We start from the raw sequence: 111,413 nt of genomic DNA on the forward strand, positions 1-111,413 counted from the left end.
TCCCGGCACGTCGGCGCGAGCCTAAGGGGGGCTAGCCTTCAACGCGATAAGGGGGCTGCGCTTCAATGCGATTTGACAGCCCTGATGCCGCTCTGGACCTCGGCGCTGGTCTGGGCGGCCTGCCGGGTGGTGATCGGCATCGGCTGCGTCGGGCTGTTCGTGACGACCGAGAGCTGGCTCAACGCCAAGGCGATGCCGGACCAGCGCGGCCGCATCTTCTCGACCTATATGGTCGGGACCTTCGTCGCGCTGGCGATCGGCCAGCTCGCCGTGGCCGGGCTCACGATCCAGGCGGCGGGGGCGTTCCAGGTCGTCATCGCGCTTTTCGCGCTGGCGCTGGTGATGGTCAGCACGACGCGGGCGGAAGCGCCCGGCCTCAAGCCCGAAGCGAAGCTGCGCTACGGCGAATTGTCGCGACAGGCCCCGATCTCGGTCGTCGGCTGCGTGGTCAGCGGCATCGTGACCAGCGCCTTCTACGCGCTCGTGCCGGCCTGGATGCTTAGCAACGGCGCGCCGCAGCAGACGATCGCGCTGTTCATGCTGGTCGCGGTGCTGGGCGGGCTCGCCTTCCAGGTGCCGGTCGGGCGCCTGTCCGATCGTAATGACCGCCGCCTCGTGCTGGCGGGGCTGGCGGTCGGCTATGCGGCGGCCGTGATCCTGCTGGTGGCGATGCCGCGCTCGCTCCTCGCGGTGCTGCCGGTGGCGGCGCTGCTCGGTGGCTTCATGTCGACGCTCTACCCGGTCTGCGTCGCCCATGCGCTCGACCGGATGCCGGCCGACCGGGTGGTCGCGGTCAGCGGGCGCCTGATTCTGGTCAGTGGCTTCGGCTCGGCGCTCGGGCCTCTGGTTGGGGCCGGCATCATGGCGCGCTTCGACATCGACGGGCTGCTCTATTTCATGGCGGCGATCGCTCTGGCGCTTGCGGCCTTCGCCGGCCTGCGCATGCGGATGCGCGAGGCGCCTGACAAGGTCGAGCGGCCCTTCGAGGTCATCGATCCGCTCAATCCGGCGATCACGCAGACGCCCGAGGCAACGGAGGCCGACGGCTCGCCTCGCCCTGCCATGGCCTGACCAAAAAGCAGAACCGCCGCCCGTTGCCGGGCGGCGGTCCCAAATGCGTGATGCGGTATGGTGGCCCGATCAGGCCATGTTCTGACCGCCGTTGGCCGAGAGGGTCGAGCCGGTGATGAAGCCGGCATCGTCGCTGGCCAGGAACACCACGGCGCGCGCGATCTCCTCGGGCTCGCCGAGGCGGCCGACCGGGATGTGAGGCAGGATCGACTTCTCGATCACGGCCGGGTCGATCGCCCTAACCATCTCGGTCGCGATATAGCCGGGGCAGATCGCGTTGACGGTGATGCCGGCGCGCGCGCCTTCCTGGGCCAGCGCCTTGACGAAGCCGATATCGCCCGCCTTGGCGGCGGAATAGTTCACCTGGCCCATCTGGCCCTTCTGGCCGTTGATCGAGGAAATGCAGATCACGCGGCCGAACTTGCGGGCGCGCATGCCCTCCCAGACCGGGCGGGTCATGTTGAAGAGGGAGTTGAGGTTGGTGTTGATCACCGCGTCCCACTGCTCCTTGGTCATCTTGTGGAACATGCCGTCGCGGGTGATGCCGGCATTGTTGACCAGGATGTCGACCGGGCCGAGATCGGCCTCGACCTTGGCGATGCCGGCGACGCAGGAATCATAGTCAGAGACGTCCCATTTATAGGTCTTGATGCCGGTTTCGGCGGTGAATTTGGCCGCAGCCTCGTCATTGCCGGCATAGCTCGCGGCGACGCTGTAGCCGGCCGCCTTCAGACCCTTCGAGATCGCCTCGCCGATACCGCGCGAGCCCCCCGTAACCAATGCCACCTTCGCCATAGGCCAGTCTCCCTTTCAGATGATCCCTGCGGCGTTTCGCCGTTATTGTTCAGATAGTTCGAGGGTGGGCGCGTAGTCCGCGTCCACGTCCTTGACGATGGCCTGGCCACAAATGACACGGCCCTGGACCGTGTCGAAGGTCAGGGTGGGCTGGCCGTAGAGCGACCAGCCGAGGCTCAGCGCTTCCGAGACCCGATGACAGAAGGAGGCGTCATCGGGCCCGGTGAGATAGCGGTAGAGCGTGGTACGCTTCGCCATGGGCGGGGCGCTTGTCTCAGCGCTCCACGGCCATGGCGACGCCCATGCCGCCGCCGATGCAGAGCGTGGCGAGGCCCTTCTTGGCATCGCGCTTGGCCATCTCGTGCAGCAGCGTCACCAGCACGCGGGCGCCGGACGCGCCGATCGGATGGCCGATCGCGATTGCGCCGCCATTGACGTTGACGATGTCCGGGTTCCAGCCGAGGTCCTTGTTGACCGCGAGCGCCTGCGCCGCGAAGGCCTCGTTGGCCTCGACGAGATCGAGATCGCCGACCTTCCAGCCGGCCTTTTCGAGCGCCTTGCGGGTCGAGGGTATCGGGCCGGTGCCCATGATCTGCGGATCGACGCCGGCCGTCGCCCAGGAGGCGATGCGGGCGAGCGGGGTCAGGCCGCGGCGGGCCGCTTCCTTGGCGGTCATGATGACGAGCGCGGCGGCGCCGTCATTGAGGCCGGACGCGTTGCCGGCCGTCACCGTGCCGTCCTTGGAGAAGGCGGGGCGCAGCTTGGCCATCGCTTCCAGCGTCGCGCCATGGCGCGGATATTCGTCGCTGTCGACGACGATGTCGCCCTTGCGGGTCGAGATGGTCACCGGGGCGATCTCGTCCTTGAACCGGCCGGCCTTCTGCGCGGCCTCGGCCTTGTTCTGCGAGGCGACGGCGAAGCGGTCCTGCTCCTCGCGGCTGATCTGATACTTGGTCGCGACGTTCTCGGCGGTCGTGCCCATGTGGTAGCCGTGGAAGGCATCCCAGAGGCCGTCCTTGATCATGGTGTCGACGAACTTGACGTCGCCCATCTTGGTGCCGGCACGCATGTAGGAGGCGTGCGGGGCGAGCGACATCGATTCCATGCCGCCGGCGACGATGATGCTGGCATCGCCATTGGCGATCTGCTGCAGGCCGATGGCCACAGTGCGCAGGCCCGAGCCGCAGAGCTGGTTGAGGCCCCAGGCGGTCTTCTCCTGCGGGATGCCGGCAGCCATGGCGGCCTGACGGGCGGGGTTCTGGCCCTGACCGGCGGCGAGCACCTGGCCGAGCACGACTTCATCGACCTCGGCCGCCTCGACCTTGGCCCGCTTCAGCGCTTCCTTGATCGCGACGGCGCCGAGATCATGGGCGGGAGTATTGGCAAAAGCGCCGCTGAAGGCCCCGACCGCGGTGCGGGCCGCACCGACGATCACGATATCCGAATCTGCCATGAGAGGGTTCCTCGCTTTGTTGTTACGGTTGCGCCGCTCCCGCCGGCTCAACCGTTCCCCGCCACCTTCGAAGCCTGTTGCGGCGCCGTCAAGACGGGCGAGAGGCGAAATCGACCGGGGCATCGCCAATCGGGTGACGTAAGGGCGGGCGTATGCCTGCGGTTGCAGAGACTTCGGCGCTTTTTTGCAGCGCCCGCTCAAAGAGCTTGCGGTGCAGCACCGACAGGCTATCGTCTGACCATGGGAGACCGTTTCGCAGAGCACGCCGGAACCACCGGCGGCCGCGGATCAACGTCAAGCAGGACCGATGGCTAGCGACAAAGAACCGACCGTCATCAAGAAATACGCCAACCGGCGTCTCTATCATACGGGCACAAGCTCCTATGTCACCCTGGAGGATCTCGCCGGGCTCGTGCGCTCGGGCGAGGATTTCGTCGTCTATGACGCGAAGTCGGGGGAGGACATCACCCGCTCGGTGCTGGCGCAGATCATCTTCGACGAAGAGGCCAAGGACGGGCAGAACCTGCTGCCGATCGCCTTCCTGCGTCAGCTCATCCGCTTCTACGGCGACAGCATGCAGGCGCTGGTGCCGCGCTACCTGGAGTTCTCGATGGAGAACCTCACGCAGGAGCAGAGCAAGTTCCGCGAGCAGATGACCAAGGCCTTCGGGGGCTCGGCCTTCGGCGGCAACGCGCTCGACGCCATCCAGGCGCAGACGCGCGCGAACATGCAGATCTTCCAGGACGCGTTCCGGCTGTTCAACCCGTTCACCGCGGCGGCGCAGGCCAAGCAGGAAGCGGCTGCCGGCGCGAAGCCCGCGGCTGAAGCAGCCAGCGGCGACATCGGCGATCTCAAGCGCGAACTCAACGAAATGCGCGAGAGGCTGGACAAGCTGTCGCGCTCGCGCTGAGGTTGGCCTGAGCAATTTGAGCCGCGCTCTCGGAGGACGAGGGCGCGGCTTCTTTGTCAGCGAGTGGTCGGTGCCGCGAATGTCTGAGCTGTAGCGAAGGCGGAAATTGCAGCCATTAGGTTCTGTTTGCCCGATGCCTATTAGCTTACGCTATGTTGATAGGCGTGCGAAACAATGCGGAAAGCGTAGATTTCAAGCCGATTCGACTTGTTTTGGCATGATTGGCTTGGCCGGTTGGTCCAAGTGTACAGAGGCAAAATTGTTGAAGGGAACCGGCCGGCCAAACAAATATCCCTGCATGTAATCCACGCCGAGCTTTTCGAGATAGTCGCGTTGCGCCGCCGTTTCCACGCCCTCCGCGATGAGGGTGAGCTTCAACCTTCCTGCCAGATCGGCAACGATGTCCAGGATGTGACTGGATAGCGACTCCGCCCCAGCCTTCGCTACGAAGCTTTGGTCGATCTTCAGGGCATTGACGGTGAACCTTTGCAGGTAATCTAGGCTGGAGTTTCCGGTGCCGAAATCGTCCAGGGCGACTTGAACGCCGATCCGGTCGAGCTGTATGAACAATTCATCGGTCAAAGGAGTAGCCGGAATAGCCTCACGCTCTGTGAGTTCGACGAACATAACCACGGAATCCGGTGGAAATGGCTCAAGGAAATCCCGGCATCGTTCGAGCAGTTCCATGCTCTTGCAGTGGGCTGCGCAAATATTGAAACCGATGTGAAATCGAGCCGGAAGCCTCGACAACTGGCTGCTCAGATCGCGCTTAACCTGCTCCATCAGACGATAGGTCATCGGTACGATCAGACCAGTGCGTTCGGCCAGCGGGATGAATTGGTTCGGTGGGATGAGCCCCTCGCTTGGGTGCATCCATCGAACAAGCACTTCAGCCCCGGCTGGCTTGCCGGATTCGGCAAGCACAATGGGTTGATAAAATGGGACGAATTCGTCGGCCTCGACCGCGCGCTGCAGTTCGGCTGCCAGGGAACTGTGCCGCGACGCGAAGCGATGGACCGCGTAGCCGGACAACACCCCCAGTAACGCAAGCAGCAGCCAGGACGGCCAATATTCCGTCGCCAGATTCTGCCAGATGCGGCCCTTGTCGTAAGCGACCCCGACGGCGAACGGATAGTCGGTCGACTCCATGAAACTGGCGACTGCTTCTCCGGTACCGTCTAACGCCGCGGTTACCACGCCCTTGGGCCCGACCCAGTTTCCCTTGATGCCGACCTGGACCGTGAATTCGCTAACGCCCAGGCTCAGCACATCGAAAAGGTGCTGTCCGTCGATGCCGACGAGAACGGAGCCGGATTGTGTTGCCTGCCGGTAGACGACCAAGGCTCGGCTCGGAGTCACCTGATTGCCGGGCATCAAACGCAAGCGCCCATCGGCGTAGGCTTCTGCCTCCTCCGCATAGTCGACAGAACCTTCGAGGGACGAGCAGTAGATCCTGCCGTTCTCTGCGAGGTTCAGCGAACGCACGAAGGGATGGGCCGTCACGCCCAATCTCAGGCCGAGACCGGCGGACGCACATGAACTGCCGACGAGGCTCGTCACTTCACCTGCGGCGTTATTCGCATGGGTGAAGATGGCAGCGATGCGCGTGGCGACGAATTCATGAATGCCCGCTGCCTCGGCCTCGATGGCCTGGCGAACCTGCCATGACAAGACTGGCAGCCCAAGCAACGGAGGCAACAAGCCTGCAAGCGCCACGAATGCCGCATGGCGAAATTTGCCCCTCAGGCGCCTCGCGGACGGCCACTCGTGCCCGCTTCTATATACCGTTCCCTTGGCCATTTTTATTCAGGCCTTCCTGCCGTTGCGACGGAGCCTGCTTCAGAAGCTGACGGTATATGTTCAAGGCGTCGTAAAATTTCTGGTGCGAGAACGGCGACGAGTTTCTCGTTTCACGGGTAGCTGGTGCGACCGATAGAAACCAATCAGCTTCGCGTCCTCAGTGTCGCCATGTTGCAGCACCAGAACGATGTTCATTCGCTGACGATGGCCTTGGCCGGCAACTTCCGCAATCGGTCAGGAGCGGATGTCGATCTCAGGGATCGGCGTGTTCCCTGATCAGCGTCTCCAAAGCGGGGAGGTCCTCCTCGACATCCTCGTTGCCTCGAAACAGCGGGTACTCGACATATCCATCTTAAAGCAGATCGATCCCAATCGGCTGACCGACGAGAGTCGTAGCGATCATGATGCTGTCGTAGCGATGACGATCGAGCCGGAAGTGGATTTCCATTTCCTCTAGGAGGCGATCATTCGATAGAGTTCATGGCTCATGTTGTTGATGCCTAGCGTTGACGTGCCGCCCTAGCCAGAAAACAGTTACGTCAGTAGTGGGCTGGAAGCGGTTCCGGACCAGGTGTTGGAATGACCGCCGCGCGTCTGCCTCAACCGGCCGCGAGCTTCCGATAGCTCGCCTGCTGCACCGAGGCACGCAGCTCGGCCCGGCCGACGAGATGGCCCTGCAGATAGGTGACGCCCCAGTCGCGCAGCATGCTCGCCTGCATCTCGTCATCGACCCATTCGGCCACGGTCTCGACGCCGAGATGGCCGGCAAGCTCGACCAGCGTGCGGACATAGAAGCGGTCGTCGGTGGAGCGGCGCAGGTTCTGGGTGAAGGCGCCGTCGATCTTGAGGATGTCGATCGGGAAGGCGCGCAGGTGCCGGAGCGAGGTGTGGCCGGCGCCGAAATCGTCGATCGCGACGCGCGCGCCCTGGTCCTTGATGCGCCCGAGCAATTCGGCGATGCGGGCGGGGCTTTCGATTGTCGCGGTTTCCGTGATCTCGACGATCAGGCGCGAGGCCATGCCGCGCGCGGCGGCCGTGCAGGCGATGAAGGCGTCGAACCATTCGGGGTCGTTCAGCGAGCGCGGCGAGACATTGACCGAGAGGTTGAGCGTGGGATCGGCGCCAAGCATCTCGATGGCGAGTTCGAGCACGCGCTGGTCGAACAGCCGCACGAGGCCGCGCCGCTCCAGCATCGGGATAAGCTCGGCCGAGGCGAAGTAGAGCCCGGTATCGCCCTGGCCGACGCGCAGCAGCGCCTCGTGGAAGGCGGTCTCGCGCGTGCCCGTCCGAACGATCGGCTGCAGGGCGAGCCGCACGCGGCGATCGTTCAGGGCCGCGATGGCCTGCACGTCGAAGCCGGTCTGCTCGGTGCCGGGGCTGCGCCGGGGCTGGGGCCTGGCTGTTACGGCGGTGTCGATCGACCCGGCGCGCGCGCTCGCCAGAGCGCCTTCGGCGGCGGCCAGCAGCGTGCCGCCATGGCTGCCGAGCTCTGGCGCGCTCGCGGCGCCCACACGCAGCCGCACCAGCGCGATGCCGTGGCTGGTCTCGATCGCGGATTGCGCGACGACCTTGATGAAGCGGCGGGCCGCCTGCTCGACCTGCTCCGGCGGGCAGCCGACGAGGAGGATGGCGAAGCTGTTGCCGGCATAGCGGACGAGATGGTCGCGCCGGCGCGTCACCGAGCGCAGGCGCTCATGGACGGTGCTGATGATCTCGTCGGTGGCCTCGTGGCCGAAATCGTCGTTGAGGCGGGCGAGCTCGTCGATGGTGGCGACGAGGACGACGACCGGCCGCTCCGCCGGCAGGTGCTCCTGCAGGGCCTGGCCGATTCGCTCGACCAGCGCCGGACGGTCGCAGAGCTCGTTGCCGAACTGCTCGAGCTCGTCGGGCCGGGCGGCGCGTTCGAGCCTGAGCACACCGCGGGCGCTGGCGGGATAGCCGTCGCTGCCGGCGAACCAGCGCCCGGTGTCCTCGGCCCACATCTTGCGGCCGGCGAGATCGATCGCATAGCGAGTGCGGTAGATGACGCCTTCGCCCCGGTCATGCTCGCTGGAACAGAAGATCGCGTCGTAGCGGCTCGGGCCGCTGCCGGGCTCGACGAGGCCGGCGAAGGCGAGGCCGCGCTGCATGGCCTGCTCGGGAATCGCGCCGAAGACTTCGGCCGCATTCGGCCCCCAGTTCAGCGTGTCGCTCTGGATGTCCCAGCCATAAACCACTTCGCCGATCGAGGAGAGGATGCTGCGGGGATCAACCGGGCTGCCGTTCTGGAAGCTGAAGATCGACGGGGAGGGCATCGGTCGGCCTCGATAGGACGGCCGCGGAGCCCCGTTCTGGTGCCTCGTCGCCCTGTCCATGAGATGGGAAGTGCTTCGAAACGATGCGGTATTTCAGATTAACGCGGCGTTAAGGCTGGCCGCCGCCTTGCAACAAGAACTTCGTCACGATTGACCTGTGCCGGAGTGAAACATGGTCGAGGCCGCAAGCTGGAGCGAACGGAATGCCGCCGATGCCAACGCATCCGCGCTGGTACTCCTGCAAGCGGCGGCGGCGCGGGCCGAGATCGGGCCCTTCGCACGACGCGGGCGGGCGAGCCCGCAAGCGGCGGCGGGTTTCTACCGGGCGACGGCGCGGCTTTTGCCCGAGAGCGACCGCGGGCTTCCGGGTGCTTATGGTCGTGGCTGGGGATGGAAGGCGCGGACGCGGCCGCCGAGGACGGCATAGGTCGTCAGCACGGTTTCCTGATCGCCGGCATCGGAATAGGTGCTCTCCCGCCCCTGGCAGGACGCCAGCGCGAAGCGATTGATCTGGACGACCTTGTCCGGCCGCGTCGAGCCGGGCAGCGGCACGTTCTGCTCGACGACCTCCAGCAGCGCTCCGGGGACGATGACACGCAGCACGATCGCGGTGTGATGGGGCAGCCGCAGCACCAGCGGCGGGCGCGCCCGGCCGGACGGGCCGCTGAGGAAATCGATGACGCGGACCGTCTTCTGGACACTGTAGTTGTGAAGCTGAAGGATATCGCCGGCTGTGACAGACGTCGGATTCGGCTCCTCGTCGCCCCAGACATAGTCGGCGCTTGCCGAGAAATGCGGGGTGAGCTGGCGGGAGCTTCTGGCGCCGTTCGCCAGCAAGGCGTCCTCGGCCAGGGTCCAGCATTCGCCATTGCCGTGCTGGGAACCGACCCGCCGCTGCCTCAGCCAGGCAACGATACGGCCGTTGAGCGCTGGGTGACAGGTCATGGCGGCCCCCCTCTGGTACGACTATGACGTTAGGTCATTGTCGCGTCGAGGCCGATGCGGGTTCAGATGGCGGCGCACATAAAAAAGGCCGGCGCAGGCGCCGGCCTTTTTGACAAGTCGGTGACGACGCCTCAGGCGTCGGTCTTGACCTTCAGGACCTGACGGCCGCGATACATGCCGCTCTTCAGGTCGACATGGTGCGGACGGCGCAGCTCACCCGAGTTCTTGTCCTCGATATAGGTGGGCTGCTTCAGGGCGTCGGCCGAGCGGCGCATGCCACGCTTCGACGGCGACGTCTTTCTCTTCGGAACGGCCATTGTACTCTCCATCGTGCCACCGCCCGGACGCTGGCCCAAGGCCAAGCATCCGCCACGGCGACGGATCAATCTCGTGAGGCGTTGGCCATACACGGTCGGGGCGAGGATTGCTAGTGCCGAATCCGGATTTCTTCGCCGGCATGGCGCGGAACGCCCGATATCCTGCCGATCAGCCGGGCAGGGCGCAATCCCCGAGCGATCCAAGTTGCCCGAGCTGGCGCAGGCTGCGGCCGGCGGCGGATTGCAGCCCCCGATTCGGCTTGGCCGGGTTGCGCAGCAGCGGATTGGGCAGGGCGCCGGCAAGCCTGGCGGCTTCAGCCGGCGTCAGGCGCGACGCGGGCTTGCGGAAATAGCGCTGCGCGGCGGCCTCGGCCCCGAACAGGCCCTCGCCCCATTCGGCAACATTGAGATAGACCTCTATCACGCGCGGCTTGCCCCAGGCCAGGTCGATCGCCATGGCCAGCGGGATTTCCAATCCCTTGCGGATGTAGGAGCGGCCCGGCCAGAGAAAGACGTTCTTGGCGGTCTGCATGGTCAGCGTCGAGGCGCCGCGACTCGGTCCGTCCTCGTTCTCCAGCACCTTGTTGAGCTCGACCCAGTCGACGCCGCGATGGCTGCAGAAGCGCTGGTCCTCCGAGGCGATGACGGCCTTGATGAGATGCGGCGAGATCTGGTCGAGCGGCACCCAATCGCGCTCGACGGGCTTGAGTACCAGCCAGCGACCGAGCATCAGGGTCGAGGGTACGGGCACGAAGCGATAGAGCAGGATCGTCGCCGCGAGGGCGAGGAGCAGCCAGAGGGCGATCCGGAAGCACAGGCCGAGAACCCTACCCAGCACCTTGCTTCACCTCCGCTGCCGTTTGAAGAGCCCGCCATGGCGGGCCGAGCCCGAGGCGGCGCAGCTTGACGATGCGATCATCGTCCGGCAAGGCCCCCCTTCCGGCAGCGAACGCGAGACCTGCGCATGAGTTCCGTCCCCTCTCCGGCAAGCCTTGGCGATCTCGACGCCCGGCTGGCGCAGAATGCAGCCGCCATCGAGACGCTGCTGGAGGCGCTGCTGTCCGATGTCGCGGCTCCCGGTGAGATCGCGCGCCCGCCGCGCCTCGTTGCCGCGATGCGGCATGGTGCGCTGGCCGGCGGCAAGAGATTGCGGCCTTTTCTGACGGTCGAGACGGCCAGACTTCTCGGGGTTCCAGCCGAGCAGGCCCGGCGTGCCGGTGCCGCGGTCGAGCTGCTGCACTGCTATTCGCTGGTGCATGACGACCTGCCGGCGATGGATGATGACGACCTGCGGCGCGGCCGGCCGACGGTGCACAAGGCCTTCGACGAGGCGACGGCGATCCTGGCGGGCGACGCCCTGCTGACGCTCGCCTTCGAGGTGCTGGCCGACGAGGAGACGCATGAATCCGGTGCGGTCCGGGCGGCGCTGGTCAGCTGCCTCGCGCGGGCCTCCGGACTTGGGGGCATGGTCGGTGGCCAAATGTTCGACCTTGCCGCCGAAGGGCGCTTCGAGGCGGTACGTGGCGCGCTTCCGGAAGCGGAGATCCGCCGGCTCCAGGCGATGAAGACCGGGGCGCTGCTGGCGGCGAGCGTCGAGATCGGTGCAAGGCTCGGTGGCGCGGACGCGGCGGCACTGGCCGCGTTCGGACGCTATGGCCGGGCACTGGGCGCGACCTTCCAGATCGCCGACGACATTCTCGACGTCGAATCGGATGCGGAGCAGATGGGCAAGGCGACGGCCAAGGACGCGGACAAGGGGAAGGGCACGCTGGTCGGCGCCCTCGGCCTCGACGGCGCCAAGCGCGAGCGCGACCGGCTGAGCGCCGAGGCCGTGGCGGCGCTCGTGGGCTTCGGCGCCGAGGCGGATGTGCTGCGGGCTGCGGCGCGCTTCGCGGCGGAGCGGAAGAGCTAGAGGCAGGTCGCCATCACGCTCGGGCTCGCCCCGAGCATGATGGCGGCATTGCCGTTGTCTTACCGCCAGCGGCCGAAGGCGTCGGCGAGCGTCTGGCTGCCGGAGACGCCTTTCTCGAAAGTTATGATGCCGCGCCGGCCGGAGGCGAAGCGCACGGGCACGTCGATCCAGCTGCGGTTGAGGATGAGCTCGACATTGCGCTCGACCTCGACCGGAACATTCGACAACGCCGCGACGAAGAGGTTGTCGCCCAGCGCCGAATTGATCGCCGAGAGCGGCGCGCCGCGCTCGCCTTCGACGCTCTTGAACTGGGGAACGCCGACTTCCTTGACAGTCTGGGAAGCCGGGTCGCCGGTGCTGGTGAAGCGCAGGCCGATGATATGCGAGGCCGGGAAGGCCGAATCGGTGTTGCGGCGGATGGTGAAGTCGAGGCTCAGGCCGGTATCGGGAATCTCGACGGTCGCGCGCACGATGGTCTCGATCGGGCGGCCCTGGCCGGCGCTCTCGCTGTCGAGGCGCCAGAACACGCGGCCATTCGAGGTCTGCGGCTGCTGCGGGGTCTCGGGCACCTCGACGAACAGCACGGCGCGCTGGGCGACCGCGATCTCGCCGCCGGGCTGCGGCACGGGCGTGCCGGGAGTGTTGTTCTGCTGATTGCCGGCAGGCCGGTTCTGTTGCGGGGTGCCGGGCTCGCCGGCGCGCTCGGCGATCTTGCCGGCATTGTCGGGCTGGGCCGGTTGTGTCCGCTGCGCCGTATCGCTGCTCGGGCGCGGAGTGTCCTGAGGCCGCAGCTTGTGGACATAGATCGCGGTGGCCGCGATGGCCGCGACGGCGACCGCCACGACGCCACCGACGACGGCGGAGCGGATATGGCCGGGCTTCACGCGCCGCTCGCGCGGCGGCTGCACCCGCGGACGCGCCACTTGCGGCTCGGCCGGCTCAGGCAGCGGCTCGCCCTCGTCCTGCCCCGCGGCGGGCGGGAGCGGTGCGAATTCCGGCGCCTTCTTCGGTACCGGCGGCCGGATCGGCAATGTCGGGTTCTCGACGGTGCGGATCACCGGGCCGTCCGATGCCGGCGGCGGCGCGGGAGCCTCGTCGTAATCCGCCTCGATCCGGGCGACCGCCTCGTCGAGCGCCAGGCGCTCGCGCATGATCTCGGCCTCGCTCAGCGGCGGGTCGAGCCCGCGCAGCTGCGCGACGAGCGCAGCCCGCGCCCGGTCGTAGATGGCGCGCCGGGCCTCGGGGGAGGTTTCGGGCAGCCCGGCGACCGCACGCGCCAGGATCGGATAGAAGTCGGCCATTGGCCTCACTTGTCGCTGATGATGCCCGCCGTCAACCCTCGAAAGGGTTATGGACGAGGATCGTATCGTCGCGCTCCGGGCTGGTGGAGAGCACGGCGACGGTGGCGCCGATCAGCTCCTCGATGCGGCGGACATACTTGATCGCCTGCGCCGGGAGGTCGGCCCAGGAGCGGGCATTGGCGGTGGAGCCTTCCCAGCCTTCGATCGTCTCGTAGATCGGCTCGACGCGGGCCTGGTCGTTCTGGCCGGCCGGCAGGTGCTCGAGGACCTGGCCGTCGAGCTTGTAGCCGACGCAGACCTTGATCTCCTTGAAGCCGTCGAGGATGTCGAGCTTGGTCAGCGCGATGCCGTCGATGCCGGAGGTCTTCACCGTCTGGCGCACGAGGCAGGCGTCGAACCAGCCGCAGCGGCGCTTGCGCCCGGTGACGACGCCGAATTCCTTGCCCTTCTGGCCGATCAATTCGCCGATCTCGTCGAAGAGCTCGGTCGGGAAGGGGCCTTCGCCGACGCGGGTGGTGTAAGCCTTGGCGATACCGAGCACATAGCCGACTGCCGAGGGGCCCATGCCGGAGCCGGTCGCGGCCTGTCCGGCGACGATGTTCGAGGAGGTGACGAAGGGATAGGTGCCGTGATCGACATCGAGCAGGGCGCCCTGCGCCCCCTCGAACAGGATGCGCTTGCCGGCGCGACGCTCGGCATCGAGCAGCGCCCAGACCGATGTGGCATAAGGCAGCACCTCGGCAGCGATCGCCTTGAGCTGGCCGAGCAGCTCCCTGCCGTCGACCTCGCCGATGCCGAGGCCGCGACGCAGCGCGTTGTGATGGGCGAGCAGGCGCTCGATTTTAGCCTCGAGCAGGGCCTCGTCCTTGAGATCGATGACGCGGATGGCACGGCGACCGACCTTGTCCTCATAGGCCGGGCCGATGCCGCGCTTGGTCGTGCCGATCTTCATGCCGGCATTCGAGGTCTCGCGGAAATGGTCGAGCTCGCGGTGCAGCGGCAGGATCAGCGTCGCGTTGTCGGCGATGCGCAGGTTGTCGGGGGTGATCGCCACCCCTTGCGCGCGCAGCTTGTTGATCTCCTCGACGAGGTGCCAGGGATCGACGACGACGCCGTTGCCGATGACCGAGAGCTTGCCGGGGCGGACGATGCCGGAGGGCAGCAGGGAGAGCTTGTAGACCACGCCGTCGATGACCAGGGTATGGCCGGCATTATGGCCGCCCTGGAACCTGACGACGACATCGGCCTGGCTGGAGAGCCAGTCGACGATCTTGCCCTTGCCCTCGTCGCCCCACTGGGCGCCGACCACCACAACATTCGCCATGAGCGAGGTGTCCCTGCTGTTACCGCGTTGCCTTGTGCAAGCGGCCCGCGCAAATGCAAAACCCCGGCGCAAGGCCGGGGTTTCGGGGCAGGTCCTTGCAAGCCCTCATGGGCCAATAGGGGGCGCAGGTCAAGTTTTCCGACTACCCGGACACCAATTTGGCGGGATAAACTGCCGGAGCATGGCCGCCCTGCAGCATCTGCGCAGTGATGCTGCCACAATCGGGCGTAAGGGCTATGGGTCAGCGCGCGGCACTGGAGGGGCCATGCCGCATGCGGCCCACAGGAGAGGGGATTTCACCGACCATGACGAAGCTCGACGCCTGGCTCGACCAGCATCATGCTGCCTTCACCGCGATCCGTCGCGACATCCACGAGCACCCCGAACTCGGCCTCGAGGAAGTCCGTACGGCCAAACTCGTCGCCGACAAGCTTCGTGAGTGGGGTGTCGAGGTCACCGAGAATGTCGGCAAGACCGGTGTCGTCGGCGTGATCCGCGGCAACAGGCCCGGCCGTGCCGTGGGCCTGCGCGCCGACATGGATTGCCTCGCGCTCGATGAGACGACGAACCTGCCCTATTCCTCGAAGAACCCGGGACGGATGCATGCCTGCGGCCATGACGGGCACACCACCATGCTGCTCGCGGCCGGGCGTTATCTTGCCGAGAACCGCGATTTCGAGGGCACCGTCAACCTGATCTTCCAGCCGGCCGAGGAAGGCCGCGGCGGCGCCAACGCGATGCTCGCCGACAAGCTGTTCGAGCGCTTCCCCTGCGACGCGATCTACGGCCTGCACAACACGCCCGGCATGGCGCCCGGCACCTTCGGCACCACGGTCGGCCCGTTCCTGGCGGCGGCGGATTTCTGGAAGGTCACCTTCCAGGGCGTCGGCGGCCATGGCGGCTCGCAGCCGCATCGCTCGACCGACATCACCTATGCCCAGGCCCATTTCGTGCTCGGGCTTCAGGGCATCATCGGCCGCAACGTCGCCCCGCTGGACACGGCGGTGATCAGCGTCGGCTTCATCCATGGCGGCGACGTCAACGCCTCGAACGTCATCCCGTCCGAACTGGTCATCGGCGGCACGGCGCGGACCTATTCCATGGAAGTGCGCGACACCGTCGAGCGCCGCATCGCCGAGCTTGCGGCCGCGACGGCAACGGCCTGGGGCTGCAAGGCGGAGGCCTATTACCATCGCGGCACCAGCCCGCTGGTGAACGAGGCCGAGCAGGTCAAGGTCGCGGTCGCGGCGGCAACGGCGGCTGTCGGCGCCGACAAGGTCAACGGCCAGCTGCGGCCCGGCACGGGCGGCGAGGATTTCGCCGAGATGATGCTGGTGCGCCCGGGCGCCTTCATGCGCATCGGCAATGGCGTCAACCCCGACGGCTCCTTCGTCGGGCTGCATACGCCGCTTTACGACTTCAACGACGCGATCATCCCGGATGGCGTGCGCTACTGGGTCGGCGTCGTCGACCAGGAGCTCGGGCAGGCCAAGGCCGCCTGACCACGCGCATCGCGGCCGGCCCTCCGGGGCCGGTCGCAATCATGCAGGGCAGCCCGTCATTTCCGGCGGTTGTGTAGCCGGCGCAAGAGCGCTAGGCGGCGGGCTTCGCAGCGGAGGCACGCCATGAAGACCCTGTCCATCTCGACCCTGACGATCTGTGGCATCGAGGAGCTGCCCGGCAACAGCGCCCGCGAAGTGACGCATGTGCTATCGGTGCTCGATCCCGACCGGGCTGAGATCGAGGCCTTCGGGACCTATGGCGAGCATCATCGCGTCACGCTGCGCTTTCACGACATCATCGACCCCAAGCCCGGCCAGATCATGCCGACGCCGGAGCATGTCGGCGAAATCCTCGGCTTCGGCGAGGGTCTGCGCGAGACCGCGACGGGCCGCGTGAAGGGCCACCTGCTGGTGCATTGCCATATGGGCATCTCGCGCTCGACGGCCGCCATGATGACGCTGATGGCGCAGGCCGATGCGGCCGAGGACGAGGACGTGCTGTTCGCCCGTCTGCGCGAGATTCGGCCGCAGGCCTGGCCGAATTCGGTGATGATCGGCTTCGCCGACGCGCAGCTCGGACGCGGCGGCCGGCTGACACAGGCGCTGCGGCGGCACTATGCCCACCAGATCGAGGCGCAGCCGCAATTCCGGACCTGGATGAACGATCTCGGCCGCAAGCGCGAGATCGAGATGGGCCTGACGCTCTGAGGCGGAGGCTGCCGGCTCACTTCCCCGGCAGCGGCTGCTCCTCGAAGGAGAGTTCGCGGTCGCCCGGCCATTTGATGCGGTAGGCGAGCCTGATCTCCTTCTCGGCGCCGGGCGCGAGATCGAAGGTCCATGAGGCGACACCGCGGCGGTCGCCGACCTGCTTCTCGGTCGGCGGCGTGGTCTGGGCGGCGATGGTCTCGACCGTGATCCCGCTGCTCTCGGAGAAGGGGATGCGCTCCAGCACGGTGATCTTGACCGGCTTCGCGTGCAGGCTCTTCACCACCGTGCGGAACTCGCGCTGGTCGGTGCGGGTCTGGCCGAGCCAGCTCGGCTCGTTCTCGCGGCGCTTCACCGGCGCGAATGAGACCTTGATCCGGTCATCGGCGCCGAAGCCAAGCTCGACCTTGTCGCCGGGCGCGACGAGGCTGAACTGGCCCATGCCGACATAGGTGCCGTCGCGATGTAGCGCGACGCGGCCCGCCAGCAGCGGCGCCTCCTCCTCGTGGACGAAGCCGGCCTCCAGATAGGCCTTCTGCTCCAGCTCCGGCGCGGTGCGGGCGGAAAGCGTCGCCTCCACCTTGCGCTGGGTCAGCGTCACCGTCTTGGAGCTGCCGTCCTGCGGGATCGTGGCGCGGCCGGGCACCTGGAAATTCGCCTGATAGGCGCCGGCCTCGATCGCGGCGACCTGAACCTCGGCGGGCTTCGGCGCGGCTGCCGCGAGATCGTCGCGCGAAGCTCCCCCGCTGAAGCGGAGGTTGGGCGGGGCGGCCGCAGCAGGGGCCGCTTTCTCTGCTTCCGCCTTGCGTGCGAGGGCCACGGCCCGCGCGCGGCTTTCGAAAGTCGGCAGCGGCTCGAAAAAGGCGACCTGCATCGGGACGAGGTCGGGCGCGCGGGTGCCGCCGGCCGAGCGCGTGGTCGAGAGCGTGAGCGCGACATCGTCCCAGATTTCGCCGGTGCGCTGGCGGATCTCGGCGCGGCGCGTCAGGGCGATTTCCGGCTTCTCGCCGGTCGTGGTCAGGCGAGCCTCGTAGGTCGGCGTCCAGTTCGCGCCGGTGACGCGATAGGTCACGGTGAACTCGGCCGCGACCGGCTGCGGCGCCTCGACAGAGATGGCGACGTCGCGCTTCGGTGCGCCGGGGCGGCTGGCCTGCGGGCGGGCGCGCTCCAGCGCCGCGATCTCGGCCTCGACATCGGAGAGGCGGTTGCGGGTGCCGCGCAACTCGTCCTGGACCTTGACCAGTGCGGTGCCGATCGCCTCGAACACCGCCGGCCAGTCGGCGACCGGCAGGGCCTTGCCGTCCGGGCCGAGCTTGTCGGGACCGACCTGCGCGAAGCGCTCGATCGTGGCGCGCTTCGCTTCGATCGCGCCGATCTGGCCGGAGAGCTTCTCCTTCTCGTCGCGCAGCGTCTTGAGCTTCTCCTCCAGCACCGTGTCGAGCACCGGCTTGGCGTCGCCCGGCGTGACGCGGACATCGACGGCCCCGACCGAGAACGAACCGTCCCCCTTGCCCTCGACACGGATCGAAGCGGGGTCGATCGTCGCCGGCAGGCCGCGCAGCACGATCTGCGAGACGCCCTGCAGCAGGTCGGCCTTGCCGAGCCGCGTCACCACCGCGCCGTCCGGAAAGACCGTGACGCGGTCGATCCGGCTTGCCAGTTCGGTCTCGGCGGCGCTGGCAAGGCCGGGGGCCAGAATCAGGGCGGCGGCAATATGGCTTCGCATCGAAATCATCCCCTCCAGATCGCAATCACGTCGCCGTGATTGGCACTGCCGAATTCGGCGTGCCCAAGGCGGAATTGGGCCGGAATGCGGATAGGCGGGGCGGGTGCCGGCCGCGTCCTGCGTTTGCAGGAGCGACCCCGCCGTTCAATGGCCGGGGTGCAGCGCGTCGTTCAGATAGATGCAGGCCAGCACGGTGAAGACATAGGCCTGGAGCACCGCGACCATGAACTCGAAGGCGGTGAGCGCGACCGTCATCAGCAGTGGCAGCGGCGCGAGCAGGGAATAGCTCATACCCGCCGCAAGCAGCGCCGCGACGAAGCTGCCGAAGACCTTGAGCGCGATATGCCCGCCGAGCAGGTTGGCGAAGAGGCGCAGGCTCAGCGAGATCGGACGCGACAGGAAGGAGACGATCTCGATCAGCGTGATGAAGGGCAGGAGCCATTTCGGCACGTCGGACGGCACGAAAAGCCTGAGGAAGCCGAAGCCATGACGCAGCACCCCGAAGCCGATGACCGTTGCCATCACCAGCATGGCGAGTGCGAAGGTCACGACGATATGGCTGGTGACGGTGAAGGCGCCGGGCACCATGCCGAACAGGTTGAGCACCAGCACGAACAGGAAGAGCGAGAAGATCAGCGGCAGGAAGCGCAGGCCCTCGCGCCCGGTCGCGTCGGTCAAGGTCTTCGCCACGAATTCATAGAGCATCTCGGCCAAGGCCTGCGTGCGGCCGGGGACGATCGCGCGCGAGCGCGTCGCGAGGATCAGCCCGCCGCCGATCGCGGCGGTGGCGAGCACCATCATCAGGGCAGCGTTGGTGAAGCCGAGATCGAGCCCGACGACACGGAACGGAATGAGAGTCTTGACGATGAACTGGTCGCTGGGATTGGCCACGACGAAGGCCTCCGCTCACGGGGTTGCGCGACGGCGCGGAGCGTTCCGCGTCGTGGGGCCGTCCCCTGTGAAGTGCGAAGGCCGCGGGTCGTCCCGAGGCCCGGCCTGCCTAGAAGCAGCAGGCCGCTTTGGCAAGTCCGGCTATCAGCTCGCCGAGAGCTTCATCATGACGAGGCCGGAGACGATCAGCGTCGCGGCGGCGATGCGCATCGGCGTCAACGATTCGCCGAGCGCGGTGACGCCGACGAGGAAGGCGCCGACCGCGCCGATACCCGTCCAGATCGTGTAGGCCGTGCCAAGCGGCAGCGAGCGCATCGCCAGCGAGAGCAGGGCGAAGCTGCCGATCATCGTGACGATGGTGATCGCCGTCGGCATCGGCCGCGTGAAACCGTCCGACTGCTTCATGGTGAAGGCCCAGACGATCTCGAGAATGCCGGCGGAAAACAGATAGAGCCACGCCATAGCGGGTCCCCCCATGGTCGCCGGGTCGTCCCGGCACATGTCCCAGGTTGGGGGAGGTCGTGGCCTCGCGGGTGCTGATCTAGCGATCGCCTGGCATAATGGCAATGCTGTGGGGATCAGGCGCGTCCGCGCGTGCTGGCATGCGGCTTGACGCGATGTTCCATGAAGTTGCGCAGTTCGGTGACGCGGCGCTCGGTGTCGAGCACCTCGCGGTCGAGGCCATGCGCCCAGGCAAGGTCCTGCCGGTCGGGCTCGGCATCGAGCGTCAGCATGTCGTCGAGCCAGGCTTTCGCGGAAGCCTCGTCCTTGCGGAAGCCCTCCTTGATCATGAGGGGCACGCGGCGGTCGAGGATCGCGACGATCTGCTTCAGCGAGAATTCGGGATGGTACTGCACGCCCCAGAAGGTGCCGCCATTATGCTTGATCTCGGCCGCCTGGACCTGGCTATAGGCGTTGGAGGCGAGGATCGTCGTGCCATGCGCCGGCAGGGCGATGGTGTCGAGATGGATCGCCGGGGCGTCGAAGGCGGCCGGGCGGCTGGCGAGCAAGGCGTGGTTGCGGCCGGCCTCGGTCGGCGTGATCCGGCGGGCGAAGCCGGTCTCGCGGCCCTTCGGATTGGCGGTGACGGTGCCGCCGGCCGCGACCGAACCGACCTGGATGCCCCAGCAGGAGCCGAAGCAGGGCGTGCCGCTGGCATAGATCGCGCGCATCAGGTCGATCTGGCGCGTCACCGGCGGGGCGGTGTCGTAGATGTGCAGGGCCGAGCCGGTCAGGAAGATGCCGTCATAGGATTCAAGCCCCTCGCCGTCGGGCAGGTTCGCGCCCTCGTCGGCCGGCAGGCAGATGTCGGAGACGATGCCCGGCTCGAAGGCCGCGATCTCGGCGGCATAGGCCTCGCCATAGGCCATGCCGTAGGACTGGCGCAGCCCTTCGCGGGTGTCGCGCATATTGCCGTCGACGAAGAGCAGGCGGAGCGGGCGGGCGCTGGTTTTGATCATCGGGACGTTCCGCAGGGATGCGCAGGGCGACGGGCAGGTGTGCGCCCGATCTCATATGAGCCGGGTACACGCAAGGGTATTGCATGAGCCCTTTCTCGCAACAGGGCGGAAACGTGCACCCTACCCAGACCTGGCTGCAACGCGCCTGGGGCAATGCCTACCTGCTGATGGTGTTGACCACCCTGATGTGGGGCTGCAACGCCGTGGCGAGCCGGCTCGCTGTCGGCAACATCTCGCCGATGATGCTGACCTCGCTGCGCTGGGTGGCGGTCTGCGCGATCATGCCCCTGCTGCTGCGCGACCAGTTGCGAGAGCATTGGCCGGTGCTGCGGGCGCATTGGCGGCTCATCGCCGTGCTCGGCACGCTCGGCTTCACCACATTCAATACGCTGATGTATCTCGCGGCCTATTCGACCAGCGCGATCAATATCGGCATCTTGCAGGGTGCGATCCCTGTCTTCGTGCTGATGGGCGCTTTCCTGGTGTTCCGCACGAGGATCACCCCGATGCAGGCGATCGGTGTCGCGGTTACGCTGCTCGGCGTCGCCGTCACCGCGAGCCGGGGTGACATCCATATCCTCATGGCATTCCGCTTCGTGCCGGGCGACCTGCTGATGATCGTGGCCTGCGTGCTCTATGCCGGCTTCACCGTCGGCGTGCGCAAGCGGCCGGCCGTGCCGGGCCTCGTCTTCTTCACGGCGATGGCCTGCTTCGCCTGCCTGGCCTCGCTGCCGCTTCTCGCGACCGAGATCGCGCTCGGCCGCTCCTATATGCCGACGCCGCAGGGCTGGTTGATCCTCGCCTTCACGGTGATCTTCCCGTCGATCGTCTCGCAGCTCTCCTTCATGCGCGCGATCGAGCTGATCGGTCCCGGCCGGGCCGGCGTCTTCGTCAATCTCGTGCCGGTCTTCGCGCCGATCCTGGCCGTGCTGATCATCGGCGAGCCCTTCGGGCTCTATCACGCGCTGGCGCTGGCGCTGGTGCTTGGCGGCATCTTCATCGCCGAGCGGCTGGGGCGGTAGTCAGATCGGTCGTTCTTTGACCTCGGCCGCGAGATTCATGCCGAGCCGCATCAGCACATCCTTGAGCTTGCGCTTGAGCTCCTCGTCGGTGATCTGCCTGGCGATGCTGTAGGCCTGCAGGACGTGGTCGGCGACGCGCGATGTCGGCGTCGTCGCCTCTGCGCTGCGCTGCTTCGTGATGTCGAAGGCCACCCCGACATAGTGCCCGGCGCTGCCCTTTTCCGTGCGATGGCACCGGGCGAAGGCAGAGATCAGCCGCTCTCCAGCGGCAGCGACGATGCGGTACTCGCAATGGAAATCGATAGCTGCGGTGACGCAGCGCTCGATCTCTCGCGCCACGTCTTCCCGATCGTCGGGATGGATACCGTCGACATAGGCGTCGCATCGTGTGCCGCGCATCGCCTCCAGCGGATCGACCTTGAAAAGCGTTGCCATGCGCGCATCGGCATAGAGCCGGTCGTTCAGCACGTCCCAATACCACATGCCGACGAGGGCATTGTCGTTGAGGCTGTCGTCCGTGAACAACGGCAGCGGCGAGAGGCCCCCTCTGAAAGCCGAGCTGCCCATGTCTGGTCCCCCACGAAGCCAGACTGGGAGACGGCCATCTCAGGCGCAAGAGGAGATAAAGTATAAGCCCGTAGCGCTTTTCAGCGCAGCGCCGAGACGGCCAGCCGCGCCACATCCGCTAAAGCCGCCGAGCGCTCGTCGGCATCGGCGCGGGAGCCGGCGAGATAGGTCACGATGACGAAGCGGCGGCCATCCGGCAGGGTCGCGACGCCGATATCGTTGGTGGCGTGGTTGATGCCGTCCGTGGTCAGGCCAAGTCCGGTGCGATGGGCGAAGCGCGTGCCCGCCGGCAGGCCGGCCTTGAGCCGGTCGGTGCCGACCTTGGACTCCGCGACGATCTTCTCGATGAAGGCGGTGTGGGCGGGGTCGCGCAGCCAGTTGCCCCTCGCGAAGGCCTCAAGGAACTGCGCGCTCGCTTCCGGGGTCGAGGCGTCGCGCTTGTCCTTCAGAGCATTCGACAGGGCGGCGATGCGCAGGCGCGGGCGCATCGCCTTGAGCTCGGCGCGGAAGGCCTTCTCGTCCACCGTGTCATCCCAGCTGAAGCCCTTGAGCCCGTAGATCTCCGGCTGGAACAGGCGCTCGTAGCGGTCGACCGACATGCCCTGGACGCCGCCGTCGCGCAGCATCTTCGTGATCACCTGCGGGCCGCCGATCTCGCGCATCAGCAGGTCGGCGGCGGTGTTGTCGCTCTCGCCGGCCGCAAGCCGGATCAATTCGCGCAGCGGATAATCGTTGCGCTCGCCCTTGAAATTCTTGGCGAGCGGGCTGTGGAACAGCGAGAAATCCTTGCGGGTGACGGTGATCGGCTGGTCGAGCTTGAACTTCCCCGCCTCGACCTGCTGCAGCACCGCGACCGCCAGCGGCAGCTTGAAGACGCTCTGCATCGGGAAGGTCTCGGAGCCGCGATGCGACCAGAGCTTGCGGTCGCGCAGGTCCATAAGCGCGACGCCGAGCCGGCCCTTCGAGGCTTGCTCGATGCCCTCGATCGCCTTGTCGAGCTTGTCGCGGTCCCAGTCGGCGAGGGCTGGAGCGGCCGTCAGGCAGGCGAGGGCAACGGCGGCGAGGCGGGCAAGGGCAGGCATGGGCGGTCCTCTGCGATGGAGCGATCACAGGGCCGTGATATTGCGGCAAGGTTGCGGCGGCACTCAGGCCGGCTCGCCATTCTCCGCATCGCAGAGCGACAGCTCGACCGGGCAGCCCTCGATGCCGAAGCATTCCGGCAGGAGCCGGGTCAATCGCTCGCGCAGCGCATCCAGCGTCTCGGCCTCGGTGACGATTCCGAGCTCGCCCACGTCCATCGCGTACCAGAGGCCCGCCGCCTCATCGCGGCGGACCTCGAAGTGGATCGGCTCCGCCGCCCCGGCAGGCGCGGCGACGAGAGCCTTCAGCGGGTTGAGCACGATCAGAACTTCAGACGCCGGGCGCGCTTGACCATCGGGATCTCGTGGATCTTGGCGAGCAACTCGTCCGAGATCGGCTCGTCGACCGAGACGTAGCAGATCGCGTCGCCGCCCGGCTTGTCGCGGCCGAGCGCGAAGGTCGCGACATTGACGCCGGCCTGGCCGAGCAGCGAGCCGAACTGGCCGATGAAGCCCGGCTTGTCGGCGTTGCGGACATAGAGCATGTGCGGCGCGAACTCGGCGTCGACAGCGATGTCGCGGATCTCGACGATGCGCGGCTTGCCGTCCTGGAACACCGTGCCGGAGGCGTGGCGCGGCATGTCCTCGGCCTCGACCACGATGCGGATGACGCTTTCGAGATTGCCGGCGACCTCGCGGGTCAGTTCCTCGACGACGATGCCCTTCTCCTTCGCCACCATGGCCGAGTTGACCATGTTGATCTCGGGCAGGAACGGACGCAGCACGCCGGTGATCGCGGCGGCCGAGATCGCCTTGAGGTTGAGGCTCGCGACCGCGCCCTCGTACTCGATGCGGATGCCCTTGACCGGCGCTTCCGTGAGCTGGCCGAGGAAGGAGCCGAGCTTCTCGGCGAGATCGACGAAGGGCTTCACCCGCGGCGCTTCTTCCGCCGTGATCGAGGGGAAGTTGACCGCGTTGGTGATCGCGCCCTTGAGCAGGTAGTCGCTCATCTGCTCGGCGACCTGCAGGGCGACATTCTCCTGCGCCTCGTTGGTGGAGGCGCCGAGATGCGGCGTGCAGACCACGTTATCGAGGCCGAAGAGCGGGTTCGTCTCGGCCGGCTCCTGCGAGAACACGTCGAAGGCGGCGCCGGCGACATGGCCGGACTTGATCAGATCGGCCAGTGCCTGCTCGTCGACGAGTCCGCCGCGGGCGCAGTTGATGATGCGCACGCCCTTCTTGGTCCTGGCGAGGTTCTCGGCCGAGAGGATGTTCTTGGTCTTCTCGGTCATCGGGACGTGCAGCGTGATGAAGTCGGCGCGCTTCAGCAGGTCTTCGAGCTCGACCTTCTCGACGCCGAGCGCCACCGCGCGTTCCGGCGAGAGATAGGGGTCATAGGCGATGACGCGCATCTTCAGGCCGATGGCGCGCTCGGCGACGATCGAGCCGATATTGCCGGCGCCGATCAGGCCGAGCGTCTTGGCCGTGATCTCGACGCCCATGAAGCGGTTCTTCTCCCACTTCCCGGCCTGGGTCGAGGTATCGGCCGAGGGGATCTGGCGGGCGAGCGCGAACATCATGGCGATGGCGTGCTCGGCGGTGGTGATCGAGTTGCCGAAGGGCGTGTTCATCACGATCACGCCGCGCGCGGTCGCGGCGGGGATCTCGACATTGTCGACGCCGATGCCGGCGCGGCCGATGACCTTCAGGTTCGTCGCCTGCTCCAGCAGCTTGGCGGTCGCCTTGGTGGCCGAGCGGATGGCGAGGCCGTCATAGTCGCCGATGATCGCGGCCAGCTTGTCCTTGTCCTTGCCGAGGTTCGGATCGAAGGTCACGTCGATGCCGCGATCCCTAAAGATCTGGACGGCGGCGGGGGAGAGGGCGTCGGAAATCAGGACTTTTGGTGCGGGCATGGGAGGCTCCGGCTGGCGCCGCGCTGCACAGGGAGCGATCTGGCGCTGAGAAGGGGGAGGGCGCCCCGCCTGTCATTCCGGGGCGGCGAAGCCGAACCCGGAACCCACGACGGGGTGCAACGCTGCGGTTCTGGAAGAGGCGGTGGAAAGGGCTCGCCCGGTCGTGGGTTCCGGGTTCGCGGGCTTTCGCCCGCGCCCCGGAATGACAGGGCTTAGCGCCTCAGGCCGCCTTCTTGCCCAGTCCCGCCTTGGCCTCGGCGAAGGCATAGGCGATCCAGGGCAGCAGCGCCTTCACGTCGCGCGACTGGACGGTCGCGCCGCACCAGATGCGCAGGCCGGGAGGGGCGTCGCGGTAATGGCCGAGATCGTAGCCGGCGCCGGCCTTCTCGATGATCGAGACGACCTGCTTGGCGAAGGCCGCCTGCGCGTCCGCCGGCAGGGCCGTCACGGCCGGGTCGGTGAACTTCAGGCACACTGATGTGTTGGAGCGCGTCTTCGGCTTCACGGCCAGGAAGTCGATCCAGTCGTTCTCGCGCACGAACTTGGCGATGACGCGGGCATTGCCGTCGGCGCGCTTCACCAGGCCGTCGAGCCCGCCGACCTTCCGGGCCCATTCCAGCGCGTCGATATAGTCCTCGACCGCGAGCATGGACGGCGTGTTGATGGTCTCGCCGGTGAAGATGCCCTCGATCAGCTTGCCGCCCGAGGTCATGCGGAAGATCTTCGGTAGCGGCCAGGCCGGCTTGTAGCTTTCGAGCCGGGCGACGGCGCGGGGCGAGAGCACGATCATGCCATGCGCGGCCTCGCCGCCGAGCACCTTCTGCCAGGAGAAGGTGACGACATCGAGCTTCGGCCAGTCGAGGCGCTGGGCGAAGGCGGCGGAGGTGGCGTCGCAGATGGTCAGCCCCTCGCGATCATCGGCGATCCAGCTCGCGTCGACGACGCGCACGCCAGAGGTGGTGCCGTTCCAGGTGAAGACGACGTCGCGGTTCCTGGTGTCGACCTTCTTGAGGTTCGGCAATTCGCCATAGGGGGCGTCGAAGGTGCGGACATCCGCGAGCTTGAGCTGCTTGACGACATCGGTGACCCAGCCGGCGCCAAAACTCTCCCAGCTCACCATGTCGACGCCGCGGGCGCCGAGCAGGGACCAGAGCGCCATCTCGACGGCGCCGGTATCGGAGGCCGGCACGATGCCGATGCGGTAATCGGCGGGAACCTGCAGCACCTCGCGCGTCAGGTCGATCGCAGCTTTCAGCTTGTCCTTGCCGATCTTGGCGCGGTGCGAGCGGCCGAGCGGGGCGTCGGAGAGGTTCTTGAGGGCCCAGCCGGGGCGCTTGGCGCAGGGGCCGGACGAGAAGTTAGGCACGCGCGGGCGCGTGTTCGGAACGGTATTCACCATCGATGTCTCCATCCTTACAGATGGGCGCGCCCCGTTGGGGGGGCGTGTCCCGTCGATGGGGGTAGAGCCGCTGGGGGGCGGGAGTCAAGCGGGAGTGCCAATGCCTAGGCGTCGGTGGTATTGGGCAAGCTTCGGCTTGAATCTGACATTTCAGGAATCAGAATGGAATATCATCGTCCAAATTGCTTGGTTTTGTTCGCTCCATTGAATCCAGTTTCGTTATCAGATTATCTAGGATGATACTTTGCTTGCCGGGAGGCATAGATTTGATTACTTCTATAAAATCGTGAAGTGTTTTAGTCTTAAATTGATTATTCTTCCAGTATCTGAATGATGATTTCGTGAATTGTGAGACAATTTTATTTGGATTTGGTATATATATTTCAAGCATAGACTGCCGATATATAGAAATAAGCCCTTGTAGAATAGCGTTATGATCTCTTTCAAATGTTTCAGAGGGGTCTAGGGTTGATACTACGGCGCATAATTCACTAGAAAATCGTCGATATACGAGTTTTTCGCTCTCCGAAAAGGACAGGTCCTCGAATTGGCCGGTGGTTATGTCGTTTTTGATGTCAGAAAATTTGCTGTAACGTTTACTGCGATCCTGTTCTGTCATCGTTTTAATCATTTTCTTGTATTTAAAATCAGAAAGATTTTCTTCAATAATTATCTTTTCAAAAAGTTTCCCAACAAAGTATATCTCTGTTTGGAAATCATATATTGAATCTGAGAATTCTGGTGGAACGTCACACCACCAATTTAGGGATATGCTTTTTTCGGCATTATTGCTCAAATTGTCGATGTTTTTTCCAAAACCAAAGTCAATTATCTTGGGGTTTCCGCCTCGTTCGATAATAATATTTTGCGGCCGAATGTCTCTATGGAGTATGTTTTTGATTTCAAGATGACAGAATCCGTCAATTATTTTTTCAAATAGCCCTCCGAGAAGATCTGGTCTTGTTCGAGAAAATTCTATAATATTCTCTCCATCTATAAATTCCATGAGAATATATGCTGTGAAGCTTTCCTTATAATCATAATAGCTATAGACTCTTACTATATTTGGGTGATTGAGCCTGAATAAAATTCGTGCTTCTTCGTTAAATCTTTCGAGTAATTCGGTAAATTCCTGAGGTGATTCATCTTTCAGGAAAATGGGGCTGTATTTCTTTGCCACAAAGTGGCAGTCCATGTTTTCATCGTGAATGAGGACCGTTTCTCCGCATGCTCCAGCACCCAAGCGCCTCAAGGCCTTGTACTTTGCCGGACGATTGAACTCGATCGTTTTAGGTAGACGCTTGCTTTCCACGGTTGCGCTCTCGGTCGAACTCGATTCGGAGTAAATCCGAGTTTATCTTAAACGTGGGTTCGGCAGGAAGAGATCTAACCGGCGTGGGTTCATATCTGGACTTAGTGCGGCTGGGGCGCGAAAGGGCCTTGTTTAATTGCTGAAGCGCGGCAGGAATGCTGCGGCTCGAGGCGGGCCCAAAGCCCTTCACTTTCCCGTCCGAGGGCGGGGTATAGTGGGCATTGCAGCCGTCGCGAAAAACTTATCCCCGCCCTCACACCCCGTGCCTATCCTCACTCCACCTCGTCCCCGAGGGGCAGCCATCCGGAGGTATGCCGTTGGCGGGGCGGGGGCGGCGCCTGCGGGTGGGGTTACGACCCACTCCCGGGAGGCTTCGGGGCACCGCCCTGGGGACATTACGATCCCTGTGCGAGGAGCTCGCTGGAAGGCATGGCGGCACCGCATCTGCGGGGCCAGGACGCGACAAGGCCGGCAGCGGACCGAAAACGGCTTGGCCCGTTTCGGGATCATCCGCTGCACGAGACAAAGGAGATCGCGCAAGCGTCTCTGCCGAACTGGCGTCCGGGTCCGCAGGTCAGCGAAACGCCCTGCCGTATAAGCGCGGCCCGGAGACTAAAGAACGCCGGCAAGCGGAGCGCCACGGGGCGTGCGGATGGTGGCTCAATCCATCCGCGCCGCATCCTGGCTCAATGGAAGCGGCCCTAACCCTAAGCGCCTCGCGGCGCTCCGCTGCCCCTCAATCGAAGCCGCTGCGTGGAAGCGCGGGCGGGGTTTTGGCGTGCGCGGGAAGCGCGACGCAGAACCCCTCTCCCGGATGGGAGAGGGGCAGGGGTGAGGGACTGCCGCTGATCGCCTGAGTGCAGCGTGTGCCGCTGAGCCTTCTGCGGATAGGGCACACCCTCATCCGGCGCTCCGCGCCACCTTCTCCCATCCGGGAGAAGGAAAGAGGCGTTGCGGATCGCGTGCCCTCAATCCCCCGTCATCGTCATTTCGGCGTCGATCGCCTTCATCTTCGGATTGTTGGCGCAGAAGGCCCTGATCTTTGCCGTGACGGCGGCCGGGTACTCGCTCTTGCGATGGGCGCCGGATTTCAGCCAGTCGGCGCAGCTCAGCTCCCGGTCGGTGATGCGGGCGGCGGCGGGCGCGGCGAGGAGGAGGCCGGCGAGCGCGGCGAGCAAGGCGAGGCGGGGCATGGTCTGGTCCTGAACGGGCGGCCGCATCACGGCTCAAGCCTCGGGCGCCGCCCCTGCTAGTGCATCGGACCGGAAAGGGGAATCCGTTTTCCGGAAGATTTCGATGCCACAGCAAAAGCCGGCATTTCGTGATAGGCAGCGCCATAATCCGCTGCAGCTTTTACGGCGAACAGAGTTCGCCTCCAAAGCTACAGCTTTCTATTGTGACGCAATTCCGGACGCAAAACCGCTTCGCAGTTTTGCTGGAATGGCTTGGAGGTGACGACATCATGGCCCGCAAGACCCCCGAACAGCTCGCCCAGGAATTCGAGGGCCGCAAGGCCAAGGGGCTGGCCAAGGGCGGGGCGGCGTTCTGGCCGAACATCATCGCCAATGCCGTGCTGAAGCTCACCCAGCAGCGGGCCGAGATCACGCCGGAGACGCTGATCGAAATGATCGAGCGCGAGGCGCCGACGCTGGAGGTCAACGTCAGGTCCGGCGCGGCAGAGGCCGTCGCGCGCCTCAAGCAGGCCATCGCCAAAGGTTCGTGAAGGAGCGCTTCAGCCCGGCTCGCGGGCGATGACGCCCTTGCGCAGCAGGAAGCAGCCATAGGGCCGGGGATCGCCGACCTGCACGACGGCAAAGGCCCGCCGCGCCTGATCGTAGAAGGCGAAGCGCTCGATGCCGGCGAGCGGCGCAGCGCGGCCGATCGCCCTATCGATCTCGGCCTGCACGGCGCGCTGCACCTCAGGGATCGCGGCGGCATCGCCGACGACTTCCATGCGCCTGACAGGCTCGGGCTCGAAATCGTCGATCGGCAGCACTGAGAGGATGGCGCGGGCGGCGCGCTGCATCGTCAGGCCGGGCAGGCGGATCAGGCGCCCGCTCGTGGTGGCGCTGGCGATGGTCTGCGCCGGGTGGTTGGCATCGACCAGCGCGAGGTCGTCGCCATGGCCCATCGCGGCGAGCACCCAGAGCAGGTCGGCGGAGAGGACGGGGTCGAGGTTTTTCAGCATGACGGGCGGCGGCCCCTCTTCGTCAGGTAGATGCGGGCGGCGTTGCCGCCGAAGATTGCGGCGCGCTCGGAGGCGTTGAGCGTTGCTGTCAGGCGCTCGGCGGCGGCGAGCCACTGGTCGTAACTGGAGGCTAGCGTCGCGACCGGCCAGTCGCTGCCCCAGAGCAGGCGCTCCGGTCCGAAACAGGCGAGGAGCTGGGCTATCGCCGGCGCCAGTGTCGCCTCGCGCCAGCCGGGCCCGGCTTCGGTGACGAGGCCGGAGAGCTTGCAAGTGGTGTTCGGCCGCGCGGCCAGCGCCGCGATGCCGCCGCGCCAGGCGGAGAGGTCGGCGCCGGTCAGGTCGGGCTTGGCGCCGTGGTCGATGACGACGGGCAGTTCCGTCTCGCGCTCCAGCAGCTTGAGGAGGGCGGGGATCTGCGGCGGCTTCACCAGCGCGTCGAAGACGAGGCCATGTTGCTTGAGCGCTTCGAAGGCGGGGGCGAGGACGGGTTTCGCGAGCCAGCCGGGATCGGGGATGTCCTGCGCCATGGGGCGCAAGCCCACGAGCAGCGGATCGGCGGCAAGCGCTGCGATGCGGGCAGGGGCGTCCGGCGCTTCGAAATCCGCCCAGCCGACGACGCCGGCGACGAAGGGCGTGGCAGCGGCGATGGCGAGCAGGTGATGCGTCTCGGCCTCGGTCGCGGCGGCCTGGACGAGGATGGTCGAGGCGATGTCGTGCTGCGCGAGATGCGGGGCGAGATCGGTGGGCTGGAAATCGCGGTAGATCGGCTTCAGCACCGGCGTCAGCCAGCCATAGTCGCCGCGGGAGAGCCGCCAGAAATGCTGGTGGGAATCGATGCGGGGCGGGCTCGTCACGGGCGGCTCTCGCAGGGGATCCGGCGGCGGGGAGGGATGGTGCGGCGATACTATGTGCACGCCAACATGTTAGCTTGCAACCGGGCCGAAAGGAGATTAGCGTCCAGCCCGATCACGGATGCGGGAGGCGGTCGTCGCCTCATGTTCCGCGCGCCATCAAAGGCCTGAAACGGGCCGTGTTCAAGTCCTGGGGAGGACGCCGATGACCGATAGCATTCTCAAGCCGACGCGCCGTGTCCTGCTGGCCGGCGGGGCCGCCGCGATCGCGTCGCCCTTCGTGCTGCGCAAGGCGCAGGCGCAAGGCGCGTTCGACTGGAAGAAATTCTCCGGCCAGTCGATCGACGTGCTGCTGGTGAAGAACCCGCGCTCCGACCTGATGCAGGCGGCGGAGAAGGAGTTCACCGAGCTCACCGGCATCAAGGTCTCGGCCGAGCAGGTGCCGGAGCAGCAGCAGCGCCAGAAGGCGGTGATCGAGTTCGCCTCGGGCAAGCCGAGCTTCGATGTCAGCGGCATCTCGCTGCATGTGCAGAAGCGGATGGCGGCCAAGGGCAAATGGTTCGAGAACCTCGAGCCCTTCATCAAGAACCCGTCGCTGACGTCGCCGGATTTCGACTTCGCCGATTTCGGCGCGGGCCCGGTCGCCTATGCGCGGCAGGCCGACGGGTCGCTCGATACGATTCCGTTCTTCGTCGATTACTGGATGGTCTACTACAACAAGGAGCTCTTCGACGCGAAGGGCGTGGCCTATCCGAAGACGATGGACGAGATGTTCACCGTCGCGCAGAAGCTGCACGATCCCGCGAAGGGCGTCGCCGGCTTTGTCTCGCGCGGGTTGAAGAACGCGAACGTCCCGGTCTGGACCTCGCTGATGCTCGGGCAGGGCATGGAGACGACCTCGACGGACGGCAAGCTGCAGACCGATACGCCGGAGGCGATCTGGGCGGCCGATCTCTATCGCAAGCTCAACAAGGAGACAGGGCCGGTCGGCCAGGTCGGCTTCAACTGGAACGAATGCCAGACCACCTTCATGCAGGGGCGGGCCGCGATGTGGCTCGACGGCATCGGCTTCGCCACGCCGCTGGAGGACCCGACCAAGTCGCGCATCGTCGGCAAGGTCGGCTATGGCGTGACGCCGCCGGGGCCAAAGGCGCATCATGCCGGCATGTTCGCCGACGGCATGGGCATCTCGCGCGGCTCCTCCAAGAAGGAAGCGGCCTGGCTCTATCTGCAGTTCATGACCAACAAGAAGAACCAGATCGCCATGCTCAAGGCGGGCGCGGGTGCGCCCGGCCGCTCCTCGGCCTATCTCGATACCGAGACGATCGCGCAGTCGAAGTTCGGCAAGCAGTATTTCGACTGCCTGCTGGCCTCGGCCAAGGTCGCGCGGGCCGGGTTGCCGCAGATCGTGCCGGTGACCGAGTTCCGCGACGTGTTCGGGGTGGCGCTGACCAATGCGATCGGCGGGGCCGATGTCGCCGCCGAGCTGAAGAAGGCGACCGAGACCTTCGCGCCGGTGCTCGCCAAGAGCGAGCAGGGCTGAAGACAACTCAAAGCAGGAAGCGTCATGGTCGAGCTTGTCCCGACCATCCATGTCTTTCGGATCGCCGAGGTGCTCAAGACGTGGATGCTCGCCACGAGGGCGAGCATGACGATTGGTTCCCAGTGAAGCAGACCGCATGACCAGCACGTCCCTGCCAGCCGATCTCGCCAGCACGGCGCCTGCAGGCGCCGCCTCGGCTTCGGCGGATTTCACGCCGCGCTACTGGCTGTTCTCGCTCCCGGCGGTGCTGGTCATCGGGGCGGTGATCGTCTTCCCCTGGCTGTTCACGCTCTACATGTCCGGACAGGATTGGAAGATTGGCGGCGGGGTGGAGTTCGTCGGCCTCGGCAATTTCGTCGAGCTGATGAAGGACCAGCGCTTCATCGAGTCGATGGGGCATACGGCCTATTTCACCATTCTTGCAGTGGTGCTCCCCATTGTGTTCGGCACGGCGGCGGCGCTGGTGTTCCATCGCGAGTTTCCGTTCCGGGGCCTGCTGCGCACGATCTTCGTCATGCCGATGATGGCGACGCCGGTCGCGGTGGCGCTGGTCTGGACGATGATGTTCCACCCGCAGCTCGGCGTGCTGAACTACCTGCTGTCGCTGTTCGGCATCGGGCCCTCGGGCTGGGTCTACGAGCCATCGACCGTGATCCCGACATTGGTTCTGGTCGAGGTCTGGCACTGGACGCCGCTGGTCATGCTGATCGTGCTCGGCGGTCTCGCCGGCTTGCCGCGAGAACCCTACGAGTCCGCGCTGATCGACGGCGCCAATGACTGGCACATGTTCCGGCACATCACGCTGCCGCTGGTCTGGCCCTTCATCATGGTGGCGATCGTGATCCGCACCATCGATGCGCTGAAGGCCTTCGACACGATCTTCGTGATCACGCAGGGCGGGCCGGGCACGGCGTCGGAGACGCTGAACATCTTCCTCTATCTGCAGGCCTTCCAGTTCTACAAGATCGGCTATGCCTCGGCCGTCGTGGTGATCTTCTTCGTGATCATCATCATGCTCTCGCTGCTGCTGCTCTATGCCCGGCAGAAGTCGAAGTGGAACGCGTGATGAACCGCACGCTCAAGAAACTCGGCTTCTGGGCCTCGGTCTTCGTGATGGTCTCGCCGGCCGTGCTGGTCTTCCTCTGGATGATCTCGCTGTCGCTCAAGAACGAGCTCGACAACACCGCCTTCCCGCCGGTCTTCATCCCGAACCCGCCGACGCTGAAGAACTATGTCGACGTCTTCGCGCAGAACAATTTCGGGCTCTATCTCTGGAACTCGATCCTGGTCACGGGCGGGGCGGTGCTGCTCGGGCTGATCGTCGGCGTGCCCGCCGGCTACGGCATCGCGCGCGGCAAGGCGCATAAATTCGCGGTGCTGATCCTGGTCGCGCGGATGACGCCGGCCCTGTCCTACCTGATCCCGCTCTTCCTGCTGTTCCAGATCACGGGACTGGTGGGCTCGATTACGGCGCTGGTCATCACCCATCTCGTCATCACCATCCCGATCATCGTCTGGATCATGATCGGGTATTTCGAGAACGTGCCGATGGAGCTGGAGGATGCCTCGCGCATCGACGGCGCCACGACCTGGCAGGCCTTCCGCCATGTCGCGCTGCCGCTGGCCAAGCCCGGCATCGTCGTCGGCGGCATTCTCGCCTTCATCTTCTCCTGGAACAATTTCATCTTCTCGGTGGTGCTCGGCGGCAAGGCGAGCCGGACGCTGCCCTCGGCCGTCTACAACTCTCTGACCTTCGAGCAGATCTCCTGGGGGCCGCTGGCAGCGGCGGCGCTTCTGGTGACGCTGCCCGTGCTCCTCGTCACCGTCATCGCCCAGCGCCAGATCGTCGCCGGCCTCTCCGCCGGAGGCCTCAAGGACGGCTAGCACAAGCCTTCCGGAACCGCTTGCGGGTGGTTCTGTCTTCATACTAACATGTCAGTCAACGTTCAGCCCTGAAAGCTCACCCCATGGCCTCCGACAAGACCCGCTTCGGCCTTTCCTGCGCGATCACCACCCCGATGCGGGAGGGCGGGGGGATCGACTTGCCGCGCCTCGTCCATCACGCTCGACATGTGCTGGCCGAGGGCTGCGATTCCGTCACGCTGTTCGGCACGACGGGCGAGGGCGCGGCGCTCGGCCTGCCTGCGCGGACCGCGATGATGGGTGCGCTGATCGGGGCGGGGATCGATCCGGCCAAGCAGATCTATGCCGGCATCGCGGCGGCCTCGATGCATGAGGCGGTGGAGCAGGCACAGCTCGCGCTCGATGCCGGGGCGAAGGGCTTGCTGGTCGCGCCGCCCTTCTACTTCAAGGGCGTCAGCGACGAGGGACTCTATGTCTGGTTCTCGCAGTTCTTCGAGAAGCTCGGCGCCTCGGCTCGCAATGTCGTGCTCTATCACATCCCTTCGGTGACCGCGGTCGATATCAGCGTCGGTCTCGTGCAGCGGCTCAAGACCGCATTCCCCGGCCTCGTCATCGGCGTGAAGGATTCCTCCGGCAGCTACGCCAATACCGAGGCGCTGCTGAAAGCGCATGGCGAACTCGCCATCCTCGTCGGCGACGAGCGCCAGCTCGCCAAGGCGGTGCGCAACGGTGCCGAGGGCACGATCTGCGGACTTGCCAATCTCGTGCCTGGGCTGCTGCGCCCGATGGTCTACGAGGGTAAGGACAGCCCGGTGGTGAACGCGCTGGTCGACGAGATCTGCTCGCATCCGGTGCTGGCGGCAGTGAAGGCGCTGGTCGGCCATGTTCATGGCGATGATGGCTATGGCGCGATGCGCCCGCCGCTAGAGGCGCTGGACGCTGCCACCCGCAAGCGGCTCTTCGCCGCCTTCGATTCGATCAGGCAGGCCAAGGCTGCCTGACGGGATGCCGCAAGGAGGGATCGTGACCGAGTCGGAGCAGGAACCGCGCGAGGGCGAAACGCTGAAGCTGAGGGAGCGCGCCTATGCCTCCTTCACCGAGCGATTGCTGGCGCGCGAGATCAAGCCCGGCCAGTTCGTGACCCAGCGCGAGCTCGTCGCGATGACCGGCTTTCCGCTCGGCGCCATCCGCGAGCTGGTGCCGCGACTGGAAGCGGAGGGGCTGATCAAGACCGTGCCGCAGCGCGGCATGCAGGTCGCCCATGTCGACCTCAACCTGATCCGCAACGCCTTCCAGTTCCGGCTTTTCCTCGAGAAGGAAGCGACGGCGCTCTATGCCCAGAACGCCACCGACGACGAGATCGCCGAGCAGCGCGCCCGCCACGAGGCGATCATTGCGCGGGCCGAGGCCGGCGGCGACGAGCGCCTGATCGAGGATGCCGAGGATGTCGATCGATTGATGCACGAGGCGATCATCGACCATCTCGACAACGACATCGTCAGCCAGGCCTTCCGCGTGACCTGGCTGAAGATCCGGCTGATCCGCCAATACGAGACGCGCATCCAGAACCACATCCTCGTGCCGGTGATGCAGGACCATCTCAAGATCATCGCCGCGATCGAGAGCCGCGACCCGGAGCGCGCCGCGGACGAGATGAGCATCCATATCGGAAACGCCCGCACCCGGGCGATGCAGTACTGACGACCGAGGACGACGACGCAGGACGCAACACATCATGACGACGAGCCGGAAAACCGGCCGCACGGGAGGGAAACGACGATGACGAAACTGACGAAACGCAGCTTTCTCCAGGGTTCCGCCGCGGCCGGCGCGGCCGTGTTCATGCCGGCAATCGCGAGGGCGCAGGCGACCGTGCTGCGCTGGGGCGAGATGCTGCCGGCGACGCATCCGCAGGTGCAGATGGTCGAGCGCATCGCCAAGCAGGTGAAGGAGAAGACCTCCGGCCGCGTCGATATCCAGTCCTTCCCGGCCGGTCAGCTCGGCTCGGGCAAGGACATGATGGAATCGGTTGCGTCGGGTGCGCTGACCATGACGACGGACGGCGCTGCGGCGCTCGGCTCCTTCCTGCCGCAGCTCTCGGTGGTGGAAGCGCCCTATCTCTGGCGCGATGCCGCCCATATGGCGAAGGTCGCCAAGGCGCCGGTGTTCACCCAGATGAATGCCGAGCTCGAAAAGAAGCGCGGCATGCGCATGGCCGCCGTCACCTACTACGGCAAGCGCCATCTCACGACCGGCTCCAAGGCGGTAAAGAGCGCGGCCGATGTCGCGGGGCTCAAGCTGCGCGTGCCGCCGGTCGATACCTTCCGCGCCATGGTCGAGGCCTGGGGCGCCAAGGCGACGCCGGTCAATTTCAACGAGCTCTATCTCGCGCTCAGCCAGGGGGCGGTCGACGGGCAGGAGAACCCGCTGCCGACGATCCACAGCGCCAAGCTGCAGGAGGTGCAGAAGCATCTCATCCTGACCGGCCACATCATCACGCCGCGGCTCGTCATCGTGAACAGCGATTTCTGGAAGGGTCTGAAAGACGCCGACCGTAGCGTGGTGGAGGCAGCGATCGCGGATGGCGTTGCCTGGCAGGATGCGGAGCTGGCGAGCCAGGAAGGCAGCCTCGTCGCCACGCTGAAGGCGGCCGGCATGACCGTGACCGAGCCTGACCTCGAAAGCTTCTCCAAGCCCGTGCTGGCGAGCCTGCCCAAGCAGTTCGAGAGCAAATGGGGCAAGGGCACCTGGGACGCGCTCGCGGCGCTTTAGAGCGCTGTCAGCTGCGGAACCACTTCGTCATGGTCGGGCTCGTCCCGACCATCCACGTCTTCGTTCCCGATGGGTTGCGTTCAAGACGTGGATGCTCGCCACAAGGGCGAGCATGACAGCACGCGCCCAACACATATGGCTTCCGTTTCACCCGAGCTTTTCGACAGGACTGGTCATCCGATGAAACCCTTCGCCGCATTGGCGGACAGGCTGGTCTACTGGGCCGCGGTCGTCCTGCTGCTGACGCTGCTCGCCGTCGTGGTGCTCGGCGTGTTCTTCCGCCAGATCAACCAGCCGCTCGCCTGGTCTGACGAGCTGGCGCAGTACCTGCTGGTCTGGACCGGATTCGTCGGCTGGATCATCGCGGCGCGGCGGCGCTCGCATATCCGCATCATGGTCTTTGCCGAGAAGCTGCCGCGCCCCTTGCAGGCGGCATTGGAAATCGCGACGCAAGTTGCGGTGATCGTCTTTTCCGGCGTCCTGCTGCGCTACTCCTGGGCGCTGATCGAGCGGACCTGGGATGTGGAGTCGATCGCGCTGCCGATCACCTCAGCCGCGCTCTACATCGTCATGCCCTTCGCGGCGCTGGCGCTGATGCTGCAGGCGCTGGCCGAGATCGGCGACGTGTTCGCCGGACGCAAGGTCGCTGTCGTAGAGCCCGGAGCGCAGGCGCTATGACCACGCTGATGCTGCAGATCCTGCCGGTCTGGTTCCTGGCCTTGATGATCGGCGTGCCGCTCTTCGTCTCGATGGGGCTGGCGGCCGTCGCCTTCGCCGTCCTCGGCGGCTTCCCGCTCGGCATCGTGCCGCAGAAGATCGCGCAATCCGCCAATTCCTTTCCGCTGCTGGCGGCGCCGCTGTTCATCCTGATGGGCAACATCATGAACTCGGCGGGGATTACCGACCGGATATTCGGCTTCGCCACCGCCTGCGTCGGCTTCATGCGCGGCGGGCTCTGCCATGCCAATATCCTCGCCAGCGTGATCTTCGCGGGCATGTCGGGCTCGGCCGTGGCCGATGCCGGCGGCGTCGGCACGCTCGAGATCAAGGCGATGCAGGACGAGGGCTACGACGCCGAGACGGCCGCCGCGATCACGGCCGCCTCCGCGACGATCGGGCCGATTATCCCGCCCTCGCTGCCGATGGTGATTTATGGCGTCACCGCCGACGTCTCGATTGGCGGGTTGTTCATCGCCGGCATCATTCCGGGCCTGTTGATGGCCGGAGCGCTGATGTCGATGGTCGTCTACATCGCCCGGAAACGTGACCTGCCGCGGCATCCTTTCCCCGGTTTCCGCCAGCTCTGGGTCGCCTACAAGGATGCCCATTGGGCGCTGATGACGCCGGTCATCCTGTTCGGCGGCATGATGGGCGGCATCTTCACGCCGACCGAGGCGGCGGCTGTCGCGACCGCCTATGCGCTGGTGCTCGGCCTGTTCGTCTATCGCAGCTTCACGCTGAAGAGCCTGCCGGACCTCGTGGTCCAGACGGTCGAGACCACCGGCGTCGTGCTGGCACTGGTGATGGCGGCGGCGGCACTCGGCTGGTGCCTCTCGATCTCGCGCATTCCGCAAGTGGTCGGGCCGGCTCTCGTCGAGTTCGCCGGCAGCCCCATCGTCTATCTGCTGATCGTCAACCTGCTGCTGCTCTTCGTCGGCTGCTTCATGGAGGCGTTGGCGGCGATGCTGATCCTGATCCCGATCCTGACGCCGGCGGCGGCGCAGTTCGGCATCGATCCGATCCAGTTCGGGCTGATCTTCGTGCTCAACCTGATGATCGGCACGATCACGCCGCCTGTCGGCGTGGTGCTGTTCGTAACGTCGAAGGTTGCGAACATCTCCTTCGAGGCGATGTCGCGGGCGATCCTGCCCTGGCTCGCGCCGCTGGTCGCCGTGCTGATCGCGATCACGCTCTGGCCGCCGCTGACGACCTGGCTGCCGCAGCTCATCATGGGGCGCTGAGGCGCAGTTCCTGGCAGGGCGTGTCAGCAATGCGCCCGCGCCGGGTTCGCTGGAGAGGAGCGATCGCCTAGACTGGCGCCGATGCTCGCGATCGGCGACCTGCTCCGGCAATTCTTCCAGCTCTGGCGCTTCGGCTGGCCGATGCTGCTCTGCATCGCGGCCTGCGGAGCGCTCGTCAACGACCTGCTGCTGCCGCTGGCGGTGAAGGCCGGCTTCACTAACGCGCTCGCCGGCTTTGCCGTGCTCTCGGCCATCGTGCTGGCGAAGCTCGTCACGGTGGTCGCGATGTGCCTGTCGCTGCGCCCGGCCATGCCGGGGGTGACTGCGCTGTTTCCGGCGAAATCCATTGCCGGGGCAGCGGAGGGAACCCCGAAGGATCCGGATTGGCTCAGCGTGGTCGCGATCGCGATCATCCCCTTTTTCGCCTATTACGCGGCTTGGGGCTTCCTAGGCGACACGGTGCGCGACTATTCGCTGCTGGCGCTGGAGATGGCCGATTTCGGCCAGAAGCTCTCGCTGTTCGATGTCCCGGCGACGCTCTGGCTTGGCATCGCCGTCGCGTTCGCCTTCGGGATGCGGCGGCTGGCCAAGCTGATGCAGACGCGCAGCTCGCGGCCGGCCTGGCAGTTCGTCATCGTGCTCTGCGATGCCAACTGGATCTTCGTCGGCCTCTACGCGCTCACCGGCTGGAAGAACGCCGCCTGGGCCTGGGTCGGGGCTGGCGGGCCCTTGCCCTATCTCATCAGGCTGCGCGACCTGTTCCTCGGGCTGATCGGCCAGGCGCAGGCCGCGACGCCCGTCGCCGTCGATCTCGCCGCGCCTTCCTTGCAGAGCAGCGCGCAGGGACTCTTCCTCTATGCCCTCCTGCCACTGGTCTGGCTCCTGATGGCGGCGGTGATCTACGGCTTCGACATGAAGGATGCGGCGGCGTTGGCCAGCCATCGGCGCACCGCGGCAGCCCTGTCGCGCTATGAGCGCTTGCCGAAATTCCTGCGCGAGTTCATCGAGCATTTCGTCGCCGGCTACCGCTCGCGCTACCTGCCGATCGCCAATAGCGTCCGGCTCGCCTTCGGGGCCGGGCTCGCCGTGCTGATCGGCTTCGTGCTGGTCTATCGTCTCATCGGCTGGGCGGCGGCCTGGGGCTGGATCGGGCTTGCGCATCTGATCGGCCCGCAGGAGCTGCCGGCCTGGCAGGCGCTGGCCAGCATCATCGCCTTCTTCCTCGGCGGCCCCAGCGATATCCGCGGTGGCATCCTTGTCGATGCCTTGCGCATCTGCCTTGTCGCCGCTGTCGTCGAGCAGGCTTCGGCGAAACGGGTCGAGGCGCTCAGTTCGTCCGGGCGAAGCGAAGATAGCGCGGTCGCGACGCCGGCAGGCTGAGCGTGACATCGGCCGTCGCGAAAGCTGCGGCGGGCAGGATGAAGCTCTCGGTGATCGCGACAATCGCGCCGGCGGGCGGCTTGCCGAGGAAGGCGGGGCCGCAGCTTTTGCCCTCGTCCTTGTCGCGGCTGAGAACGCGTCTCGCCTCGTTCGGCGCCAGGAAGGCAGGCTGCCAGCGCCGGCCGTCGGGGGCGAGCAAGGCGATGCGGCAAGGCGGCTGCGCGACGGCCTGCGCGTCGAGCACCTTCGCCTCGATGCGCAGCAGCGCGACGGCGGAGCCGTCCGGCCGCTCGGCGATGCGCTGGAGGCTGACGACGCGCCATTCGGCACCGGCGAGCGTGGCGGGGCGATCGAAGGACGTGCGCTCTGCGAAGAGCTCGCTCGCGCCGGCCCAGGTCGAGACAGGCTCGCGCGCCTGCACGAACAGGGCCAGCGGCAGGATGACGGGCAGCGCCCAGAGGCAACGCCTGCGCCAGTTCGGCGGCAGTTTTACGATGGACGGGGCTGCGGTCGCGTCGCTCATTTCAGCGTATCGAGGTCGAGGGTCTCGGCCTGCTCGATGCGGTCATCGGGCAGGGCGATGCGCAATTGCGTGTCGAGGCGGGGCCAGCGTGCTTCCGAGACCAGCAGGGTACCGCCGCGTGCCGCGTCCCGGCCGACCTCGAAGATTAGCAGGCCGCGTTGCGGCAGGCCGGGTTCGAGTCGCTTGCCACGCAGGAAACCGGGAGCTTGTTCAGCGCGCTGGCTCGCCTCGAAGCGCAGGCCGGATGCCGCCAGCCAGGTTGCGCCGTTGAGCGCCATGGTCGCGGGGGTGCCCTCGGCCTCGACGAGAGCCACGGCCCAGAGCCCGCCGGTGTTGCGGTCGTAGCTGCGTCCGAAGGACTGCCAGCGCAGGCGCTCCGCCAGGACGACCTTCTCGACGCGCAATGTGAAGCTGCGCGTGACGATGCTGGTGCCGGCGATGCCATGCTGCCTGATCGGGCCGGTGATCTCGCTATAGCCCGGCGTGGTCTGCTGGAGGGCGAAGAGGAGCAGCGCCGCTATGGCAAGCGCGATGACGCGGGCGAGGATGCGGATCACGAGCCGGAGCCTTGTGAGCGCAATGGCAGCGTGATCGCGGCGACGGGCTTCGGGTTGAACCAGCCGGGCGCGGCGAGGAGATTGTCGCGCGGCTTGAAGGTTTCGCCGGTAACGGCGATGCGGATGGCCTCAGGGATCGCCGCAGCTTCCGGCAAATCCCAAACCATGCGGATGCGCTCCGGCAAGCCCGGTTGCAAAGCGCCGAGAATGGCGCCATCGCGCACCAGATAGGCGGTGGGCGAGGGCGAAAGCCCCGCGATCGGCGGATCGAAGCTGAGGATGCGGGCAAAGGCGTTGCTGCTCTCGGAACTGCGGTTCATCAGGTCGAGATCGATGCTGATCGCCTTGGTGCCGGGGCGCCCGCGATAGCCGTCCGGGCGCGGCGCCGCGCTCGATCCGGCTTCGCGAATGACGACCTGCCAGCGCCCAGCCTCGATGGGCTGCCCGGCCTGCGCGGTGGGGAGGCTCGCCGGCGGCATGGCCTCGCGCAGGGTCTGGGCGGTGGTCAACCCAAGCGCCAGCAAGCTGCCGATGCCGATCGTCAGCTTCGATGCGAGGGATCGCCGCAGGGCTGCGAAAGCCATGGTCGCCATGGGTCGGAAGATCACCCGATTCTGTGACCGGAATCCGGCAGCAGCCTTCTGGAGCTGAGGTTCAGCGTCCCTCGGGCTCGCCGCCATTGTCGAGATAGCGGCTCACGGGGATGACGATCTCCTCGTCCAGCGTGCCGATCGCCGCCTCGTCCTTGTCCTTGTAGGGGACCATGCGCAGGACGTGGCGGATGGCGTTGAGCCGGGCGCGAAGCTTGTCGTTGCTGCGCACGACATGCCAGGGTGCCGCCTCTGTCGAGGTGCGCGAGAGCATCTCGTCGAAGGCGCGGGAATAGTCGTCGAAGCGCGGAATCGACTCGAAATCGATCGGCGAGAGCTTCCAACGCTTGAGCGGATCGTGCCAGCGCGCATGCAGGCGCGTCATCTGCATCTCGCGCCCGATGGTCAGGAAGAGCTTGATCAGGCGCACGCCATCGCGGGCGAGCATGCCCTCGAAGGCCGGCGCCTCATCGAGGAAATGCTCTGTCTCCTCCGGCTTGCAGAAGCCCATGACGCGCTCGACGCCGGCGCGGTTGTACCAGGAGCGGTCGAAGAACACGATTTCGCCGGCCGTCGGCATCTGTGCGGCATAGCGCTGGAAATACCATTGGCCCTTCTCGGTATCGGAGGGTTTCGACAGGGCGACGATACGGGCCTGACGCGGATTGAGATGCTGGGTGAAGCGGGCGATGGTGCCGCCCTTGCCGGCGCCGTCCCGCCCCTCGAAGACGATGACGATGCGCTCGCCATGCTTGCTCGCCCAGCGCATCAGCTTCTGCAATTCGATCTGGAGCGGTTCCATCTCGCGGTCGTAGCGCTTGCGCTTCATCCGCTTGCCATAGGGGTAGTCGCCGCTGTGATAGGCGGCGTCGATGATGGCTTCCGGCAGGCTGTCGGCCTCGATGTCGAAGTCCTTCGCCTTGCGGGATTTGGCGCGGGGCTTGGCCGGCTTGGCGCGATCCTCCGACGGCGCGACGATCGCTTCTTTCACGTCCGAACCTGAGAACTTCTTGGCCATCGGCAGGCTCCTTTGTCGCCAGCAGCCTAGCCGGCTAGGTCGCGGAAGGGAATTGACGCCCGCCGCGCTTCCGCTCAGGAAGAGGCCCCGACGGCATCCGCCGTCTGTCTCCGGGCTTCCCATGGTCGACCTTTCCGCCTCCAATGCCGCGCTGGTCCGGGACGTGATCGAGGCGTCCGGCGCGCCGGCCGTGCTGCTCGACGGGCAGGGCGTGGCGCAGGCGTTGAGCCCGGCCATGCAGGCGCTGATCCCCGGAGTCGCGGTCGGCAAGCTTCTCGCGCTGGTGCTGCGCGACCCCGATCTCAACGATGCAATCGAGCAGGTCGCGCTGGAAGGCGGCCGCAAGACTGTCGAGCTCGTCGAGCGCGTACCGGTCGAGCGGACCTTCCGCATCCATATCGCCGCGCTGCATGACAACGGCCTGCGCCATGCGACGCTGCTGACCTTCCAGGACCTGAGCGAGCAGCGCGTGATCGAGCGCATGCGCGTCGATTTCGTCGCCAATGCCAGCCATGAGTTGCGCACGCCTTTGGCCTCGCTGCTCGGCTTCGTCGAGACCCTGCAGGGGCCGGCGCGCAACGACGAGCGGGCGCGCGAGCGCTTCCTCGGTATCATGCGCGAGCAGGGCCTGCGCATGGCGCGGCTGGTCGACGACCTGCTCTCGCTGTCGCGGATCGAGCAGCGCGCCCATGTCGCGCCGGATACGCCGGTCGATCTCGCCGGCATCGCCCGCGAGATCGTGGACTCGCTGACGCTGATGGCGAGGGAGCGCGATGTCACATTGGCGCTGAAGACGCCGCGCGAGGCGCTGCAGGTGCCGGGCGACCGCGACGAATTGCTGCGCCTGATGGAAAACCTCGTCGAGAACGCGATCAAGTACGGCAAGCCCGGCGGCGAGGTCGCGATCACCGTCGAGACCGGCGAGAGCGAGGCCAGCTTCAGCGTGCGCGACGACGGGCCGGGCATCGCGCCGGAGCATCTGCCGCGCCTGACCGAACGCTTCTACCGGGTCGATACCGCCGCGAGCCGCGAGGCCGGCGGCACGGGCCTGGGTCTCGCCATCGTGAAGCATATCGTGCTGCGCCATCGCGGGCGCCTGACGATCGAGAGCAGGCCGGGCGAAGGCGCGACCTTCAAGGCGATCCTGCCGCGCTTCGAGGCGGGGCACGCCGCAGGCTAGTCCGTGCATGCGGGGCATCTATGACGGCTTTCATGACGGATTGTCATTTGCCTGTCATACAGAGGGTGTTCTGACAGGGCCGCTAGATAGAGCGACCAGATGAGGACATCTCACATGCGCAAGATTCTCGTTCTCGCGGCCGTTGCCGTCGGGATCGCCGGTTCCGCCCAGGCTGCCGACATCACCGGCGCCGGCGCGACCTTCCCCTTCCCGATCTACGCAAAGTGGGCCGAGGCCTACAAGAAGGAGACGGGTGTCGGCCTGAACTATCAGTCGATTGGCTCGGGTGGCGGCATCCGCCAGATCAAGGCCAAGACCGTCGCCTTCGGCGCGACCGACGCCCCGCTCAAGGGCGAGGACCTGACCAAGGACGGCCTGATCCAGTTCCCGTCCGTGATGGGCGGCATCGTTCCGGTCGTGAACATCGCCGGCGTCGAGCCGGGCAAGCTCAAGCTCTCGGGCGAGGTCATCGCCCAGATCTACCTGGGCGAGATCAAGAAGTGGAACGACCCCAAGATCGCCTCGCTCAATGCCGGCGTGACCCTGCCGGACGCCAACATCAACCCGGTCTATCGTTCGGACGGCTCGGGCACGACCTTCCAGTTCACCGACTACCTCTCCAAGGTCTCGGCTGACTGGAAGTCGAAGATCGGCACCAACACCGCCGTTCAGTGGCCGGTCGGCATCGGCGGCAAGGGCAACGAGGGCGTCTCGGCCTCGGTCAAGCAGGTCGCCAACGCGATCGGCTATGTCGAATACGCCTATGCCAAGCAGAACAAGCTCTCGCACACCCTGGTGAAGAACGCCGACGGCAACTTCCCGGCGCCGGACGAGAAGGCCTTCCAGGCCGCTGCCGCCAACGCCAACTGGAACGAGCAGCCGGGCTTCGGCATCTCGCTCAACAACCAGAAGGGCGCGGAAGCCTGGCCGATCACCTCGGCGACCTTCATCCTGGTCTATGCCAAGCCGGAGAAGCCGGAAGAGACGCAGGCCGCGCTGAAGTTCTTCGACTGGGCCTACAAGTCCGGCGACAAGCTCGCGAGCGACCTCGACTACGTCGCCCTGCCGGCGAATGTGAAGGATCAGGTCCGCAACGCCTGGAAGGGCGTGACCGATCCGGCCGGCAAGCCGATCTTCTGATCGCGGCCATCGACAGGGCGAGGCGGGTTCTCCCGCCTCGCCACATTTCTTCAAGCCCCCATCCTGAGCGGCCCCCCTGCGGGCGGGCTGTTCAGGATGAGGGCTGGGATCGACCGGACCCTCCGACGATCCCGGCAACGCCACCGGAGCCTTCGCGGATGACCGCAGCAACCGACATGTCGAGCATTCCCGGCGCGACGCCGATCGCCCGCAAGACGCCGAAGGCGACCTTCGACCTCGTCTTCCGCAATGCCAGCTTCGGCGCGGCCCTGCTCGTGCTGGTGCTGCTCGCCGGCATCATGGCCTCGATGGTCGTCGGCGGCTGGCCGGCCTTCCGCGAGTTCGGCCTCGGCTTCATCACCTCCAGCGTCTGGGATACCCAGAACGAGCAATACGGCGCCTGGCCGGCGATCGTCGGCACGCTCTCGACGGCGCTGATCGCGCTGGTGATCGGCGTGCCGCTTTCGCTCGGCATCGCGGTCTACCTGACGCAGCTCGCGCCGGCCTGGTTCAAGAAGCCGGTCGCGACCGCGATCGAGCTGCTCGCCGCCGTGCCCTCGATCATCTACGGCATGTGGGGCCTTTTCGTCTTCGTGCCGCTCTTCGCGGCCTATGTGCAGATCCCGCTCTCGAACATCGTCGAAGGCATGCCGATCGTCGGCACGGTGCTCTATGCGCGCTCGCCCTCGGGCCTCGGCATCTTCACGGCGGGCATCATCCTCGCCTTCATGATCATCCCCTTCATCGCCTCGATCACGCGCGACATGCTGGAGCAGATTCCCTCCGTGCTGCGCGAGAGCGCTTACGGCATCGGCGCCACGACCTGGGAGGTCGTGCGCCATGTGCTGGTGCCGCAAGCCGGCGTCTCGATCATCGGCGCGGTGATGCTCGGGCTCGGCCGCGCGCTCGGCGAAACCATGGCGGTGACCTTCGTGGTCGGCAATGCCAACCGGCTCTCGGCCTCGATCCTCGATCCCGGCTCGACCATCGCCTCGCGCATCGCCAACGAGTTCAACGAGGCGCTCGGCCTGCAGCTCAACGCGCTGATCGCGCTGGGCTGCATCCTGTTCTTCGTCACCTTCGTCGTCCTCGTCATCGCGCGACTGCTGGTCGCCCGCGTCAAGCGCTACTGAGGCTCATTCCATGACCATGACGACCACGCCTCGCGAATTGCCGCACCAGCCCTGGGGGCGCGTGCGCCAGTCGCGCCGCACCGCCGACCGGCTGATGAAGGTCATCGCCACCGGCTTCACCTTCATCGCCATCTTCGTGCTGTTCTGGATTCTCGGCATGCTCGTGGTGAAGGGCATCGGCGGGCTCTCCGTCGCGACCTTCACGGCGGTCACGCCCGGCCCCGGCACGGAAGGCGGCGGCATCGCCAACGCCATCGTCGGCTCCTTCGTGCTGACCTTCCTCGGCATCGTCATCGCCACGCCGATCGGCGTGCTGGCCGGCACCTGGCTCGCGGAATACGGCCGCGGCTCGAAGCTCGCCAACCTGATCCGCTTCATCAACGACATCCTGCTCTCGGCGCCGTCGATCCTGATCGGCCTGTTCGTCTACGTCATCCTGGTGGAGCCGTTCCGCGGCTATTCCGGCTGGGCCGGCGGCGTCGCGCTCGGGATCATCGCGATCCCGGTCATCGTGCGCACCACCGAGGACATGCTGAACCTCGTGCCCGGCCCCTTGCGTGAAGCTGGCGCCGCGCTCGGCGCGCCGCCCTCCGTCGTCATCACCTCGGTGACCTGGCGCGCGGCCAAGGCCGGCATGGTCACCGGCATCCTGCTGGCGCTCGCCCGCATCGCCGGCGAGACCGCGCCGCTGCTCTTCACCGCGCTCAACAACAATTTCTGGTTCTCGCCGACGCTGGTCGGCGGCGTCTCGAACCTGCCGGTGACGATCTACCAGTTCGCCTCCGCCCCTTACGAGAACTGGCAGCAGCTCGCCTGGGCCGGCTCGCTGATCATCACCGTCTCGATCCTCGTGCTCTCGATCGTTGCCCGGCGTATCGTCGCCGGCAGCAAGTGAGCCTGAAACCAACCCGGTCGCGACCGACCTTGAGGACCTAAGTCGATGCTTTCGACCCTTGAACTCTCCCCCCAGTCGCTCGATGCCGAGGCGCCCGTCCGGATCGCGGTGAAGAACCTCGATTTCTACTACGGCGAGCACAAGGCGCTGAAGAACATCAATCTCGACTTCCGCGACCGCCACGTCACGGCGCTGATCGGCCCGTCCGGCTGCGGCAAGTCGACCCTGCTGCGCATCTTCAACCGCATCTACTCGCTCTATCCGGAGCAGCGCGCGGAAGGGCAGATCATGCTCGACGGGCGCAACATCATCTCCAACGACGTCGACGTGAACGAATTGCGCTCGCGCGTCGGCATGGTTTTCCAGAAGCCGACGCCGTTCCCGATGTCGATCTACGACAACGTCGCCTTCGGCATCCGCCTCTACGAGAAGCCGCCGAAGTCCGAGCTCGACGATCGTGTCGAGGGCGCGCTGCGCCGCGCCGCGCTCTGGGACGAAGTCAAGGACAAGCTGAAGAGCTCCGGCATGGGCCTCTCCGGCGGCCAGCAGCAGCGCCTGTGCATCGCGCGCACCATCGCGCAGAAGCCGGAAGTGATCCTGTTCGACGAGCCGACCTCGGCGCTCGACCCGATCTCGACCGGCAAGATCGAGGACCTGCTGGAGCAATTGAAGAGCGATTTCACCATCGCCATCGTCACGCACAACATGCAGCAGGCGGCGCGTATCTCGCAGTACACGGCGTTCATGTATCTCGGCGAGGTCATCGAGTTCGCGCCGACCAACACGATCTTCATGAACCCGGCCAAGAAGCAGACCCAGGACTACGTCACCGGCCGTTTCGGCTAATCGACGTCGAGGAGGACAACGCCATGACCGATCACATCGTCCGCTCCTACGACGCCGACCTGGAAGGCATCCGCCGCAGCCTCGCCGAAATGGGCGGCATGGCCGAGCGCATGCTGGGCGATTCCACGGTCGCGCTCGTCCGCCGCGACACCGCGCTCGCCCAGAAGATCATCTCGGCCGACCAGCGCCTCGACAATCTCCAGCGCGAGGTCGAGGAGAAGGCCGTGCTCACCATCGCCCGGCGCCAGCCGCTGGCGCAGGATCTGCGCGAGCTGATCTCGGCGATCCGCCTCGCCTCCGATATCGAGCGCGTCGGCGATCTCGCCAAGAACATCGCCAAGCGCGCCGTCGCCATCGCCGGGCAGTTCCAGCCGCCGCATCGCGCGGTCGTCGGCCTCGAGCATATCAGCCGCCTCGTGCAGGCCCAGCTGAAGGACGTGCTCGACGCCTATGCCGCGACCAACGAGCAGAAGGCGCTCGAGGTCTGGAAGCGCGACGACGAGATCGACGCGCTCTACACCTCGCTGTTCCGCGAACTCCTGACCTATATGATGGAAGATCCGCGCAACATCACCTTCTGCACGCATCTCCTGTTCTGCGCCAAGAACATCGAGCGCATCGGCGACCACACCACCAATATCGCCGAGACCATCCATTACCTCGTCACCGGCGATTCCCTCGATGTGAACCGCCCCAAGCTCGACACGACCAATATCGAGGTCGAAGCGGTGACGGGAAACTAAGGTCAAAGCCAACATGGCCGCACGCATCCTGATCGTCGAGGACGAGGAGCCGCTCACCCTGCTGCTGCGCTACAACCTCGAGGCCGAGGGCTTCGAGGTCGACAGCGTCGCGCGCGGGGACGATGCGGAGCTGCACCTGCGCGATCACACGCCCGATCTCGTCCTGCTCGACTGGATGCTGCCGGGCCTGTCCGGCATCGAGCTCTGCCGGCGCCTGCGCTCGCGCCGCGATACCGAGCGCGTGCCGATCATCATGCTGACGGCGCGCGGCGAGGAGACCGAGCGGGTACGCGGGCTTGCGACCGGTGCCGACGACTATGTCGTGAAGCCGTTCTCGCTGCCGGAGTTGATCGCGCGCATCCAGGCGCTGCTGCGCAGGGCCAAGCCCGGCCACGTCGCGGGGCTGCTCGCGGCCGGTGATCTCGAACTTGACCGCACGACGCGGCGCGTCCGCCGGGCGGGCAGCGAACTGCATCTCGGGCCGACCGAGTTCCGCCTGCTGGAATTCCTGATGCAGGCGCCGGGCCGGGTCTATTCGCGCGCGCAGCTCCTCGACGCCGTCTGGGGCCGCGACGTCTATATCGACGAGCGCACGGTCGACGTTCATGTCGGGCGGCTGCGCAAGGCGATCACGCCCGGCGATGCGAAGGACCCGCTGCGGACGGTGCGCGGCGCGGGCTATGCCTTCGACGAGACCTTTGCGCGCGGCGGCGCGGCGTAAGCCTCAGGCGTCGGGGCCGCCTTCGATATCACCGACCCAGGCCAGCGCCTTCTCGTAGTCCTCGGGCTTGAAGGCGCGGACCTTGACGAAGGGAATCGCCGGGTCGAGCAGGTCGATGAAGCCGGCGAGCCAGCCCTTGTTGGTGATCACCGCTTCCTTGGGGAAGCGCTTGAGTTCCCAGAGCTTGCCGATGCTGTAGCGCGCATCCTTCCAGGCGGCGGTCAGCGTCATGTCGGTGAAGTCGGTGAGATCGACGAGCACGCCGATCTTCTCGTGATGGGCGAGCTTCGTGCCGATATCGGCCATGATCGCGTCGACATCCTCTCCGGTTAGCGTCTGCATCAGGCGATAGGCTGCGACATGGTCCGGCGCGGGCAGAATGGTCAGCATGGCTCCTCCTTGCCATCACCAACGCGCGGGGAAAGCGGAGGTTTCGCGACCCAGTCAGGCGGGTTGGGCTGGCGCCCGCGTGGCGGCGTCGAATTGCGCGGCTTCCGATTTCAGCCAGGCGATGAAGGCGTCGAGCCCGGGGCGCGGCGGCTGGTCGAGCGGGCGTGTCAGCCAGCAGCCGATGGCGCTGGTGAAGCCGAGGCCCAGCGGGTTGACCAGTGCACCGGAAGCCAGCTCGTCGGCGACATAGCAGCGCGGCGCCAGCGCGAAGCCGAGGCCTGCGACGGCGGCGCTGGTGATCACCGAATAATAGCCATAGCGCACGGTGTGCTCGGGCACCGCGCCGCGCAGGTCGTGCGCCTCGGTGAACTCGGCCCAGAAGGTCGGCATTTGGTAGTGCTGGAGCAGGGTCGCCTTCTGGATGTCGGCGGCGCGGCGGAAGCCGCCCATGCGCTCGATCAGGCTGGGCGCGGCGACCAGCGCCACATCGCGGCCGAAGAGATAATGCGCCTCCTTGCCGGGCCAGGGCTCGACGCCATGGGCGATCTCGATATCCGGCTCCTCGGTCTCGCTCTCGCTGACATAGTTGGTGAACTGCACGTCGACGCCGGGATGGGCCTCGGCGAAGGCGGGGAAGCGCGCCATCAGCCAGCGCTCTCCGGCGATCGCGACCATATGCAGTCGGATCGGGCGGGCGATGGCGCTGCGTTCGGCCAGCCGCCGCGTGCCGCGCTCCATCTGCTCCAGCGCAGCCTCGGCATAGGGCAGGTAGATCGCGCCAGCCTCGGTGAGCTTGAGGCCGAGCGGGCTGCGGTCGAACAGCACCGTGCCGAGATGATGCTCCAGCGAAAGGATCTGCTTGGAAACCGCGCTCTGGGTCAGATTGACCGACTGGGCGGCGCGCGCGGTCGAGCCCAGCCTTGCGACGGTGGCGAAGGCCCTGAGCGCGGTCGATGACGGAGGGGGCCGGCCGGCCGCCATGGGGTATTCCTTTTTGGACTATCGTGGCGGAGATCGTTTCGTTTGCCGGTCTCTCGGTCAAGAGGCCATTCTTCCCTGAGGGGAGAACGACATCATGAACCAGACGACCCGTCTCTGGGGCGGCCGCTTCCGCAAGCAGCCGGACCCGCGCCTGATGAAGCTGTCGAGTGCGGCCGGCGAGCATGCCCGGCTGGTGCCGCAGGATGTCGCGGGCGGCAAGGCCCATGCGGCCGAGCTTGGGCGCGCCGGCCTGCTGACGGCGCAGGAGCTCGAGACCATTCTGGCCGCGCTCGACGGGATCGCCCGCGATACGGTCGAGGGGCGGATCGCACCGGGGCCGGATGACGAGGACGTCCATACCTTCATCGAACGCATCCTGACCGAGCGCATCGGCCAGACCGGCGCCAAGCTCCGCGCCGGTCGCTCGCGCAACGACCAGGCTGCGAACAATCTCAAGCTCTACCTGCGCGGAAAATCGCGCACGCTTGCCGGGATGCTGGCGGAACTGCTGACCGCGATCGCCGACCAGGCGGAAGAGCATGCGGCCTCGGTCTGCCCGGGCTTTACTCATCTCCAGAGCGCGCAGCCCGTCACCTTCGGCCATTGGCTGATGGCGCATGGCCAGGTGCTGATGCGCGACGCCTCGCGCCTGACCAACTGGGAGAAGCGCTCCGGGCAGTCCCCGCTCGGGGCGGCGGCGCTCGCGGGCTCGGCGATCACGCTGAACCCGGAGCTCAGCGCCAAGGCGCTCGGCTATGACGGGCCGTTCGAGAACTCGGTCGATGCGGTCGGCGCGCGCGACCATGTCGCGGAATTCCTGTTCGTCGCGGCGATGCTGGCGACGAACCTGTCGCGGCTGGCCGAGGAGGTGACGCTGTGGACCTCCCGTCAGTTCGCCTGGGTGACGCTGGACGACGCTTTCGCGACGGGGTCCTCGATCATGCCGCAGAAGAAAAATCCGGATATCGCCGAGATATCACGCGGCCGGGCGGCGCGGCTCGCCGGCGACCTCGTCACCATGCTCGGTGCGCTGAAGGGGCTGCCGCTGTCCTATAATCGCGACCTCGCCGAGGATAAGCGCACGGGTTTCGACGCCGTCGATGTGCTGGAGGAGGTGCTGCCGGCTTTCGCCGGGCTGATCGCCAGCATGAGCGCCGACGCCGCGACGATGCGGGCGCAGGCCGGCTCCGGCTTCGCGCTGGCGACCGAGGTAGCGGATCATCTGGCGCGCAACGGCGTGCCCTTCGCCGAGGCGCACGAGATCACCGGCGCGCTGGTGCGCTATTGCGAGGAAATGGGCCGCGAGCTTGAATCGCTCGATGCGGTCGACCTTCGGGCCGTCGATCCCCGGCTCGATGCCGGCGTGCTCGACCAGCTGACGCTCGATGCCGCGGTCGCCGCGCGCAGCGGCCGTGGCGGCACCGCGCCGGAGCGGGTGCGCGAGCAGATCGCGCGCTTCCGCGGCAAGCTCGCCGATCTCGAAACCTGGAGCCGGGAGGGCGGGCGATGAGCGACGCGACATCTCCGATCAGCAGCCGCGATCTCGCGGCGGTCTCGCAGCTCAGGATCGTGCCGCGGCGCTTCTACGGGCGATGGTTCGCTTCCGCCGTGATCCTCGCGATCCTCGCCTGGATCGTCATGGCCTTCGTCGAGGGTGACATCGCCTGGCCGGTGGTGCGGCAGTTCTTCACCGCGCCGGCGATCATCTCCGGCCTCGGCAACACGCTGATCATGACGGCCTGCGCGATGACGCTCGGCATCGTGCTCGGGGTCGTCTTCGCGATCATGTACATGTCGCCGAACCCGGTGCTGCGCAGCGTGGCGCTGTTCTACATCTGGTTCTTCCGCGGCACGCCGCTGCTCCTCCAGCTGCTGATCTGGTTCAACCTGGCGCTTGTCTTCCCGACCATCGGCATCCCCGGCCTGTTCTCCTGGCGGACGATCGACATCATCGGGCCGTTCATGGCGACGCTGCTCGGCCTCGGCATGAACCAGGGCGCCTATACCGCCGAGGTCGTGCGCGGCGGCATCCTCTCTGTCGATACCGGGCAGACCGAAGCCGCCAAGTCGATCGGCATGACCCGGCTCACGACGCTGCGCCGCATCGTGCTGCCGCAGGCGATGCGCGTCATCATCCCGCCTGTTGGCAACGAGGTGATCAGCATGGTCAAGCTGACCTCTGTCGCCAGCGTGATCCAGTATGCCGAGATCCTGCGCAACGCGCAGACCATCTACTACGCCAATGCGCGCGTCATCGAGTTGCTGATCGTCGCCGCCGGCTGGTACCTGCTCGTGGTCACGATCTTGCAGGTCGGACAGTATTTCCTCGAACGCCATTTCTCGAAGGGGCGGGGAGGGCGGCGCGCCAAGCGCGCGGCGGTGCAGGAGGACGCGGCATGAGCGCGGTCGAGACCCAGGCCAAGGCCGACAGTGCGATCGTCACGATCGCCCATGTCAGCAAGCTCTTCGGCGACCTGAAGGCGCTGAACAACGTCTCGCTCTCGATCGAGCCAGGCACGGTCCAGTGCATCATCGGGCCCTCGGGCTCGGGCAAGTCGACGCTGCTGCGCTGCATCAACCAGCTCGAGAAGATCGACCAGGGCGCGATCCGCGTCGATGGCGAGCTGATCGGCTATCGCCGCGTCGGCGACGAATTGCACGAACTGACCGATGTCGAGATCGCGCGCCAGCGCCTCGTCACCGGCATGGTGTTCCAGCGCTTCATCCTGTTCAACCACATGACGGCGTTGCAGAACATCATCGAAGGGCCGCTCACCGTGCTGAAGCAGCCGCGCAAGCAGATCGTCGCCGAGGCGATGGCGCTGCTGGAGCGCGTCGGCCTTGCCGACAAGCGCGATTCCTATCCGAGCGAATTGTCGGGTGGGCAGCAGCAGCGCGTCGCCATCGCCCGCGCGCTCGCGATGAAGCCCAAGCTCATGCTGTTCGACGAGCCGACCTCAGCGCTCGATCCGGAGCTCGTCGGCGAGGTGCTCAACGTGATGCGCGATCTCGCGGCGAGCGGCATGACCATGATCGTGGTCACCCATGAGCTCGGCTTCGCGCGCGAGGTCGCGGGCGATGTCGTCTTCATGGACAAGGGCGAGATCGTCGAGCAGGGCCCGCCGCAGACCGTGCTCGTCTCGCCCAGCCAGGCGCGCACGCGCGACTTCATCGCCGCCGTCCTGAAGTGACGGTGACGATATTCGTTTCAAAAGAGGGAGAGACCACATGCTTCGTTTGACCATCGCCGCCGCGCTGCTCGCCGGCACCGCGCTCGCCGCGCATGCCCAGGCCTTGCCTGAGCGCGTCAAGACCGCCGGCAAGATCGTGATCGCGACCCAGCCGAACTATCCGCCGATCGCCTTCAAGGATGTCGCGACCAACCAGCTTTCGGGTTTCGATATCGAGCTGGGCGAGGCCATCGCCAAGGAACTCGGCGTCAAGGTCGAGTGGCAGGAGACCGCCTTCGCCCAGATGCTGCCCTCGCTGCAGACCGGCCGCGTCGATGCCGTGATGGCGGGGATGAGCGACCTGCCGGCCCGGCGCGAGACCGCCGACTTCATCGACTACATGGATTCCGGCGCGCAGTTCTACACGGTCACCGCCTTCAAGGACACGATCAAGACCCCTGAGGACCTCTGCGGCAAGAGCGTCGGCGCCAGCCGCTCGACCAACTGGCCCCGCCAGATCGGCGAATGGAGCGAGGCGAACTGCGTCGCCAAGGGCAAGCCGGCGATCAACGTGGTCGGCACCGAGGGCTCGGTCGACGCCCGCACCCAGCTCAAGACGCAGCGCCTGCAGGGCGGCGTCCAGGGCAGCGAGACGATGAGCCATTTCCAGAAGCTGGAGCCGAACACCTATATCCCGCTTGGCAAGCCCTTCACCCATTCGCTGGCCGGCATCCCCTTCGCCAAGACGGCGGAAGGCACGCAGCTGCGTGACGCGGTCAAGGGCGCCCTCGACCGGCTCCAGGCGAACGGCACCTATTACAAGCTGATCGAGAAGTATGGCCTGGCCAACAACGCGATCAAGCCGATCACCATCAACCAGGGCAAGTGAGCCTGGCCTGAGGCCGGCTGAGCCAGCCTCGGCCTTCAGCGCGACAATCCGATCCCGGCCAGGCTTTTGCCTGCGCCGGGATTTTCGTCTCGGGCTTGCCGGGGCGGCTGCGCTGACGTAACCCGGTCAGGTCTCATCCGGATCGCCAGCGCCCGCCGTCATGTCAGCCTCGATCACCGACCGTTATGCCGCCCTGGTCGAGGCGGGCGCCATCGAGCGCGATCCCGCGCAGGTCGCGGTGGTCAAGAAGCTGCAAGCGCTGACCGAAACGCTCGCCGCTCGCCGCCTCGCTCGCAAGGGCAGCGCGCTCGGTTGGCTCTTCGGCAAGAAGCCTGACACGGCAGCGGCCCCGAAGGGACTCTATGTCTGGGGCTCCGTCGGCCGCGGCAAGACCATGCTGATGGACATGTTCTTCGAGGCCGCACCGGTGAAGCGCAAGCGCCGCGTGCATTTCCACGAGTTCCTCGCCGACGTCCATGGCCGCATCAACGCCTACCGGCAGAAGATCAAGAGCGGCGAGGTCAAGGATTCCGACCCGATCGCGCCCGTTGCCGCCGACCTTGCGGACGAGGCCTATCTGCTCTGCTTCGACGAGTTCACCGTCACGGATATCGCCGATGCGATGATCCTCGGCCGGCTGTTTACGGCGCTGTTCGCGGCTGGCGTCGTCGTGGTCGCGACCTCGAATGTCGAGCCGTCGCGGCTCTACGAGGGCGGGCTCAACCGGGCCTTGTTCCTGCCCTTCATCGAATTGCTGCAGACCAAGGTCGAGGTGCTGAAGCTCGATGCGCGCACCGATTTCCGGCTGGAGAAGCTCGGCGGCGCGCCGGTCTATCATGTCCCCGCCGACGAGAAGGCCAAGGCTGCGCTCGATGCCGCCTTCAAGGCCTTGTCGGGCAAGGCGCAGGGGCAGCGCACGGTGCTCAATGTGCAGGGCCACGATCTCGTCCTGCCGCAGGCGGCCGGCAGTGTGGCGCGGGCTGGTTTCGCCGATCTCTGTGCGCAGGCCTATGGCGCGTCCGACTATATCGCCTTGGCGCAGCGCTTCCACACGCTGGTGCTGGACGACATCCCGATCCTCGATTTCGACCGGCGCAACGAGGCCAAGCGCTTCATCATCCTGATCGACACGCTCTACGAGCATCATGTGAAGCTCGTCGCCTCCGCGGCGGCCGAGCCGCATGAGCTCTATCGGGCGAGCAAGGGGCGCGAGGCCTTCGAGTTCGACCGCACCGTCTCCCGCCTGATCGAGATGCGCTCCGAGGAATATCTGGCGATGCCGCATGGCCGGCCGGATTCGGCGGCGAGCGGCGACACCACCGGCCTGGTCGAGACCTGACCGATGCCGCAGCGCGAGCCGAGCGAGACCCGCATCCTCACGGTCGCCGGCGAGCATCTGCGCAAGTTCGGGCTGAAGCGCTTCACCGTCGTCGCCGTGGCGGAAGAGGCGGGCATGACCCATGCCAATGTCTACCGCTACTTCCCGTCCAAGGGCGCGCTGATCGACGCCGTCGTCGATGTCTGGTTGAAGGCGACCGAGCGCCGGCTCGCCGATGTCGCGGACGGACCCGATCCGGCCGACGACAAGCTGGAGCGTCTCATTCTGGCGCTCGCCAAGGCCAATCGCGATCTGTTGACCGAGGAGCCGCATCTCTTTGCCGCGCTCTCCTTGGCTGTCGCCAAGCGACACGCGATCAGCCGGCGCAACCGAACCCGCGTGCGCGCCCTGTTCGAGCGCGTGGTCGACGAGGGCATGGCCACCGGCGTGTTCGAGCCACGCGACCGCGAACGGGCGATCGCCTTCGTCATCGACGCGACCAACCGTTTCATCCATCCGGCCTCGCTGGCGCTGGAGGCGGACGTGCCGCAGGCCTCGGTCGATACGCGGCTCTCGACCCTGATCCGCGTGATCCTGCGGGTGCTCGGCAGCGGGATCGTGTGAATAATCCGGTTACCAATTACAATATCTGTAAATTGTAATTGTCGAGTTTCGTTCTTTATGGAACTGAATGGGATTGCCTCCCTCTTCTAAGCTATTGAAAAATATAAGCCGGCCTCGCGCGGTGTCGCGCGAGGCGCCCGATGCCCGAGAAAAGCCGCTTTTGCGGCGAGGCTTGCGGCAAAAGGCCGGTTTGGGCCAAAGGAACGCACGGTTTGGCCGGGTCCCCGGCCTGTCGCAGCGCCAAGGCATTTTGAATGTCGAAGCCGGCAGTGGCCGGATCGATGGTAGCGCCAGAAACAAAGGACTAGGCAATGGCCCGTAAGAAGATCGCCCTCATCGGCTCCGGCCAGATCGGCGGCACGCTCGCTCACCTCGCCGGCCTCAAGGAACTGGGCGACATCGTCCTGTTCGACATCGCCGAGGGCATTCCGCAGGGCAAGGGCCTCGACATCGCCGAGTCCGCTCCGGTGGACGGCTTCGATGCCGGCTACAAGGGCACGAACTCCTACGAGGACATCAAGGGCGCCGACGTGATCATCGTCACCGCCGGCGTGCCGCGCAAGCCCGGCATGAGCCGCGACGACCTGATCGGCATCAACCTCAAGGTGATGAAGTCGGTCGGCGAGGGCATCAAGCAGTACGCCCCGAAGGCCTTCGTGATCTGCATCACCAACCCGCTCGACGCGATGGTCTGGGCGCTCCAGAAGTTCTCGGGCCTGAAGCCCAACATGATCTGCGGCATGGCCGGCGTGCTGGACAGCGCCCGCTTCCGCCACTTCCTCGCCGAAGAGTTCAACGTTTCGGTCAAGGACGTCTCGGCCTTCGTGCTCGGCGGCCATGGCGACGACATGGTGCCGCTGGTCCGCTATTCGGGCGTTGCCGGCATCCCGCTGCCGGACCTCGTCAAGATGAAGTGGACCACGCAGGAGAAGCTGGACGCCATCGTCGAGCGCACCCGCAAGGGCGGCGGCGAGATCGTCAACCTGCTCAAGACCGGCTCGGCCTTCTACGCTCCGGCCGCTTCCGCGATCGCGATGGCCGAGAGCTATCTCAAGGACCAGAAGCGCGTCCTGCCGGCCGCTGCGGCTCTCAAGGGCCAGTACGGCGTCAAGGACATGTTCGTCGGCGTGCCCGTCGTGATCGGCGCCAAGGGTGTCGAGCGCGTCGTCAAGATCCGCCTCAACGGCGCCGAGAAGGAGATGCTGGCGAAGTCGGTGGCTTCGGTGCAGGGCCTGATCGACGCCTGCAAGAACATCGACTCGTCACTCGCGTGATCTAGAGCGAGGGCGGCGGCGCGGAGACGCGCGGCCGCCCTTTCGTCAATTTTTGTCGCTGTCAGGGAAACCGAGCACATGAACATCCACGAATACCAGGGCAAAGCCATCCTCAAGGAATTCGGCGCGCCCGTTTCGGCCGGTTTCCCGGCACTGACGGTGGCGGAGGCGGTCGAGGCCGCCAAGAAGCTGCCGGGGCCGCTTTACGTCGTGAAGTCGCAGATCCACGCCGGCGGGCGCGGCAAGGGCAAGTTCAAGGAACTGCCGGCCGACGCCAAGGGCGGCGTCCGCCTCGCCAAGTCAGTGGCCGAGGTCGAGGCCCACGCCAAGGAAATGCTCGGCAATACGCTGGTCACGATCCAGACCGGCGAGACCGGCAAGCAGGTCAACCGCCTCTATATCGAGGACGGCTCGGACATCGAGAAGGAGTTCTACCTCTCGGCGCTGGTCGACCGCGAGACCTCGCGCATCGCCTTCGTCGTCTCGACCGAGGGCGGCATGGACATCGAGGCCGTCGCCCATGACACGCCTGAGAAGATCGAGACCTTCTCGGTCGATCCGGCGACCGGCATCATGCCGCATCACGGCCGCGCCATGGCGCGCATCCTCGGATTGCAGGGCGACCTCGCCAAGCAGGCCGGCACCGTGCTCGGCCAGATCTACAACGCGTTCGTGGCCAAGGACATGGACATGCTGGAGATCAACCCGCTGATCGTGACCACCCAGGGCCAGCTCAAGTGCCTGGACGCCAAGGTCTCGTTCGACTCCAACTCGCTCTATCGTCACCCCGAGGTCGTCGCGCTGCGCGACACCACGGAAGAGGACGAGAAGGAGATCGAGGCCTCCAAGTACGACCTCGCCTATATCGCGCTCGACGGCACGATCGGCTGCATGGTCAACGGCGCGGGCCTCGCCATGGCGACGCTCGACATCATCCAGCTCTACGGTGAGAGCCCGGCGAACTTCCTCGACGTCGGCGGCGGCGCTTCCGAAGAGAAGGTGACGGCGGCGTTCAAGATCATCACCGCCGACCCGAAGGTGAAGGGCATCCTCGTCAACATCTTCGGCGGCATCATGAAGTGCGACGTCATTGCGCGCGGCGTCATCGCCGCGGTGAAGGCGGTCGGCCTTCAGGTTCCGCTGGTGGTGCGCCTCGAAGGCACCAATGTCGAGGAAGGCAAGCAGATCATCCGCGACTCCGGTCTCAACGTCATCCCCGCCGACGACCTCGACGACGCCGCGCAGAAGATCGTCGCCGCGATCAAGAAGGCCTGAGGAGCAGACATGTCCATCCTGATCGACAAGAACACCAAGGTCATCTGCCAGGGCTTCACCGGCAAGAACGGGACCTTCCATTCCGAGCAGGCGATCGCCTATGGCACGCAGATGGTCGGCGGCACCTCGCCGGGCAAGGGCGGCTCGCTCCATCTCGGCCTGCCCGTCTTCGACAGCGTGCACGAGGCCAAGGCCAAGACCGGCGCCGATGCTTCGGTCGTCTATGTGCCGCCTCCGGGCGCCGCGGACGCGATCTGCGAGGCGATCGATGCCGAGATCCCGCTGGTGATCTGCATCACCGAGGGCATCCCGGTGCTCGACATGGTCCGCGTCAAGCGTTCGCTGGTCGGCTCCAAGACCCGCCTGATCGGCCCGAACTGCCCCGGCGTCGTCACCGCCGGCCAGTCGAAGATCGGCATCATGCCGGCGAACATCTTCAAGCCGGGCAATGTCGGCATCGTCTCGCGCTCGGGCACGCTGACCTATGAGGCGGTGTTCCAGACCACGAATGAGGGCCTCGGCCAGACCACGGCCGTCGGCATCGGCGGCGACCCGGTCAAGGGCACCGAGTTCATCGACATGCTCGAGATGTTCCTGGCGGACCCGAAGACCGAGTCGATCGTCATGATCGGCGAGATCGGCGGCTCGGCCGAAGAGGACGCGGCGCAGTTCATCAAGGACGAGGCGAAGCGTGGCCGCAAGAAGCCGATGGTCGGTTTCATCGCCGGCCGCACGGCTCCTCCCGGCCGCCGCATGGGCCATGCCGGCGCGATCATCTCGGGCGGCAAGGGCGGCGCCGAGGACAAGATCGCGGCGATGGAAGCGGCCGGCATCCGGGTCTCGCCCTCGCCGGCGCGCCTTGGAAAGACCTTGGTCGAAGTGTTGAAGGGCTGACATCGCGCGAGCGGTGCGGCCGGGGCGATCCCGGCACGCCGCTGGCGGCCTCAGCTTACGAAACGATTAGGTCGGGCCAAGGCCCGGCCGAGCGAATTAAAAGGGATGTCCGGGCAAGGGTTCGGACATGGCTTAAGCGGCGAAGGAAGGCAGGAGCATCATGGCTCGCCAGGACATCAACGAGGCTCTCGCGCAGACCGGCTTCCTCTATGGCGGCAACGCCGCCTATATCGAGGATCTCTATGCCCGCTACGAGGCCGACCCCAAGTCGGTCGACGAGCAGTGGCAGAGCTTCTTCGGCGCGCTGAAGGACGACAAGGAAGCCGTCCTGCAGAACGCCAAGGGCGCGTCCTGGAAGAAGCAGCACTGGCCGGTCGTCGCCAATGGCGAGCTGGTCTCGGCGCTGGACGGCAACTGGGCCGTCGTCGAGAAGGTGATTTCCGACAAGCTCGGCGCCAAGGCCAAGGCCGCCGGCACCGCTCTCTCCGCCGCCGACGTGCAGCAGGCGACCCGCGATTCCGTGCGCGCGATCATGCTGATCCGCGCCTATCGGATGCGCGGCCACCTTCATGCCAAGCTCGACCCGCTGGGCATCGAAAGCCGCAACGACCATGAGGAATTGTCGCCGGCCGCCTTCGGCTTCACCGACGCCGATCTCGACCGCAAGATCTTCATCGACAACGTGCTCGGCATGGAGTTCGCCTCGATCCGCGAGATGGTCGCGGTGCTGCAGCGGACCTATTGCGGCACGGTCGGCATCGAGTTCATGCATATCTCCGACCCCGAGCAGAAGGCCTGGCTGCAGGAGCGCATCGAGGGGCCGGACAAGGAGATCGCCTTCACCAAGGAAGGCAAGAAGGCGATCCTGAACAAGCTGATCGAGGCCGAGGGCTTCGAGAAGTTCCTCGATCTCAAGTTCACCGGCACCAAGCGCTTCGGCCTGGATGGCGGCGAGGCGCTGGTCCCGGCGCTGGAGCAGATCATCAAGCGCGGCGGCGCGCTCGGCGTGCGCGACATCGTCTTCGGCATGGCCCATCGCGGCCGCCTCAACGTGCTGACCCAGGTTCTGGGCAAGCCGCACCGCGCGCTGTTCCACGAGTTCAAGGGCGGCTCCTTCGCGCCTGACGACGTCGAAGGCTCGGGCGACGTGAAGTACCATCTCGGTGCGTCCAGCGACCGCGAGTTCGACGGCAACAACGTCCATATCTCGCTGACCGCGAACCCGTCGCATCTCGAGATCGTCGACCCTGTCGTGCTCGGCAAGGTGCGCGCCAAGCAGGACCAGTTCGGCGACATCGTCGAGCGCTCCAAGGTGCTGCCGCTGCTGATCCATGGCGACGCGGCCTTTGCCGGCCAGGGCGTCGTGGCGGAATGCCTCGGCCTGTCGGGCCTGAAGGGCCATCGCACCGGCGGCTCGCTGCATTTCATCATCAACAACCAGATCGGCTTCACCACCTATCCGCGCTATTCGCGCTCCTCGCCCTATCCGTCCGACGTGGCGAAGATGGTCGAGGCTCCGGTCTTCCATGTGAACGGCGACGATCCGGAAGCGGTGGTCTTCGCCGCCAAGGTCGCGATCGAGTTCCGGCAGAAGTTCCACAAGCCGGTCGTCATCGACATGTTCTGCTATCGCCGCTTCGGCCATAACGAGGGCGACGAGCCGGGCTTCACCCAGCCGCTGATGTACCGCAAGATCCGCGGCCACAAGTCGACGCTGGAGCTCTATGGCGAGAAGCTCGCCGCCGAGGGCGTGATCGAGGCCGGCGAGCTCGACGCGATGCGCGCCGCCTGGAAGGCGAAGCTGGAGGTCGAGTTCGACGCCGGCCAGGCCTTCAAGCCGAACAAGGCGGACTGGCTCGACGGCCGCTGGGCCGGCATGAAGGCGATCCGCGCCGACGAGGACGATCCGCGCCGCGGCGCCACCGGCGTGCCGGCGGAGACGCTCAAGGAGATCACCGAGAAGATCACGGCCGTCCCGGCCGGCTTCAACGTCCACAAGACGATCCAGCGCTTCCTCGACAACCGCAAGAAGGCGGTCGAGAGCGGCGAGGGCATCGACTGGGCGACGGCTGAAGCGTTGGCCTTCGGCTCGCTGCTGCTCGACGGCAACCCGGTGCGCCTCTCCGGCCAGGATTGCGAGCGCGGCACCTTCTCGCAGCGCCATTCTGTGCTGATCGACCAGGAGACCGAAGCCCGCCACACCTCGCTGAACCATATCCGGGAGGACCAGTCGCGCTACGAGGTCATCAACTCGATGCTCTCGGAAGAGGCCGTGCTCGGCTTCGAATACGGCTACACCCTGTCGGAGCCGAACGCGCTGACGATGTGGGAGGCGCAGTTCGGCGACTTCGCCAATGGCGCGCAGGTCGTGTTCGACCAGTTCATCTCCTCGGGCGAGCGCAAGTGGCTGCGCATGTCCGGCCTCGTCTGCCTGCTGCCGCATGGCTACGAGGGCCAGGGTCCGGAGCACTCCTCCGCCCGCTTGGAGCGCTTCCTGCAGATGTGCGCCGAGGACAATATGCAGGTGGCGAACTGCTCGACGCCGGCGAGCTATTTCCACATCCTGCGCCGCCAGCTGAAGCGCGACTTCCGCAAGCCGCTGATCCTGATGACGCCGAAGTCGCTGCTGCGCCACAAGCGCTGCATCTCCGACCTCGCCGATCTCGCCGAGGGCTCGACCTTCCACCGCGTGCTGGCTGACGATGCCGAGCGCGGCAAGTCGACCACCAAGCTGGTCAAGGACTCGAAGATCCGCCGGGTCGTGCTCTGCTCGGGCAAGGTCTATTTCGACCTGCTGGAGGAGCGCGAGAAGCGCGGCGTCGACGATGTCTACCTGATGCGCGTCGAGCAGCTCTATCCGTTCCCGCTGAAGACGCTGGCGCAGGAGCTGGCGCGCTTCAAGGGCGCCGACGTTGTGTGGTGCCAGGAGGAGCCGAAGAACATGGGCTCCTGGACCTTCGTCGAGCCCTATCTGGAATGGGTGCTGGGCCATGCCGGCTCGAAGTCGAAGCGTCCGCGTTATGTCGGCCGCCCGGCCTCGGCCGCGACCGCGACCGGCCTGATGTCCAAGCATCTCGCCCAGCTTAACGCCTTCCTCGACGAGGCCTTCGCGGCCTGACGACTGACCCGGCGGCGCCTATCCGCGCTGCCGGATTCCATTGCCGCATCGGCGCCTCAGCCGGTGCCGAACCTGCCGCCAGAGAACGAGACAACAGAGGCCTGACATGGCGACCGAAATCCGCGTACCCACCCTCGGCGAATCCGTTTCCGAGGCCACCATCGGCAAGTGGTTCAAGAAGCCGGGCGAGGCGGTGAAGGCCGACGAGCCCCTGGTCGAGCTCGAAACCGACAAGGTGACGCTGGAAGTGAACGCGCCGGCCGCCGGCGTGCTCGGCGAGATCGTCGCCAAGGAAGGCGATACCGTCGGCGTCAGCGCCCTGCTCGGCACGATCGCTGAAGGCGGCGCTGCTGCTGCCGCGGCCCCCGCGCCGAAGGCCGAGGCCAAGCCGGCCGCTGCTTCGGCTCCTGCCGCCGAGGCTCCGAAGGCTGTCGCGACCAAAGCCGCCGATTCCGGCCCGGCCGTTTCGCGTCTCGCCGCCGAGAGCGGCGTCGACCCGTCCAAGGTCGCAGCGTCCGGCAAGGATGGCCGCGTGACCAAGGGCGACATGCTTGCCGCGATCGCGACCGGCGGCGCTGCCGCCCCGGCCGCCGCGCCTGCGCCGGTCGCCATCCGCGCCCCGTCGGCGCCGGATGACGGCGCCCGCGAAGAGCGCGTCAAGATGACCAAGCTGCGCCAGACCATCGCGCGCCGCCTCAAGGAAGCCCAGTCCAACGCGGCGATGCTGACGACCTTCAACGAGGTCGACATGTCCGGCGTGATGGCGCTGCGCAACCAGTACAAGGACGTGTTCGAGAAGAAGCACGGCGTGAAGCTCGGCTTCATGGGCTTCTTCGTGAAGGCCTGCGTGCAGGCGCTGAAGGAGATTCCGGCGGTCAATGCCGAGATCGACGGCACTGACATCATCTACAAGAACTACTACCATATCGGCGTCGCTGTCGGCACCGAGAAGGGCTTGGTGGTCCCGGTCGTGCGCGATGCGGATGAGCTTTCGATCGCCGGCGTGGAGAAGAAGATCGGCGAGTTCGGCCGCAAGGCCCGCGACGGCAAGCTCTCGATCGAGGAGATGCAGGGCGGCACCTTCACCATCTCGAACGGCGGCGTCTACGGCTCGCTGATGTCGACCCCAATCCTGAACGCGCCGCAGTCGGCGATCCTGGGCATGCACAAGATCCAGGAGCGTCCGGTCGTCGTGAACGGCAAGATCGAGATCCGCCCGATGATGTATCTCGCGGTCAGCTACGATCACCGCATCATCGACGGCAAGGAAGCCGTGACCTTCCTCGTCCGCATCAAGGAAGGCCTGGAGGACCCGGCGCGCCTCGTGCTCGATCTCTGATCGCGCGGAGCAGGACGTGTCGGGCGTTGCGATCGTCACCGGCGGGAGCCGGGGAATCGGCCGGGCGACCGCGATCCTGCTCGCGGAGCGCGGCTATGATCTCGTCGTCAATTACCAGTCCAATACTGAGGCCGCGACTGATACGGTCGCGGCCGTCAACGGCCAGGGCCGGCAGGCCGTGGCGGTCAAGGGCGATGTCGGCGACGAGGCCGATGTCGCGGCGATCTTCGCGGCAGCGGACAAGCTCGGGCGGCTGACGGCACTGGTCAACAATGCCGGCGTCATCGACGCCCCGCAGCGCCTCGACGAGATGGACACGAGCCGGCTGGACCGGATGTTCCGGATCAATCTGACCGGCAGCTTTCTCTGCGCCCGCGAGGCGGTGAAGCGGATGTCGACCCGCCATGGCGGGCAGGGTGGCGGCATCGTCAACCTGTCCTCCGCCGCGGCGGTGCTGGCCGGCGCCGGGCAATATCTGGACTATGCCGCGGCCAAGGCCGGCATCGACATCTTCACGCTCGGCCTCGCCCGCGAGGTCGCGGCCGAGGGCATCCGGGTCAATGCCGTCAGGCCCGGCATCATCGATACGGAGATCCATGCCAGCGGCGGCATGCCCGATCGCGTCGCTGCCTTGCGCGACCAGCTTCCGATGAAGCGCGAGGGCACGGCGCGCGAGGTGGCGCAGGCGATCGCCTGGCTGCTCTCGGATGAAGCCTCCTACACCAACGGAACCGTCTTGAACGTGACCGGCGGGCGCTGAAGCGCCGCCGCATTCGAACACAGGAAAGGAAGTCACCATGGCTGCGGCCTACGATCTCGTCGTCATCGGAACCGGCCCCGGCGGCTATGTCTGCGCCATCCGCGCCGCCCAGCTCGGCCTCAAGGTCGCGGTGGTCGAGAAGCGCAAGACCCATGGCGGCACCTGCCTCAATGTCGGCTGCATCCCCTCCAAGGCGCTGCTGCATGCGTCCGAGATGTTCGAGGAGGCCGGCCACACCTTCGAGAAGCTCGGCATCGTCGTCGGCAAGCCGAAGCTCGACCTCAAGGCGATGATGGCCCACAAGCAGGAGACGATCGACGCGAATGTCACCGGCGTCGGCTTCCTGCTGAAGAAGAACAAGATTGACGCCTTCCAGGGCACGGCCTCGATCCCGGCGGCTGGCAAGGTCGTCGTCACCGCCGAGGACGGCAAGGCGCAGGAGATCGAGACCAAGAACATCGTCATCGCGACGGGTTCGGAATCGGCTCCGCTGCCGGGCGTGACCATCGACGAGAAGACCGTCGTGACCTCGACCGGCGCGCTTGAGATCGGCTCGGTTCCGAAGGAGCTTGTGGTGGTCGGCGCTGGCGTGATCGGCCTCGAGATCGGCTCGGTCTGGAGCCGTCTCGGCGCCAAGGTCACGGTCGTCGAGTTCCTCGACCGCATCCTGCCCGGCATGGATGGCGAGGTCGCCAAGCAGTTCCAGCGCATCCTGGAGAAGCAGGGCTTCACCTTCCAGCTGGGATCCAAGGTCACCAAGGTCGAGACCGGCAAGAAGGGCGCGACCGTCACCGTCGAGCCCGCAGCCGGCGGCGAGGCCAAGACCCTCAATGCCGATATCGTGCTGGTCGCGATCGGCCGCCGTCCGAACACCGATGGCCTCGGCCTCGACAAGGCGGGCGTCGCGACCGAGCGAGGCCGCGTCGTCATCGACGATCACTTCAAGACCAATGTCGCCGGCATCTACGCCATCGGCGACGTGGTGCGCGGGCCGATGCTGGCGCACAAAGCCGAGGACGAGGGCGTCGCGGTCGCCGAGATCATCGCCGGCAAGCACGGCCATGTGAACTACGACGCCATTCCCGGCATCGTCTACACGGCTCCGGAAGTCGCCGCGATCGGCAAGACCGAGGAAGAGCTCAAGGCGGCCGGCGTCGCCTACAAGATCGGCAAGTTCCCGTTCACGGCCAATGGTCGCGCCCGCGCCATGCGCCATACCGAGGGCTTCGTGAAGGTGCTGGCCGATGCGGCGACCGACCGTGTGCTCGGCTGCCACATCATCGGCCCGCATGCCGGCGACCTGATCGCCGAGGTGACGGTGCTGATGGAGTTCGGCGGCTCCTCGGAAGATCTCGCCCGCACCTGCCACGCGCATCCGACGCTGGCCGAAGCGGTGAAGGAAGCCGCGATGGCGGTCGAGAAGCGCCAGATCCATATGTGATCGTGACGCGCCGTGCCTCTGGTGCGGCCCTGCTGCAAGAACAAAAAAGGAGCTGCAGGATTGCAGCTCCTTTTTTTTGTTGGAGGACCAGCTGAGGAAGGGCCAGGCCGCTCGCGGCGGCCTCGTTGGCTGCCGAGCTCAGCCGCGCCGCGCGTGGAAGGCCGTCAGCGTGTTCTTGAGCAGGCAGGCGATAGTCATCGGGCCGACGCCGCCAGGGACCGGGGTGATCGCGCCCGCGACCTTCACGGCCTCCGCGAAATCGACGTCGCCGGTCAGCTTGCCGTCGGGCAGGCGATTGATGCCGACATCGATCACGGTCGCGCCGGGCTTGATCCAGTCGCCCTTGACCATGCGCGGGCGGCCGACGGCGGCGATGACGATATCGGCGCGCTTCACCACGGCAGCCAGGTCACGCGTGCGCGAATGGGCGATGGTGACGGTGCAGTCGGCCTGGAGCAGGAGCTGCGCGACCGGGCGGCCGACCAGCTCCGAGCGGCCGATCATCACGGCGTCGAGCCCCGACAGCGAAGGCAGCGCCTGCTTCAGCAGCAGCATGCAGCCGAGCGGTGTGCAGGGCACAAGCCCGTTCTTGCCGCCGGCGAGGAGGCCGGCATTGATCGGGTGCAGGCCATCGACATCCTTGGCCGGGTCGATGGCGTCGATGATGCGGCCCGTATTGATGTGCTTCGGCAGCGGGAGTTGGACGAGGATGCCGTCGACGCTGTCGTCGGCGTTCAGCTCGGCGAGCTTGGCGAGGAGCTCAGCCTCGGTCGTCTCGGCCGGCAGCCGGTGCGCGACCGAGTTCATGCCGATCTCGACCGCGAGCTTCTCCTTCGAGGCGACATAGACCTTGCTGGCCGGGTCCTCGCCGACGAGGACGACATGGAGGCCGGGCACGATGCCCCGCGCCGCCTTGATCGCCGCGACCGCGCGACCGATCTCGGCCCTGAGCGCGGCCGCGGTGGCCTTACCGTCGATGATGCGGGCTTCGCCGGTCATGGGTCCGACCTCGTATTGGCTGATGACGCCGCCCTCATGCGCGATCCGGCCGGCATGAACAAGCCCGAATGCGCGGCTTTCCCGGCTGCGACGTCATCAGCGGGGGAGGAGAGGCCGGCGCGGCTTGCGGCTGTTCCATCGGCCCGGTATCTCCGAACCGGAGCTTGAGGGGCAGGAGAGGCGAGACAACGTGACGACCGGTTTCGCCCGCCTGCCCGATGCGCCTGCCTTTCGCCTGACCGATCTGCGCGTGCCCGCCTGTCTGGTCGAAGGCATCGATATCCCGGCTGACCGCAACGGGCTGGCGCGTGTCGATCTCGCGATCGCGGATGGTCGCGTGGCCGCGATCTCTTCTGCCGGTGCGGCTTCCACAGGAGCAGGCCCCGTTTTGAACCTCGCCGACGGCATCGTGCTGCCGCGGCTCGTCGATGCGCATGTCCATCTCGACAAGGGCCATATCTGGCCGCGCAGCCCCAACCCGGACGGCACCTTTCCGGGGGCATTGAACACCGTCGGCGCCGATCGCGAGGCGAACTGGTCGGCCGGGGACGTGCGGGCACGCATGGATTTCTCGCTGCGCGGCGCCTTCGCCCATGGCACGGCGGCGATGCGGACGCATCTCGATTCGCTGGGCAAGCAGATCGGCATCTCCTGGCCGGTCTATGCGGAACTGCGGGCGGAATGGGCCGGGCGTATCGCGCTCCAAGCCTCGCCGCTTTTCGGGGCCGATGCTGCGCTCGATCCCGCGCATATGCAGGTGATCGTCGCTGCCGTGAAGGCGCATGGCGACAAGCTGCTCGGCTGCGTTACCTACATGATCCCCGAGCTCGACCGGGCGCTCGACATCCTGTTCCGGGCGGCGATCGAAAACGGCTTCGATCTCGATTTCCATGTCGACGAGACCAATGACCCGGCGGCGCGCTCGCTGGAACACATCGCGGATGCGGCCCTGCGACATCGCTTCGCGGGCAAGATCCTCTGCGGGCATTGCTGTTCGCTTGCGCTTCAGGCGCCGGAGGACGCGGCGCGCATCATCGCCAAGGTGCGCGAAGCCGGCATTGCCGTGGTCTCGCTGCCGCTGTGCAATATGTATCTGCAGGACCGCCAGCAAGGCCGCACGCCGCGCTGGCGTGGCGTCACGGCTCTGCATGAACTGAAGGCCGCCGGCGTGCCGGTGATGATCGCCTCCGACAACACGCGTGACCCGTTCTATGCCTATGGCGATCTCGATCTCGTCGAGGTGCTGCGCGAGGGCACCCGCATCCTCCAGCTCGACCATTCCGAACCGGACTGGGCCGATGCCGTGGCACGTACGCCAGCTGAGACGATGGGCATCGCAGCCGGCATCATCGCGGTCGGCGCCCCGGCTGATCTCATCCTGACGCGGGCGCGCGACTGGACCGAATTCTTCTCCCGGCCGCAGGCCGATCGCACCGTGCTGGTTGCCGGCAAGGCGATCGACCGGACGCTGCCGGACTACCGCGAACTCGACCATCTGATGGGCAGAGCATCATGACCGCACGCTACGACATCGCCACGCTGAAGACGCGCCTCGGCGGCATCCGCACCGAGGAGAACCCGGCGCTGGTGAAGCAGAAGAGCCGCGACTTCTTCTGGTACTCGCCGATCCTGAAGCGCCAGCTTGACCATGTCGTCGCCGATATCGTGGTCTCACCGGTGAGCGAGGCTGAGGTCGTGCAGGTGCTCGCCGCCTGCCACGAACTCGGCATTCCCGTGACGCCGCGCGGCACCGGCACCGGCAATTACGGCCAGGCGATGCCGCTCTCGGGTGGCGTGCTGCTCGATCTCTCCGGCTTCAACAAGGTCAAGGAGATCGCCGCCGGCCGCTATGTCGCCGAGCCCGGCGCGATCATGGCCCGGATCGACGACGAGACGCGTGCGCATTCGCGGCAGGAGCTGCGCCTGCACCCCTCGACCTACCAGACGGCCTCGATCGGCGGCTTCATTGCCGGCGGTTCGGGTGGCGTCGGCTCGATCAAATGGGGCGGCTTGCGCGACTGGGGCAATATCATCCGGCTCAAGGTCGCGACGATGGAGGCAAGCCCGCGTATCCTCGAATTCTCCGGCGAGGACCTGCACAAGGTCGCCCATGCCTATGGCACCAACGGCATCATCACCGAGGTCGAGATGCCGCTCGGCCCGGCCTACAATTGGGTCGATGTCATCGTCGGCTTCGAGGACCTGCGGGCCGCGACCGAATTCGCCAACGCCGTCGGCGAGCAGGACGGGCTCGCGCTGAAGAACCTCTGCGTCGTCGCCGCGCCGGCCCCGCATGACTACTTCCTGCGTCACCGCAAGTTCCTGCCGCGCGACAGCCATCTCGTCATCGTCATGGCTGCCGATTTCGCGGTCGATGCGCTCTGCGCCTATGCCCGTCGCTTCAAGGGCGCGGAGCTTCTGCTGCGCACCGACAAGCTCTCGCCCGAGGATGCCAAGGGCCTGCCGCCGGCCTATGAACTCGGCTGGAACCACACGACGCTCAGGGCTTTGCGCGTCGATCCGGCGATCACCTATCTGCAGGTGCTCTACCCCTATCCCAATCAGGTCGAGCTGGTGGACAAGATCCATGCCCGGTTCGGTGACGAGGTGACCTGCCATCTCGAATTCGTGCGCTTCGACGGCAAGATCACCTGCTTCGGCCTGCCGCTGGTGCGCTTCACCACGGAGGAGCGGCTTGAGGAGATCATGGCGATCCATGAGGAGATGGGCGCGCCGATCTTCAACCCGCATCGCTATACGCTGGAGGAAGGGGGCATGAAGCAGACCGACGAAACGCAGCTCGCCTTCAAGCGCGAGGCCGATCCGCAGGGCCTGCTCAACCCCGGCAAGATGATCGCCTGGGAAGACCCGTCCTACGACTACCGCTCGGGCAAGACCTTCCTGTTCCGCAGCCTCAGCGAGGCCGGGGTCGGCTAAGCATGCGCGTCCTCGTCCTCTATGCCCATCCGGTGCCGGAAAGCTTCGGCGCCGCCATCCACGAGACGGTCGTCGCCAGCCTGAAGGCGGCCGGGCACGAGGTCGACGATTGCGATCTCTATGCCGAGGGCTTCGACCCGGTGCTGAGCCGGGAGGAGCGGCGCGGCTATCATGATCTCGACAGCAACACGCTGCCGGTCGCTGCCTATGTCGAGCGGGTGAAGCGGGCCGAGGCGCTGGTGCTGTGCTTCCCGGTCTGGAATTTCGGTTATCCCGCGATTCTCAAGGGCTTCCTGGATCGCGTCTTCCTGCCGGGCGTCTCGTTCAAGATGGTCGATGGCAAGGCGCAGCCGGCTTTGCACAATATTCGCCGGCTGGTCGCGGTGACCAGCTATGGCGGCTCGCGCTGGCGCGCTTTCCTGATGGGCGACCCGCCGCGCAAGGCGGTCTGCCGAGCTCTGCGGGCGGTCTGCCACCCGTTGGCTCGCACGACCTATCTCGCCCATCACGAGATGAATCTCTCGACTCCGGCAAGCCGGGCCGCTTTCCTGAAAAAAGTCGCGACCAAACTCACGCTCTCGTAGCTCTGACATATCACTGTCATCCGTCTGTCATGTTCGCGCGCGAATACGCAGCCGGCGAAGCGTCTTGCTTATCCGTCCAAGGATCGGCCCGAAGGATCGACCCCATGACCAAGGCAATCGAGAAGAGTGTCGGCCGTGCCCTGCTCGTGACCGCGCGGCTGCACCGCTCGCGGATGGGCGAGAGGTTGAACGGCCTGGGCTTGTTTCCGGGGCAGGAGCAGGCGCTGAAGGCGCTGCAGCCGGCCCCGATGACGATGGGCGAGCTCGCCGCGCTGCTGCGCGTCAAGCCGCCGACCGTGTCGAAGACGATCGGGCGGCTTTCGTTGCAAGGCCTCGTGACCCGCGAGGGCGGCAATCGCGACGGCCGCCTTGTGCAGGTCGCGTTGACCGAGGCGGGCCAGAGCACGGCGGCCGAGCTCGACGCGGTCTGGAACGAGGTCGAGGAAGAGCTGCTCGACAAGCTCGACGGCAAGGAGCGCAAGCAGTTGCGCAAGCTCCTGCGCAAGGCGGCCAAGGGTCTCTCCAAGGCGGGCGCCGAGCATGAGGATGCCGACGGCGATCTCGACGAGGCCGATAGCGACGCCTGATTTCTGCATGGAACGCATGCTTCAGTGTAGTGGTCAGGCTGTCTAAATCGGTTCAATCTGCTCTCGTCATTCCTCCAGAGCATGGCGAGACTCTGTGTCCTCCCCTTCAGTGGCGCCTTCCGAGACGGGCCGCACCCGCATGGCCGCGATCGGCCTGATGTGCGCGGCCGTCCTGCTGTTCTCGATGCTGGATACCAGCGCGAAATGGCTGGGCCAGTCGATGAACCCGCTGCAGGTGGTTTTCGCGCGCTATGCCGGCAGCATGATCCTGGTGCTGGCCGTCATCAATCCGTGGACACGCCCCGGCGTGCTGCGGACCAAGCGGCCCTGGCTGCAATGGAGCCGCTCGCTGCTGCTGCTCGGCTCGACGGCGCTGAACTTCGTGGCGCTGCGCTATCTCCAGCTCGCCGAGACGATCTCGATCATGTTCGCGACGCCCCTGCTGGTGGCGCTGGCCTCGGGGCCGCTGCTCGGCGAATGGCCGGGGCCGCGCCGGCTCGCGGCGATCGGCGTCGGCTTCATCGGCGTGCTGGTGGTGACGCGGCCCGGCATCGGCGGCATGCATCCGGCGGCGTTGCTGATCGTGCTCGGCTGCCTGTGCTACGCCTTCTACTCGCTCTCGACCCGGATGCTCTCCGGCCATGATTCATCGGAAACGACGATGATCTATTCCGGCGCTGCGGGGACGCTGGCGACCATCCCGCTGCTGCCCTGGATCTGGGAGACGCCGCAGACGCTGCTGCCCTGGCTCCTGATGATCGCCGTCGGCGCGCTCGGCGGCTTCGGCCACTGGCTGCTGATCCTGGCGCATCGATTGGCGCCGGCGACGGTGCTGGCGCCCTTCATCTATTCGCAGATCATCTGGATGCTGCTGCTCGGCTGGCTCGTCTTCGACCAGTTGCCGGATCGCTGGACCTTCGTCGGCGCCGGCATCGTGATCGCGTCCGGGCTCTACCTGCTCTATCGCGAGCGGGTGCAGCACGTGCCGAAGGAAGCGGCTTCGGCACGGCTGGATTGAGAGACTACTCGGCAACTCTACTGCGGCGGCCGACTGACGGCGCTTTCTGCGCTTCCGGTGCTCACGTACTGTAGTACGCTCCGCTCCGGTTCTCGAAAACACCGCCATTCGACTCTCCGCAGCGACTTGCCAAGCAGTCTCTGCGGCGCGCTATTCGTTCCCTCCAAGGTGATTGCTTGGCAATGCCTCGGAGCGACGACTCGATCCGTGTCAGACCGTGACCTGCGTGCCGACTTCGACGACGCGGCCGGTCGGGATCTGGAAGAAGTCCGTCGCGTCGGTGGCGCTCTTGGTCAGGCCGATGAAGAGATTGTCCTGCCACATCGGCATGCCCGATTGCGGCGAGGCCTTGATCGAGCGGCGTGAGAGGAAGAACGAGGTCGACATGATGTCGAACTTGAAGCCCTGCTTGCGCAGCATGGCCAGCCCCTTCGGCACGTTCGGGCTCTCCATGTAGCCGTAGACCATGTCGACGCGCCAGAAATCGTCGGTGATGCGGGCGAGGCGCACGCGCTCCTCTTCCAGCACGCGCGGCGTATCGGCCGAGCGCACGGTCAGGATCATGTTGCGCTCGTGCAGCACCTTGTTGTGCTTGAGGTTGTGCAGCAGCGAGGCCGGCGCGGTCTCGGGGTCGCTGGTCAGGAAGACGGCCATGCCCTTGACGCGGGCGGGCGGGCTCTTCGAGAGCATGGTGACGAGCTCGAGGAGCGGCACGTCGGTCTTGCGGGTCTTGTCGAAGAGGATCTTGGTGCCGCGCATCCAGGTCCACATCACCAATGTCAGGCCCATGGCGAGCAGGATCGGCACATAGCCGCCGTGGAACAGCTTCAGCATGTTGGCGGAGAAGAATGCGACATCGACCAGCAGGAAAGGCAGGATGATCGCGGCGGTGGCCGGCGCGCTCCAGCCCCAGTGACGGCGGATGACGATGGCCGCGAGCAGGGACGAGACCACCATCGTACCGAAGACCGAGATGCCATAGGCGTGCGACAGGCTGGACGAGGTCCGGAACGACCAGACCAGGATCAGCACGATAACGAGCAGCAGCAGGTTGACGCGCGGCACGTAGATCTGGCCGGAAGTCTGCTCGGAGGTGTGCCGGATCTCCATGCGCGGCAAGAGGCCGAGCTGAATCGCCTGCCGGGTCAGCGAGAAGGCGCCGGTGATCACAGCCTGACTGGCGATGATGGTGGCGACCGTCGCCATGATCACGAAGGGCAGCAGGAAGCCCTGCGGCGCCAGGCGGTAGAATGGATTGTCGATGGCGCTGGGGTCGGCGAGGATCAGCGCGCCCTGGCCGAGATAGTTCAGCCACAAGGCCGGGAAGACGACATAGAGCCAGGCGCCCCGGATCGGGCCGCGGCCGAAATGGCCCATATCGCCATAGAGCGCCTCGGCGCCGGTGACGGCCAGACAGACCGAGCCAAGCACGGCGAGCCCGACGCCGGCATGGTCGCGGAAGAAGAGCAGCGCGTAGTACGGATTGATCGAGCGGAAGACGCTGAGGTCGTCGGCGATGTGGTAGATGCCGAGCCCGGCCAGCGTCACGAACCAGATCAGCATGATCGGTCCGAAGAAGGTCGCGACGCGATGCGTGCCGTGGCTCTGGACAAGGAAGAGGCCAATCAGGATCGCGGAGGCGATCCAGAGGATATAGTCGTTCAGTGCCGGCGTGATCAGCTTGATGCCTTCGATCGCCGAAAGCACCGAGATCGCCGGGGTGATGACGGTGTCGCCGTAGAACAGGCCGGCGCCGATCATGCCGAGGAAGAGCGCGACATAGCTGCGGGAGCGGCCGAGGCTGCGCTGCGCCAATGCGACGAGCGTCAGGATGCCGCCTTCGCCATTATTGTCGGCGCGCATCAGCAGCACGACATATTTCAGCGTGACGACGACGACGAGCGACCAGAGGATCAACGAGAGGACGCCGATGACGACGCTGGGCGGGATCGCAGCCTTCTCGTCGCCGCCGGTCGCGGCCAAGAGGGTTTCGCGCAGCGCGTAGAGCGGGCTCGTGCCGATATCGCCGTAGACGACACCGAGGGCACCGAGCGCCAGCGCCCCATAGCCCATCTTGCCGTGGCCACCGTTCTGGCCGTGCCCGGCATCGAGGCCGAAGCGTGAATCCTCCGGCCGAACGGTCGCAGGATTCGGGTTCTCATGCCCCATCAGGGATCTCCGCGCATGCTGCGGTGCAGCGAAAGGCCGGGGCCTCTAGCACGTTGCGGGCGGCGCGCAAAGGCGGGATCAGCCGGTGGCACCGAGACCGACGCCATAGCGCCGCTCGACATAGCTGGCGACCATGGCCTTGAACTCGGCGGCGATGCCGGCGCCGCGGAGCGTCGCGACCTTCTTGCCGTCGACGAAGACAGGCGCGGTCGGCGCCTCGCCGGTGCCGGGGAGCGAGATGCCGATATCGGCATGCTTGGACTCGCCGGGGCCGTTGACGATGCAGCCCATCACCGCGACGTTGAGGTTCTCGACGCCGGGATACTGGGTCTTCCATTCGGGCATGGAGGTGGAAATCCAGCTCTGGATATCCTGCGCCAGCTCCTGGAACACGGTCGAGGTGGTGCGGCCGCAGCCGGGGCAGGCGGCCACCAGCGGCACGAAGGCGCGGAAGCCCATGGTCTGGAGCAGCTCCTGCGCCGTCCTGACCTCCAGCGTGCGGTCGCCGCCGGGCTCGGGCGTGAGCGAATAGCGGATGGTGTCGCCGATGCCTTCCTGCAGGAGGATGCCGAGCGCGGCCGAGGAGGCGACGATGCCCTTCGAGCCCATGCCGGCCTCGGTCAGGCCGAGATGGATCGCGTAATTCGCCCGGCTCGCCAGCATGCGGTAGACCGTGATCAGGTCCTGCACGCCGGAGACCTTGGCGGAGAGGATGATGTATTCGCGGGCGAGGCCGAGTTCCTCGGCGCGCTCGGCCGAGAGCAGGGCGGACTGTACCATCGCCTCGCGCATGATGGCGCGGGCATCGAGCGGGCGCACCGCGCGTGCGTTCTCGTCCATCAGCGCCGTCAGCAGTTCCTGATCGAGCGAGCCCCAGTTGGCGCCGATGCGGACCGGCTTGCTGTGCTTGATCGCGAGCTCGATGATCTGGCTGAACTGCTTGTCCTTCTTGTCCTTGAAGCCGACATTGCCGGGGTTGATCCGGTACTTGGCCAGCGCCTCGGCACAGGCCGGATGGTCGGTCAGCAGCTTGTGGCCGATATAGTGGAAGTCGCCGACGAGGGGCACGTCGACGCCGATGCGGTCGAGCCTCTCCCTGATCTTCGGTACCGCCGCCGCGGCCTCGTCGCGATCGACGGTGATGCGGACAAGCTCCGAACCCTGCCTGGCGAGCGCGGCGACCTGCGCGACCGTCGCCGCGATATCGGCGGTGTCGGTATTGGTCATCGACTGCACGACGATGGGCGCGCCGCCGCCGACGGTGACATGGCCGACCTTGACGGGGACGGTGAGCTGACGGCCCTGCGGGCCGGCGCGTTCCGGCGTCAGATAGGAAAAGGCGCGCTCATTCATGCGGGCTCTCTATCATGATCCGGCATTCCGGCAATGCTCGCAGCGCCCGACGATCTCGACCATCTGGTGCGAGGGTGAGAATTGCCGGTTTTCCGCGATCGCCGCCACCGCTTTCTTCATCGCGGGCGAGGAATCCTCGTCGACGCCGCCGCAGGATTCGCAGATCAGGAAGGCGACGACCTCGTTCGCGCCATGGCCGTGCAGGCAGGCGATATAGGCGTTCTTCGAGGAGAGGCGGTGAACGAAGCCCTGCTCGACCAGGAAATCGAGCGCGCGATAGATCGAGATCGGCGCGAGCCGGCGCCCGCCAGCCGGCGAGATCCGGTCCGCGAGGTCATAGGCCCCGACCGGGCGATGATCGGCATGGAGCGCCTCCAGCGCCTGCCGCCGGATCGGCGTCAGGCGCAGGCCCCGCTCGCGGCAGATTCGTTCGGCCCGGGCGAGAGCCTCCGCCGCGTGGCGGCGGTGATCCTCGGCGTGGCGGCAATCGTGCCCGTCATGTGTGTGGTGCACATGGTCGTCATGCATATGCGCGTCTGACTGCATTTTCGTCATGTTGCGTTGCGAAGGGTCATCGGGCAACGTGCGGCGATATCCAGCCGTTCCATTGCCCTGTCCGGCCCGAACCTAAGCATTTTCTCCCCGATTGTCAGGAGCCTTGACGCTCATGTTCCTCAAAGACCGTACCGCCGCGATCACCGGCTCGACCTCCGGCATCGGCCTCGCCTATGCCCGCGCGCTAGCCGCGGAGGGCGCCAACCTCGTCATCAATGGCATCATGCCCCCGACCGATGCCGAGAAGCTGCGCACCGATCTGGAGCAGGAATTCGGCATCAAGGTGGTGTTTTCGGGCGCGGACATGACCAAGCCGGCCGAGATCGCCGGCTTCATCGCCGAGGGCGAGAAGGTCTTCGGCGCCATCGACATCCTGATCAACAATGCCGGCATCCAGTTCGTCTCGCCGATCGACGAGTTCCCGATCGAGAAATGGGACCAGATCATCGCGATCAACCTGTCCTCGGCCTTCCACACCATCCGCGCCGCGCTGCCTAAGATGAAGGAGAAGGGTTGGGGCCGGATCATCAACACGGCCTCGGCGCATGCCTTCGTCGCCTCGCCCTTCAAGTCGGCCTATGTCGCGGCCAAGCACGGCATCGCCGGCCTGACCAAGACCGTGGCGCTCGAAGTCGCGACCAAGGGCATCACCGTCAACGCCATCGCGCCCGGCTATGTCTGGACGCCGCTGGTCGAGAAGCAGATCCCGGACACGATGAAGGCGCGCAACATGACCAAGGAGCAGGTCATGAACGACGTGCTGCTCGCGGCGCAACCGACCAAGGAATTCGTCACAGTCGAGCAGGTCGCGGCGCTTGCCCTGTTCCTGTGCACGGATTCGGCGAAGTCGATCACCGGGACGACGCTGCCGATGGATGGCGGCTGGACCGCGGCGTGAGCGGGCGCCCTTCCCGCAAGGCCGAGCCGGTCAAGGGGCTGGTCGGGCCGAAGGCGGAGAAGACGGTTTCGCTCGCGCTGCAGGGCGGAGGCGCGCATGGCGCCTTCACCTGGGGCGTGCTCGACGCCATCCTGGAAGACGGGCGCCTCGGCATCGAGGCGCTGACCGGTACCAGCGCCGGCGCGATGAACGCCGTCGTGCTGGCCGAGGGCTGGATCGATGGCGGTATCGACGGCGCGCGGGCCAAGCTCGAGGCCTTCTGGCGGGCGATCAGCGTCGACGGCAAATATGGCGGCTCGGAGCGCTCGCTCATCGACACCATGCTTGGCGCCTGGGGCAACAATAACGGCACGCCGCCGGGCATGCTGTTCTTCGAGATGTTCGCGAAGGTCGCGAGCCCCTATGACGTCAATCCGCTGAACATCAACCCGCTGCGCGGGGTCGTCGCCGATCTCATCGATTTCGAGAAGGTCAGGGCCTGCGATGCGGTGAAGCTGTTCATCGCGGCGACCAATGTCCGCACCGGCAAGATCGCGGTGTTCGATGGCAAGGACCTGACGCCGGACCATGTGATGGCTTCGGCCTGCCTGCCAATGGTGTTCCAGGCCGTGGAGATCGATGGCGAGGCCTATTGGGACGGTGGCTACATGGGCAATCCCGCCCTGTTCCCGCTGTTCTACCAGGCGCATTGCGACGATATCCTGCTCGTTCAGATCAACCCGATCCAGCGGCGCGAGTTGCCGACCAAGGCGCGCGAGATTCAGGACCGGCTGAACGAGATCACCTTCAACGCCTCGATGCTGCGCGAGCTTCGCGCGATCGATTTCGTCAACCGGCTGATCGACGACGGAAAGCTGCCGCGCGAGGAATACAAGCGCGTGCTGATGCATCGCATCGATGGCGGTCCGCCGCTGGCGGAGCTGACCTCGTCGTCGCGGATGAACGCGGAGTGGTCCTTCCTGCTCAAGCTGCGCGACATGGGCCGAACGGCCGGCCGGCGCTGGCTGAAGCGCAATTACGAGGCGATCGGCAAGACCGGCACGCTCGACCTCCGGGAAGCGATCGGCTGAGTTCGGCGCCGCCGGCATCCTTCACGTTCCGGCGTCTCACTTGTTCCGGGAGTGCTCTTGCGCGGCCCGCGGGCGTGATGTCATTCAGCGGGTCCGAAACGCTTCCAAGAAGACGGGGATTTCATGAGCAAGCTGATCGTCACCGCCGGGCCGTTCAAGTTCGACGCGAAGTTCGAGCTGGAAGCCGCGCCGAAGACCTGCGCCGCCTTCAAGAAGCAGATGCCGTTCATCAGCAAGATGGTGCATGTGCGCTGGAGCGGCGAGGGCGTCTGGATGCCGCTCGGTGATCTCGATTTCGGCGTCGGCTACGAGAACAACACCGCTTATCCGGCTCCCGGCCACATCATCCTGTATCCGGGCGGTGTCAGCGAGACCGAGATCCTGCTCGCCTATGGCGGCGTGCAGTTCGCCAGCAAGGCCGGCGTGCTCTCGGGCAACCACTTCATCACCCTGACCTCGGGGCTGGAGAACCTCTACACGCTCGGCCGCAAGACGCTCTACGAAGGCGTGCAGGACGTGCGCTTCGACCTCGTCGACTGAGCGCAGTCCCGCGTTTGAATACGGAAAGGGCGGGGCGCAGCGCGTCCCGCCCTTTTTCATGCAGCTGCCGGAGGATCGGCCGGCGGGTCTTCCGCCGGCTTGGCCGCAGGCGGCTTGGGAGCCGGCAATTCGGCAATCGTGTCAGGCTTGGTTGTGTCTGGCGCCGTCTCGGGCTTGGCGGTGTCACTGAGGTTCTGGCAGAGCGAGAGCATGGCGCGGGCGATCTCGGCCTCGCCCATGATCGTCAGCGTCGCCCCGCATTTGGTGAGATGCGCGACCTCGGCATCGGAATGCGCGCGGGCGACGATCGGCAGGGCCGGATTCTCGGCGCGGGCCTGCTCGCAGACCTGCCCGGCCTCGAAGCTGCCGGGAATGGCGACGAAGAGGCGCACGGCCCGGCCGACGGCGGCGGCCGAGAGGACCTCGGGGTCGGCGGCATTGCCGACCAGCAATTCGGCGCCATCGCGTTTCGCCGTCTCGACCGCGTCGGGATTGTCCTCGATGACCAGGAGCTTGACGCCCTGCGAGAGCAGGCCGGCGCCGAGCAGGCTGCCGACGCGGCCATAGCCGACGATGACGATATGGTCGGCGAGGCTGGTCGGTGTGATGTCGCGCTCCGGCGGGGCTTCGGCTTCAGGCTCCGGGGCTTTTGCCTCGGGCTCGCTGGCTTCTGGAGCGGTAGCCGGTTTCGGCTTCGTGGCTGGGGCTTCTGGTGCCAGACGCTCGGCCAGGGCGAAGACGACCGGGTTCAGCAGGATCGACAGGATCGCGCCGGCGAGGATCAGGTCGCGTCCCTGCGCCGGCAGGATGCCGAGTGCCGTGCCGAGCCCGGCAAGGATGAAGGAGAACTCGCCGATCTGGGCGAGCGAGGCCGAGATGGTCAGGGCGACGGATTGCGAGCGGCCGAAGGCCCGCACGATCATCCAGGCGGCCATGGATTTGCCGATCAGGATGATGGCGAGCGTCGCGAGCAGCGGGCCGGGCGCGCGCAGGATGATGCCGGGGTCGAACAGCATGCCGACCGAGACGAAGAACAGCACCGCGAAGGCATCGCGCAGTGGCAGGGTTTCCTCGGCCGCGCGCTGCGAGAGCGGCGATTCCGAGAGGATCATGCCGGCGAAGAAGGCGCCGAGCGCGAAGGAGACACCGAACAACGTCGCCGCCGAATAGGCGACGCCGAGCGCGACCGCGAGCACCGCCAGCCTGAACAGCTCGCGCGAGCCGGTATGGGCGACCCAGTGCAGCACCCAGGGGATGACGCGCCGGCCGATCAGCAGCATGAAGGCGAGGAAGCCGATCAGCTTGGCGAAAGTCAGGCCGAGCACGCCCCAGACGCCGAGATCGAAGCGGGTGGCGAGCGGAGCACTCCCGCCGGAGGGCGTGCCGTTGATGATCTCGGCCAGCACCGGCAGCAGCACCAGCGCCAGCACCATCGCGATGTCCTCGACGATGAGCCAGCCGACCGCGATGCGCCCGCGCTCGGTCTGGACGAGGCGGCGCTCCTGCAGCGAGCGCAACAGGACGACGGTCGAGGCGGTCGACAGGGCAAGGCCGAAGACCGCGCCCGAGAACCAGTTCCAGCCCAGCAGCGTGCCGAGGCCGAGGCCGAGCAGCGTCGCGATGCCGATCTGGACGACGGCGCCCGGCACGGCGATCGCCTTCACCGAGAGCAGGTCTTTCAGGGAGAAATGCAGGCCGACGCCGAACATCAGCAGGATGACGCCGATCTCGGCCAGCTCGTTGGCGAGGTTCTGGTCGGCGACGAAGCCCGGCGTGAACGGGCCTACGGCAACGCCAGCGATGAGGTAGCCGACGAGGGGAGAGATGCGAAGCTTTTGGGCGAGAGCCCCGAAGACGAAAGCAAGGCCAAGGCCCGCGACGATGATGGCGATCAGCGGGCCGTGATGCATGGGTCTCCCGAATCCGAAAGGTCAAGAAATCAAGATTGTTTGAACATTCCGAGCATGGGGTCTCGAGGCGGCGATTTCAACCGAAAGACGTACGACTTTTCAGGCTTTCGCTGCCGAAAATTCCGGCCGCCGGGAGTGGCTGCCGGTACGGTCAGGCCTTCGGCTTCTCCAGCAGGATCTGGCCCTGCTTCTCGACGCCGATCTTGAGCTTCTCGGCGAAGACCGCGAGCATCCAGGGCAGCCTCACCTCGACGCGGATCAAGCTGTCCTCGACCTCGACGCGGCCATGGACGGTGTGGCCGAGCGCGCCGACACCGAAATGCAGCGCGTCACCCTCCCAGCGTTCCTCGATGAGCTGCATCCGGACCATGCCGAGCCGGTCGCGGATCTTGTCGACGCCGCCGCGCAGGCGTGCCAGCGCCGCGTCCCGGCCGAGATCATGCGAGATGGTGATCGAAACGGGCTTGCCCATGTCAGCTCATCGGTAAGGGAAGGAAGCCGGTATATGGCCATGGGGTGGGCGCTTTGCCAGCGCCGCATGAAAAAGCCCGCCGAACGGGCGGGCCTGGTTCTCGATCGCCTTGCCGGAACAGCCGGCTTTCATTCGCCTCAGTCGCGGTTGCTCAGGCGCTTCTGGCCGGACTGGGTGACCCGCCAGATACTGCCATCCGACTCGACGAGGCCGCGATCCTGCAGGGAATGCAGCATCGTCTCGTCGAAGATGAAGTGGCGGGTTTCCTCCTCGATGCTCTCCAGAGCGATCCATTCGGGATCGGAGAGAACGAACGGGTGAGCGATCTGGAGGTGCTGAACATGCATGCGCTTCTCCTTCTCGTTGAATGCCCCTGTTCCGCGGTCAATTGCATCCAATCATGACGCGGTCATGGCCGAACAGGTGACGAATCGTGACCCAGCTGTTTTGCCGCGGGCTTGGAACCCTCTCGCGCTGGCCTCGTTCTCTGCCATGACCCCTTTCAGAAACGGAGAGACCGCCATGGCGATCAGCAGCAACAGCTTCCCGCCCGACGTCCCGAAGGCCGATGACGAGGCGCGCGAGGCTGTGGGCGCCAGCGTGAGCAGCCTGCGTGGCAAGGCGGCGGAATTCGCCGGCAAGGCCAGCGAGACCGTCAAGGGCGGCTATGAGCGCGCCAGGGAGGCCTGGGACGAGGCTGAGCCGCTCGAGGCTGTCCGTGATGGCGGGCAGGCGGTCGTGCGGGGCGTCGAGCGCCATCCGCTCGCCGCGATCGGGCTTGGCCTTGCCGGTATCGGACTCGTGGCCTGGGCGGCGCTGCGCAGTCAGCCTTCATCAGGCTGGGAGCGCTATCAGCCGGATTACGGACGCTGGCGCGGCTGGCTTCAGGACTATGGCTCGGAGGCGGCCGATGCCGGCAACCGCGCCCTGAAGTCGGGCGGCAGCTGGCTGCGCTCGCAACGCGTCGTCGCGGATGATTATGCCGACCGTGCCGGTGACTATGCTGCGGTGGCGCGCGCTTATGCCGACCGGGGCGGACGGATACTGGCGAAGCGGGCGGAGCGCGAACCCATGGCTGTCGTGGTCGGGCTGGGGCTGGCGGCCTATGTCATCGGCTCGCTGCTGACCTCGGCTTCGGCCAGCGAGCGCCCGGCCGCGCCGGCCCGCAAGCGCGCTGCCCGGCGCTGACGCGGCTTCGGCCGCTCATCCCATGAAAAAGCCCTCCGGTGCCAAGCACCGGAGGGCTTCTCTGTTCCAAGGGCATCTTCCTCAGGAAGGCGCCCCGTTATCTCACCACCAGTAGCCACGACGGCCGTAGTAGCCGCCACGGTAGTAGGCGCGGTTGTCGGCAGCGATCAGGGCGCCGCCGATGACACCAGCGGCCACGCCGGCAGCGACGGCCGAACCGGCCTCGTTCGAGGCGCGACGGTTCTCGACATAGTTCGCCGAGCGGCACTGCTGATAGGCGCGCGTGCCGGGGCGGAAGCCCTGGGACTCACAGGTCACTTCGGCGTCGGCCATCGACTCCTGCGCGGTCTGGCAACCGGCGAGGAGCGCGGCCATCGCGCCAACAATCAGAATGCTACGCATATTTTATCCTTTTCAGCCTCCCATTGGCCTGATCCGACTTAAGAGCAGCTGCGACGGCAGGTCAAGAATGACGCGGTCTTTGCGTTAAAGTTCGCAGCGTCAAATCGCGACAATTCCGTTGCAATCGCGACAATCCGGTGAAGCTTGCTGAGGCAGCAGCGGCTTTGGCGCGGTTTCTCGATGGCTGGGCTTGCTTTTGCATCGAAGCGGCTGAACATGGGTGCAGACCCGATCAGCACAGTCCGGACCTGACGATGCCCCGCCTTTTCATCCTCTTGCCGGCCCTGCTGCTTGGCGCCTGCGCCTATCACACCTCGCGCAGCAGCATCGTCGTCGTCACCGATGCGCAAAGCGTTGTGGAGAATTGCACGAAGCTCGGCGAGATCGACGGGCATGACAGCTCCCACTCGATCATGCCGCTCGACAAGACGCGCGATTCGGTGATCACGCGCCTGAAGATCGCCGCGGCGGAGCAGGGCGGGACCCATGTCCTGACCAAGGTCGCCGACATCAAATGGAAGGGGCCGGAGACGAACGGCACCGTCTACAAGTGCAAGCCCTGAGGCGCGGCCGGGCCGCGCCTCGACAGCGAGGGCTCAGCCCTTCAGCAGCCACTCGTGCTCGGCGGCGTTGTGGAATTTCCAGGTCCGCTTCGGGCCGGCCATGACATTGAGATAATAGAGATCGTAACCGTGGCAGGTGGCGCAGGGGTGATAGCCCTTCGGCACCAGCACGACGTCGCCGTCCTCGATCGCCATCGCCTCGTCCAGGCTGCGGTCATCGGTATAGACGCGCTGGAAGCCGAAGCCCTGCGGCGGGTTGAGACGGTGGTAATAGGTCTCTTCCAGATGGGATTCGCGCGGCAGGTCGTCCTGGTCGTGCTTGTGCGGCGGATAGCTCGAGGTATTGCCGGCCGGCGTGATGACCTCGACCACGAGCAATGAATCCGCCGGCTCGTTCTCGGGCAGGATGTTGGTGACGTGGCGGGTGTTGGAGCCCTTGCCGCGGACCTCCTGGCCGAGATCGTTCGGGCTGATGACACGGATGGGCAGGCCGCCCTTGAGCCCGGGCGCCGTGCAGACGGCGAGCTCCAGATCGGTGGTGGCGGTGACCGACCAGTCGGAGCCCTCAGGGAGATAGACCGACCAGGGCTTGCCCTCGAAGGGATTCATGCGCTGGCCGAGTTCGCCGAGAGCCTCGCCGCCGGCCGTGACCTTGCCCTTGCCGGTGACGAAGACGAGGCAGGTCTCGCGGCTGCCGGTCTGCGCCGAGACGGTCTCGCCCGCCTTCAGACGGTGCAGGTCGAAGCCGACATAGGTCCAGCCGGCGCTTTCCGGCGTGACATGGGTGACGCGACCGCTCTTGCCCTGCGGCTTGACCTTGAGATGGGACATCGGCTGTTTCCTATCCGTATGGCGATCAAGCCAATCCGGCTTCCTTGATGAAGCGGCTGAGATTGGCGTGGCCGAGCTTGGCATAGGTTGCCGGCTCCGCCTTCTTCGGGTCCTGCTCGGCCTCGACGACGATCCAGCCGGAATAGCCCTGCAGCTCGCGCAGCACGCGGACATAGTCGATCAGGCCGTCACCCGGCACGGTGTAGACACCGGCGAGCACGGATTCGAGGAAGGACCAGTCCTCGCGGTTGGAGCGCCACATCACGGCCTCGCGGATGTCCTTGCAGTGGACATGGTGGATGCGGGCCTTCCAGTGCCGGGCGATGCGGGCGGGATCGCCGCCGCCCCAGGTGGCGTGTCCGGTATCGAGCAGCAGGCCGACGGCCGGGCTGGTGACTCCCATGAACCGGTCGATCTCGGCCTCGGTCTGCACCACCGTGCCCATGTGATGGTGATAGACGAGCTGAAGGCCGTATTCGGCCTTCACCGCCTCGGCGAAATTGGAGTAGCGCGTGCCGAAATCGTCCCAGCGGTTCTTCGGCAGGACAGGCCGGGCCGAGAGCGGCTTGGCGATGTCGGAATGGATCGCGTTCGAGGTCTCGGCCGCGATCAGGACCGAGCAGCCCATGTCGCGCAGCAGCGTCGCATGGGCCTTCACGGCGACCATCTCGGCGGCGACGTCGCGGACGAGCAGCTCGGTCGAATACCAGCCGGAAACCAGCGCGTGGCCATGCGCGTCGAGGATCGGCTTCAGCTTGCCGGCCTCGCGCGGAAACTTGTTGCCGAGCTCCATGCCGGTGAAGCCGGCCTCGCGGGCCTCGTTCAGGCAGGTTTCGAGCGGGATGTCGCCGCCGATTTCCAGCATGTCGTCATTCGACCAGCCGATGGGGTTCGCGCCGATGCGGATCATGTGTCGGGTCTTTCTTGCCTATGGGAACGGCTTCAGTTGCCGATGGTCTGACGCTTGCGTCGTTCGTCGTAATTCGCTCGCGCCGTGCGAACCTGCTCACGCTGGCTCACTTCCGGCACCGCGACATCCCACCAGGCGCCGCCGGCACCGGTCGAGATCAGCGGGTCGGTGTCGATCACGACGACGGTCGTGCGGGTGTTGGCCTTGGCCTGCGCCAGCGCCGTCTCCAGCTCTGCAATCGAGGCTGCCTTGATAGCGAGCGCGCCCATGCTGGCGGCGTGCTGGACGAAGTCGATCTCCGGCAGCGTCTCGTGCCTGCTGTCCCTGAGCAGGTTGTTGAAGCTCTGGCTGCCGGTGGCCATCTGCAGGCGGTTGATGCAGCCATAGCCGCGATTGTCGAGCAGGACGATGGTGAGCTTGAGCCCCAGCATCACCGAGGTCGCGATCTCGGAATTGAGCATCAGGTAGGAGCCGTCGCCGACCATGACGACGACCTCCTTGTCGGGCCGGGCCATCTTGGCGCCAAGCCCGCCGGCGATCTCGTAGCCCATGCAGGAGAAGCCGTATTCGGCATGGTAGGAGCCGGGCGCGCCGGCCTGCCAGAGCTTGTGCAATTCGCCGGGCAGGCCGCCCGCCGCATGGAGCAGGACGACGTCGGAGCCCAGCGTACGCTGGACCGCGCCGATGACCTGCGCGTCCGAGGGGAGGGCGGCATTGCTGGCGGCAGTCACCTTGCCGGCTTCCTTCTGCCAATTGGCCTTGCCGGTCTTGGCGTTGGCCGTCCAGCTCTCAGGCGCCTTCCAGCCGCTGACAGCCTCGGCCAGCTCGGCCAGACCCTCGCGGGCGTCGGCGACAACCGGCAGCGCACGATGCTTGCCGGCGTCGAAGGACTGGACGTTGAGGCCGATGATCGTCTTCTCGGCCGCGCCGAACAGTGCCCAGGAGCCGGTGGTGAAATCCTGCAGGCGGGTGCCGACGGCGAGCACGAGATCGGCCTCGGCGGCGAGCCGGTTGGCGGCTTCCGTGCCGGTGACGCCGACCGCGGCCATGTTGAGCGCGTCGTCATCGGGCAGGGCGGATTTGCCGCCTTGGGTCTCGCAGACCGGAATGCCGGTCGTGGCCGAGAAGCGGGCGAGTTCGTCGCTGGCGCCGGAATAGAGCACGCCACCACCGGCGACGATCAGCGGCTTCTTCGCCGCCTTCAGCGCCTCGGCAGCAGCCTTGAGTTCGTCACGGTCGGCACGGGGACGGCGCGGCGTCCAGAGGCGCTCGGCGAAGAAGCTCTCGGGATAATCGTAGGCCTCGGCCTGCACGTCCTGGCAGAGCGCGAGCGTGACGGGCCCGCATTCGGCCGGATCGGTCAGCACCTGCATGGCACGGGTCAGCGCGGGGATGATCTGCTCCGGCCGGGTGATGCGGTCGAAATAGCGCGAGACGGGCTTGAAGCAGTCATTGGCCGAGACGGTGCCATCGCCGAAATCCTCGACCTGCTGGAGGACGGGGTCGGGGATGCGGTTGGCGAAGACGTCGCCCGGCAGCAGCAGCACCGGCAGGCGGTTGACATGGGCGAGCGCGGCAGCGGTGACGAGATTGGTCGCGCCGGGGCCGATCGAGGTGGTCGCGGCCATGAAGCGGCGGCGCATGTTGGCCTTGGCATAGGCGATGGCCGCATGGGCCATGGCCTGCTCGTTATGGGCGCGGAAGGTCGGCAGGCTCTCGCGCTCGTGCCAGAGCGCCTCGCCGAGGCCGGCGACATTGCCATGGCCGAAGATCGCCCAGACGCCACCGAAGATCGGCAGGCGCTGCCCGTCGATCTCGGTCATCTGGCGGCTAAGATAGCGCGTCAGCGCCTGCGCCATGGTGAGGCGGACGGTGCTCATGATCTGTCTCCGATCGGGAGTCTTCTTAGCATCGGCTTGGTCCGAAAATCGGTTCCTACTTTTCGGGCCGATGCGCTAGGCCGCCTTGCGGCCGCGCGTGGCAAGCCAGAGGCCGGTCAGCGCTTCGAAACGCCTGGCCATGTCTGCGATCGCCGCTTCGTCGTCGAGCTTGCCCGAGAGCCAGCCTTCGGCCGCGCTCATGAAGATGGTGCGGCCGACGGCGAAACCCTTGACGATCGGCGCGGCGGCTGTGGCGGCAAAGCCGGCCTCCAGCTCCTCGGCCGGCGCATCGAGCCCGAGCAGCAGCACGCCGCGGCACCACGGATCGTGCTTCGCGATGGTCTTCTCGATTGCGGCCCAGGCGGCGGGGGAGGATTGCGGCTCCAGCTTCCACCAGTCGGGCTTGATGCCGAGCGCGTAGATTTCCTCCAGCGCCCGCGAAATCGTGTCGGCGCCGAGCGGGCCGTTCTTGCTGGCGATGATCTCAATCAGCAATTCGCGGCCGACCTTGCGGGCCGCCTCGAACAGGCCGCGCAACTTCTCCTGCTGCTCGCGCTTCAGCTCCTCGGAATCGTCCGGGTGGTAGAAGCAGAGCGCCTTGATGCAGTGATCGACCGGCCATTCCGGCAGCAACGAGCCGATATCCTGGCTGGTCTCGAAACGCAGAGGACGCGAGCCCGGCAACTCGACCGGGCGGCCGAGCCAGGTGAAGGGATGGCGGGCGAATTCGAACATCGCCTCGCGGCCATGCTTCTCGTCGAGCAGCATGCCGTAGCCCGGGCGGCCATCGGCGACGCGGGCGGCGGCCTTCACCGCCAGCACCTTGAAGTCGCGAATGCGGGCCGGTTCGGCGCCGAGGTTTGCGGCGAGGTCTTCGAGCTGCGAGCGATGATCGCAGGCGAGCGCCATGAGCGAGGGGATGTCGCGGCGACGCGTCGTCGCCCAGTGGATGTGGTTGATGTCGGCGTCCTTGCGCAGCGCGCGATGCGGGCTGCCGTTCTTCAGGAAATACTGCAGTTCCTCGAAGGTCGGGCTTTCCGGCGAGCAGAGCAGGCGCGAGACGGCGAAGGCGCCGCAGGCATTGGCCCAGGTCGCGGCGGTCTGGAGGCTCTCGCCGCCGAGCCAGCCACGCAGGAAGCCGGACATGAAGGCGTCGCCGGCGCCGAGCACGTTATAGACCTCGATCGGGAAGCCCTTGCCGACGATGCCCTTTTCGAGGTCGTCGGGAATCGCGCCTTCATAGACGATACAGCCCATCGGGCCTCGCTTGAGCACGATGGTCGCGGGCGTGAGCGAGCGGATCGTCTTCAGCGCCGGCAGCAATTCGCTCTCGCCGGAGGCGATCAGAACCTCTTCCTCGGTGCCGATGATGAGATCGCAGCCGGGCAGGACGGTCTTCATCCGCTCGGAGACGGCCTGTGAGGCAATATAGCGGTTGTCGCCGGCATCATGCCCGGCGAGACCCCAGAGATTGGGACGGTAGTCGATATCGAGCACGACCTTGCCGCCGTTGCCGCGCATCAGCTTCATCGCCTTGCGCTGTGCGGCCTCGGGGCCGGGGCGGGCGAAATGCGTGCCGGTGACGACGACGGCGCGGGCCTTCGCGATGAAGGCCGGGTCGATATCGCCTTCCTCAAGCGCCATGTCGGCGCAGTTCTCGCGGTAGAACAGCAGCGGGAAGGACTTGTCGCTCTCGACCGAGAGGATGGCGAGCGCGGTCAGGCGCTCGGGATCGGTCTTGAGGCCGTCGAGATTCACGCCCTCGCGGGCGAGCTGCTCGCGCAGGAAGCGGCCGAACTGCTCGTTGCCGACGCGGGTGAGCAGGGCCGAGCGCAGGCCGAGCCGGGCGGTGCCGATCGCGATGTTGGCCGGGCAGCCGCCGACCGACTTGGCGAAGGAGGTGACATCCTCCAGCCGCGAGCCGATCTGCTGGCCGTAGAGATCGACCGAGGCGCGGCCGATGGTGATGACGTCGAGCGCCTGCGCCGATCCGCCGAGCGGTCCCGTCATGTGTCTCTCCCGGCTGCGCTGGTCATCGGAGCCGAACGGCTCCTGTCGCCGGAATGAAATAATAATTCCAGCTTCTCGTCAATGCGGAATGTACGTTCCCTAAAGCTTTAGGCGGCTCCGCCACGCCTGCCCTTGCCGCGCCCGGCCCGGCGCGCTTCGCCGACGCCGACCGCCAGCGCCATCGAGAGCGCCATGGTCGAGGCCAGCGTGCGGAATCCGCCGAAATCCGCCTCGGCGACTTCGAACCAGAGCTTGGCGATGCTGGCGAGCGGGGAGAAGGCGCTGTCGGTGATGGCGACGAGCGGCACGCCGCGCTCGGCGAGGCCGCGCGCGTCCTCGATCGTCGCCGGCGCATAGGGCGAGAAGCTGATGACGAGGACGGCATCCTTCGGCGTGGCGAAGGCGATGATCTCCGGATCGAGGCCGGCGGCCGACTCGACGAGCTGGTTGCGGACTTCGAGCTTGCCGAGGGCATAGGCGAGATAGCTCGCGACCGGATAGGAACGGCGCCGGGCGAGGATATAGATCGTCTCGGCGCGGGCGAGCACGTCGATCGCGCGGTCGAGCGTCGCCTCGTCGAGGGTGCGGCTCATCACGTCGAGCGACTTGCGCGAGGCGGTGAGGAAGCCGTCGAGGATGCGGTGATTGCCGGCGGCTGCGTCATCGCCGCCCCGCAGCGTGTTGAGGCGCTCCTCATAGCTGGAATTGCGCTCGCGCAATCGTTCGCGAAAGACGCTTTGCAGGCTGGTGAAGCCGTCGAAACCGAGATGCTGGGCGAAGCGGATCAGGGTGGAGGGCTGGACACCGGCCGAGATCGCGATGCTGGCGGCCGTGCCGAAGGCGATCTCGTCGGGATTGTCGAGAGCATAGGCCGCGATCTGGGCGATACGCTTGGGCAGGCTCTCGCGCTGGGCAAGGATCGATGCACGCAACTCGTCGAAGTCGCGCGGCAGCTCCGCAACGGCGGTTTCGCTCATCTAAGGATTCTCGTTGCCGTCCCTGTTGCGACAGTTCTGGCAGCGAAGCGGAAATGGAGCAAGCATTCCAAAGGAGGAATGAACGCTCGGCGATGGCTTATCCCGGCAGGCCGGCGGTGCAGCTCTGGCCGCCATCGACCGGCAGGCAGACGCCCGTGATGAACTTCGCCTCGTCGGAGGCGAGGAAGATCGCGGCGTTGGCGATGTCCCAGGCGGTGCCCATCTTGCCCATCGGCACCTGCGCGTCGCGGGCGGCGACCATGTCCTCGACGGAGGCGTATTGCGAGGAAATCTGCTTGTAGATCAGCGGCGTGTCGATGAGGCCGGGCATGATGCAGTTCGCGCGGATGCCTTGCTTCGCATATTGCATTGCGAGCGCGACCGTCGCCTGGTTCACCGCCGCCTTGGTCGCGTAATAGGCAAAGTACGGGTAGCCGGTCCAGCGGATGGCGGCGAGCGAGGAGATGTTGACGATGGCGCCACCGCCGCCTTTCAGCATTTCCGGAATCACCGCCTTGGCGCAGCGATAGACCGAGCCGAGATTGAGCTGGAGCGAGGCGTTGAACTGCTCCTCCGACAATTCGACCGGTCCGCCCATATGGGTGACGCCGACATTGTTGTGGAGGATGTCGATGCGGCCGAAATGCTGGGCGGTTTCCGCAACGCAGGCCTCGACCGAGGCGAGATCGGTGACATTGGCGGCGAGCGCCAGGGCCTTGCCGCCTTCACTGGTGATGATCGCGGCAGTCTCTTCGGCGGCATCGCGGTTGAGGTCGATGCAGGCGACGCCGGCGCCCTCGCGGGCATAGGCGACAGCGGCGGCCTTGCCGTTGCCCCAGCCGGGGCCGGAGGAGCCGGCGCCGAAGACTATGGCGATCTTGCCCTTCAGCCTGTCGGCCATGGTGGGTCTCTTTTGATGTATCAGGAGTGCGAAAGGCGCGGGGAACCCTCTCCCGGAGGGAGAGGGCAGGGTGAGGGGTAGGTCGCTGGATGCTTGAGCTGTGACCTTGCCGCTACCGCCGTGAGGCCGTGCTCGACTGGTCGAACGGCCTACACCTCACCCCTACCCCTCTCCTTACAGGAGAGGGGTTCCCGCGCCCTTTTCGTTGTGCCGATGACGCCGAGGAGTATGGCGGCGCCAGCCAATCAGCTCAGCGAGCTGCCGACGGCCTTCTCCAGGATCGCCCAGGCCTCGTCGCCGTACTTCTTCTTCCACTCGGCGTAGAAGCCGGCCTTGCGCAGCGCGTCGCGGAAGGCGTCGGCCTTGGTCTCGTTGACGACCATGCCCTTCGAGACGAGCTCGCCCTGCAGGCCGGCATTGAGCTTGGCGACGTCCTCGCGCTCGAGCAGCGCGGCGGCGTTGATGTTCTTGGCGACGATGGCGCGCAGATCCTCGGGCAGGCGCTCCCAGGCGCGGCGGTTGGCCAGGAACCAGAAGCCGTCCCACATGTGGTTGGTCAGCGAGAGATACTTCTGCACCTCGAAGAGCTTGGCGGTCGCGATGATCGCGAGCGGGTTCTCCTGGCCGTCGACGACCTTGGTCTGCAGCGCGGTGTAGACCTCGGCGAAGTTGATCGAGGCCGGGGCCGACTGGAAGGCCGTGAACATCGAGGTCCAGAGCGGCGAGACCGGCACGCGGATCTTGAAGCCCTTGAGGTCGTCGGGCGTGTTGATCGGGCCCTTGGACGAGGTGATCTGGCGGAAGCCGTTGTCCCAGATCTTGTCCATGACGACGAGATTGGCCTTGCCGATCTGGCCGCGGACGTAAGTCCCGAGCTCTCCGTCCATCGCCTTCCAGACGGCGTCGTAGTTCGGGAAGGCGAAGCCGATGCCAGAGAGCGAGGCGTTGGCGACGAGCGTCGACAGGATCAGCGGCGAGAGCGTGAAGAACTCGACGCCGCCCGAGCGGACCTGGCTCAGCATGTCGGTGTCGGAGCCGAGCTGGTTGTTCGGGAAGATCTGGATGTCGACCCGGCCGTTGGTCTCCTGCTTGATCTTCGCCACGGCCTCGTTGGCGCGGGCGTTCAGCGGGTGCGCGACGGGCAGGTTGTTGGCGTATTTATAGGTGAACTCGGCGGCCTGCGCATTGGCGCGGCCGATATGGAAGGTGCCGATGGCGGAGGCGGCGGCCGAGGCCTGGAGCAGAGTGCGGCGCGAAATGGTCATGAGCGTTTCTCCTCGGGGATTGTCTGGTTTCTTGTTGTGAGCTTCACAGCACCCAGGTCGAGAGACCGGGCACGAGGGCGATGACGATGAGGCCGAAGATCAGGGCGATGAGATAGGGCCAGATCGCGCCCATCGCCTCGTCGGGCGAGACGTTGCCGATCTTGCAGGCGATGTAGAAGCCGATGCCGATCGGCGGCGCCATCAGGCCGATATTCATCGCGGTGACCACGACCATCGAATAGTGCACGTCGTTGATACCGAGATTCTTGGCGATCGGGAACATCAGCGGCGCCATCAGCACGATCGCCGGCAGGCCCTCCAGCACGCAGCCGAGGATCATGAAGACGACGATGGTGACCGCCATGAAGGTGAGCCAGCCGCCGGGCAGGTTCGCCATGAAGGTGGCGAGATCGCGGGCGAAGCCGGTCTGGGTCAGCGCCCAGGCCATGGCGAGCGCCGTGCCGAGAATGACGAGGATCGCGCCCGAAAGCGCGGCCGTCTCGACCAGCATCTGGTAGAACTTGCGCGGGCTGATGCCGCCATAGAGCACGATGCCGATGACCAGCGCATAGAGCACCGCGATGGTCGAGACCTCGGTCGCGGTCGCGACGCCGCCGCCGACCGCGGCACGGATGATGAAAGGCAGGACGAGGGCCGGCGCCGCGACGAGCGCGACCTTGCCGATCACCGCGAGCGGGGCGCGGCGCACGCCCTTCATGTCCTCCGCCGCCGCCTTCCAGCGGGCGAGGCCGGCGAGCGCGATCAGCAGGACACCGGCGATGACGAAGCCCGCGTTGAACAGGCCCGCGATCGAGACGCCGGCGACGGAGCCGAGCACGATCAGGACGATCGACGGTGGCACCGTGTCGGCCATCGCGGCGCCGGTGGAGAGCAGCGCGATCAGGTCCTTGGGCTTGTAGCCGCGCCGCTTCATCTCCGGGAACAGCGCGGGGGCGACCGTCGCCATGTCCGAGACCTTGGAGCCCGAGATCCCTGAGACGAGATAGAGCGAGCCCAACAGGACATAGGACATGCCGGCGCGGACATGGCCGAGCAGGGAGGCCAGGAAGTCGACGATCGCCTTGCCCATGCCGGTGGCGTCGAGGATGCAGCCGAGCAGCACGAAGATCGGCACCGAGAGCAGGATGAGGCTCGACATGCCCTCGTCCATCCGCCCGATCATCACGATCATCGGGACATTGGTCGAGAAGGCGAGGAAGGCGAGCGTGCCCAGTCCGAAGCAGAAGGCGATCGGGACGCCCGCGACAAGGCAGGCGGCGACGACGCAGACCAGGAAGATCAGGATGTTGTAGTAGCCGAGGGTCTTCAGCGTCGGCCCCAGCAGCCAGAAGGCAAGGCCGAATCCACCGATGATCAGCACGGACGCCGCGATGTCCGCCAGGCGCCCGGTCTTGAAGGCATAGCGGATCGTCAGGAGCAGCATCAGCACGATGCCGACGGCGATGGCCGAGACCCGCCAGCTGACGGGAATGTTGAGCGCGGCCGAGGTGACGTAGCTCTCTTCCACCGCGTAATCGATGGCCGGATAGACCATCGCCGCCAGGAAGGCGGCAACCGCCAGCAGCGCCAGCGTCTCGACGAATTCGCGCAGGCGCGGCGGCATCATGCCGACGAAGAGCGTCAGGCGCAGATGCTCGTTGCGGTCGACGGCGATGGCGGCGCCGAGCATGGCGAGCCAGATGAAGCAAATCGAGGCGACTTCATCGACCCAGACGAAAGGCAGCGAGAAAACGTAGCGCGAGACCACGCCGAGCAGCAGTACGCCGATGATGAGGGCGACCAGAGCGGCTGCGACGATCTCGACCGGGCGCATGATGGCGGAGCCGGGGCGCGCGCCTTCGTTCTCGCTCAGGTTCTCGGGGATATGCAGCGTATCGACGACATCGACCATGCGGCGGCCTCAGATGCCGGTCGCCGGGCGCAGCGCGCCCGTCATGAAGGATGCCTCGAGGGCCATCGTTCCGTTCCTCCCTTCGCGCCGATCTTGTGGTGTCGTCGGCGTCGATTGCGGTCCACACTGTGAATAGCTGGGCAGCGGGACAGGGCGCAGATTACACGAGGGGGGGCGGCATTGCAATCCGCAAAGCGCCCATCTACGGTTGGGAGATAAGAATAAGGTCCATATCATGGACCATTTGGAGGAGCGCTTGCCGCAGAATTCCGTGCCGGAAACCGGGTTGTCCGGCTCGCAGAGCGTCGATCGCGCTCTGGGGCTGCTCTCGCTGATCGGGCGGGAGCCGGCCGAAGGCCTGCCGCTTGGCGAGATCGTCTCCGGCAGCGGCCTCAACAAGCCGACGACGCGGCGCCTGCTCATGGCATTGATGCGGGCCGGGCTCGTCGAGCAGGAGCCGCTGACGCGGCGCTATTGTTTGGGCGAAGAAGCCTTCGTGCTCGGCGTGCTGGCGGCGCGTCGCCACGGCCTGCTGGAGATCGCGATGGATGGCCTGCGTCGGCTTTCGGCCGAGACGCAGGATACGAGCTTCCTGACCGTCCGGCGCGAGAACTACGCGATCTGCCTGCATCGCGAGGAGGGGACCTACCCCGTCCGCACCCATGCGCTTCAAACCGGCGACCAGCATCCGCTCGGCGTCGGTGCGGGCTCGCTCGCGATGCTGGCGGCGCTGCCCGATGACGATGTGGACCGGGTGATCGCCGCGAACGAGGCCGCGTTGCTGGCGCGTTATCCGGGCTTTGCGCCGGAGGCTTTGCGGGTCGATATCGCGGCGACGCGCGAGCGCGGCTTTTCGCTCAATCCCGGCCGGCTGGTCGCCAGCTCATGGGGCATCGGGCGGGCTTTCCGCTATCCGGACGGGCGGGTCGCGGGGGCGCTTTCCATCGCGGCGATCGACAGCCGGATGACCGCTGCTCGGCAGGCGGAGGTTGCGGTGCCATTGGCGCGCGAGGCCGAGCGGCTGGAAGCGCTGCTCAAGCAGATGTTCTTATCCAAAGGGGCTGCGCGGCCGATCGTGCCTGCCGCCCCGCGACCCATCGAGACAGGGAGAGCCGCAAAATGAGCTCTGCAAAGCCAGCCCCGACCGGGGGCGTCGTGCCGATGACACGGCGCGTGATGAACCTCGCCCATATCGCGACGCAGAACGCGCGGCGCCTGCCCGCGCATCCCGCCTTCATTTGGGGCGAGAAGACGCTCGACTGGGCCGAGATCGATGCGCAGGTTTCGGCGCTGGCCGCAGGCTTGAAGGCGCGCGGCATCGGCAAGGGCGACCGCCTGCTCGTCCATTCCAAGAACTGCGACGCGATGTTCGTCTCGATGTTCGCGACCTTCCGGCTCGGCGCCGTCTGGGTGCCCACCAATTTCCGCCTGCTGCCCGATGAAGTCGCCTATCTCGCCACGGCCTCCGGCGCCAAGGGCTTCCTCTGCCATGGCGATTTCCCGGAGCATGCGGCCGCCGTCGCTGCCGCAAGCTCGGCGCCGGAATTCATCTGGCGCATCGGGGCGGGGGCGTTCGGCGAGGACGAGGTCGGTGCGGTGATCCAACGCCATCGCGGCGAAAAGGTCGAGAACGCCGCGGTCGAGCATGACGATCCCTGCTGGTTCTTCTTCACCTCCGGCACGACCGGGCGCTCCAAGGCCGCGGTGCTGACCCATGGCCAGATGGGCTTCGTCATCACCAACCATCTCTGCGACCTCGTGCCGGGCTCGACCGAAAAGGACGCCTCGTTGGTCGTGGCGCCGCTTTCGCATGGCGCGGGCGTGCACCAGCTCATGATCTCGGCGCGCGGCGCGACCTCGATCCTGCTGCCGACCGAGCGCTTCGATATCGACGAGGCCTATCGGCTGATCGCGAAGCATCGCGTCAGCAACATCTTCACAGTGCCGACGATCCTGAAGATGCTGGTCGAGCATCCGGCCGTCGACAGCCATGATCATTCCAGCCTGCGCTACGTCATCTATGCGGGCGCGCCGATGTATCGCGAGGACCAGAAGGCGGCGCTGAAAAAGCTCGGCAAGGTGATCGTGCAGTATTTCGGGCTGGGCGAGGTCACCGGAAACATCACCGTGCTGCCGCCGGCCCTGCACGAGGCCGAGGATGGGCCGAACGCGCGCATCGGAACCTGCGGCTTCGAGCGCACGGGCATGCAGGTGCAGATCCAGGATGATGAGGGGAAAGAGGTCGAGCCCGGCGTTCAGGGCGAGATTTGCGTGATCGGGCCGGCTGTCTTCGCCGGCTATTACGACAACCCGGAAGCCAATGCGAAGTCGTTCCGCAACGGCTGGTTCCGCACCGGCGACCTTGGCCATATGGACGAACAGGGTTTCGTCTACATCACCGGCCGGGCCTCGGACATGTACATCTCCGGCGGCTCGAACATTTATCCGCGCGAGATCGAGGAGAAGATCCTGACCCATCCGGCGATCGCGGAGGTCGCCGTGCTCGGCGTGCCCGATCCGGTCTGGGGCGAGATCGGCATAGCGGTCTGCGTCAACCGGCCCGGACAGAACGCGACGGAAGCCGAGATCGCCGATTTCCTCGGGCCGAAGATCGCTCGCTACAAGATGCCGAAGCGCTTCCTGTTCTGGGAGGCCCTGCCGAAATCGGGTTACGGCAAGGTGCCCAAGCGCCTCGTCAAGGACGAGCTGGAGAAGCGCGGCGAGCTCGATTTCCTGAAGGGGAAGGCGTCGTGAGGCGCATCCAGCAGCCCGGCATCGGCACTCCGGAGCGCATCCAGTCGGTAGAATGCGGCGGGCGGGCGTTTTCGCTGAGGCTGCCGGCTGGGGTGCCTTTGCTGGAGGCCGTGAGGAGCGGTTTCGCGGCCGAGGGATTTGCTTCGGGCGTGGTGAAACTCGACGGGCTTAAACTCGCGCCCTTCGCCTATGTGATGCCGGCGCTGTCGAAGACGCCAGAGCATGCCGCCTTCTACAGCGAGACGTTCCGGCCGAAGGGCGAGGCGCGCATCGAGGTCGGCGCGATGACCTTCGGCCAGCGTGATGGAGCACCGTTCTTCCATGCCCATGCCTTGTGGGTCGAGGGCGATGGCAAGCGCACAGGCGGACATATCCTGCCGGACGAGACGGCAATCGCCGAGACGATCACGGTGGAGGCGATCGGACTTGATGGCGCGGTCTTTGCAGCCGAGCCGGATAGCGAGACGCATTTCAAGCTGTTCGGGCCGGTGGTGGCTGCGCCCGGTGGCGCCGGGCAAGGGCGCTTCTTCGCGCTGCGCGTGAAGCCGAATGTCGATTTCTGCGGCGCCCTGGAAGCGTTCTGCGCTGAGCGCGGCATCCGCGAGGCGGTGATCCATGGCGGTGTCGGCTCGACCATCGGGGCGCGTTTCGTTGATGGCGGCGTTGTCGAGAACTTCGCGACGGAGGTTGCGATCACGGGAGGGCGGGTCGTGCGCGGCGCCGACGGATTCGAAGCGGCGATCGATGTCGCGCTGGTCGACTATAGCGGTGCGCTGGCCGGCGGGCGGTTGAAACGCGGCGACAATCCCGTGCTGATGACCTTCGAGCTGGTGCTGGAGGCGGTCTGACGTTGCGAGGCGTTAGCCGCCTCGCTGCTTCGCGATCTCCCTGTTGCGCAGGTCCTTGCGCATGATCTTGCCCGTCGCGGTCAGCGGCAGCTCCGTCACGAACTCGACCTCGCGCGGGTACTGGTAGGCTGCCAGACGGTCGCGCACGAAGGCCTGGATTTCTGTCGCCAGCTCCGCCGTCGGGGTGACGTCCGGCTTCGGCAGCACGAAGGCCTTGACGATCTCGGTGCGGACGGGATCGGGCACGCCGACGACCGCGACCATCAGCACGGACGGATGGCGGATGATGCAGTCCTCGATATCGCCCGGCCCGATGCGGTAGGAGCCTGACGAGATGATGTCGTCGTCGCGGCCCTGGAACCAGAAATAGCCCTCCTCGTCGCGCGCGCCGCTGTCGCCGGTGACGAGCCAGTCGCCGATGAACTTTGCCGCGGTGGCCTCGGGCTGGTTCCAGTATTCCAGCATCATCACGGGATCGGGCCGGGCCACTGCGATCAGCCCCTGCTCGCCATCAGGCAGTTCCTGGCCTTCAGGCGAGATCACCGCGACGCGGTGGCCCGGTACGGCGCGGCCCATCGAACCGGGCTTCACGGGATAGAGGCTCGCGCAGTTCGAGACGAGCAGGTTCGCCTCGGTCTGGCCGTAGAACTCGTTGACCGGGAAGCCGAAGGTTTCGCGGCTCCAGTCGAGCATGTCGGCGCCGAGCGTCTCGCCGCCGGTGCCGATCGAGCGCATGGCGTAACCGAAGCGCCTGGGATCGCGCACCTGCCGCATCAGCTTGAGCGCCGTCGGCGGCAGGAAGGCGTTGCGGACCTTGTGCCGCGCCATCAATGCGAAGGCGGCCTCGGGATCGAACTTGCGGGCGCGGGAGGCCAGCACCGGCACGCCGCAATAGAGGCTGGGCAGGAGCACGTCGAGCAGGCCGCCGATCCAGGCCCAGTCGGCCGGGGTCCAGAACAGGTCGTTCACCTGCGGGAAGAACTCCTGCGGCAACTGCACGCCGGGCAGATGCCCGAGCAGGACGCGGTGAGCATGCAGCGCGCCCTTGGGCTTACCCGTCGTGCCGGAGGTGTAGATGATCACGGCCGGGTCGTCAGCGCGCGTGTCGACGGCAGTGAAGCGGTCGGAGGCCTTCGCCATTTCCGCCTCGAAATCGAGATGGCCGGAGCCGCCGACGACGAAGATCTTGCGCAGGTTCGGCAGGGCGTCGCGGATCGCCTCGACCTTGCCGATATTCTCGGCATCGGTGACCAGAACGCTGGCGCCGCTATGGCCGAGGCGGTGCTCCAGAGCCTCGGGGCCGAACAGGATGAAGAGAGGCAGCGCGATGGCGCCGAGCTTGTAGGCGCCGAGATGGGCGATCGCGGTCTGCGGCGATTGCGGCAGCAGGATGCCGACGCGCTCGCCCGGGCCGATGCCGTGATGGGCGAGGAGGTTGGCGAAGCGATTCGAGGCGCGCGACAGTTCATCGAAGGAGAGCGTTGCGACCTTGCCTCCGTCCTCCTCGAAGATCAGCGCCGGCTTGCCGCTGCCGTCGGCATGGGCGTCCGAGCAGGCCGTGCCGATATTGAAGCGTTCCGGGATGCGCCAGGTGAAGGCGTCCACGGTTCCGCGATAGGTCGCGCGGCGTTCGAGCATGATCGGCTCCGGTCTTCGCATGCGTTTGCGCCGATCCTGCCCAGCCGGCCTGTGGGCTGACAAGCCCGAGCGGAGCAGCTTACGGTCTGCGTAAAATTGCGGAACGAGAGGAAACGCCGTGACCAAGCCGATCTGGGTGGAGGCCGCGATCAACGGCCCATGGGGCAAGGAGCGCCAGCCCGGCATTCCGATCAGCATTCCCGATATCGTCGCGGATGGCATCGCTGCGGTCGAGGCGGGCGCCGCGATCGTGCATCTGCATGTCTACGACATGGCGACCGGCCGGCAGCGCGACGACTGGGAGCTCTATGCGCAGGCGATCGAGGGCATCCGGGCCAGGGTCGATGCCATCGTCTATCCGACTATCCCGATCCTGGGCTCGGGCTATGCCGGCGACATGATCGGGTCGGGCCGCTACACCCATCTCGAAGAGCTGGCCAAGCGCGGCCTTGCCGAATGGGGCGTGCTCGATCCCGGCTCCTGCAATTGGACGACCTTCGCGGGCATTCCGCAGGGCGAGGCCGGCTTCATCTACCAGAATCCCGGAGAGCATATCCGCGAGGGGATGGAGGTGGCCGAGCGCCACAAGGTCCATCCGAGCTATGCGATCTACGAGCCCGGCTTCACGCGCCTCGGCGCGGCTTTGGCCAAGGCCTATCCGGGCATGCCGATGCCGATCTACCGGCTGATGTTCTCGGAGGCCTTCGCCTGGGGCTTCCCGCCGCGCGAATGGGCGCTGGAGGCCCATCTCAGGCTGCTCGCCGAGGATGCGCCTGAGGCGCCGGTGATGATCGCCGGGCTCGGCGTCGATCTCCGCGACCTGATCGGCCCGGCGGTGGCGCGGGGCGTCCATGTCCGCGGCGGGCTGGAGGATGCGCCCTTCGGCTGCGAGAAGACCAATCGTGAATTGATCGCGGACACCGTCCGCCTGGTCGAGGCGGCGGGTGGAAAGCCTGTCAGTGCGGCCGAGGTGCGGGACTGGCTGGCGCGACAGGCCAAGGGAGAGGCGCTGTGAGCGTGCGCGACCAATTGCTCGAACGGTTCCTGCGCTATGTCGCGGTCGAGAGCCAGAGCGACATGAAGGCGACGAGCCTGCCGAGCACGCCGGGGCAGCAGGTTCTGGCGGAACTGCTCGCGGACGAATTGCGTGCGCTCGGGCTGGAGAATGTCGTCATCGACGACCGCGCCACGGTGACGGCGCTGAAGCGCGGCACCAGGCCCGGCGCGCCGCGCATCGGCTTCATCGCCCATGTCGATACGGTCGATGTCGGCCTGTCGCCGGTGGTCAAGGCGCAGGTGCTGCGCTTCGCTGGTGAGGATCTCTGCCTCAATGCGGAGAAGGACATCTGGCTGCGCGTCGCCGAGCACCCGGAGATCGCCCCCTACAAGGGCAGCGAGATCGTCTTCAGCGACGGCACCAGCGTGCTCGGCGCCGACAACAAGGCTGCGGTCGCGATCGTCATGACGCTGCTGGCGGAACTGCGTCCCGAGGACCAGCATGGCGACATCCTCGTCGCCTTCGTGCCGGACGAGGAGATCGGCCTGCGTGGCGCCAAGGCACTCGACCTTGCCCGGTTCGACTGCGATTTCGCCTATACGATCGACAGTTGCGAGGTCGGCGAGGTCGTCTGGGAGAATTTCAACGCCGCCATGGCCGAGATCGTCTTCACCGGCGTCACCGCCCATCCGATGTCGGCCAAGGGTGTGCTGGTGAACCCGCTGATGATGGCGCAGGACTTCATGGCAGCCTTCGACCGGGCGCAGACGCCGGAGCATACCGAGGGCCGCGAGGGCTATACGTGGTTCCTCGAACTCGTTGCCACGCCGGCTGAGGCGGTGCTGCGGGCCAATATCCGCGATTTCGACAAGGCGTCCTTCGCGGCGCGCAAGCGCCGGATCGGCGAGGTCGCGGCGGAGATCGCCAAGCGCTATCCAACCGGGCGCGTCACCTCGGAGGTGACGGATGTCTACGGCAATATCGCAGACAGCCTGGGCGAGGACCGGCGCTCGGTTGACCTGCTGATGGCGGCGCTGACCGAATTGCAGATCGCGCCGAAACTCATTCCGATGCGCGGTGGCACGGATGGCGCTGCGCTCTCGGCGCGCGGGCTGCCGACGCCGAATTTCTTCACCGGCGCGCATAATTTCCACTCGCGCTTCGAGTTCCTGCCGCTGTCGGCCTTCGAGACCTCCTATGAGGTGGCGCGCCGCATCTGCCTGCTGGCGGGGCAGAACGCCTAGCGCGGCTTGTCGCATTGGCGCACGGCCTGCCGGCGCCTACATGAGGTGGGCAGGAACAGCGAAAGCACGATCCGCATGTCCGAACGCGACGCCGAAGCCAACCGATTCTCCGCCCGCGCGGCGCGCTATGCCCGCGTCGGCGCCAATGTCGGCGGGGTGGCGGCCCGGATCGCGGGTGCCCGGCTTTTCGGCGTCGAGGGGCGCGATGCCACCAATGCAGAGGCGCTGGCCAAGGCGCTGGGCGGACTGAAGGGGCCGATCATGAAGGTGGCGCAGCTCGTCGCCACCATTCCCGACGTCGTGCCGCCGGAATACGCCGCCGAATTGCAGAAGCTGCAATCGCAGGCGCCGCCGATGGGCGCGGCCTTCGTCAAGCGGCGAATGATGGCGGAGCTCGGCGCCAGCTGGCGCGAGCGCTTCGGCGAATTCGACCTCAAGCCGGCAGCGGCGGCCTCGCTGGGGCAGGTGCATCGCGCGACGACGCTGGATGGCGCGGTGCTCGCCTGCAAGCTGCAATATCCCGACATGGAATCGGCGGTGGAGGCCGATATCGTGCAGCTCGAGGTGCTGTTCTCGCTGCACCGGCGCATGGGGGCGGTGATCGACACCACCGAGATCGCCAAGGAGATCGGCGCCCGGGTCCGCGAGGAACTCGACTATAAGCGCGAGGCGAAGCATGCCGCGCTCTATCAGGCGATCCTGTCGGATACGCCGGAGGTGCGCGTGCCGGCGCTGGAGCCGGCGCTGTCGACCCGGCGGCTTCTGACGATGCACTGGCTGGAGGGGAGCCCGATCCTCTCGCACAAGCAGGACGGGCAGGTCGTGCGCGACCGGATCTCGACGGCGATGTTCAAGGCGTGGTGGCGCCCGTTCAGCCATCACGGCGTCATCCATGGCGACCCGCATCTCGGCAACTACACGGTGTTCTCGGAGGATGGCGAGCCGGAGGGCATCAACCTGCTCGACTATGGCTGCATCCGCATCTTCCCTGAGAGCTTCGTCGGCGGCGTGGTCGATCTCTACAAGGGCCTGCGCGACGGCGAGGAGGCTCGTGTTGTCCATGCCTATGAGACCTGGGGCTTCAAGGGCCTGACCAAGGACCTGGTCGATACCCTGAACATCTGGGCACGCTTCATCTACGGACCGCTCCTGGAGGACCGGGTCAGGCGCATCGCCGAGGATGTCAGCCCGGCCGAATATGGCCGCAAGCAGGCCTTCCAGGTGCATCAGGCGCTGAAGGCGCGCGGACCGGTGACGGTGCCGCGCGAGTTCGTCTTCATGGACCGCGCCGCGATCGGGCTCGGCGGCGTCTTCCTGCATCTCGACGCCGAACTGAACTTCCATCGGCTGTTCGAGGCGGAGATCGAGGGATTCTCGGTCGAGCGCGTCGCCGAGCGGCAGAATGCGGCGTTGGTCGCGGCAGGGCTTTCGGCGCCTCGTTCCTAAGCAGGGCGATGTCAGTAGGCGAGGCTTAGTCGCCTCCGCCCCCGCCACCATCGCCGCCTGCATCGAGCCAGCCGAACCCTCCGCCGTTGCCGTCGCAGCGGCGTCGGTTCCATGCGGCAATATCCTCGTCGTCGCGTTTCGCCTGTTCACGCGCCTCGGCAAACCAGCGCTTGGCCTTCTCGCGCAGGGCAGGGTCGAGGTCCAGAAGGCGCTCCTTCGCCGGCTGCCCGGCCCGATCGTCCACCAGCGTCTCCTTTCGGTGATCCAAGCACAGGCGAATCCGCCGAGCGGGGCCCCGCGTTGGCTTCGGCTGGCGTTAATCACTTCAAATATTGCAGCGGCGAGAGAATTTCCTTCTATTTAAATCGATTGAATTGCCTCGTCGTCGCCGCTAGAGAGGAAGAATGCGGTGTGGTCGCGCCACGCTTCACGGTTGCAACGCGCAGCCGCGTTGCCCGTGCGTCGCGGGTGCGCTACAGGCTTAGAGAGACTGTGTCTTTTTCAGGATCGAGACCATGGCCGACCACGCCCATCACGCCGACGCTCCCGCGATGGACTACCCCGAGCATGAGCGGACCTATACCGGGTTCATTCATTTCGCCGAGGTCGGAACGGTCGCCTGCCTTGCCATCGTCGCGGCGCTCGCCGTCGGTGGCACGAAGCATGCTTGGGGCACGGCGCTGATCGGCACGCTGCTCACCGTCCTCGGGACAGGCGTCGGTATCGCCGCTCCCTCGATCGGCTGGCGTGCGCCGCTCGTCGCGCTCGTCTTGATGCTGCTCGCGCTGCTCCTGCTCTGACACTCTCCCCATAACGCCGGAAAGGCCTGCCCCCGCCATGCGCATTGCTGTCCCAGCCGAAACGCAAGGGGCGGAAACCCGCGTCGCAGCGACGCCGGAGACCGTCCGCAAGTTCAAGGGCCTCGGTGCCGAGGTCGTGGTCGAGACGGGGGCGGGCAAAGCCTCCGGCATCCTCGATGCGGAATATGAGGCGGCAGGGGCAACGGTCGCGAAAACGGCGGCGGACGCGCTCGCCGGCGCGGCGATCGTGCTGAAGGTGCGCCGTCCGTCCGAGGGTGAGATCGCCGGCCTGCCGGCCGGCGCGCTCGTCATCGCGACGATGGACCCTTACGGCAACGAGGCTCAGGTCCAGGCGCTGGCCAAAGCCAATGTCGCTGCCTTCGCCATGGAGTTCATGCCGCGCATCACCCGTGCTCAGGTGATGGACGTGCTGTCCTCGCAGGCCAATCTCGCCGGCTATCGCGCCATGATCGACGGCGCCGCCGAATACGGCCGGGCGCTGCCGATGATGATGACGGCGGCGGGCACGGTGCCGGCCGCGAAGATCTTCATCATGGGCGTCGGCGTCGCCGGCCTGCAGGCGATCGCCACCGCGCGCCGCCTCGGCGCCATCGTGACCGCGACCGACGTGCGCCCCGCCACCAAGGAGCAGGTCGAATCGCTTGGCGCCAAGTTCCTCGCTGTCGAGGACGAGGAGTTCAAGCAGGCGCAGACCGCCGGCGGCTACGCCAAGGAGATGTCCAAGGAATACCAGGCGAAGCAGGCCGAGCTGACGGCCAGCCACATCGCCAAGCAGGACATCGTCATCACCACCGCGCTGATCCCGGGCCGCCCGGCGCCCAAGCTGATCTCGGCGGCGATGGTCGCGAGCATGAAGCCCGGTTCCGTGATCGTCGACCTCGCGGTCGAGCGCGGCGGCAATTGCGAGCTGGCCAAGGCGGGCGAGGTCGTGACGACGGATAACGGCGTCAAGATTGTCGGCCATCTCAATGTGCCGGGGCGCCTGCCTGCGACCTCGTCGGCACTCTACGCCAAGAACCTCCTCGCCTTTGTCGAGACGCTGATCGACAAGGCCGAGAAAAAGCTCGCGGTGAACTGGGACGACGAGCTGGTCAAGGCGACCGCCCTGACGAAGGACGGCGCCGTCATCCACCCGAATTTCGCGCCGAAGGCCTGAGCGTAAGGAATTCCGACCATGGCAACTCCCTCCACCGAACAGGCTCTCGAACAGGCCCGCAATGCGGCTGCGCTCGCCAAACAGGCAGCCGAGCTGGCCGAGCGATATGCCGACCAGGCCGCGGCCGCGGCCAGCATCGCGACCGGCGGCGTCGACCCGACGGTCTTCCGCCTCGCGATCTTCGTGCTCGCCGTCTTCGTCGGCTACTACGTCGTCTGGTCGGTGACGCCGGCGCTGCACACGCCGCTGATGTCGGTCACCAACGCCATCTCCTCGGTCATCGTCGTCGGCGCCCTGCTGGCGGTCGGCGTCGAGGCGCTACCCGCGCTCGGTGATGGGCCGATCTGGGCCAAGGTCTTCGGTTTCCTCGCGCTGATCCTCGCCTCGGTGAACATCTTCGGCGGCTTCCTCGTCACAGAGCGCATGCTCGCGATGTACAAGAAGAAGGGCTGATCGCCATGGCCGCGAACCTCTCAGCCCTGCTCTACGTCGTCTCCGGCGTCCTCTTCATCATGGCCCTGCGCGGCCTGTCGCATCCGACGACCTCGCGACAGGGCAACCGCTACGGCATGATCGGCATGGCGATCGCCATCGTCACGACCGTGGTGTTCTTTCCGCCGTCCGGATTCTCCGGCTGGCTGCTCGTGCTTCTCGGCATCGCGATCGGCGGCGGCATCGGCGCCGTGATGGCCAAGCGCGTGCAGATGACGCAGATGCCGCAGCTCGTCGCCTTCTTCCACTCGCTGGTCGGCCTCGCCGCCGTGCTGGTGGCGGCTGCCGCGCTTTATGCGCCGGAGGCCTTCAATATCGGCCGCGTCGGCTCGATCAAGGGCGCGAGCCTGTTCGAGATGGCGCTCGGCGTCGCCATCGGCGCGATCACCTTCACCGGCTCGATCATCGCCTTCCTCAAGCTCGACGGGCGCATGAGCGGCAAGCCGATCATGCTGCCGCAGCGCCACGGCATCAATATCGGGCTCGGCATCGCGCTCGTCGTGCTGCTCGCGATCTTCATCAAGAGCGAGAGCCACACCGTCTTCTGGCTGATCGTCGCGGTTTCGCTGGTGCTCGGCGTGCTGCTGATCATCCCCATCGGCGGTGCCGACATGCCGGTCGTCGTCTCGATGCTGAACTCCTATTCCGGCTGGGCTGCCGCCGGCATCGGCTTCACGCTCGGCAACATGGCGCTGATCATCACCGGCGCGCTGGTCGGCTCGTCGGGCGCGATCCTGTCCTACATCATGTGCAAGGCGATGAACCGGAGCTTCATCTCCGTCATCCTCGGCGGCTTCGGCGGCGATGACGCCGCAGCCGGCGCGGGCGGCGCGGTCGAGGCGCGCCCGGTCAAGCAGGGCTCGTCGGACGATGCAGCCTACATCATGAAGAACGCCGGCAAGGTCATCATCGTGCCGGGTTACGGCATGGCGGTGGCGCAGGCGCAGCACACGCTGCGCGAGATGGCGGACCTGCTCAAGAAGGAAGGCGTCGAGGTCAAGTACGCCATCCATCCGGTCGCAGGCCGCATGCCGGGCCATATGAACGTGCTGCTGGCCGAAGCCAACGTGCCCTATGACGAGGTCTTCGAGCTTGAGGACATCAACTCGGAATTCGGCCAGGCCGACGTCGCCTTCGTCATCGGCGCCAACGACGTCACCAACCCGGCCGCCAAGACCGACAAGTCCTCGCCGATCTACGGCATGCCGATCCTCGACGTCGAGAAGGCCAAGACCGTGCTCTTCATCAAGCGCGGCATGGCGGCGGGCTATGCCGGCGTCGAGAACGAGCTGTTCTTCCGTCCCAACACGATGATGCTCTTCGGTGACGCCAAGAAGGTCACCGACGAGATCGTCAAGGCGATGGCCCACTGAGCGGGCACCGCCCCGTCATCGGATTGCTGCAAAGGGCCGGCTTGATCGCCGGCCCTTTCGTTTTCGGAACCCGTGCCGCACGATGATCATGCGTTTGCTGAAACCGGTGCTGCTGCTGGGCCTCACGGCCTATCTGGCGGTGCTCGGCACGCTCTACATGCGCCAGCGCGAGCTCGTGTTCCCGCGCGACCCGGCGAAGGCCGAGATAGCCTTGGCTGGGCTGCCGGCTGCCGAGGAGGTGAGCGTTGCCACCGCCGACGGCGAGCGGCTCGTCGCTTGGGTGGTGCCGCCGCGCGCGGGCAAGCCAGTCCTGCTCTATTTTCACGGCAATTCCGGCAATCTCGGGCGGGCCGGGCGGATCGAGCGCTTTCGCGGGCTCACGGAGGACGGCACGGGGCTCTTCGCCGTCAGTTATCGCGGCTATGGCGGCTCCTCGGGGACGCCGAGCGAGGAGGGGCTGTTGCAGGATGCGCGTGCGGCCTATGAGGTTGCGGCCGCGCGCTTCGGGGTCGGCAACCTGATCGGCTACGGCGAGTCGCTGGGCACCGGCGTCGTCCTGAAGCTGGCGGCCGAAGTCCCGTTGCAGGCGGTGGTGCTGGAGGCGCCTTACCGGTCGACGCTGTCGGTGGCGCAAGGGACCTATCCCTACCTGCCGCTCAGTCTGCTGATGAAGGACCAGTTCCGCTCGGACGCGGTCATCGGCCGGGTCAAGGCGCCGCTGCTGGTGCTGCATGGCGAGCGCGACCAGGTCATTCCCTTTGCCGAGGGGCAGCAGCTCTATGAACTCGCGAACGCGCCCAAGCGCTTCCTGCGCTTTCCGGCGGGACGGCATTCGGACCTGCCGCGATACGGGTCGCTCGGGGAGATCCGGCGTTTTCTGGCACAGGCCGCGTCGGGTAGCCTCGCCGGAGCGGAGAGCCGCGCGATCGGAGAGGTGGCAGGCGCGGATCCCTGACGCCGCGCCCGATCTTTGTCAGCTGCGGAAGAAGCCGCCGACGCCACCGCCGCCGAGCCGCGAGGAACCGGCGCGTGCCTGGGCATTGTTGCCGTCGATCGCCAGCGCGCGCTGGTAGGCCTCGGAGGCCTCGGCCTTCTTGCCGAGCTTCTCGAAGGCGAAGCCACGACCCGCCCAGGCATCGGCATTGCGGTTGTCGACATTGAGGGCTGCGGTGAAGTCCTCCTGCGCGGCATCGTATTTGCCGAGGACGTTCAGGCTCTGCCCGCGCGCGATATAGGGCGGGGCGGTGTAGGGATTGCGGTCGATCACCGAGTCGAAATCGGTGACGGCATGCTGGTGCTGGCCTTCCTTCTGGTAGACGAGGCCGCGGGCATGGAAGGCTTCCGCCGATTCGGGGTTGAGCCGGATCGCGGTATTGAGGTCGCCCAGCGCCTGCTGGCTATTGCCCTGCTGACGCAGCAGGTTGGCGCGCGCGATATAGGCCGGCGCATAGTTCGGGTTGGCCGTGGTGGCGCGGTTGAAATCCGCCAATGCCGAATCGGCCCGCCCGCTCTGGCGCAGCGCCAGGCCGCGATTCGTGTAGGCGGAGGCGAGGTTCGGGTCGATCTGGATCGCCTTGGTGAAATCCGAGATCGCATCCGAGAAGCGGCCGACGCGGGCATAGGCCGCGCCGCGCGTGTTGTAGGCGCCGGGGTCGTTCGGATTGCGCGAGATGACCTCGCTGAGCGAGCCGATATTGACGCTGGCATCGGCGCTGTCGCGGGTATCGAGCTCGGCGACGGCGGGCTGGGAGCCGAGATTGGAGACCGTGTCGCACCCTGCGAGCGCCAGCGCCATGCCGGCTGCGGCGAACCAGTTACTGCCTCGGATCATGCTCTGCCTCATCGGTTTCGTGCTTCGCCTGCCGCGATGCCCCGATTTCCGGAACTGCCCGGCCTTGCGGCCGTCGCGGCGTGATCGCGCTCCCAACCGACAGCGCCGTGCCGGAGAAAACGCCCGAAACCCGCCAAAACTTGGTTAACGTCGCTGAAAAGACAACGCGCCCGGAGCGGACTCCAGGCGCGAAACGCTATCGGCCCTGTCCTGGCGGCCCGTTGGGGCCGCCCGAAAGGTCTCAGGGGCGCTTGGGCTTCACCGGCGCGGGCAGGAGGCCTTCGCGCTGGAGCTTCTTGCGCTGGAGCTTGCGGGCGCGGCGCACGGCCTCGGCCGACTCGCGCGCCTTCTTCTCGGAGGGCTTCTCGTAATGGCCACGAAGCTTCATCTCACGGAAGATGCCCTCACGCTGCATCTTCTTCTTGAGGGCGCGGAGCGCCTGATCGACATTGTTGTCGCGAACGAGAACCTGCACGTGAAACGTCCGTCCTTAGCGGGTTGATCCAGAAATGGGGCCGGCGGTAAGGCATAGCCCACCGCGCGAAGATGGGTGCGGATAGCAGAATTCATTTCGCCTGTCCACGCCGCGATCCCTTGAAAATGCGGGGCCGCATGCAGTTCGGACATGGATACGGGCTGGACGCTCAAATGCGCTCGTCCGTGACCCGGGTGACGTGGCCCATCTTGCGGCCCGGGCGGGCGTCGCGCTTGCCGTAGAGATGCAGATGCGCGCCCGGCTCGGCCAGCAATTCGCGCCAGCGCAGCGCGCTCGCGCCGATCAGGTTCTCCATCTCGACGCGTCCACGCCGGGCGGTGGAGCCGAGCGGGAAGCCGCAGACGGCACGGACATGCTGGTGGAACTGCGAGGTGTCGGCACCCTCGCTGGTCCAGTGTCCGGAATTATGGACGCGCGGGGCGATCTCGTTGACGACGACGCGTTCGACGAGGTCGCCCTCGGCCTCCAGCACGAACAGCTCCACCGTGAAGACGCCGACATAGCCGAGCGCCTCGCCGATGCGACGGGCGGCCTCGATCGCCTGCAGCGATGCGCCCTCCGAGAGATTCGCGGGGATGCGGGTATAGGCGAGGATATGGTCGCGATGTTCGTTCTCGCAGACGTCGAACGCGGCGAAGGAGCCGTCGAGCCCGCGCGCGGCGACGACCGAGACCTCGCGCACGAAGGAGACGAAGCCTTCGAGGATCGCCGGAAAGCGCCCGATCGCCTCATGCGCCTCGGCGAGGTCGCTGCCCGGCGCGATCTTGACCTGGCCCTTGCCGTCGTAGCCGAAACGGCGGGTCTTCAGAACCGAGGGGCGGCCGAGCTCGGCGGCGGCCGTTTCGAGATCGGCCAGCGTGTCGACTGCGCGGAACGGCGCGACGGCGAGGCCGAGTTCGGAGACGAAGCGCTTCTCGCTGAGCCGGTCCTGGGTCACCGCCAGGGCGCGGGCGCCGGGATGGAGCGGCACGCGCGCAGCGAGGAAGGAAGCGGTCGCAGCCGGGACGTTCTCGAACTCGTAGGTCACGACGTCGACAGCATCGGCAAAGCGGGCGAGCGCCTCCTCGTCCTCGTATTCCGCGACGGTGTGACGTGCCGAAACGTCGAAGGCCGGGCTGTCGGTCTCGGGCGCGAAGATATGGCAGCGAATGCCGAGATCGGCGGCTGCGAGCGCCATCATCCGGGCGAGCTGGCCGCCGCCGAGGATGCCGAGCATGGCGCCGGGGGCGAGGCCGGTGGGAACAGGCGCGCTCATGCCTCGTCCCTGTTGGGGCGCTCGGCGATACCGGCGCTCTGGCGGGCGCGATAGGC

At 66.4% G+C, this 111,413-nt stretch carries 109 protein-coding genes (1 of these 109 running past the window's edge); 58 read left to right on the forward strand and 51 right to left on the reverse strand.

Annotated features, from left to right (window positions below):
• Positions 1-84 precede the first annotated feature (84 nt).
• Positions 85-1,071 (forward strand): MFS transporter, encoded by a 987-nt coding sequence (locus tag NUV79_RS00005; protein WP_257731036.1) that lies wholly within the window; start codon positions 85-87, stop codon positions 1,069-1,071.
• Positions 1,072-1,140: 69 nt separating this feature from the next.
• Here the strand turns inward: NUV79_RS00005 and phbB are convergent, their stop codons facing one another.
• Genes phbB through NUV79_RS00020 form a run of 3 tightly spaced genes read right to left on the reverse strand, consistent with a single transcriptional unit; the run spans position 1,141 to position 3,319 of the window.
• A complete protein-coding gene (gene phbB, locus NUV79_RS00010) occupies positions 1,141-1,866 on the reverse strand; it encodes an acetoacetyl-CoA reductase (RefSeq protein WP_257731037.1) in 726 nt (241 codons plus the stop codon).
• Positions 1,867-1,908: 42 nt separating this feature from the next.
• Positions 1,909-2,124, reverse strand: a complete 216-nt coding sequence (locus tag NUV79_RS00015; RefSeq protein ID WP_173044255.1) for a DUF1737 domain-containing protein — start codon at positions 2,122-2,124, stop codon at positions 1,909-1,911.
• Between the two features lie 16 nt (positions 2,125-2,140).
• Positions 2,141-3,319: an acetyl-CoA C-acetyltransferase gene (locus tag NUV79_RS00020; RefSeq protein ID WP_257731038.1), complete on the reverse strand. Its 1,179-nt coding sequence runs from the start codon at positions 3,317-3,319 to the stop codon at positions 2,141-2,143.
• 307 nt (positions 3,320-3,626) lie between these two features.
• Between NUV79_RS00020 and phaR the strand changes: the two genes are divergently transcribed.
• A complete protein-coding gene (gene phaR, locus NUV79_RS00025) occupies positions 3,627-4,229 on the forward strand; it encodes a polyhydroxyalkanoate synthesis repressor PhaR (RefSeq protein ID WP_257731039.1) in 603 nt (200 codons plus the stop codon).
• A gap of 192 nt (positions 4,230-4,421) precedes the next feature.
• Here the strand turns inward: phaR and NUV79_RS00030 are convergent, their stop codons facing one another.
• On the reverse strand, positions 4,422-6,029 hold the full coding sequence (locus NUV79_RS00030; protein ID WP_257731040.1) for a cyclic diguanylate phosphodiesterase: 1,608 nt from the start codon (positions 6,027-6,029) through the stop codon (positions 4,422-4,424).
• Positions 6,030-6,273: 244 nt separating this feature from the next.
• Here NUV79_RS00030 and NUV79_RS00035 point away from each other — a divergent pair, with 244 nt between their 5' ends.
• Entirely contained in the window at positions 6,274-6,486 is a 213-nt protein-coding gene (locus NUV79_RS00035; RefSeq protein ID WP_257731041.1) for a hypothetical protein, read from the forward strand.
• A gap of 142 nt (positions 6,487-6,628) precedes the next feature.
• Here NUV79_RS00035 and NUV79_RS00040 read toward each other — a convergent pair whose 3' ends face one another.
• The 4 genes from NUV79_RS00040 to mtgA all read right to left on the reverse strand — a co-directional run bounded on the left by NUV79_RS00040 (position 6,629) and on the right by mtgA (position 10,423).
• A complete protein-coding gene (locus NUV79_RS00040) occupies positions 6,629-8,323 on the reverse strand; it encodes an EAL domain-containing protein (RefSeq protein ID WP_257731042.1) in 1,695 nt (564 codons plus the stop codon).
• A 372-nt stretch (positions 8,324-8,695) separates the two neighbouring features.
• On the reverse strand, positions 8,696-9,268 hold the full coding sequence (locus tag NUV79_RS00045; RefSeq protein ID WP_257731043.1) for a hypothetical protein: 573 nt from the start codon (positions 9,266-9,268) through the stop codon (positions 8,696-8,698).
• A gap of 131 nt (positions 9,269-9,399) precedes the next feature.
• Positions 9,400-9,585 carry a 50S ribosomal protein L32 gene (rpmF, locus tag NUV79_RS00050; RefSeq protein ID WP_047582212.1) on the reverse strand — a complete coding sequence of 62 codons (186 nt, stop codon included), beginning with the start codon at positions 9,583-9,585 and terminating at the stop codon, positions 9,400-9,402.
• Positions 9,586-9,754: 169 nt separating this feature from the next.
• Positions 9,755-10,423, reverse strand: a complete 669-nt coding sequence (gene mtgA / locus NUV79_RS00055) for a monofunctional biosynthetic peptidoglycan transglycosylase (protein ID WP_257731044.1) — start codon at positions 10,421-10,423, stop codon at positions 9,755-9,757.
• 126 nt (positions 10,424-10,549) lie between these two features.
• Between mtgA and NUV79_RS00060 the strand changes: the two genes are divergently transcribed.
• Positions 10,550-11,497 (forward strand): polyprenyl synthetase family protein, encoded by a 948-nt coding sequence (locus NUV79_RS00060; protein WP_257731045.1) that lies wholly within the window; start codon positions 10,550-10,552, stop codon positions 11,495-11,497.
• Between the two features lie 59 nt (positions 11,498-11,556).
• Here the strand turns inward: NUV79_RS00060 and NUV79_RS00065 are convergent, their stop codons facing one another.
• Positions 11,557-12,798, reverse strand: a complete 1,242-nt coding sequence (locus NUV79_RS00065) for a chromosomal replication initiator protein DnaA (protein ID WP_257731046.1) — start codon at positions 12,796-12,798, stop codon at positions 11,557-11,559.
• 31 nt (positions 12,799-12,829) lie between these two features.
• A complete protein-coding gene (locus NUV79_RS00070) occupies positions 12,830-14,122 on the reverse strand; it encodes an adenylosuccinate synthase (protein WP_257731047.1) in 1,293 nt (430 codons plus the stop codon).
• A gap of 305 nt (positions 14,123-14,427) precedes the next feature.
• Between NUV79_RS00070 and NUV79_RS00075 the strand changes: the two genes are divergently transcribed.
• Positions 14,428-15,624 (forward strand): amidohydrolase, encoded by a 1,197-nt coding sequence (locus tag NUV79_RS00075; protein WP_257731048.1) that lies wholly within the window; start codon positions 14,428-14,430, stop codon positions 15,622-15,624.
• Between the two features lie 123 nt (positions 15,625-15,747).
• A complete protein-coding gene (locus tag NUV79_RS00080) occupies positions 15,748-16,332 on the forward strand; it encodes a tyrosine phosphatase family protein (protein WP_257731049.1) in 585 nt (194 codons plus the stop codon).
• 16 nt (positions 16,333-16,348) lie between these two features.
• Here the strand turns inward: NUV79_RS00080 and NUV79_RS00085 are convergent, their stop codons facing one another.
• The 4 genes from NUV79_RS00085 to NUV79_RS00100 form a co-directional block, all read right to left on the reverse strand.
• Positions 16,349-18,055: a mucoidy inhibitor MuiA family protein gene (locus NUV79_RS00085; RefSeq protein WP_257731050.1), complete on the reverse strand. Its 1,707-nt coding sequence runs from the start codon at positions 18,053-18,055 to the stop codon at positions 16,349-16,351.
• Positions 18,056-18,199: 144 nt separating this feature from the next.
• On the reverse strand, positions 18,200-18,946 hold the full coding sequence (locus tag NUV79_RS00090) for a F0F1 ATP synthase subunit A (RefSeq protein WP_257731051.1): 747 nt from the start codon (positions 18,944-18,946) through the stop codon (positions 18,200-18,202).
• Positions 18,947-19,090: 144 nt separating this feature from the next.
• Positions 19,091-19,408, reverse strand: a complete 318-nt coding sequence (locus NUV79_RS00095) for a DMT family transporter (RefSeq protein WP_257731052.1) — start codon at positions 19,406-19,408, stop codon at positions 19,091-19,093.
• A gap of 116 nt (positions 19,409-19,524) precedes the next feature.
• Complete coding sequence (locus NUV79_RS00100; RefSeq protein ID WP_257731053.1) at positions 19,525-20,406, reverse strand: type 1 glutamine amidotransferase; 882 nt, start codon at positions 20,404-20,406, stop codon at positions 19,525-19,527.
• Positions 20,407-20,519: 113 nt separating this feature from the next.
• Between NUV79_RS00100 and NUV79_RS00105 the strand changes: the two genes are divergently transcribed.
• A complete protein-coding gene (locus NUV79_RS00105) occupies positions 20,520-21,428 on the forward strand; it encodes a DMT family transporter (protein WP_257731054.1) in 909 nt (302 codons plus the stop codon).
• Here NUV79_RS00105 and NUV79_RS00110 read toward each other — a convergent pair whose 3' ends face one another.
• From NUV79_RS00110 to NUV79_RS00140, 7 genes are all read right to left on the reverse strand, one after another.
• A complete protein-coding gene (locus NUV79_RS00110) occupies positions 21,429-21,995 on the reverse strand; it encodes a PAS domain-containing protein (protein ID WP_257731055.1) in 567 nt (188 codons plus the stop codon).
• A gap of 80 nt (positions 21,996-22,075) precedes the next feature.
• Positions 22,076-23,077 (reverse strand): class A beta-lactamase, encoded by a 1,002-nt coding sequence (bla, locus tag NUV79_RS00115; protein WP_257731056.1) that lies wholly within the window; start codon positions 23,075-23,077, stop codon positions 22,076-22,078.
• A 63-nt stretch (positions 23,078-23,140) separates the two neighbouring features.
• Positions 23,141-23,395, reverse strand: a complete 255-nt coding sequence (locus NUV79_RS00120; RefSeq protein WP_257731057.1) for a DUF1902 domain-containing protein — start codon at positions 23,393-23,395, stop codon at positions 23,141-23,143.
• Positions 23,396-23,397: 2 nt separating this feature from the next.
• A complete protein-coding gene (serA, locus tag NUV79_RS00125) occupies positions 23,398-24,987 on the reverse strand; it encodes a phosphoglycerate dehydrogenase (protein WP_257731058.1) in 1,590 nt (529 codons plus the stop codon).
• A 220-nt stretch (positions 24,988-25,207) separates the two neighbouring features.
• Positions 25,208-26,386, reverse strand: a complete 1,179-nt coding sequence (locus NUV79_RS00130; protein WP_257731059.1) for a phosphoserine transaminase — start codon at positions 26,384-26,386, stop codon at positions 25,208-25,210.
• A gap of 157 nt (positions 26,387-26,543) precedes the next feature.
• Positions 26,544-27,698 (reverse strand): protein kinase domain-containing protein, encoded by a 1,155-nt coding sequence (locus NUV79_RS00135; protein ID WP_257731060.1) that lies wholly within the window; start codon positions 27,696-27,698, stop codon positions 26,544-26,546.
• Positions 27,699-28,666: 968 nt separating this feature from the next.
• The gene (locus tag NUV79_RS00140) at positions 28,667-28,891 is read right to left on the reverse strand and encodes a hypothetical protein (RefSeq protein ID WP_257731061.1); all 225 of its coding nucleotides are present in this window, start codon (positions 28,889-28,891) and stop codon (positions 28,667-28,669) included.
• A gap of 269 nt (positions 28,892-29,160) precedes the next feature.
• On the opposite strand from NUV79_RS00140, the gene NUV79_RS00145 reads away from it, so the two are divergent.
• Positions 29,161-29,421, forward strand: a complete 261-nt coding sequence (locus NUV79_RS00145; RefSeq protein ID WP_257731062.1) for a hypothetical protein — start codon at positions 29,161-29,163, stop codon at positions 29,419-29,421.
• A gap of 9 nt (positions 29,422-29,430) precedes the next feature.
• On the opposite strand, the gene NUV79_RS00150 is transcribed toward NUV79_RS00145, so the two are convergent.
• Positions 29,431-29,886, reverse strand: a complete 456-nt coding sequence (locus NUV79_RS00150; protein WP_257731063.1) for an RbsD/FucU family protein — start codon at positions 29,884-29,886, stop codon at positions 29,431-29,433.
• Entirely contained in the window at positions 29,880-30,740 is an 861-nt protein-coding gene (locus NUV79_RS00155; RefSeq protein ID WP_257731064.1) for an amidohydrolase family protein, read from the reverse strand. Before NUV79_RS00155 ends, NUV79_RS00150 begins: the two co-directional genes overlap by 7 nt.
• A gap of 202 nt (positions 30,741-30,942) precedes the next feature.
• On the opposite strand from NUV79_RS00155, the gene NUV79_RS00160 reads away from it, so the two are divergent.
• The 9 genes from NUV79_RS00160 to NUV79_RS00200 all read left to right on the forward strand — a co-directional run bounded on the left by NUV79_RS00160 (position 30,943) and on the right by NUV79_RS00200 (position 40,256).
• Entirely contained in the window at positions 30,943-32,280 is a 1,338-nt protein-coding gene (locus NUV79_RS00160) for an ABC transporter substrate-binding protein (RefSeq protein WP_257731065.1), read from the forward strand.
• A gap of 136 nt (positions 32,281-32,416) precedes the next feature.
• Complete coding sequence (locus NUV79_RS00165) at positions 32,417-33,346, forward strand: carbohydrate ABC transporter permease (protein ID WP_257731066.1); 930 nt, start codon at positions 32,417-32,419, stop codon at positions 33,344-33,346.
• Entirely contained in the window at positions 33,346-34,164 is an 819-nt protein-coding gene (locus NUV79_RS00170) for a carbohydrate ABC transporter permease (protein ID WP_257731067.1), read from the forward strand. The genes NUV79_RS00165 and NUV79_RS00170 overlap by 1 nt, the downstream gene beginning before the upstream one ends.
• Positions 34,165-34,247: 83 nt before the next feature.
• Positions 34,248-35,144, forward strand: a complete 897-nt coding sequence (locus NUV79_RS00175) for a dihydrodipicolinate synthase family protein (protein ID WP_257731068.1) — start codon at positions 34,248-34,250, stop codon at positions 35,142-35,144.
• Positions 35,145-35,166: 22 nt separating this feature from the next.
• The gene (locus NUV79_RS00180) at positions 35,167-35,844 is read left to right on the forward strand and encodes a GntR family transcriptional regulator (protein WP_257731069.1); all 678 of its coding nucleotides are present in this window, start codon (positions 35,167-35,169) and stop codon (positions 35,842-35,844) included.
• A gap of 78 nt (positions 35,845-35,922) precedes the next feature.
• The gene (locus NUV79_RS00185; protein ID WP_257731070.1) at positions 35,923-36,915 is read left to right on the forward strand and encodes a sialic acid TRAP transporter substrate-binding protein SiaP; all 993 of its coding nucleotides are present in this window, start codon (positions 35,923-35,925) and stop codon (positions 36,913-36,915) included.
• A gap of 180 nt (positions 36,916-37,095) precedes the next feature.
• Complete coding sequence (locus tag NUV79_RS00190; RefSeq protein WP_257731071.1) at positions 37,096-37,593, forward strand: TRAP transporter small permease; 498 nt, start codon at positions 37,096-37,098, stop codon at positions 37,591-37,593.
• The gene (locus NUV79_RS00195) at positions 37,590-38,876 is read left to right on the forward strand and encodes a TRAP transporter large permease (RefSeq protein ID WP_257731072.1); all 1,287 of its coding nucleotides are present in this window, start codon (positions 37,590-37,592) and stop codon (positions 38,874-38,876) included. Before NUV79_RS00190 ends, NUV79_RS00195 begins: the two co-directional genes overlap by 4 nt.
• Before the next feature lie 81 nt (positions 38,877-38,957).
• Complete coding sequence (locus tag NUV79_RS00200; protein WP_257731073.1) at positions 38,958-40,256, forward strand: hypothetical protein; 1,299 nt, start codon at positions 38,958-38,960, stop codon at positions 40,254-40,256.
• Here the strand turns inward: NUV79_RS00200 and NUV79_RS00205 are convergent.
• The 4 genes from NUV79_RS00205 to ppk2 all read right to left on the reverse strand — a co-directional run bounded on the left by NUV79_RS00205 (position 40,204) and on the right by ppk2 (position 42,944).
• The gene (locus NUV79_RS00205; RefSeq protein WP_257731074.1) at positions 40,204-40,779 is read right to left on the reverse strand and encodes a hypothetical protein; all 576 of its coding nucleotides are present in this window, start codon (positions 40,777-40,779) and stop codon (positions 40,204-40,206) included. The genes NUV79_RS00200 and NUV79_RS00205 overlap by 53 nt on opposite strands.
• On the reverse strand, positions 40,776-41,336 hold the full coding sequence (locus tag NUV79_RS00210; RefSeq protein ID WP_257731075.1) for a hypothetical protein: 561 nt from the start codon (positions 41,334-41,336) through the stop codon (positions 40,776-40,778). The genes NUV79_RS00205 and NUV79_RS00210 overlap by 4 nt, the downstream gene beginning before the upstream one ends.
• A complete protein-coding gene (locus NUV79_RS00215; protein ID WP_257731077.1) occupies positions 41,333-41,920 on the reverse strand; it encodes a hypothetical protein in 588 nt (195 codons plus the stop codon). The genes NUV79_RS00210 and NUV79_RS00215 overlap by 4 nt, the downstream gene beginning before the upstream one ends.
• A 70-nt stretch (positions 41,921-41,990) precedes the next feature.
• On the reverse strand, positions 41,991-42,944 hold the full coding sequence (gene ppk2, locus NUV79_RS00220; RefSeq protein ID WP_257731078.1) for a polyphosphate kinase 2: 954 nt from the start codon (positions 42,942-42,944) through the stop codon (positions 41,991-41,993).
• 121 nt (positions 42,945-43,065) lie between these two features.
• On the opposite strand from ppk2, the gene NUV79_RS00225 reads away from it, so the two are divergent.
• From NUV79_RS00225 to phoB, 7 genes are all read left to right on the forward strand, one after another.
• A complete protein-coding gene (locus tag NUV79_RS00225; protein ID WP_257731079.1) occupies positions 43,066-44,124 on the forward strand; it encodes an ATP-binding protein in 1,059 nt (352 codons plus the stop codon).
• 114 nt (positions 44,125-44,238) lie between these two features.
• The gene (pstS, locus tag NUV79_RS00230; RefSeq protein ID WP_257731080.1) at positions 44,239-45,264 is read left to right on the forward strand and encodes a phosphate ABC transporter substrate-binding protein PstS; all 1,026 of its coding nucleotides are present in this window, start codon (positions 44,239-44,241) and stop codon (positions 45,262-45,264) included.
• A gap of 158 nt (positions 45,265-45,422) precedes the next feature.
• Positions 45,423-46,397 (forward strand): phosphate ABC transporter permease subunit PstC, encoded by a 975-nt coding sequence (gene pstC, locus NUV79_RS00235; RefSeq protein WP_257731081.1) that lies wholly within the window; start codon positions 45,423-45,425, stop codon positions 46,395-46,397.
• A 10-nt stretch (positions 46,398-46,407) separates the two neighbouring features.
• Positions 46,408-47,292, forward strand: a complete 885-nt coding sequence (gene pstA, locus NUV79_RS00240; protein ID WP_257731082.1) for a phosphate ABC transporter permease PstA — start codon at positions 46,408-46,410, stop codon at positions 47,290-47,292.
• A gap of 45 nt (positions 47,293-47,337) precedes the next feature.
• The gene (gene pstB / locus NUV79_RS00245; RefSeq protein ID WP_199091950.1) at positions 47,338-48,138 is read left to right on the forward strand and encodes a phosphate ABC transporter ATP-binding protein PstB; all 801 of its coding nucleotides are present in this window, start codon (positions 47,338-47,340) and stop codon (positions 48,136-48,138) included.
• A 23-nt stretch (positions 48,139-48,161) separates the two neighbouring features.
• Entirely contained in the window at positions 48,162-48,881 is a 720-nt protein-coding gene (gene phoU / locus NUV79_RS00250; protein ID WP_257731083.1) for a phosphate signaling complex protein PhoU, read from the forward strand.
• 13 nt (positions 48,882-48,894) lie between these two features.
• Entirely contained in the window at positions 48,895-49,602 is a 708-nt protein-coding gene (phoB, locus tag NUV79_RS00255) for a phosphate regulon transcriptional regulator PhoB (RefSeq protein WP_047576054.1), read from the forward strand.
• Positions 49,603-49,605: 3 nt separating this feature from the next.
• Here the strand turns inward: phoB and NUV79_RS00260 are convergent, their stop codons facing one another.
• Entirely contained in the window at positions 49,606-49,992 is a 387-nt protein-coding gene (locus tag NUV79_RS00260) for a SpoIIAA family protein (protein WP_257731084.1), read from the reverse strand.
• Positions 49,993-50,046: 54 nt separating this feature from the next.
• Positions 50,047-50,973, reverse strand: a complete 927-nt coding sequence (locus tag NUV79_RS00265; RefSeq protein ID WP_257731085.1) for a LysR family transcriptional regulator — start codon at positions 50,971-50,973, stop codon at positions 50,047-50,049.
• Between the two features lie 94 nt (positions 50,974-51,067).
• On the opposite strand from NUV79_RS00265, the gene argH reads away from it, so the two are divergent.
• The 13 genes from argH to lpdA all read left to right on the forward strand — a co-directional run bounded on the left by argH (position 51,068) and on the right by lpdA (position 67,075).
• Positions 51,068-52,483: an argininosuccinate lyase gene (gene argH / locus NUV79_RS00270; protein ID WP_257731086.1), complete on the forward strand. Its 1,416-nt coding sequence runs from the start codon at positions 51,068-51,070 to the stop codon at positions 52,481-52,483.
• Positions 52,480-53,373: an amino acid ABC transporter permease gene (locus tag NUV79_RS00275; RefSeq protein ID WP_257731087.1), complete on the forward strand. Its 894-nt coding sequence runs from the start codon at positions 52,480-52,482 to the stop codon at positions 53,371-53,373. Before argH ends, NUV79_RS00275 begins: the two co-directional genes overlap by 4 nt.
• Positions 53,370-54,164, forward strand: a complete 795-nt coding sequence (locus NUV79_RS00280; RefSeq protein WP_308218139.1) for an amino acid ABC transporter ATP-binding protein — start codon at positions 53,370-53,372, stop codon at positions 54,162-54,164. Before NUV79_RS00275 ends, NUV79_RS00280 begins: the two co-directional genes overlap by 4 nt.
• Before the next feature lie 37 nt (positions 54,165-54,201).
• The gene (locus tag NUV79_RS00285; protein ID WP_257731088.1) at positions 54,202-55,032 is read left to right on the forward strand and encodes an ABC transporter substrate-binding protein; all 831 of its coding nucleotides are present in this window, start codon (positions 54,202-54,204) and stop codon (positions 55,030-55,032) included.
• 160 nt (positions 55,033-55,192) lie between these two features.
• On the forward strand, positions 55,193-56,371 hold the full coding sequence (gene zapE / locus NUV79_RS00290) for a cell division protein ZapE (protein ID WP_257731089.1): 1,179 nt from the start codon (positions 55,193-55,195) through the stop codon (positions 56,369-56,371).
• 3 nt (positions 56,372-56,374) lie between these two features.
• A complete protein-coding gene (locus NUV79_RS00295; protein ID WP_257731090.1) occupies positions 56,375-56,974 on the forward strand; it encodes a TetR/AcrR family transcriptional regulator in 600 nt (199 codons plus the stop codon).
• 311 nt (positions 56,975-57,285) lie between these two features.
• Positions 57,286-58,248 carry a malate dehydrogenase gene (gene mdh, locus NUV79_RS00300; RefSeq protein WP_257731091.1) on the forward strand — a complete coding sequence of 321 codons (963 nt, stop codon included), beginning with the start codon at positions 57,286-57,288 and terminating at the stop codon, positions 58,246-58,248.
• Between the two features lie 78 nt (positions 58,249-58,326).
• On the forward strand, positions 58,327-59,523 hold the full coding sequence (gene sucC / locus NUV79_RS00305; RefSeq protein WP_257731092.1) for an ADP-forming succinate--CoA ligase subunit beta: 1,197 nt from the start codon (positions 58,327-58,329) through the stop codon (positions 59,521-59,523).
• Positions 59,524-59,532: 9 nt separating this feature from the next.
• Complete coding sequence (sucD, locus tag NUV79_RS00310; RefSeq protein ID WP_257731093.1) at positions 59,533-60,417, forward strand: succinate--CoA ligase subunit alpha; 885 nt, start codon at positions 59,533-59,535, stop codon at positions 60,415-60,417.
• Positions 60,418-60,577: 160 nt separating this feature from the next.
• On the forward strand, positions 60,578-63,535 hold the full coding sequence (locus NUV79_RS00315) for a 2-oxoglutarate dehydrogenase E1 component (RefSeq protein WP_257731094.1): 2,958 nt from the start codon (positions 60,578-60,580) through the stop codon (positions 63,533-63,535).
• 106 nt (positions 63,536-63,641) lie between these two features.
• Positions 63,642-64,874, forward strand: a complete 1,233-nt coding sequence (gene odhB / locus NUV79_RS00320) for a 2-oxoglutarate dehydrogenase complex dihydrolipoyllysine-residue succinyltransferase (RefSeq protein WP_257731095.1) — start codon at positions 63,642-63,644, stop codon at positions 64,872-64,874.
• A gap of 16 nt (positions 64,875-64,890) precedes the next feature.
• On the forward strand, positions 64,891-65,634 hold the full coding sequence (locus tag NUV79_RS00325; protein WP_257731096.1) for an SDR family oxidoreductase: 744 nt from the start codon (positions 64,891-64,893) through the stop codon (positions 65,632-65,634).
• 37 nt (positions 65,635-65,671) lie between these two features.
• Complete coding sequence (gene lpdA, locus NUV79_RS00330; RefSeq protein ID WP_257731097.1) at positions 65,672-67,075, forward strand: dihydrolipoyl dehydrogenase; 1,404 nt, start codon at positions 65,672-65,674, stop codon at positions 67,073-67,075.
• Between the two features lie 138 nt (positions 67,076-67,213).
• Here the strand turns inward: lpdA and folD are convergent, their stop codons facing one another.
• Complete coding sequence (gene folD / locus NUV79_RS00335) at positions 67,214-68,074, reverse strand: bifunctional methylenetetrahydrofolate dehydrogenase/methenyltetrahydrofolate cyclohydrolase FolD (protein ID WP_257731098.1); 861 nt, start codon at positions 68,072-68,074, stop codon at positions 67,214-67,216.
• 190 nt (positions 68,075-68,264) lie between these two features.
• Between folD and NUV79_RS00340 the strand changes: the two genes are divergently transcribed.
• The 5 genes from NUV79_RS00340 to NUV79_RS00360 all read left to right on the forward strand — a co-directional run bounded on the left by NUV79_RS00340 (position 68,265) and on the right by NUV79_RS00360 (position 73,200).
• On the forward strand, positions 68,265-69,590 hold the full coding sequence (locus tag NUV79_RS00340) for a cytosine deaminase (RefSeq protein WP_257731099.1): 1,326 nt from the start codon (positions 68,265-68,267) through the stop codon (positions 69,588-69,590).
• On the forward strand, positions 69,587-71,011 hold the full coding sequence (locus NUV79_RS00345) for an FAD-binding oxidoreductase (protein WP_257731100.1): 1,425 nt from the start codon (positions 69,587-69,589) through the stop codon (positions 71,009-71,011). The genes NUV79_RS00340 and NUV79_RS00345 overlap by 4 nt, the downstream gene beginning before the upstream one ends.
• 2 nt (positions 71,012-71,013) lie before the next feature.
• Positions 71,014-71,595 (forward strand): NAD(P)H-dependent oxidoreductase, encoded by a 582-nt coding sequence (locus NUV79_RS00350; RefSeq protein ID WP_257731101.1) that lies wholly within the window; start codon positions 71,014-71,016, stop codon positions 71,593-71,595.
• Positions 71,596-71,699: 104 nt separating this feature from the next.
• Positions 71,700-72,182, forward strand: a complete 483-nt coding sequence (locus tag NUV79_RS00355; RefSeq protein WP_257731102.1) for a MarR family winged helix-turn-helix transcriptional regulator — start codon at positions 71,700-71,702, stop codon at positions 72,180-72,182.
• Positions 72,183-72,276: 94 nt separating this feature from the next.
• Positions 72,277-73,200 carry a DMT family transporter gene (locus NUV79_RS00360; RefSeq protein ID WP_257731103.1) on the forward strand — a complete coding sequence of 308 codons (924 nt, stop codon included), beginning with the start codon at positions 72,277-72,279 and terminating at the stop codon, positions 73,198-73,200.
• A gap of 210 nt (positions 73,201-73,410) precedes the next feature.
• Here the strand turns inward: NUV79_RS00360 and NUV79_RS00365 are convergent, their stop codons facing one another.
• The 3 genes from NUV79_RS00365 to NUV79_RS00375 form a co-directional block, all read right to left on the reverse strand.
• Positions 73,411-75,369, reverse strand: coding sequence for a potassium transporter Kup (locus tag NUV79_RS00365; protein WP_374678573.1), 1,959 nt, complete (start codon positions 75,367-75,369; stop codon positions 73,411-73,413).
• A gap of 78 nt (positions 75,370-75,447) precedes the next feature.
• Complete coding sequence (ispG, locus tag NUV79_RS00370) at positions 75,448-76,722, reverse strand: flavodoxin-dependent (E)-4-hydroxy-3-methylbut-2-enyl-diphosphate synthase (RefSeq protein ID WP_257731104.1); 1,275 nt, start codon at positions 76,720-76,722, stop codon at positions 75,448-75,450.
• Positions 76,723-76,734: 12 nt separating this feature from the next.
• Positions 76,735-77,277: a Fur family transcriptional regulator gene (locus NUV79_RS00375; protein WP_257731105.1), complete on the reverse strand. Its 543-nt coding sequence runs from the start codon at positions 77,275-77,277 to the stop codon at positions 76,735-76,737.
• Between the two features lie 112 nt (positions 77,278-77,389).
• Here NUV79_RS00375 and NUV79_RS00380 point away from each other — a divergent pair, with 112 nt between their 5' ends.
• The 3 genes from NUV79_RS00380 (at position 77,390) to NUV79_RS00390 (ending at position 79,785) form a co-directional block, all read left to right on the forward strand.
• Positions 77,390-78,175 carry a 3-hydroxybutyrate dehydrogenase gene (locus NUV79_RS00380; protein ID WP_257731106.1) on the forward strand — a complete coding sequence of 262 codons (786 nt, stop codon included), beginning with the start codon at positions 77,390-77,392 and terminating at the stop codon, positions 78,173-78,175.
• Positions 78,172-79,245 carry a patatin-like phospholipase family protein gene (locus NUV79_RS00385; RefSeq protein ID WP_257731107.1) on the forward strand — a complete coding sequence of 358 codons (1,074 nt, stop codon included), beginning with the start codon at positions 78,172-78,174 and terminating at the stop codon, positions 79,243-79,245. The genes NUV79_RS00380 and NUV79_RS00385 overlap by 4 nt, the downstream gene beginning before the upstream one ends.
• 123 nt (positions 79,246-79,368) lie before the next feature.
• Positions 79,369-79,785, forward strand: a complete 417-nt coding sequence (locus tag NUV79_RS00390; protein WP_047578809.1) for a DUF3830 family protein — start codon at positions 79,369-79,371, stop codon at positions 79,783-79,785.
• A gap of 56 nt (positions 79,786-79,841) precedes the next feature.
• Here NUV79_RS00390 and ybaL read toward each other — a convergent pair whose 3' ends face one another.
• From ybaL to NUV79_RS00405, 3 genes are all read right to left on the reverse strand, one after another.
• Positions 79,842-81,695, reverse strand: a complete 1,854-nt coding sequence (ybaL, locus tag NUV79_RS00395; protein ID WP_257731108.1) for a YbaL family putative K(+) efflux transporter — start codon at positions 81,693-81,695, stop codon at positions 79,842-79,844.
• Between the two features lie 151 nt (positions 81,696-81,846).
• A complete protein-coding gene (locus NUV79_RS00400; RefSeq protein ID WP_257731109.1) occupies positions 81,847-82,167 on the reverse strand; it encodes a polyhydroxyalkanoic acid system family protein in 321 nt (106 codons plus the stop codon).
• Positions 82,168-82,304: 137 nt separating this feature from the next.
• Positions 82,305-82,514, reverse strand: a complete 210-nt coding sequence (locus NUV79_RS00405) for a hypothetical protein (RefSeq protein WP_257731110.1) — start codon at positions 82,512-82,514, stop codon at positions 82,305-82,307.
• A gap of 175 nt (positions 82,515-82,689) precedes the next feature.
• Here NUV79_RS00405 and NUV79_RS00410 point away from each other — a divergent pair, with 175 nt between their 5' ends.
• Positions 82,690-83,355 (forward strand): hypothetical protein, encoded by a 666-nt coding sequence (locus NUV79_RS00410; RefSeq protein WP_257731111.1) that lies wholly within the window; start codon positions 82,690-82,692, stop codon positions 83,353-83,355.
• Between the two features lie 102 nt (positions 83,356-83,457).
• Here NUV79_RS00410 and NUV79_RS00415 read toward each other — a convergent pair whose 3' ends face one another.
• Positions 83,458-83,757, reverse strand: a complete 300-nt coding sequence (locus NUV79_RS00415; RefSeq protein ID WP_257731112.1) for a hypothetical protein — start codon at positions 83,755-83,757, stop codon at positions 83,458-83,460.
• A 254-nt stretch (positions 83,758-84,011) separates the two neighbouring features.
• Between NUV79_RS00415 and NUV79_RS00420 the strand changes: the two genes are divergently transcribed.
• On the forward strand, positions 84,012-84,320 hold the full coding sequence (locus NUV79_RS00420) for a hypothetical protein (protein ID WP_257731113.1): 309 nt from the start codon (positions 84,012-84,014) through the stop codon (positions 84,318-84,320).
• Positions 84,321-84,353: 33 nt separating this feature from the next.
• Here the strand turns inward: NUV79_RS00420 and iolB are convergent, their stop codons facing one another.
• The 8 genes from iolB to NUV79_RS00460 all read right to left on the reverse strand — a co-directional run bounded on the left by iolB (position 84,354) and on the right by NUV79_RS00460 (position 95,006).
• Positions 84,354-85,151 carry a 5-deoxy-glucuronate isomerase gene (iolB, locus tag NUV79_RS00425; protein ID WP_257731114.1) on the reverse strand — a complete coding sequence of 266 codons (798 nt, stop codon included), beginning with the start codon at positions 85,149-85,151 and terminating at the stop codon, positions 84,354-84,356.
• Between the two features lie 25 nt (positions 85,152-85,176).
• Complete coding sequence (gene iolE / locus NUV79_RS00430) at positions 85,177-86,061, reverse strand: myo-inosose-2 dehydratase (RefSeq protein WP_257731115.1); 885 nt, start codon at positions 86,059-86,061, stop codon at positions 85,177-85,179.
• Positions 86,062-86,093: 32 nt separating this feature from the next.
• A complete protein-coding gene (iolD, locus tag NUV79_RS00435; RefSeq protein ID WP_257731522.1) occupies positions 86,094-87,944 on the reverse strand; it encodes a 3D-(3,5/4)-trihydroxycyclohexane-1,2-dione acylhydrolase (decyclizing) in 1,851 nt (616 codons plus the stop codon).
• A gap of 72 nt (positions 87,945-88,016) precedes the next feature.
• Entirely contained in the window at positions 88,017-89,951 is a 1,935-nt protein-coding gene (locus tag NUV79_RS00440; protein ID WP_257731116.1) for a bifunctional 5-dehydro-2-deoxygluconokinase/5-dehydro-2-deoxyphosphogluconate aldolase, read from the reverse strand.
• Positions 89,952-90,058: 107 nt separating this feature from the next.
• A complete protein-coding gene (locus NUV79_RS00445; RefSeq protein WP_257731117.1) occupies positions 90,059-90,928 on the reverse strand; it encodes a MurR/RpiR family transcriptional regulator in 870 nt (289 codons plus the stop codon).
• 97 nt (positions 90,929-91,025) lie between these two features.
• Positions 91,026-91,829: an SDR family NAD(P)-dependent oxidoreductase gene (locus NUV79_RS00450; RefSeq protein WP_257731118.1), complete on the reverse strand. Its 804-nt coding sequence runs from the start codon at positions 91,827-91,829 to the stop codon at positions 91,026-91,028.
• Positions 91,830-92,074: 245 nt separating this feature from the next.
• Complete coding sequence (locus NUV79_RS00455; protein ID WP_257731119.1) at positions 92,075-93,094, reverse strand: TRAP transporter substrate-binding protein; 1,020 nt, start codon at positions 93,092-93,094, stop codon at positions 92,075-92,077.
• Between the two features lie 43 nt (positions 93,095-93,137).
• On the reverse strand, positions 93,138-95,006 hold the full coding sequence (locus NUV79_RS00460) for a TRAP transporter large permease (RefSeq protein WP_257731120.1): 1,869 nt from the start codon (positions 95,004-95,006) through the stop codon (positions 93,138-93,140).
• A gap of 256 nt (positions 95,007-95,262) precedes the next feature.
• Between NUV79_RS00460 and NUV79_RS00465 the strand changes: the two genes are divergently transcribed.
• Genes NUV79_RS00465 through NUV79_RS00475 form a run of 3 tightly spaced genes read left to right on the forward strand, consistent with a single transcriptional unit; the run spans position 95,263 to position 98,608 of the window.
• Positions 95,263-96,129 (forward strand): IclR family transcriptional regulator, encoded by an 867-nt coding sequence (locus NUV79_RS00465; RefSeq protein ID WP_374678580.1) that lies wholly within the window; start codon positions 95,263-95,265, stop codon positions 96,127-96,129.
• Positions 96,126-97,760 (forward strand): acyl-CoA synthetase, encoded by a 1,635-nt coding sequence (locus NUV79_RS00470; RefSeq protein WP_257731122.1) that lies wholly within the window; start codon positions 96,126-96,128, stop codon positions 97,758-97,760. The genes NUV79_RS00465 and NUV79_RS00470 overlap by 4 nt, the downstream gene beginning before the upstream one ends.
• A complete protein-coding gene (locus NUV79_RS00475) occupies positions 97,757-98,608 on the forward strand; it encodes a DNA-binding protein (RefSeq protein WP_257731123.1) in 852 nt (283 codons plus the stop codon). Before NUV79_RS00470 ends, NUV79_RS00475 begins: the two co-directional genes overlap by 4 nt.
• 12 nt (positions 98,609-98,620) lie before the next feature.
• Here NUV79_RS00475 and NUV79_RS00480 read toward each other — a convergent pair whose 3' ends face one another.
• Positions 98,621-100,246, reverse strand: a complete 1,626-nt coding sequence (locus tag NUV79_RS00480; protein ID WP_257731125.1) for an acyl-CoA synthetase — start codon at positions 100,244-100,246, stop codon at positions 98,621-98,623.
• 118 nt (positions 100,247-100,364) lie between these two features.
• Here NUV79_RS00480 and NUV79_RS00485 point away from each other — a divergent pair, with 118 nt between their 5' ends.
• From NUV79_RS00485 to NUV79_RS00495, 3 genes are all read left to right on the forward strand, one after another.
• Entirely contained in the window at positions 100,365-101,261 is an 897-nt protein-coding gene (locus NUV79_RS00485; RefSeq protein ID WP_257731126.1) for a beta-keto acid cleavage family enzyme, read from the forward strand.
• On the forward strand, positions 101,258-102,487 hold the full coding sequence (gene pepT / locus NUV79_RS00490; protein ID WP_257731127.1) for a peptidase T: 1,230 nt from the start codon (positions 101,258-101,260) through the stop codon (positions 102,485-102,487). Before NUV79_RS00485 ends, pepT begins: the two co-directional genes overlap by 4 nt.
• A 75-nt stretch (positions 102,488-102,562) precedes the next feature.
• Entirely contained in the window at positions 102,563-103,933 is a 1,371-nt protein-coding gene (locus tag NUV79_RS00495) for an ABC1 kinase family protein (protein ID WP_257731128.1), read from the forward strand.
• Positions 103,934-103,958: 25 nt separating this feature from the next.
• On the opposite strand, the gene NUV79_RS00500 is transcribed toward NUV79_RS00495, so the two are convergent.
• Positions 103,959-104,177 carry a hypothetical protein gene (locus NUV79_RS00500; protein WP_257731129.1) on the reverse strand — a complete coding sequence of 73 codons (219 nt, stop codon included), beginning with the start codon at positions 104,175-104,177 and terminating at the stop codon, positions 103,959-103,961.
• A gap of 271 nt (positions 104,178-104,448) precedes the next feature.
• Between NUV79_RS00500 and NUV79_RS00505 the strand changes: the two genes are divergently transcribed.
• The 5 genes from NUV79_RS00505 (at position 104,449) to NUV79_RS00525 (ending at position 108,730) form a co-directional block, all read left to right on the forward strand.
• Positions 104,449-104,733, forward strand: a complete 285-nt coding sequence (locus tag NUV79_RS00505; protein WP_257731130.1) for an aa3-type cytochrome c oxidase subunit IV — start codon at positions 104,449-104,451, stop codon at positions 104,731-104,733.
• A gap of 37 nt (positions 104,734-104,770) precedes the next feature.
• On the forward strand, positions 104,771-105,910 hold the full coding sequence (locus tag NUV79_RS00510; protein ID WP_257731131.1) for a Re/Si-specific NAD(P)(+) transhydrogenase subunit alpha: 1,140 nt from the start codon (positions 104,771-104,773) through the stop codon (positions 105,908-105,910).
• 18 nt (positions 105,911-105,928) lie between these two features.
• On the forward strand, positions 105,929-106,363 hold the full coding sequence (locus NUV79_RS00515) for an NAD(P) transhydrogenase subunit alpha part 2 (RefSeq protein WP_257731132.1): 435 nt from the start codon (positions 105,929-105,931) through the stop codon (positions 106,361-106,363).
• 5 nt (positions 106,364-106,368) lie between these two features.
• On the forward strand, positions 106,369-107,775 hold the full coding sequence (locus NUV79_RS00520; RefSeq protein WP_257731133.1) for an NAD(P)(+) transhydrogenase (Re/Si-specific) subunit beta: 1,407 nt from the start codon (positions 106,369-106,371) through the stop codon (positions 107,773-107,775).
• A gap of 82 nt (positions 107,776-107,857) precedes the next feature.
• Positions 107,858-108,730, forward strand: a complete 873-nt coding sequence (locus tag NUV79_RS00525; RefSeq protein WP_257731134.1) for an alpha/beta hydrolase — start codon at positions 107,858-107,860, stop codon at positions 108,728-108,730.
• 18 nt (positions 108,731-108,748) lie between these two features.
• On the opposite strand, the gene NUV79_RS00530 is transcribed toward NUV79_RS00525, so the two are convergent.
• The 4 genes from NUV79_RS00530 to purE all read right to left on the reverse strand — a co-directional run.
• On the reverse strand, positions 108,749-109,606 hold the full coding sequence (locus NUV79_RS00530; RefSeq protein ID WP_257731135.1) for a tetratricopeptide repeat protein: 858 nt from the start codon (positions 109,604-109,606) through the stop codon (positions 108,749-108,751).
• Positions 109,607-109,847: 241 nt separating this feature from the next.
• Entirely contained in the window at positions 109,848-110,081 is a 234-nt protein-coding gene (rpsU, locus tag NUV79_RS00535) for a 30S ribosomal protein S21 (RefSeq protein WP_076438761.1), read from the reverse strand.
• Positions 110,082-110,250: 169 nt separating this feature from the next.
• Positions 110,251-111,357, reverse strand: a complete 1,107-nt coding sequence (locus NUV79_RS00540; RefSeq protein WP_257731136.1) for a 5-(carboxyamino)imidazole ribonucleotide synthase — start codon at positions 111,355-111,357, stop codon at positions 110,251-110,253.
• A protein-coding gene (gene purE, locus NUV79_RS00545; protein WP_257731137.1) for a 5-(carboxyamino)imidazole ribonucleotide mutase crosses the window boundary here: on the reverse strand, positions 111,354-111,413 show its 3' end. Its footprint extends 441 nt past the window's final position; only the last 60 of its 501 coding nucleotides appear in the window; its start codon lies off the right edge, out of view; the stop codon is at positions 111,354-111,356. The genes NUV79_RS00540 and purE overlap by 4 nt, the downstream gene beginning before the upstream one ends.

This window comes from Allobosea sp. 47.2.35 (genome assembly GCF_024655635.1).
Lineage (GTDB): Bacteria > Pseudomonadota > Alphaproteobacteria > Rhizobiales > Beijerinckiaceae > Allobosea.

Excerpts from the sequence above, each read along its gene's own strand:
- NUV79_RS00005 (WP_257731036.1), top strand. The coding sequence starts at position 85 with ATGCCGCTCTGGACCTCGGCGCTGGTCTGGGCGGCCTGCCGGGTGGTG.
- phbB (WP_257731037.1), bottom strand. The coding sequence starts at position 1,866 with ATGGCGAAGGTGGCATTGGTTACGGGGGGCTCGCGCGGTATCGGCGAG.
- NUV79_RS00015 (WP_173044255.1), bottom strand. The coding sequence starts at position 2,124 with ATGGCGAAGCGTACCACGCTCTACCGCTATCTCACCGGGCCCGATGAC.
- NUV79_RS00020 (WP_257731038.1), bottom strand. The coding sequence starts at position 3,319 with ATGGCAGATTCGGATATCGTGATCGTCGGTGCGGCCCGCACCGCGGTC.
- phaR (WP_257731039.1), top strand. The coding sequence starts at position 3,627 with ATGGCTAGCGACAAAGAACCGACCGTCATCAAGAAATACGCCAACCGG.
- NUV79_RS00030 (WP_257731040.1), bottom strand. The coding sequence starts at position 6,029 with ATGGCCAAGGGAACGGTATATAGAAGCGGGCACGAGTGGCCGTCCGCG.
- NUV79_RS00035 (WP_257731041.1), top strand. The coding sequence starts at position 6,274 with ATGTCGATCTCAGGGATCGGCGTGTTCCCTGATCAGCGTCTCCAAAGC.
- NUV79_RS00040 (WP_257731042.1), bottom strand. The coding sequence starts at position 8,323 with ATGCCCTCCCCGTCGATCTTCAGCTTCCAGAACGGCAGCCCGGTTGAT.
- NUV79_RS00045 (WP_257731043.1), bottom strand. The coding sequence starts at position 9,268 with ATGACCTGTCACCCAGCGCTCAACGGCCGTATCGTTGCCTGGCTGAGG.
- rpmF (WP_047582212.1), bottom strand. The coding sequence starts at position 9,585 with ATGGCCGTTCCGAAGAGAAAGACGTCGCCGTCGAAGCGTGGCATGCGC.
- NUV79_RS00060 (WP_257731045.1), top strand. The coding sequence starts at position 10,550 with ATGAGTTCCGTCCCCTCTCCGGCAAGCCTTGGCGATCTCGACGCCCGG.
- NUV79_RS00065 (WP_257731046.1), bottom strand. The coding sequence starts at position 12,798 with ATGGCCGACTTCTATCCGATCCTGGCGCGTGCGGTCGCCGGGCTGCCC.
- NUV79_RS00070 (WP_257731047.1), bottom strand. The coding sequence starts at position 14,122 with ATGGCGAATGTTGTGGTGGTCGGCGCCCAGTGGGGCGACGAGGGCAAG.
- NUV79_RS00075 (WP_257731048.1), top strand. The coding sequence starts at position 14,428 with ATGACGAAGCTCGACGCCTGGCTCGACCAGCATCATGCTGCCTTCACC.
- NUV79_RS00080 (WP_257731049.1), top strand. The coding sequence starts at position 15,748 with ATGAAGACCCTGTCCATCTCGACCCTGACGATCTGTGGCATCGAGGAG.
- NUV79_RS00085 (WP_257731050.1), bottom strand. The coding sequence starts at position 18,055 with ATGCGAAGCCATATTGCCGCCGCCCTGATTCTGGCCCCCGGCCTTGCC.
- NUV79_RS00095 (WP_257731052.1), bottom strand. The coding sequence starts at position 19,408 with ATGGCGTGGCTCTATCTGTTTTCCGCCGGCATTCTCGAGATCGTCTGG.
- NUV79_RS00100 (WP_257731053.1), bottom strand. The coding sequence starts at position 20,406 with ATGATCAAAACCAGCGCCCGCCCGCTCCGCCTGCTCTTCGTCGACGGC.
- NUV79_RS00110 (WP_257731055.1), bottom strand. The coding sequence starts at position 21,995 with ATGGGCAGCTCGGCTTTCAGAGGGGGCCTCTCGCCGCTGCCGTTGTTC.
- bla (WP_257731056.1), bottom strand. The coding sequence starts at position 23,077 with ATGCCTGCCCTTGCCCGCCTCGCCGCCGTTGCCCTCGCCTGCCTGACG.
- serA (WP_257731058.1), bottom strand. The coding sequence starts at position 24,987 with ATGCCCGCACCAAAAGTCCTGATTTCCGACGCCCTCTCCCCCGCCGCC.
- NUV79_RS00130 (WP_257731059.1), bottom strand. The coding sequence starts at position 26,386 with ATGGTGAATACCGTTCCGAACACGCGCCCGCGCGTGCCTAACTTCTCG.
- NUV79_RS00140 (WP_257731061.1), bottom strand. The coding sequence starts at position 28,891 with ATGCCCCGCCTCGCCTTGCTCGCCGCGCTCGCCGGCCTCCTCCTCGCC.
- NUV79_RS00145 (WP_257731062.1), top strand. The coding sequence starts at position 29,161 with ATGGCCCGCAAGACCCCCGAACAGCTCGCCCAGGAATTCGAGGGCCGC.
- NUV79_RS00150 (WP_257731063.1), bottom strand. The coding sequence starts at position 29,886 with ATGCTGAAAAACCTCGACCCCGTCCTCTCCGCCGACCTGCTCTGGGTG.
- NUV79_RS00160 (WP_257731065.1), top strand. The coding sequence starts at position 30,943 with ATGACCGATAGCATTCTCAAGCCGACGCGCCGTGTCCTGCTGGCCGGC.
- NUV79_RS00165 (WP_257731066.1), top strand. The coding sequence starts at position 32,417 with ATGACCAGCACGTCCCTGCCAGCCGATCTCGCCAGCACGGCGCCTGCA.
- NUV79_RS00170 (WP_257731067.1), top strand. The coding sequence starts at position 33,346 with ATGAACCGCACGCTCAAGAAACTCGGCTTCTGGGCCTCGGTCTTCGTG.
- NUV79_RS00175 (WP_257731068.1), top strand. The coding sequence starts at position 34,248 with ATGGCCTCCGACAAGACCCGCTTCGGCCTTTCCTGCGCGATCACCACC.
- NUV79_RS00185 (WP_257731070.1), top strand. The coding sequence starts at position 35,923 with ATGACGAAACTGACGAAACGCAGCTTTCTCCAGGGTTCCGCCGCGGCC.
- NUV79_RS00190 (WP_257731071.1), top strand. The coding sequence starts at position 37,096 with ATGAAACCCTTCGCCGCATTGGCGGACAGGCTGGTCTACTGGGCCGCG.
- NUV79_RS00195 (WP_257731072.1), top strand. The coding sequence starts at position 37,590 with ATGACCACGCTGATGCTGCAGATCCTGCCGGTCTGGTTCCTGGCCTTG.
- NUV79_RS00200 (WP_257731073.1), top strand. The coding sequence starts at position 38,958 with ATGCTCGCGATCGGCGACCTGCTCCGGCAATTCTTCCAGCTCTGGCGC.
- NUV79_RS00205 (WP_257731074.1), bottom strand. The coding sequence starts at position 40,779 with ATGAGCGACGCGACCGCAGCCCCGTCCATCGTAAAACTGCCGCCGAAC.
- NUV79_RS00215 (WP_257731077.1), bottom strand. The coding sequence starts at position 41,920 with ATGGCTTTCGCAGCCCTGCGGCGATCCCTCGCATCGAAGCTGACGATC.
- ppk2 (WP_257731078.1), bottom strand. The coding sequence starts at position 42,944 with ATGGCCAAGAAGTTCTCAGGTTCGGACGTGAAAGAAGCGATCGTCGCG.
- NUV79_RS00225 (WP_257731079.1), top strand. The coding sequence starts at position 43,066 with ATGGTCGACCTTTCCGCCTCCAATGCCGCGCTGGTCCGGGACGTGATC.
- pstS (WP_257731080.1), top strand. The coding sequence starts at position 44,239 with ATGCGCAAGATTCTCGTTCTCGCGGCCGTTGCCGTCGGGATCGCCGGT.
- pstC (WP_257731081.1), top strand. The coding sequence starts at position 45,423 with ATGACCGCAGCAACCGACATGTCGAGCATTCCCGGCGCGACGCCGATC.
- pstA (WP_257731082.1), top strand. The coding sequence starts at position 46,408 with ATGACCATGACGACCACGCCTCGCGAATTGCCGCACCAGCCCTGGGGG.
- pstB (WP_199091950.1), top strand. The coding sequence starts at position 47,338 with ATGCTTTCGACCCTTGAACTCTCCCCCCAGTCGCTCGATGCCGAGGCG.
- phoU (WP_257731083.1), top strand. The coding sequence starts at position 48,162 with ATGACCGATCACATCGTCCGCTCCTACGACGCCGACCTGGAAGGCATC.
- phoB (WP_047576054.1), top strand. The coding sequence starts at position 48,895 with ATGGCCGCACGCATCCTGATCGTCGAGGACGAGGAGCCGCTCACCCTG.
- NUV79_RS00260 (WP_257731084.1), bottom strand. The coding sequence starts at position 49,992 with ATGCTGACCATTCTGCCCGCGCCGGACCATGTCGCAGCCTATCGCCTG.
- NUV79_RS00265 (WP_257731085.1), bottom strand. The coding sequence starts at position 50,973 with ATGGCGGCCGGCCGGCCCCCTCCGTCATCGACCGCGCTCAGGGCCTTC.
- argH (WP_257731086.1), top strand. The coding sequence starts at position 51,068 with ATGAACCAGACGACCCGTCTCTGGGGCGGCCGCTTCCGCAAGCAGCCG.
- NUV79_RS00275 (WP_257731087.1), top strand. The coding sequence starts at position 52,480 with ATGAGCGACGCGACATCTCCGATCAGCAGCCGCGATCTCGCGGCGGTC.
- NUV79_RS00280 (WP_308218139.1), top strand. The coding sequence starts at position 53,370 with ATGAGCGCGGTCGAGACCCAGGCCAAGGCCGACAGTGCGATCGTCACG.
- NUV79_RS00285 (WP_257731088.1), top strand. The coding sequence starts at position 54,202 with ATGCTTCGTTTGACCATCGCCGCCGCGCTGCTCGCCGGCACCGCGCTC.
- zapE (WP_257731089.1), top strand. The coding sequence starts at position 55,193 with ATGTCAGCCTCGATCACCGACCGTTATGCCGCCCTGGTCGAGGCGGGC.
- NUV79_RS00295 (WP_257731090.1), top strand. The coding sequence starts at position 56,375 with ATGCCGCAGCGCGAGCCGAGCGAGACCCGCATCCTCACGGTCGCCGGC.
- mdh (WP_257731091.1), top strand. The coding sequence starts at position 57,286 with ATGGCCCGTAAGAAGATCGCCCTCATCGGCTCCGGCCAGATCGGCGGC.
- sucC (WP_257731092.1), top strand. The coding sequence starts at position 58,327 with ATGAACATCCACGAATACCAGGGCAAAGCCATCCTCAAGGAATTCGGC.
- sucD (WP_257731093.1), top strand. The coding sequence starts at position 59,533 with ATGTCCATCCTGATCGACAAGAACACCAAGGTCATCTGCCAGGGCTTC.
- NUV79_RS00315 (WP_257731094.1), top strand. The coding sequence starts at position 60,578 with ATGGCTCGCCAGGACATCAACGAGGCTCTCGCGCAGACCGGCTTCCTC.
- odhB (WP_257731095.1), top strand. The coding sequence starts at position 63,642 with ATGGCGACCGAAATCCGCGTACCCACCCTCGGCGAATCCGTTTCCGAG.
- lpdA (WP_257731097.1), top strand. The coding sequence starts at position 65,672 with ATGGCTGCGGCCTACGATCTCGTCGTCATCGGAACCGGCCCCGGCGGC.
- folD (WP_257731098.1), bottom strand. The coding sequence starts at position 68,074 with ATGACCGGCGAAGCCCGCATCATCGACGGTAAGGCCACCGCGGCCGCG.
- NUV79_RS00345 (WP_257731100.1), top strand. The coding sequence starts at position 69,587 with ATGACCGCACGCTACGACATCGCCACGCTGAAGACGCGCCTCGGCGGC.
- NUV79_RS00350 (WP_257731101.1), top strand. The coding sequence starts at position 71,014 with ATGCGCGTCCTCGTCCTCTATGCCCATCCGGTGCCGGAAAGCTTCGGC.
- NUV79_RS00355 (WP_257731102.1), top strand. The coding sequence starts at position 71,700 with ATGACCAAGGCAATCGAGAAGAGTGTCGGCCGTGCCCTGCTCGTGACC.
- NUV79_RS00365 (WP_374678573.1), bottom strand. The coding sequence starts at position 75,369 with ATGGGGCATGAGAACCCGAATCCTGCGACCGTTCGGCCGGAGGATTCA.
- ispG (WP_257731104.1), bottom strand. The coding sequence starts at position 76,722 with ATGAATGAGCGCGCCTTTTCCTATCTGACGCCGGAACGCGCCGGCCCG.
- NUV79_RS00375 (WP_257731105.1), bottom strand. The coding sequence starts at position 77,277 with ATGACGAAAATGCAGTCAGACGCGCATATGCATGACGACCATGTGCAC.
- NUV79_RS00380 (WP_257731106.1), top strand. The coding sequence starts at position 77,390 with ATGTTCCTCAAAGACCGTACCGCCGCGATCACCGGCTCGACCTCCGGC.
- NUV79_RS00390 (WP_047578809.1), top strand. The coding sequence starts at position 79,369 with ATGAGCAAGCTGATCGTCACCGCCGGGCCGTTCAAGTTCGACGCGAAG.
- ybaL (WP_257731108.1), bottom strand. The coding sequence starts at position 81,695 with ATGCATCACGGCCCGCTGATCGCCATCATCGTCGCGGGCCTTGGCCTT.
- NUV79_RS00400 (WP_257731109.1), bottom strand. The coding sequence starts at position 82,167 with ATGGGCAAGCCCGTTTCGATCACCATCTCGCATGATCTCGGCCGGGAC.
- NUV79_RS00405 (WP_257731110.1), bottom strand. The coding sequence starts at position 82,514 with ATGCATGTTCAGCACCTCCAGATCGCTCACCCGTTCGTTCTCTCCGAT.
- NUV79_RS00410 (WP_257731111.1), top strand. The coding sequence starts at position 82,690 with ATGGCGATCAGCAGCAACAGCTTCCCGCCCGACGTCCCGAAGGCCGAT.
- NUV79_RS00415 (WP_257731112.1), bottom strand. The coding sequence starts at position 83,757 with ATGCGTAGCATTCTGATTGTTGGCGCGATGGCCGCGCTCCTCGCCGGT.
- NUV79_RS00420 (WP_257731113.1), top strand. The coding sequence starts at position 84,012 with ATGCCCCGCCTTTTCATCCTCTTGCCGGCCCTGCTGCTTGGCGCCTGC.
- iolB (WP_257731114.1), bottom strand. The coding sequence starts at position 85,151 with ATGTCCCATCTCAAGGTCAAGCCGCAGGGCAAGAGCGGTCGCGTCACC.
- iolE (WP_257731115.1), bottom strand. The coding sequence starts at position 86,061 with ATGATCCGCATCGGCGCGAACCCCATCGGCTGGTCGAATGACGACATG.
- NUV79_RS00440 (WP_257731116.1), bottom strand. The coding sequence starts at position 89,951 with ATGACGGGACCGCTCGGCGGATCGGCGCAGGCGCTCGACGTCATCACC.
- NUV79_RS00445 (WP_257731117.1), bottom strand. The coding sequence starts at position 90,928 with ATGAGCGAAACCGCCGTTGCGGAGCTGCCGCGCGACTTCGACGAGTTG.
- NUV79_RS00450 (WP_257731118.1), bottom strand. The coding sequence starts at position 91,829 with ATGGCCGACAGGCTGAAGGGCAAGATCGCCATAGTCTTCGGCGCCGGC.
- NUV79_RS00455 (WP_257731119.1), bottom strand. The coding sequence starts at position 93,094 with ATGACCATTTCGCGCCGCACTCTGCTCCAGGCCTCGGCCGCCGCCTCC.
- NUV79_RS00460 (WP_257731120.1), bottom strand. The coding sequence starts at position 95,006 with ATGGTCGATGTCGTCGATACGCTGCATATCCCCGAGAACCTGAGCGAG.
- NUV79_RS00470 (WP_257731122.1), top strand. The coding sequence starts at position 96,126 with ATGAGCTCTGCAAAGCCAGCCCCGACCGGGGGCGTCGTGCCGATGACA.
- NUV79_RS00480 (WP_257731125.1), bottom strand. The coding sequence starts at position 100,246 with ATGCTCGAACGCCGCGCGACCTATCGCGGAACCGTGGACGCCTTCACC.
- NUV79_RS00495 (WP_257731128.1), top strand. The coding sequence starts at position 102,563 with ATGTCCGAACGCGACGCCGAAGCCAACCGATTCTCCGCCCGCGCGGCG.
- NUV79_RS00505 (WP_257731130.1), top strand. The coding sequence starts at position 104,449 with ATGGCCGACCACGCCCATCACGCCGACGCTCCCGCGATGGACTACCCC.
- NUV79_RS00510 (WP_257731131.1), top strand. The coding sequence starts at position 104,771 with ATGCGCATTGCTGTCCCAGCCGAAACGCAAGGGGCGGAAACCCGCGTC.
- NUV79_RS00515 (WP_257731132.1), top strand. The coding sequence starts at position 105,929 with ATGGCAACTCCCTCCACCGAACAGGCTCTCGAACAGGCCCGCAATGCG.
- NUV79_RS00520 (WP_257731133.1), top strand. The coding sequence starts at position 106,369 with ATGGCCGCGAACCTCTCAGCCCTGCTCTACGTCGTCTCCGGCGTCCTC.
- NUV79_RS00525 (WP_257731134.1), top strand. The coding sequence starts at position 107,858 with ATGATCATGCGTTTGCTGAAACCGGTGCTGCTGCTGGGCCTCACGGCC.
- NUV79_RS00530 (WP_257731135.1), bottom strand. The coding sequence starts at position 109,606 with ATGATCCGAGGCAGTAACTGGTTCGCCGCAGCCGGCATGGCGCTGGCG.
- NUV79_RS00540 (WP_257731136.1), bottom strand. The coding sequence starts at position 111,357 with ATGAGCGCGCCTGTTCCCACCGGCCTCGCCCCCGGCGCCATGCTCGGC.